Origin of the sequence: Alkalihalobacillus phoenicis, from assembly GCF_047302405.1 — a bacterium.
GTDB lineage: Bacteria > Bacillota > Bacilli > Bacillales > Bacillaceae_D > Alkalihalobacillus.
In genome coordinates this window covers 346030-461372 of the sequence record NZ_CP154853.1, presented here as the reverse complement: position 1 = coordinate 461372, position 115343 = coordinate 346030, and the positions used below count along the sequence as shown (strand labels likewise).

General features: G+C 37.4%; 106 protein-coding genes, 1 riboswitch and 2 other annotated features (2 of these 109 only partly in view). Of the genes, 32 read left to right on the top strand and 74 right to left on the bottom strand.

Features of this window, described 5'->3' with window-relative positions; genetic code table 11:
* Together thiI and AA0017_RS02085 are read right to left on the bottom strand one after the other, a co-directional pair.
* Positions 1-322: the start of a tRNA uracil 4-sulfurtransferase ThiI gene (gene thiI / locus AA0017_RS02090; RefSeq protein WP_413379062.1), read on the bottom strand. 890 nt of this gene lie to the left of the window's left edge; 322 of the gene's 1212 nt are visible here — the first part of the coding sequence; the start codon lies at positions 320-322; the stop codon falls past the left edge of the window.
* A gap of 81 nt (positions 323-403) precedes the next feature.
* Entirely contained in the window at positions 404-1546 is a 1143-nt protein-coding gene (locus AA0017_RS02085; protein WP_413379060.1) for a cysteine desulfurase family protein, read from the bottom strand.
* A 392-nt stretch (positions 1547-1938) separates the two neighbouring features.
* On the opposite strand from AA0017_RS02085, the gene brnQ reads away from it, so the two are divergent.
* Positions 1939-3261 carry a branched-chain amino acid transport system II carrier protein gene (gene brnQ, locus AA0017_RS02080; protein ID WP_413379058.1) on the top strand — a complete coding sequence of 441 codons (1323 nt, stop codon included), beginning with the start codon at positions 1939-1941 and terminating at the stop codon, positions 3259-3261.
* Positions 3262-3323: 62 nt separating this feature from the next.
* Here the strand turns inward: brnQ and ezrA are convergent, their stop codons facing one another.
* A complete protein-coding gene (gene ezrA, locus AA0017_RS02075) occupies positions 3324-5015 on the bottom strand; it encodes a septation ring formation regulator EzrA (protein ID WP_413379056.1) in 1692 nt (563 codons plus the stop codon).
* A 263-nt stretch (positions 5016-5278) separates the two neighbouring features.
* On the opposite strand from ezrA, the gene hisJ reads away from it, so the two are divergent.
* Positions 5279-6097: a histidinol-phosphatase HisJ gene (hisJ, locus tag AA0017_RS02070; RefSeq protein ID WP_413379054.1), complete on the top strand. Its 819-nt coding sequence runs from the start codon at positions 5279-5281 to the stop codon at positions 6095-6097.
* An 847-nt stretch (positions 6098-6944) separates the two neighbouring features.
* Here hisJ and refZ read toward each other — a convergent pair.
* Positions 6945-7607, bottom strand: a complete 663-nt coding sequence (gene refZ / locus AA0017_RS02065; RefSeq protein WP_413379052.1) for a forespore capture DNA-binding protein RefZ — start codon at positions 7605-7607, stop codon at positions 6945-6947.
* A 389-nt stretch (positions 7608-7996) separates the two neighbouring features.
* On the opposite strand from refZ, the gene AA0017_RS02060 reads away from it, so the two are divergent.
* Positions 7997-8491: a GAF domain-containing protein gene (locus AA0017_RS02060; RefSeq protein WP_413382337.1), complete on the top strand. Its 495-nt coding sequence runs from the start codon at positions 7997-7999 to the stop codon at positions 8489-8491.
* A 156-nt stretch (positions 8492-8647) separates the two neighbouring features.
* Here AA0017_RS02060 and AA0017_RS02055 read toward each other — a convergent pair whose 3' ends face one another.
* The gene (locus AA0017_RS02055) at positions 8648-10861 is read right to left on the bottom strand and encodes a diguanylate cyclase domain-containing protein (RefSeq protein WP_413379050.1); all 2214 of its coding nucleotides are present in this window, start codon (positions 10859-10861) and stop codon (positions 8648-8650) included.
* Positions 10862-11299: 438 nt separating this feature from the next.
* Between AA0017_RS02055 and rpsD the strand changes: the two genes are divergently transcribed.
* Entirely contained in the window at positions 11300-11902 is a 603-nt protein-coding gene (gene rpsD, locus AA0017_RS02050) for a 30S ribosomal protein S4 (protein WP_413379048.1), read from the top strand.
* A gap of 229 nt (positions 11903-12131) precedes the next feature.
* Here the strand turns inward: rpsD and AA0017_RS02045 are convergent, their stop codons facing one another.
* From AA0017_RS02045 to AA0017_RS02020, 6 genes are all read right to left on the bottom strand, one after another.
* On the bottom strand, positions 12132-12758 hold the full coding sequence (locus tag AA0017_RS02045; protein ID WP_413379046.1) for a hypothetical protein: 627 nt from the start codon (positions 12756-12758) through the stop codon (positions 12132-12134).
* A gap of 633 nt (positions 12759-13391) precedes the next feature.
* Entirely contained in the window at positions 13392-13874 is a 483-nt protein-coding gene (locus AA0017_RS02040) for a hypothetical protein (protein ID WP_413379045.1), read from the bottom strand.
* A gap of 336 nt (positions 13875-14210) precedes the next feature.
* On the bottom strand, positions 14211-15206 hold the full coding sequence (locus AA0017_RS02035) for an ABC transporter ATP-binding protein (protein ID WP_413379043.1): 996 nt from the start codon (positions 15204-15206) through the stop codon (positions 14211-14213).
* The gene (locus AA0017_RS02030) at positions 15199-16224 is read right to left on the bottom strand and encodes an ABC transporter ATP-binding protein (RefSeq protein WP_413379041.1); all 1026 of its coding nucleotides are present in this window, start codon (positions 16222-16224) and stop codon (positions 15199-15201) included. The genes AA0017_RS02035 and AA0017_RS02030 overlap by 8 nt, the downstream gene beginning before the upstream one ends.
* 14 nt (positions 16225-16238) lie before the next feature.
* Positions 16239-17162 carry an ABC transporter permease gene (locus AA0017_RS02025; protein ID WP_413379039.1) on the bottom strand — a complete coding sequence of 308 codons (924 nt, stop codon included), beginning with the start codon at positions 17160-17162 and terminating at the stop codon, positions 16239-16241.
* A 19-nt stretch (positions 17163-17181) separates the two neighbouring features.
* Positions 17182-18084 (bottom strand): ABC transporter permease, encoded by a 903-nt coding sequence (locus AA0017_RS02020; protein WP_413379038.1) that lies wholly within the window; start codon positions 18082-18084, stop codon positions 17182-17184.
* Between the two features lie 353 nt (positions 18085-18437).
* On the opposite strand from AA0017_RS02020, the gene AA0017_RS02015 reads away from it, so the two are divergent.
* A complete protein-coding gene (locus tag AA0017_RS02015; RefSeq protein ID WP_413379036.1) occupies positions 18438-20054 on the top strand; it encodes a glutathione ABC transporter substrate-binding protein in 1617 nt (538 codons plus the stop codon).
* A 72-nt stretch (positions 20055-20126) separates the two neighbouring features.
* Here the strand turns inward: AA0017_RS02015 and AA0017_RS02010 are convergent, their stop codons facing one another.
* The 3 genes from AA0017_RS02010 to tyrS form a co-directional block, all read right to left on the bottom strand.
* Positions 20127-20810 carry an LrgB family protein gene (locus tag AA0017_RS02010; protein WP_413379034.1) on the bottom strand — a complete coding sequence of 228 codons (684 nt, stop codon included), beginning with the start codon at positions 20808-20810 and terminating at the stop codon, positions 20127-20129.
* Positions 20807-21175, bottom strand: a complete 369-nt coding sequence (locus AA0017_RS02005; protein ID WP_413379032.1) for a CidA/LrgA family protein — start codon at positions 21173-21175, stop codon at positions 20807-20809. Before AA0017_RS02005 ends, AA0017_RS02010 begins: the two co-directional genes overlap by 4 nt.
* 89 nt (positions 21176-21264) lie before the next feature.
* A complete protein-coding gene (tyrS, locus tag AA0017_RS02000) occupies positions 21265-22500 on the bottom strand; it encodes a tyrosine--tRNA ligase (protein WP_413379031.1) in 1236 nt (411 codons plus the stop codon).
* A 56-nt stretch (positions 22501-22556) separates the two neighbouring features.
* Positions 22557-22767, bottom strand: a binding site (T-box leader).
* Positions 22768-22907: 140 nt separating this feature from the next.
* Between tyrS and AA0017_RS01995 the strand changes: the two genes are divergently transcribed.
* Entirely contained in the window at positions 22908-25841 is a 2934-nt protein-coding gene (locus AA0017_RS01995) for a transglycosylase domain-containing protein (RefSeq protein ID WP_413379030.1), read from the top strand.
* Positions 25842-26035: 194 nt separating this feature from the next.
* On the opposite strand, the gene acsA is transcribed toward AA0017_RS01995, so the two are convergent.
* On the bottom strand, positions 26036-27751 hold the full coding sequence (gene acsA, locus AA0017_RS01990; protein WP_413379028.1) for an acetate--CoA ligase: 1716 nt from the start codon (positions 27749-27751) through the stop codon (positions 26036-26038).
* 187 nt (positions 27752-27938) lie between these two features.
* Between acsA and AA0017_RS01985 the strand changes: the two genes are divergently transcribed.
* Genes AA0017_RS01985 through AA0017_RS01975 form a run of 3 tightly spaced genes read left to right on the top strand, consistent with a single transcriptional unit; the run spans position 27939 to position 30437 of the window.
* Positions 27939-28571, top strand: a complete 633-nt coding sequence (locus AA0017_RS01985; protein WP_413379026.1) for a GNAT family N-acetyltransferase — start codon at positions 27939-27941, stop codon at positions 28569-28571.
* Positions 28572-28593: 22 nt separating this feature from the next.
* Positions 28594-29238, top strand: coding sequence for an acetoin utilization AcuB family protein (locus AA0017_RS01980; protein ID WP_413379024.1), 645 nt, complete (start codon positions 28594-28596; stop codon positions 29236-29238).
* Positions 29235-30437, top strand: a complete 1203-nt coding sequence (locus AA0017_RS01975) for an acetoin utilization protein AcuC (protein WP_413379023.1) — start codon at positions 29235-29237, stop codon at positions 30435-30437. Before AA0017_RS01980 ends, AA0017_RS01975 begins: the two co-directional genes overlap by 4 nt.
* Before the next feature lie 27 nt (positions 30438-30464).
* On the opposite strand, the gene AA0017_RS01970 is transcribed toward AA0017_RS01975, so the two are convergent.
* The 5 genes from AA0017_RS01970 to AA0017_RS01950 all read right to left on the bottom strand — a co-directional run bounded on the left by AA0017_RS01970 (position 30465) and on the right by AA0017_RS01950 (position 35302).
* Positions 30465-31178 (bottom strand): 5'-methylthioadenosine/adenosylhomocysteine nucleosidase, encoded by a 714-nt coding sequence (locus AA0017_RS01970; RefSeq protein ID WP_413379021.1) that lies wholly within the window; start codon positions 31176-31178, stop codon positions 30465-30467.
* Positions 31179-31317: 139 nt separating this feature from the next.
* The gene (motS, locus tag AA0017_RS01965) at positions 31318-32055 is read right to left on the bottom strand and encodes a flagellar motor protein MotS (RefSeq protein ID WP_413379020.1); all 738 of its coding nucleotides are present in this window, start codon (positions 32053-32055) and stop codon (positions 31318-31320) included.
* Entirely contained in the window at positions 32042-32854 is an 813-nt protein-coding gene (gene motP / locus AA0017_RS01960) for a flagellar motor protein MotP (protein WP_413379017.1), read from the bottom strand. Before motP ends, motS begins: the two co-directional genes overlap by 14 nt.
* Positions 32855-32887: 33 nt before the next feature.
* Positions 32888-33889: a catabolite control protein A gene (gene ccpA / locus AA0017_RS01955; protein WP_413379015.1), complete on the bottom strand. Its 1002-nt coding sequence runs from the start codon at positions 33887-33889 to the stop codon at positions 32888-32890.
* A 324-nt stretch (positions 33890-34213) separates the two neighbouring features.
* Entirely contained in the window at positions 34214-35302 is a 1089-nt protein-coding gene (locus AA0017_RS01950) for a bifunctional 3-deoxy-7-phosphoheptulonate synthase/chorismate mutase (protein ID WP_413379013.1), read from the bottom strand.
* Between the two features lie 564 nt (positions 35303-35866).
* Here AA0017_RS01950 and AA0017_RS01945 point away from each other — a divergent pair.
* Positions 35867-38017 (top strand): cell division protein FtsA, encoded by a 2151-nt coding sequence (locus AA0017_RS01945; protein ID WP_413379011.1) that lies wholly within the window; start codon positions 35867-35869, stop codon positions 38015-38017.
* A 209-nt stretch (positions 38018-38226) separates the two neighbouring features.
* Here AA0017_RS01945 and AA0017_RS01940 read toward each other — a convergent pair whose 3' ends face one another.
* The 10 genes from AA0017_RS01940 to AA0017_RS01895 form a co-directional block, all read right to left on the bottom strand.
* Entirely contained in the window at positions 38227-38673 is a 447-nt protein-coding gene (locus tag AA0017_RS01940; RefSeq protein ID WP_413379009.1) for a YtxH domain-containing protein, read from the bottom strand.
* 13 nt (positions 38674-38686) lie between these two features.
* The gene (locus AA0017_RS01935; protein ID WP_003320992.1) at positions 38687-39115 is read right to left on the bottom strand and encodes a DUF948 domain-containing protein; all 429 of its coding nucleotides are present in this window, start codon (positions 39113-39115) and stop codon (positions 38687-38689) included.
* A 262-nt stretch (positions 39116-39377) separates the two neighbouring features.
* Complete coding sequence (gene murC, locus AA0017_RS01930; RefSeq protein ID WP_413379007.1) at positions 39378-40676, bottom strand: UDP-N-acetylmuramate--L-alanine ligase; 1299 nt, start codon at positions 40674-40676, stop codon at positions 39378-39380.
* Between the two features lie 415 nt (positions 40677-41091).
* Positions 41092-41223 (bottom strand): hypothetical protein, encoded by a 132-nt coding sequence (locus AA0017_RS01925; RefSeq protein ID WP_413379005.1) that lies wholly within the window; start codon positions 41221-41223, stop codon positions 41092-41094.
* Between the two features lie 13 nt (positions 41224-41236).
* Positions 41237-43876 carry a DNA translocase FtsK gene (locus AA0017_RS01920; RefSeq protein ID WP_413379003.1) on the bottom strand — a complete coding sequence of 880 codons (2640 nt, stop codon included), beginning with the start codon at positions 43874-43876 and terminating at the stop codon, positions 41237-41239.
* 91 nt (positions 43877-43967) lie between these two features.
* A complete protein-coding gene (gene ytpR, locus AA0017_RS01915) occupies positions 43968-44576 on the bottom strand; it encodes a YtpR family tRNA-binding protein (RefSeq protein WP_413379001.1) in 609 nt (202 codons plus the stop codon).
* 69 nt (positions 44577-44645) lie between these two features.
* Positions 44646-45461, bottom strand: a complete 816-nt coding sequence (locus tag AA0017_RS01910; protein ID WP_413378999.1) for a DUF1444 domain-containing protein — start codon at positions 45459-45461, stop codon at positions 44646-44648.
* A 908-nt stretch (positions 45462-46369) separates the two neighbouring features.
* The gene (locus AA0017_RS01905; RefSeq protein WP_413378997.1) at positions 46370-46696 is read right to left on the bottom strand and encodes a thioredoxin family protein; all 327 of its coding nucleotides are present in this window, start codon (positions 46694-46696) and stop codon (positions 46370-46372) included.
* Positions 46697-46710: 14 nt separating this feature from the next.
* Positions 46711-47745 (bottom strand): PTS transporter subunit IIC, encoded by a 1035-nt coding sequence (locus AA0017_RS01900; protein WP_413378995.1) that lies wholly within the window; start codon positions 47743-47745, stop codon positions 46711-46713.
* 335 nt (positions 47746-48080) lie between these two features.
* Entirely contained in the window at positions 48081-48593 is a 513-nt protein-coding gene (locus AA0017_RS01895; protein WP_413378993.1) for a hypothetical protein, read from the bottom strand.
* 184 nt (positions 48594-48777) lie between these two features.
* Between AA0017_RS01895 and AA0017_RS01890 the strand changes: the two genes are divergently transcribed.
* The gene (locus AA0017_RS01890; protein WP_413378991.1) at positions 48778-49221 is read left to right on the top strand and encodes a YtoQ family protein; all 444 of its coding nucleotides are present in this window, start codon (positions 48778-48780) and stop codon (positions 49219-49221) included.
* Positions 49222-49330: 109 nt separating this feature from the next.
* Here the strand turns inward: AA0017_RS01890 and AA0017_RS01885 are convergent, their stop codons facing one another.
* Positions 49331-49852, bottom strand: coding sequence for a DUF84 family protein (locus AA0017_RS01885; protein ID WP_413378989.1), 522 nt, complete (start codon positions 49850-49852; stop codon positions 49331-49333).
* A gap of 37 nt (positions 49853-49889) precedes the next feature.
* Positions 49890-50960 (bottom strand): M42 family metallopeptidase, encoded by a 1071-nt coding sequence (locus tag AA0017_RS01880; protein ID WP_413378987.1) that lies wholly within the window; start codon positions 50958-50960, stop codon positions 49890-49892.
* A 237-nt stretch (positions 50961-51197) separates the two neighbouring features.
* Between AA0017_RS01880 and AA0017_RS01875 the strand changes: the two genes are divergently transcribed.
* Entirely contained in the window at positions 51198-51509 is a 312-nt protein-coding gene (locus tag AA0017_RS01875; RefSeq protein ID WP_413378985.1) for a PepSY domain-containing protein, read from the top strand.
* Positions 51510-51572: 63 nt separating this feature from the next.
* On the opposite strand, the gene trmB is transcribed toward AA0017_RS01875, so the two are convergent.
* On the bottom strand, positions 51573-52217 hold the full coding sequence (gene trmB, locus AA0017_RS01870) for a tRNA (guanosine(46)-N7)-methyltransferase TrmB (RefSeq protein ID WP_413378983.1): 645 nt from the start codon (positions 52215-52217) through the stop codon (positions 51573-51575).
* 156 nt (positions 52218-52373) lie between these two features.
* On the opposite strand from trmB, the gene AA0017_RS01865 reads away from it, so the two are divergent.
* Positions 52374-52628 carry a YtzH-like family protein gene (locus AA0017_RS01865; RefSeq protein ID WP_413378981.1) on the top strand — a complete coding sequence of 85 codons (255 nt, stop codon included), beginning with the start codon at positions 52374-52376 and terminating at the stop codon, positions 52626-52628.
* A 201-nt stretch (positions 52629-52829) separates the two neighbouring features.
* On the opposite strand, the gene AA0017_RS01860 is transcribed toward AA0017_RS01865, so the two are convergent.
* Positions 52830-53621, bottom strand: coding sequence for a phosphotransferase family protein (locus AA0017_RS01860; protein WP_413382334.1), 792 nt, complete (start codon positions 53619-53621; stop codon positions 52830-52832).
* A gap of 143 nt (positions 53622-53764) precedes the next feature.
* Positions 53765-55909 carry a type I pullulanase gene (gene pulA, locus AA0017_RS01855; RefSeq protein ID WP_413378979.1) on the bottom strand — a complete coding sequence of 715 codons (2145 nt, stop codon included), beginning with the start codon at positions 55907-55909 and terminating at the stop codon, positions 53765-53767.
* Between the two features lie 261 nt (positions 55910-56170).
* Between pulA and purU the strand changes: the two genes are divergently transcribed.
* The gene (gene purU / locus AA0017_RS01850) at positions 56171-57043 is read left to right on the top strand and encodes a formyltetrahydrofolate deformylase (RefSeq protein ID WP_413378977.1); all 873 of its coding nucleotides are present in this window, start codon (positions 56171-56173) and stop codon (positions 57041-57043) included.
* A 64-nt stretch (positions 57044-57107) separates the two neighbouring features.
* Here purU and AA0017_RS01845 read toward each other — a convergent pair whose 3' ends face one another.
* The 3 genes from AA0017_RS01845 to thpR all read right to left on the bottom strand — a co-directional run bounded on the left by AA0017_RS01845 (position 57108) and on the right by thpR (position 59221).
* A complete protein-coding gene (locus tag AA0017_RS01845; protein WP_413378975.1) occupies positions 57108-57437 on the bottom strand; it encodes a type II toxin-antitoxin system HicB family antitoxin in 330 nt (109 codons plus the stop codon).
* A 225-nt stretch (positions 57438-57662) separates the two neighbouring features.
* Positions 57663-58592: an NERD domain-containing protein gene (locus AA0017_RS01840; protein ID WP_413378973.1), complete on the bottom strand. Its 930-nt coding sequence runs from the start codon at positions 58590-58592 to the stop codon at positions 57663-57665.
* Positions 58593-58651: 59 nt separating this feature from the next.
* Positions 58652-59221, bottom strand: coding sequence for an RNA 2',3'-cyclic phosphodiesterase (thpR, locus tag AA0017_RS01835; RefSeq protein ID WP_413378971.1), 570 nt, complete (start codon positions 59219-59221; stop codon positions 58652-58654).
* A 124-nt stretch (positions 59222-59345) separates the two neighbouring features.
* Here thpR and cysK point away from each other — a divergent pair, with 124 nt between their 5' ends.
* On the top strand, positions 59346-60284 hold the full coding sequence (gene cysK / locus AA0017_RS01830) for a cysteine synthase A (RefSeq protein ID WP_413378969.1): 939 nt from the start codon (positions 59346-59348) through the stop codon (positions 60282-60284).
* 318 nt (positions 60285-60602) lie between these two features.
* Here cysK and pepV read toward each other — a convergent pair whose 3' ends face one another.
* Entirely contained in the window at positions 60603-62027 is a 1425-nt protein-coding gene (gene pepV / locus AA0017_RS01825; protein WP_413378967.1) for a dipeptidase PepV, read from the bottom strand.
* 345 nt (positions 62028-62372) lie between these two features.
* Between pepV and AA0017_RS01820 the strand changes: the two genes are divergently transcribed.
* Positions 62373-62591 carry a DeoR family transcriptional regulator gene (locus tag AA0017_RS01820; protein ID WP_413378965.1) on the top strand — a complete coding sequence of 73 codons (219 nt, stop codon included), beginning with the start codon at positions 62373-62375 and terminating at the stop codon, positions 62589-62591.
* A 41-nt stretch (positions 62592-62632) separates the two neighbouring features.
* On the opposite strand, the gene AA0017_RS01815 is transcribed toward AA0017_RS01820, so the two are convergent.
* The 7 genes from AA0017_RS01815 to AA0017_RS01785 form a co-directional block, all read right to left on the bottom strand.
* Positions 62633-63349, bottom strand: a complete 717-nt coding sequence (locus tag AA0017_RS01815) for a pseudouridine synthase (protein WP_413378963.1) — start codon at positions 63347-63349, stop codon at positions 62633-62635.
* Entirely contained in the window at positions 63333-64022 is a 690-nt protein-coding gene (locus AA0017_RS01810) for a hypothetical protein (protein WP_413378961.1), read from the bottom strand. The genes AA0017_RS01815 and AA0017_RS01810 overlap by 17 nt, the downstream gene beginning before the upstream one ends.
* A 62-nt stretch (positions 64023-64084) precedes the next feature.
* Positions 64085-65260: a rod shape-determining protein RodA gene (gene rodA / locus AA0017_RS01805; RefSeq protein ID WP_413378959.1), complete on the bottom strand. Its 1176-nt coding sequence runs from the start codon at positions 65258-65260 to the stop codon at positions 64085-64087.
* Positions 65261-65294: 34 nt separating this feature from the next.
* Entirely contained in the window at positions 65295-66449 is a 1155-nt protein-coding gene (gene ftsW / locus AA0017_RS01800) for a putative lipid II flippase FtsW (RefSeq protein WP_413378957.1), read from the bottom strand.
* A 186-nt stretch (positions 66450-66635) separates the two neighbouring features.
* The gene (locus AA0017_RS01795; protein ID WP_413378955.1) at positions 66636-68270 is read right to left on the bottom strand and encodes a putative polysaccharide biosynthesis protein; all 1635 of its coding nucleotides are present in this window, start codon (positions 68268-68270) and stop codon (positions 66636-66638) included.
* A 55-nt stretch (positions 68271-68325) separates the two neighbouring features.
* Positions 68326-68727 (bottom strand): secondary thiamine-phosphate synthase enzyme YjbQ, encoded by a 402-nt coding sequence (locus tag AA0017_RS01790; RefSeq protein ID WP_413378953.1) that lies wholly within the window; start codon positions 68725-68727, stop codon positions 68326-68328.
* Between the two features lie 304 nt (positions 68728-69031).
* On the bottom strand, positions 69032-69712 hold the full coding sequence (locus tag AA0017_RS01785; protein WP_413378951.1) for an N-acetylmuramoyl-L-alanine amidase family protein: 681 nt from the start codon (positions 69710-69712) through the stop codon (positions 69032-69034).
* Positions 69713-69916: 204 nt separating this feature from the next.
* Here AA0017_RS01785 and AA0017_RS01780 point away from each other — a divergent pair, with 204 nt between their 5' ends.
* Entirely contained in the window at positions 69917-71179 is a 1263-nt protein-coding gene (locus AA0017_RS01780; protein ID WP_413378949.1) for an NAD(P)/FAD-dependent oxidoreductase, read from the top strand.
* A gap of 331 nt (positions 71180-71510) precedes the next feature.
* On the opposite strand, the gene leuS is transcribed toward AA0017_RS01780, so the two are convergent.
* Together leuS and AA0017_RS01770 are read right to left on the bottom strand one after the other, a co-directional pair.
* The gene (leuS, locus tag AA0017_RS01775) at positions 71511-73931 is read right to left on the bottom strand and encodes a leucine--tRNA ligase (protein WP_413378947.1); all 2421 of its coding nucleotides are present in this window, start codon (positions 73929-73931) and stop codon (positions 71511-71513) included.
* Positions 73932-74238: 307 nt separating this feature from the next.
* Positions 74239-74458: a binding site (T-box leader), on the bottom strand.
* A 48-nt stretch (positions 74459-74506) separates the two neighbouring features.
* Positions 74507-75727, bottom strand: a complete 1221-nt coding sequence (locus AA0017_RS01770) for an MDR family MFS transporter (RefSeq protein ID WP_413378945.1) — start codon at positions 75725-75727, stop codon at positions 74507-74509.
* A 232-nt stretch (positions 75728-75959) separates the two neighbouring features.
* Between AA0017_RS01770 and AA0017_RS01765 the strand changes: the two genes are divergently transcribed.
* From AA0017_RS01765 to AA0017_RS01755, 3 genes are all read left to right on the top strand, one after another.
* The gene (locus tag AA0017_RS01765) at positions 75960-76913 is read left to right on the top strand and encodes a TIGR01212 family radical SAM protein (protein WP_413378943.1); all 954 of its coding nucleotides are present in this window, start codon (positions 75960-75962) and stop codon (positions 76911-76913) included.
* Positions 76914-76977: 64 nt separating this feature from the next.
* Complete coding sequence (locus AA0017_RS01760) at positions 76978-77550, top strand: class I SAM-dependent methyltransferase (protein WP_413378941.1); 573 nt, start codon at positions 76978-76980, stop codon at positions 77548-77550.
* Between the two features lie 111 nt (positions 77551-77661).
* On the top strand, positions 77662-78213 hold the full coding sequence (locus AA0017_RS01755) for a beta-class carbonic anhydrase (protein WP_413382331.1): 552 nt from the start codon (positions 77662-77664) through the stop codon (positions 78211-78213).
* 680 nt (positions 78214-78893) lie between these two features.
* Here AA0017_RS01755 and AA0017_RS01750 read toward each other — a convergent pair.
* Positions 78894-79949, bottom strand: coding sequence for a tetraprenyl-beta-curcumene synthase family protein (locus AA0017_RS01750; protein ID WP_413378939.1), 1056 nt, complete (start codon positions 79947-79949; stop codon positions 78894-78896).
* Between the two features lie 86 nt (positions 79950-80035).
* Entirely contained in the window at positions 80036-80818 is a 783-nt protein-coding gene (locus AA0017_RS01745; protein ID WP_413378938.1) for an alpha/beta hydrolase, read from the bottom strand.
* A gap of 187 nt (positions 80819-81005) precedes the next feature.
* On the opposite strand from AA0017_RS01745, the gene AA0017_RS01740 reads away from it, so the two are divergent.
* Positions 81006-81521, top strand: a complete 516-nt coding sequence (locus tag AA0017_RS01740; protein ID WP_413378936.1) for a gamma carbonic anhydrase family protein — start codon at positions 81006-81008, stop codon at positions 81519-81521.
* 250 nt (positions 81522-81771) lie between these two features.
* Here AA0017_RS01740 and AA0017_RS01735 read toward each other — a convergent pair whose 3' ends face one another.
* From AA0017_RS01735 to AA0017_RS01725, 3 genes are all read right to left on the bottom strand, one after another.
* On the bottom strand, positions 81772-81933 hold the full coding sequence (locus tag AA0017_RS01735) for a DUF1540 domain-containing protein (protein WP_003323840.1): 162 nt from the start codon (positions 81931-81933) through the stop codon (positions 81772-81774).
* Between the two features lie 251 nt (positions 81934-82184).
* Positions 82185-83393 carry a methionine adenosyltransferase gene (gene metK / locus AA0017_RS01730; RefSeq protein WP_413378934.1) on the bottom strand — a complete coding sequence of 403 codons (1209 nt, stop codon included), beginning with the start codon at positions 83391-83393 and terminating at the stop codon, positions 82185-82187.
* A gap of 175 nt (positions 83394-83568) precedes the next feature.
* Positions 83569-83682, bottom strand: a riboswitch (SAM riboswitch).
* A gap of 104 nt (positions 83683-83786) precedes the next feature.
* Complete coding sequence (locus AA0017_RS01725) at positions 83787-84569, bottom strand: alpha/beta hydrolase family protein (RefSeq protein WP_413378932.1); 783 nt, start codon at positions 84567-84569, stop codon at positions 83787-83789.
* A gap of 98 nt (positions 84570-84667) precedes the next feature.
* On the opposite strand from AA0017_RS01725, the gene AA0017_RS01720 reads away from it, so the two are divergent.
* Genes AA0017_RS01720 through AA0017_RS01710 form a run of 3 tightly spaced genes read left to right on the top strand, consistent with a single transcriptional unit; the run spans position 84668 to position 87219 of the window.
* The gene (locus AA0017_RS01720) at positions 84668-85666 is read left to right on the top strand and encodes an ABC transporter substrate-binding protein (RefSeq protein WP_413378930.1); all 999 of its coding nucleotides are present in this window, start codon (positions 84668-84670) and stop codon (positions 85664-85666) included.
* 4 nt (positions 85667-85670) lie between these two features.
* Positions 85671-86450, top strand: a complete 780-nt coding sequence (locus tag AA0017_RS01715) for an ABC transporter ATP-binding protein (protein ID WP_413378928.1) — start codon at positions 85671-85673, stop codon at positions 86448-86450.
* Positions 86428-87219 (top strand): ABC transporter permease, encoded by a 792-nt coding sequence (locus AA0017_RS01710; protein WP_413378926.1) that lies wholly within the window; start codon positions 86428-86430, stop codon positions 87217-87219. Before AA0017_RS01715 ends, AA0017_RS01710 begins: the two co-directional genes overlap by 23 nt.
* 434 nt (positions 87220-87653) lie before the next feature.
* On the opposite strand, the gene ytkD is transcribed toward AA0017_RS01710, so the two are convergent.
* The 6 genes from ytkD to AA0017_RS01680 all read right to left on the bottom strand — a co-directional run bounded on the left by ytkD (position 87654) and on the right by AA0017_RS01680 (position 92963).
* Complete coding sequence (gene ytkD, locus AA0017_RS01705; protein WP_413378924.1) at positions 87654-88130, bottom strand: RNA deprotection pyrophosphohydrolase; 477 nt, start codon at positions 88128-88130, stop codon at positions 87654-87656.
* A gap of 56 nt (positions 88131-88186) precedes the next feature.
* Positions 88187-89398: an MFS transporter gene (locus tag AA0017_RS01700; RefSeq protein ID WP_413378922.1), complete on the bottom strand. Its 1212-nt coding sequence runs from the start codon at positions 89396-89398 to the stop codon at positions 88187-88189.
* A gap of 269 nt (positions 89399-89667) precedes the next feature.
* Positions 89668-90159 (bottom strand): YwpF family protein, encoded by a 492-nt coding sequence (locus AA0017_RS01695; RefSeq protein WP_413378920.1) that lies wholly within the window; start codon positions 90157-90159, stop codon positions 89668-89670.
* Between the two features lie 296 nt (positions 90160-90455).
* Entirely contained in the window at positions 90456-90602 is a 147-nt protein-coding gene (locus tag AA0017_RS01690) for a hypothetical protein (protein WP_168771618.1), read from the bottom strand.
* A gap of 165 nt (positions 90603-90767) precedes the next feature.
* Complete coding sequence (locus AA0017_RS01685) at positions 90768-91946, bottom strand: MalY/PatB family protein (RefSeq protein ID WP_413378918.1); 1179 nt, start codon at positions 91944-91946, stop codon at positions 90768-90770.
* Between the two features lie 48 nt (positions 91947-91994).
* On the bottom strand, positions 91995-92963 hold the full coding sequence (locus tag AA0017_RS01680) for a 2-hydroxyacid dehydrogenase (RefSeq protein ID WP_413378916.1): 969 nt from the start codon (positions 92961-92963) through the stop codon (positions 91995-91997).
* A gap of 208 nt (positions 92964-93171) precedes the next feature.
* On the opposite strand from AA0017_RS01680, the gene AA0017_RS01675 reads away from it, so the two are divergent.
* The 3 genes from AA0017_RS01675 to AA0017_RS01665 all read left to right on the top strand — a co-directional run bounded on the left by AA0017_RS01675 (position 93172) and on the right by AA0017_RS01665 (position 96786).
* Complete coding sequence (locus AA0017_RS01675; RefSeq protein WP_413378914.1) at positions 93172-94725, top strand: ABC-F family ATP-binding cassette domain-containing protein; 1554 nt, start codon at positions 93172-93174, stop codon at positions 94723-94725.
* A 776-nt stretch (positions 94726-95501) separates the two neighbouring features.
* Positions 95502-96152: a deoxynucleoside kinase gene (locus AA0017_RS01670; protein ID WP_413378912.1), complete on the top strand. Its 651-nt coding sequence runs from the start codon at positions 95502-95504 to the stop codon at positions 96150-96152.
* Positions 96130-96786: a deoxynucleoside kinase gene (locus AA0017_RS01665; RefSeq protein ID WP_413378910.1), complete on the top strand. Its 657-nt coding sequence runs from the start codon at positions 96130-96132 to the stop codon at positions 96784-96786. Before AA0017_RS01670 ends, AA0017_RS01665 begins: the two co-directional genes overlap by 23 nt.
* A 27-nt stretch (positions 96787-96813) precedes the next feature.
* Here the strand turns inward: AA0017_RS01665 and AA0017_RS01660 are convergent, their stop codons facing one another.
* From AA0017_RS01660 to AA0017_RS01640, 5 genes are all read right to left on the bottom strand, one after another.
* A complete protein-coding gene (locus tag AA0017_RS01660; RefSeq protein ID WP_413378908.1) occupies positions 96814-96963 on the bottom strand; it encodes a hypothetical protein in 150 nt (49 codons plus the stop codon).
* 337 nt (positions 96964-97300) lie between these two features.
* Positions 97301-98284, bottom strand: a complete 984-nt coding sequence (locus AA0017_RS01655) for an aldo/keto reductase (RefSeq protein WP_413378906.1) — start codon at positions 98282-98284, stop codon at positions 97301-97303.
* Between the two features lie 160 nt (positions 98285-98444).
* On the bottom strand, positions 98445-99365 hold the full coding sequence (locus tag AA0017_RS01650) for a glycine betaine ABC transporter substrate-binding protein (protein ID WP_413378904.1): 921 nt from the start codon (positions 99363-99365) through the stop codon (positions 98445-98447).
* A 66-nt stretch (positions 99366-99431) separates the two neighbouring features.
* Entirely contained in the window at positions 99432-100274 is an 843-nt protein-coding gene (locus AA0017_RS01645) for an ABC transporter permease (RefSeq protein ID WP_413378902.1), read from the bottom strand.
* The gene (locus tag AA0017_RS01640) at positions 100243-101460 is read right to left on the bottom strand and encodes a quaternary amine ABC transporter ATP-binding protein (RefSeq protein ID WP_413378900.1); all 1218 of its coding nucleotides are present in this window, start codon (positions 101458-101460) and stop codon (positions 100243-100245) included. The genes AA0017_RS01645 and AA0017_RS01640 overlap by 32 nt, the downstream gene beginning before the upstream one ends.
* Before the next feature lie 396 nt (positions 101461-101856).
* On the opposite strand from AA0017_RS01640, the gene AA0017_RS01635 reads away from it, so the two are divergent.
* Positions 101857-102402 (top strand): GbsR/MarR family transcriptional regulator, encoded by a 546-nt coding sequence (locus tag AA0017_RS01635; RefSeq protein ID WP_413378899.1) that lies wholly within the window; start codon positions 101857-101859, stop codon positions 102400-102402.
* A 39-nt stretch (positions 102403-102441) separates the two neighbouring features.
* Here the strand turns inward: AA0017_RS01635 and AA0017_RS01630 are convergent, their stop codons facing one another.
* Positions 102442-103062 carry a restriction endonuclease gene (locus AA0017_RS01630; protein ID WP_413378897.1) on the bottom strand — a complete coding sequence of 207 codons (621 nt, stop codon included), beginning with the start codon at positions 103060-103062 and terminating at the stop codon, positions 102442-102444.
* A gap of 204 nt (positions 103063-103266) precedes the next feature.
* Between AA0017_RS01630 and AA0017_RS01625 the strand changes: the two genes are divergently transcribed.
* From AA0017_RS01625 to AA0017_RS01615, 3 genes are read left to right on the top strand one after another with little or no spacing between them, the layout of a single operon-like run.
* Complete coding sequence (locus AA0017_RS01625; protein WP_413378895.1) at positions 103267-103989, top strand: SDR family NAD(P)-dependent oxidoreductase; 723 nt, start codon at positions 103267-103269, stop codon at positions 103987-103989.
* A complete protein-coding gene (locus AA0017_RS01620; protein ID WP_413378893.1) occupies positions 103989-105008 on the top strand; it encodes an S-adenosylmethionine:tRNA ribosyltransferase-isomerase in 1020 nt (339 codons plus the stop codon). Before AA0017_RS01625 ends, AA0017_RS01620 begins: the two co-directional genes overlap by 1 nt.
* 10 nt (positions 105009-105018) lie before the next feature.
* Positions 105019-105375 carry a VOC family protein gene (locus tag AA0017_RS01615; RefSeq protein ID WP_413378891.1) on the top strand — a complete coding sequence of 119 codons (357 nt, stop codon included), beginning with the start codon at positions 105019-105021 and terminating at the stop codon, positions 105373-105375.
* Between the two features lie 110 nt (positions 105376-105485).
* Here the strand turns inward: AA0017_RS01615 and AA0017_RS01610 are convergent, their stop codons facing one another.
* The 4 genes from AA0017_RS01610 to AA0017_RS01595 form a co-directional block, all read right to left on the bottom strand.
* Complete coding sequence (locus AA0017_RS01610) at positions 105486-106130, bottom strand: response regulator (protein WP_413378889.1); 645 nt, start codon at positions 106128-106130, stop codon at positions 105486-105488.
* 32 nt (positions 106131-106162) lie between these two features.
* On the bottom strand, positions 106163-107611 hold the full coding sequence (locus AA0017_RS01605; RefSeq protein ID WP_413378885.1) for a GAF domain-containing sensor histidine kinase: 1449 nt from the start codon (positions 107609-107611) through the stop codon (positions 106163-106165).
* Positions 107612-107802: 191 nt separating this feature from the next.
* Positions 107803-108279, bottom strand: a complete 477-nt coding sequence (locus AA0017_RS01600; RefSeq protein WP_413378883.1) for a metal-dependent hydrolase — start codon at positions 108277-108279, stop codon at positions 107803-107805.
* Positions 108280-108453: 174 nt separating this feature from the next.
* Positions 108454-109788 (bottom strand): allantoinase, encoded by a 1335-nt coding sequence (locus AA0017_RS01595; RefSeq protein ID WP_413378881.1) that lies wholly within the window; start codon positions 109786-109788, stop codon positions 108454-108456.
* A gap of 226 nt (positions 109789-110014) precedes the next feature.
* On the opposite strand from AA0017_RS01595, the gene AA0017_RS01590 reads away from it, so the two are divergent.
* Entirely contained in the window at positions 110015-110599 is a 585-nt protein-coding gene (locus tag AA0017_RS01590) for a restriction endonuclease (protein ID WP_413378879.1), read from the top strand.
* Positions 110600-110848: 249 nt separating this feature from the next.
* Here the strand turns inward: AA0017_RS01590 and AA0017_RS01585 are convergent, their stop codons facing one another.
* The 5 genes from AA0017_RS01585 to AA0017_RS01565 all read right to left on the bottom strand — a co-directional run.
* On the bottom strand, positions 110849-112549 hold the full coding sequence (locus AA0017_RS01585; RefSeq protein ID WP_413378877.1) for a putative ABC transporter permease subunit: 1701 nt from the start codon (positions 112547-112549) through the stop codon (positions 110849-110851).
* A complete protein-coding gene (locus AA0017_RS01580) occupies positions 112549-113322 on the bottom strand; it encodes an ABC transporter ATP-binding protein (RefSeq protein ID WP_413378875.1) in 774 nt (257 codons plus the stop codon). Before AA0017_RS01580 ends, AA0017_RS01585 begins: the two co-directional genes overlap by 1 nt.
* Before the next feature lie 90 nt (positions 113323-113412).
* Positions 113413-113694, bottom strand: coding sequence for a hypothetical protein (locus AA0017_RS01575; protein ID WP_413378873.1), 282 nt, complete (start codon positions 113692-113694; stop codon positions 113413-113415).
* A gap of 126 nt (positions 113695-113820) precedes the next feature.
* Positions 113821-115071, bottom strand: a complete 1251-nt coding sequence (locus AA0017_RS01570) for a pyridoxal-phosphate-dependent aminotransferase family protein (RefSeq protein ID WP_413378871.1) — start codon at positions 115069-115071, stop codon at positions 113821-113823.
* Between the two features lie 18 nt (positions 115072-115089).
* Positions 115090-115343: the 3' portion of a Zn-dependent hydrolase gene (locus AA0017_RS01565; protein WP_413378869.1), read on the bottom strand. 991 nt of this gene lie beyond the right edge of the window; only the last 254 of its 1245 coding nucleotides appear in the window; its start codon lies beyond the right edge, outside the window; it ends in the stop codon at positions 115090-115092.

Below are 115343 nucleotides of genomic sequence, written 5' to 3'. Positions count from 1 at the left end.
ATGTATGAATTGTCTTTTCTTTAGCACTTTCATTAAATAAATGTAGAGCCGCATTTTTTATTTTATCTAATTCATTTTCAACCTTAACAGCTAAACTCATCGAATGAATTCCAAAAACATTTTGTAGTTTAGCCACCACAGGCTCATAATCATGTCCATTTAATTCAACGATGATACGACCAAATGTTCTTTTCACTTTCGTCTCCGGAAATGGCTTTAACGCATATTTCATATTTTGCTGCAATTGCTTTTCAAAGTACGTCCGGTTTTTCCCTTTTAAAGCAAGCTCACCGTAACGAACTAATATATGATTATATTCCATTTAAAATCCTCCACTTTTAATCGTTCTTCATTATTCCTTGCATCTAACTATAATTTTTAATCTCCCAATCAACCACAACATTTAACCATGTACTTTTAACAGATCAGGGATGATTTTGTGTAAGTGAGATAAAACGATATCGACTTCTTCTTCTCTATTTTCATAAGAAAAACTAATACGAATTCCACTACTCGCTTCCTTTTCATTTAACCCTTGTGCCACCAAAATTCGACTCGGCTCCGATAATTTTGAAGAACAAGCTGATTTCGTTGAGACATAAATTTTTTCTTTGGATAGAGATTGAATAAGGACCTCTGGCTTGATATACCCAACCGAAAAATTAATAATATGTGGAGCTGAAGATTCAGCATCTGTATTTATCCTTACTTTATCAATCATTTCTAAACCGTTAATAAGCTTTTCCTTTAATTTTGTCAGCTTTTGGTTTCCGACTGCACTCTTTTCTTTTTCAAGACGATAGGCTTTAGCCATCGCCACAACCCCGGCAACGTTCTCGGTTCCAGCTCTTAATTTCAACTCTTGTTCACCACCGTGTAACAGTGGTCCTAATCGATTTCCTTCTTTTACATACAGTAACCCTGTCCCTTTTAAACCATGGAATTTATGAGCAGACATCGTACAAAAATCGATTCTTAAATTGGCAAGATTTAATGGAACTTTATGTGCGCCCTGGACATGATCGACATGAAAACGTACATGTGGGTAATGCTCCAATAAGTTAGAAACAGCTTCAATTGGTTGTATGGCACCCGTTTCATTGTTAACATGAATCAAAGATATTAAAATCGTATCAGGACGAATCGCCTTTTCTAAATCATCTAATGAGATTTGCCCGTTATTATCGACACCTAAATAGGTCACTTCATAACCTTGTCTTTCCAACTCTAGAAACGTTTCATAACTTGCCGCATGTTCAACCATTGAGGTAATAAAATGACCACCTCTATTTTTTCTCGCGAACGCCGTTCCTTTTATCGCTAAGTTATTTCCCTCTGTCCCACCTGATGTGAAAACAATTTCTTTTGTCTTAACTTGCAATTGTTCAGCAAGTATTTTTCGAGCTTTATCTAATAAAACTTGAGCTTCCATCCCTAATGTATGCAAAGAAGAAGGATTTCCAAAAAAGTCTTTAGATACTTTTATATATGTTTGAATGACCTCATCTAAAGGTCTTGTCGTTGCACTATTATCGAAGTAAATCATCGTTATTGAATCCACTCCCCATATGACAATTAAAAGATTGCATCACTATATGTTAGCATAAAATGTTGAAATAACAATATAAGAACCGCTTTTTTATTACCTGAGAAATATTGAATGAATATTGCGACTTATCATTCCTAGTTCCAATCGCCCTTTAAAGTATGTTAAGATATTTGACGTTGTTCATTTCGAATATTGGTATTTTAGGTTTTGACTTTTTTAATTTTTTTGATTATTCCTGTTATTTAATATCTCTAAAAGAGAATGGAAATATTTTTAAATACATGCTAAATTTCTTTTCCTATTCAGAAAATCAACAGGTCAAGAAAAACTATTTTACAAATATTATGAGCGAACTTCTATGATTTAACAGCTATATGGAGGCCTTGTAAATGAAACAAAATCTTTCAAATAAAAACCTATTCGCACTAGGTTTTTTAATGCTTGCCTTATTTTTAGGTGCCGGAAACTTAATTTTCCCACCTCAATTAGGTCAAGAAGCAGGTGCATCGGTCCTGCCTGCGGTATTCGGTTTTTTATTAACCGGTGTCGGGTTACCTTTATTGGCTATTGTCGCCATTTCTCAAACGAATGGAAATATGTTTGAAATAGCCAATCGGGTCCACTCCAAGTTTGCGATCGCTTATTCGTTTGCAATTTATTTGGCACTAGGTCCGTTTTTTGGAATTCCTAGAACAAGTACAGTTACTTATGAAATTGGAGTTGCTCCGTTTTTGCCAGACGAGATGCAAGGAAACATACCTTTATTGATTGCAACGTTTATCTTTTTTGTTATCACTTATTTTTTATCTTTAAACCCTTCAAAACTAATTGATCGGATCGGGAAATTGTTAATGCCATTATTATTAATTTTAATTGGGGTTTTAACGTTCTCCTCCTTTGTTTTGTTTGATTTTAGTCAATTCCATTCACCGATTGAAAAATATAAAAATGGGGCGGTTTTTTCGGGATTTATTGAAGGGTACTTAACGATGGATACGATTGCAGCTCTCATTTTTGGTATTGTCGTTATGGATCGTCTTGCTGACTTAGGTATTAAAGATAATAAGCTCGTTGCCAAATACACGATCCAATCAGGACTGATTGCAGGGGCAGGTCTTTCCTTTGTATACATCAGTTTAGCCTTATTAGGTACGATAAGCGTTTCCGTTGTAGGGCGACTTGATAATGGAGGACGTATACTATCGGAAATGTCTTTTGAAATGTATCAACATTTTGGAACGATTTTACTAGCGGCGGTCATTATTGTGGCTTGTTTAACAACCGCGATTGGGCTTGTTTCTGCATGTAGTGAATTCTTAGCGAAAAAATTTCCGAAAATTAGCTATTCCATTTTTCTATTTATCCTAACATTCGCTAGTTTTTTAATGGCAAACCTAGGATTGAGTCAACTTATTTCAATCTCTTTGCCTGTTCTTATTTTCCTTTACCCGATTACAATCGTTTTAATTGTCTTAGCGATTGTCCACTCTTATGTAAAGGTAAAACAGCCGATATACATTTGTACGATTATCGCAACGTCTATCTTTAGTTTAATAGATGGATTAGTAGCAGCGGGGTTACCGATGAATCGTTGGATGCCATTTCTTAATTATATTCCTTTATACAATAATGGAATTGGTTGGTTCCTTCCAGCTATTATCGGATTATTAGTAGGAGTCACCATTGCTAAGCTACAAAATCATTCAGAATAAAGAAAAACAAAAAGTCATGAGAAGGTTTTATACGCTTCTCATGACTTTTTTAGTGTGCTTCCTTAACTTGCATGAACTTCTTCCTTAATAAATCGTTCTTCAACCTTTTGGTCAAATGGGCGGATCGTTTGAATGGTTAGCTCAATAGCTTCTTCATAATGATAACTTCTGAAAAGTTGTTCGGCTTCTGTCAATGCCTGATAGACATTTTCAGACTGACTACGGTAGCGATTTCCGTATTGAATTAACTTCTCTGCTAAATCAGCTTGCTCAATCGTTTCAGTTATCACTTTTTCATTGTCATGAATAATTTCAACTGCATCCTTAATTAGAGCATTTACTCTGCCCATTTCTAATGGCACTTGCTCTAATTGCTTCGTCGTTTTTGTTAAAATCTCTTCACCTTGCTTCAATTTCTCCAAGACGATTAACGGCAAGCCAGGAATGTTACTTTTACGAATCATTCGTTTATTATCTATTAGAATTTGACGAAGTTCCGTAATTGTTTCCTTTGCTTTCCATTCATCTTCCCTTAATGTATCTAGGTTTTCTTTTGCTTTATTCATTTCTTCTTTAATTTGGTCAATTGCTTCAACCCACTTTTCCATCATTTCTTGAATGGAAGTAAAGGTTTGTTTTTCATTTTCTGAAACATCAACAATCACTTGTAATTGCTTCGTCGTTTCTTGGAGTTTTTTTCGTATCTTTTCTTGTATCTTTAATTCTTCATCTGTAATTCGATAGCTTAATTGAACATGGCTCGTTTCTGCCATTAAATCTTGTAGCTTCGTATCTAACTCCATTAGACGGTCCTTCTGTTCAGGAATTTTCTCTAGCACCGCTTTTTTAGCGTCCACTTCTTCCTCTAAAGTTAAATACATTTGTTCAATTTGTTCACTTATCTTCGTTAAACCTTCTTCAATTCCATCAAGTTCTAGCTCTTTTAACTGGACTATATAAGCTTCCAATTCTTTTTCGATATTTTGAATTCGATTCTCAAAATTAAGGGATTTTAAATAATACCCTGACTGCTCCATTTCATTTATACCTAAACGTAAATTTTTGCACTCCACTGGCAAAGTCGCTTGCAATTGAACGAGTAGGGTTGGAATTTGTTCCATTTGCACTGAACTAATCTCAAGTTTTTTCTGTACATCTCCAAGAATCGTTCTAGCTTTTAAATAATTCCCATCTTTTGTTGCCTTATCAAATTCAGATAGTCCTTCCTCAATTTCAAGTAACGATTGGTCAAGAGCTTCAACAGTTAAACCATAAGAGCCTCTTTTTCGGAGTAAGTCCTTTTCTAACTCTTGGAATTTGGAACGGATTACCCCGATTTCTGTCCGGTTTTTCTCTTCACTCTCGACAAAATTTTGGACATCATCTAACATCACTTTTAACTGTTCTTCAATGCTAGTTAAACGCTGGTCAATATGAGTAACAATCCCTTTTGCCCGTTTAAAACGATACTTGTTAGCCGATTCCTCAATATTAAAAAGCTCTTCTTCAATATCTGGCAATATCGTTCCAACAATTTCATCCCAATCATTGCGCCATAATTCGAATTTTTGCTCGGTTTCTCCTGACATATGTAATCTTTTTACACGACTAATCTCCTCTGGAATTGGTCGATTTAAAATTTCGTTTTTCCAGCCTTCTAATCTATCTACCTCTTGATAAATCTTTTTGCGAAAAAGCATACCAACCAAAAATACAAGAATTACAATGGCAATTAAACTATATAGTACGATCATCAGAAGTCTCCCTTCCTAATTGCTCCGCTAACTTAAAAGGTTTTAAAAAATTATAATATGTATATTTTTTATAAACACATTTCCATTAAAATTTATGTATGAACTGACATTCTTCAAAAAGAGTGAAAATCCTGCTTTTTCAACAAAATTCCTTAAATTTCTGCCTTTTCACCTATGTAATATGATACCATGAAATATAGGTTTTGTATGCTTTTTTTCATAGTCGACAACGATTCTTTTAACAGAAAGAAGGCGGTTTTTAGATGATTTTATTTGATGGGCATGTCCATACACCATTCTGTCCACATGGGTCAAAGGACTCGATTCACGCTTACTGTGAACAGGCGATAAAGTTTGGCCTTACAAGTATTAGTTTTACTGAACATGCTCCTTTACCTGAAGGATTTGTTGATCCTGTTCCCTTACAAGATAGTGCGATGTCAAAAGAGAATTTGCCTCTTTATATTAAAGAGCTGACTTCCATTAAACAGCAGTATGCGAATCAACTTAAAGTTAATATCGGTTTAGAAATTGATTATATCGAGGGGTTTGAGCGAGAAACGACCTCATTTTTAAATGAATTTGGACCATCTTTAGATGATAGCCTATTATCTGTTCACTTTCTTAAATCCAACCAAAACTATACTTGTATAGATTATAGCCCCGAAACATTTGAACAGTTAAAAAGGGAGTTAGGTTCCACTGAAGCTGTGCATGAATTATATTATCAAACAATTGAAAAATCGCTCGTAGCCCAGTTAGGTCCCTTTAAGCCAAAACGGATTGGACATATTACCCTTACACAAAAATTTATTAAAAGATTCCCAACTCATTATCCTTTTGAAAAAAGATTGGAAACGATTCTCCCTCTTGTCAAGCAAAAGGGGTTTGCGATAGATGTTAATGGAGCCGGTACATTAAAACCATTATGTGGTTTGACCTATCCTCCTTTGCCCATTATCAAACAAGCTGCGGAATTAAAAATCCCTCTTATTTACGGCTCTGATGCCCATCAAATAAAAGGGATGATGTCTGGTCAAGACCAATTACCAAACACCATCACCTTTGTTTCCACTATTTAAATTTAACTCAACTTTCGCATCGAGAAAATCCGTTCAACTAGTTGGCAGATCGAAAGGGAAGCTCTTAAACAAATGCCCTTGACACGTTTGAAAAGCGAGAACGTACTATCACACAAAACGGATAAACTGTGCAGTAAAAAAATATGCCCTCCGGCGGTCGCTACCAAAACCATACTCCGCGTCCTTGCCGAGAACCTGGCGAGTCTCCTCGGTACACCTGTGGGGTCTCGCTCCACGGTTTATTCCTGCGGGAGTCTCCGTATGGTTTTGTCCGCTAAGTGTAGGGGAGATGCTTGATGATATGGATCTTTCCAACTCAGCTATTTCTAACGCAGAAGGACCTACTTCTTCCCTTTGTTGGTTATGGAACGAAATAGGGAGTTGCCACCTATTTTTTTCCTAAGTCTGCAGTAATGAAAAGGCATGATTTAAATTGAAACCAGCTCGATCATCTAGCTAACGTACAGAGCATCAACACTGATTTGGCTAATGTACGTTGAAGTCATGACTGTTTTTTTATTCAATGAGAAAACCGAACCTAGATTCGATTCCATTATCTAGCGGACAAACAGACACGGAGACTCCCGCAGGAATAAACCGTCCAATGAGACCCCGCAAGCGTGCTGAGGAGGCTCATGAGGTTCCTGCAGGACGCGGAGTGTCTGTTTGGGAGCGACAGCCGAAGCGCTTCATTTAGTGAACAGTTTTCTTCAACAGCCTACGAAGAGATGTATTCAGACTGTCAACGATTGAACCGTTCATGTAAAGTCAATTGGAGTATGGTATCTCCCTAAAGTCAATCTCTATCAACGGTTAAGGGTCAATCATACGCTGCGAAAGTTGAGATTTAAGATTCCTTATTTTTAATAGTTGCAAGGGGTAAATAGACTTTACTTGTTCTAATATTTTGCTCCTTGCCTAAACATTTATCAATCCAAAGGCTGATTTGCTCCATATATCTTTTTATAAAATACGGCTCTGTCGTTGAGAGCTGATTAATTTCTTGTAAATAGTGAGGGTATAAGTAAGGCATAATAATCAGATGCCTTATTTGCAATGTAACCATGTCCAATGGTTGCTTTTTAAACTCCCCATTTTGAATCCCTTTTCGTAAAATTGACTCAATTTCATGCTTTTCTTTCCTTAAATACGTTGACATCAATTCCCTTACTAAAGTTGAGTCCAACGTCATTTCACGATGGACAAGTCTAGCAAGATGGTGGTTTTGTTGTTGGTAAATGAGTAATTCTTTTAATAAGCCGGATAGGTGGTCTCTTTTTGTTGAATAAATCTTCCTTTTTTCTGATTCCACAATCGCTAAATACCCTTCAAAAAAGGTCATCATCAGTTCCTCAAAAAGACCTTTCTTCCCACCAAAATAATACGAGACGAGTGCAACATTTACCTTTGCCTTTTCTGCGATATGACGGACGGACGTTCCATCAAACCCTTGCATATAAAATAAATTAATTGCGGCATTCAACATTTTTTCTTTCGTTGCTGTACTCATACCATTCCCCTCCGAATTATAAAGCGGAGCCTGTTCGGTCAGAGGCGAGAAAATCAAAGTTCAACGCTAAGTTCGCGCCATCCTGTCGCAACGCCTTGTACCCACGTCCTGTGGGCAGAGGCTGCTTTTGAAGACGCTCTTTGTCTTCATAAAAGACGAACCGATTTTTCTCGAGCTTCTAACAGGCGTAGCTAGATTGATTTATAAAAAATTCCTCCTATTCTACATTTTCTACCCCTAAGCTCCTACTCCTTGTCTTTTTCCTCGACATATACCGAAAACTTTCTGACAGCAACATACGCAGATCGCCTTTTCTTTTTTTATTTTGAAGTCTTTTGGCGAATCATGTAAACTATAAATATATTTTATTGTAGGAATGGGGAATGATGATGTTTCAACACACCAATTACAATGGCTCTAAAGAAGAACAATATTCTCTTTTAAATAAACAACTTGACGCATTACTAACAGGAGAAACTGATTTTATCTCCCATTTAGCGAATGCAAGTGCTTTATTGAATCAATTTTTAGATAATGTGAACTGGGTAGGCTTTTATCTTTTAAAAGAAGATAAATTAATTCTTGGGCCCTTCCAAGGTTTACCTGCTTGTGTACAAATTCCAATCGGACGTGGTGTTTGTGGAAGTGCTGTCAAAGAAAATAAAACGATGCTTGTCGCCGATGTGCATCAATTTCCTGGCCATATCGCTTGTGACGCTGCTTCCCGCTCAGAAATTGTCATTCCATTAAAAAAAGCTGGCGAAATTATCGGCGTCCTTGATATTGATAGCCCAATCGTTAATCGTTTTGATCAAACCGATCAAAACTCATTAGAAAAATTTGTTCATACCCTTGAAAAACACTTAGAAATAGCAGAGGATTAATCGACAAATACAAAAAAACTCAGCAGGTTCATTTAGTAAACCTACTGAGTTTTTTTATTAATAAAATTTAAAGCGATAGTCAAACAAAAAACGATAAGAAACCATTCTGCTTCTCATCGCCTCCGAATCGCTCACCCTTCTGTGAAAACACTCATTCTAAATAACTACTTGATTTTTCCCTGAGTTTTTAGCCATATATAACGCCTTATCTGCCTTATCCACTAGTTCCTTTAACGTTATCAATCCCGTTGTTTCGATCTCCCAATATGAAAGGCCACAGGAAGCGGTTACTTTTGGTCTTGTTGCATCCGCGATCGCTTTAACGATTCTTTGAGCAATAAAATAACCTGTTTCCTTCGTCACTTTTGGCAAATAAACAGCCAATTCTTCACCGCCCCATCTAGCCACTATGTCGCGGTCTCTCGTATTTTCTTTTAATACTTTTCCTACTTGAACTAATATTTCATCACCGACTTGATGACCAAATGTATCATTAATTTTTTTAAAATTATCTATATCAAGCAACAAAAAGCATCCTCTTCGACCCGTTTGAAAAGACTTCTGTACTTGACCATCCAAATAACTGCGTGAATATAGCTCTGTTAAATGATCGGTAATAACGAGCCTCTCTAGTTCTTCATGGATAATGGAGTTTGAAAAGGCTAACGTACAGTGTTGAATGATCGCCTGCAAGAGTTTAAAGTCATCAAAATTAAAATGGAAAGGCTGATGGTGCATAACAAGAAAGATTCCTTCTAATTTCTTCTTTCTCATCATCGGGATCGCCAAAACGGATTGATATGGAAAATGCTGAAGGGCTTGCTCATTTTCTGCTTTCCCGATATAGATGGAATCCATCTCGAATTTAACTCGCTCCAACAAATTTTCAATTTCAGTCTGAATACCATTTTGTTGAAAATATTCCGTGCTCCCTTTGATTAACGTGAATTTCTCCTCCTGATTTAAAAGAAGTATCCCGACTTCTTCCGCATAAAAAGATTCAAGGATTTGCTTACGAATAAATTCAACCGTATCTACGAGCTTCAAATTTGAATTAATTTCTTTTGAGGTTTGGTTAATTAACTGTAAGTCATGTATGAGCTTTTGTGACTGTTGATATAGTTCCGCATTTTCTAAAGCATTGCCACCAATATCTGCTAAAAGTTCAATAAAGGAGAGCTCATTTTTTGTAAAAAGCCGATTTTGTGGGGCGGCAATTTCTAGCACCCCATATACCCCTTGCCTACCATGTAACGGAGCATATAACGTCCTAATTTGTTCTTCTTCACTAATTTCAATTTCTCCGGTTAAATAGACTTTCTCAACTGTTGGATTATCGCCATTATCGCGATAATCTAGCAAATAAATTTTCATACTTTCATCACCATTCCACTCATGAGAAAGCATTACCTTTACCTTAAATCCATCAAAAACCTCTTGAATGACGTCAATGATTTCACTTAAAACATCACCAATATTCATCGACGAATGTAATTTTTTCGTAACCTGTAATAATAAATCTTGATTCCGAGACTGATATTGAGCCTTTTCTAACTCATACCCTTGAATAAACAAAGCTTTTAAATCATCCAAATATAGACTTAATGAATCCTGCAAAAAAGATTGTTCGGATGAATCAGAATAGCCAAATAAGATATACCCAATTAAAGTCTCTTCCTTCTCAATTGGTATAACCGTAAAATGTTGATAGGTTCCACCATGAACATTACTCAGATTAAATACATCTTTCCTTTGATTTAAAATAAGTTCTTTATTCCAGTTCACTACATTTTGGAGAACCTCATTTGAGCTAACAACAATCATTAATTCATCATTAACATTTTCTAGAACGGTTACACAAAGTTCTTCCTTGTATGTATCATTTACAAGTTCTGCTAAAGCTTGTGATAATGTCGTCCAATTTATTTGGAAATTCGTTTTCTTAAGGATGTTAGTCGTGCATAATTTTAAAAATTCATCACTTTTATCATGTAAATTTGTCTTCACTTTTAACATAGTCATCATCTCTTGTTTGTTCTTTAATGAGCTTTCCGCATACGGAGAAACAACAAAGAAATAACTTCCTTCCTTTGCTAAAAGTGCTTCTTCACCATAATATTCATAGTTTTCATCCTTCGCATAAAATTGCTTTTGCTGGATTAATTGTCGACATTTTCTATGAATATATTCTTCCTCATCTGAAACTAACCCATTAAAATAGGCTAATTTAGTATCTGCTTGATTAATTAAAAGAAAAGCAATGGACTCTGTTAATGATTGGGAATGCGTATGAACTTGATTAAGGATTTTCATAAAAAATTGATATTCCTCACTTGTTGCTTGCTCATTAACTTGAATTGCAACGTTCAAACATCTCACCACCATCCACTTTTTCGTTTTTACTCATTAATAGCTTTGGTTCATTCCTAAGAAATTAACCTATCTTTTTTATCTGTTTTGTAGGATATAAAAAGGTTATAGGTCTTTTTTCATTCAATTATAAATGATCTGCATAAAATATACTACTATATATCCTTGGTTTTTTTCTAAAAATTCTCATTTTTGTTATTGAGAGTTTTATGATTAACTCATTGACTTTCTAAAACAAAAAATGTACAATGGAATTTGTGTGAAATAGGACAGCAAAGGTATGATAATATGTTCTTGTTTTTGTTCCTCTTATAAGAGGTGCATCACGTAACTTCAAGCTGTCGGGGCGAAGATGCATGAAAGCAAAATCATTCATATTAACGAACTCTGCCTTCTGTTGTTATTTTGCAACATCAAAATAACAAGGAGGAGTCAAACATGGCTCGATATACAGGTCCATCTTGGAAACTGTCTCGTCGTTTAGGGGTTTCTTTAAGCGGCTCAGGTAAAGAATTAGCAAAACGTCCGTATGCTCCAGGGCAACACGGTCCAAACCAACGTAAAAAACTTTCTGAATATGGTTTACAACTTCAGGAAAAACAAAAATTACGTCATATGTATGGTGTAAATGAGCGTCAATTCCGTCGCATTTTTGATGATGCTGGTAAAATGACTGGTATTCACGGTGAAAACTTCATGATTCTTTTAGAATCTCGTTTAGATAACTTAGTTTACCGCATGGGTCTTGCTCGTACTCGTCGTGCAGCTCGTCAATTAGTTAACCATGGTCATATCGTTGTAGATGGCGGACGTGTAGATATCCCATCTTACCGTGTGAAATTAGGTCAAGTTATTTCTGTTCGTGAAAAATCACGTAACCTTGATGTTATCAAAGAAGCTTTAGATGTGAACAACTTTGTTCCTGCTTATGTTTCTTTTGATGCTGATAAATTAGAAGGTTCTTACACTCGTTTACCAGAGCGTTCTGAACTTCCAGCAGAAATTACTGAAGCTCTTATCGTTGAGTTCTACTCACGTTAATAGGTTCGAATTGCATTTAAAGAGAATCAAAGCCTTAGAAATGTTGTTATATCAATGTTTCAGGGCTTTTTCTATTTTATCAACTTTGCAGTAGCACCTCCTATCACTAATAATTCCATTATAAAAAACTCCCCCCACTAAAACTCTAATAAACCAACAATTCGAACGTTGAGGAATGGAAAGATGAGCTTTAAAAAAAGCCCTGGTATATGCAAGGGCTTACATGTTATCATTCAACCTCTGAAAATTTAATTCGAGTACTTAATTCCATGCTATCACCTTCTTCGGCATAGAAAATGTACTCTGATTCATAGTGTGTACCACTACCTAAGATCGTATTAACTTTTAATCTATCACTAGCTGAGTAAACAACGAAATTACCATTTCCTCCATTCGGTTCAGCAATGTATCTTCCAGGAGATAAATCAGGGCCAACTTGATAATGACCAGCACTTAACACTTTTGGCTCCCCTTCTTTTTTCTTGATCTCTCCAGAAACAGCTGCTAATTCATCTTGCTTTGCACTGATACTAGCAAGTAGCTCCTTTAATTCCTTTTCTTGCTCGCTCAACTCTTTAAGTAATTCTTCTTTATTTTCTTCAAACTCGGTGGCTTCATCAATTATTGCTTTCATGCTGTTATACTCAGATTTTGCATTTTCTGTATCTATTAATACTTGGTCTTTTTCAGCATAAGCACTTTCTAAATTCGCCACTACTGTCTCAATTTCGGATTGTTTCTCCTCAATCTCGGCCTTAAGCTCGTCATAAGTCATGAGAGTCCCATCAACATCAATATTAGAACTACATCCAAGCAATAAGAAGAAAGGAATAAATACGAATAATATTTTTTTCAATTTGCCCCACCCTTTACCATTTTTTTAATCGTAGCACGTACTATAGTCCTAAGCAATTATAATTTACAAATATATGTATGAAGGTTGAACTACTTTTAATTATTCTGGCTATACTTTTTACAGTTGGTATTGGAGTAATAGTTTATGCCGTTCAATACACTGCAAAAGCAGAAGAGTTTTGAAAGGTGAGGAAAGAATTAAATCAATCTTAGTATCCAATACAAGAAGAAATACTTTATTGTATATTTGCACTTGGCGAGGGTGACAACTATCCTTGTAATAGAATTACAATTGATAAAAAAATAGAAAAAGATAAATATTGTCTTTCTAATTATGATGTCCAGAAAAAAACAGCCAAGAACTAAAAATATTTAGGTTTAAAAGACTATGTCCTTACAGAGGAGATACTCTAACACTCAGAAGATCTAGATGAAGTGAACTCAGAAACCGTCCTTGATAATTGAGAGAAGCTTTTTACCACAAAAGATGCACTAATAGAAAATCATGATGAAATTGATAACAAAATATTATCATTAAACAACAAGAGCCCCCACAAGGAAGGCTTATTACGGAAAAGAAGCTATTAATTTTTTAGTAGTACACAGTGTCATCTTTAATGTATTTATACTTTAATTACATAATCTCCAAATCAACCAAAACCGATTGTAACTGTTCTGGATATTCAATTTGAACGGTCTGATCTTCTTGCACCCAAAATTGAATTAAACCTATCTGATCTAATATTTTATCAATTTTTGCAATCCTTCCCCTAATACGAGGAATATCAGGGTTAGCGAGAACTAATAAGACGTTCTCATCAACGACATTTAAATATTCCATTAGCTTCATTATTTGTCTGTCAGCATGGGTTTTAATTTGTCCACTATCAAAAACCATATCTCCAGAGGCATCATTACCAGTAGACCCTTTCGATTCCACCCATATAGTCCACTCATTTTTCTTCCCTTCAACGTCTATACCATGTTTTTTACCAGTAAGACATTTCAACTCACAAAATCCTTTTTGCCTTAAGTAATTAAATACGGAATAATTTACAGTATCTTCATTCATAATGAATGGATCTGGCTTTAGAAATTTCGAATTATTTTTTGGCATTTTGAAGTTCCACCTCCGTAATATATTAAATTATATAACTTCAGAAGGAAACAAACAGCAAAAGCAAGGAAAATCCTTATAGAATTCCCCATATAATTCTAGTAAGGCCTCTTTAATCCTACCTATTACTTAAGGTTTTAAACTACGCAGTATCGATTTTCGTGCTGTATCCTAGCTCCCTTCTCTTAAGCGGACAGGAATGGATCTAAGCGACCTATCATAACTACACTCTCAAACTCAAAAAAATCTCGGTTGTACTCTACAAGGAAAGATCCCTTATTTTATTCCAAAAAAACTGGCTTTGTTGCAATGATTGCCACAAAACCAGTCCTTCCTTTAATTCGCTTTTTGCTCGTCCATTAGATGACAAGCTACTTCTTGAAAGCCACTTTTACTTACACTCTGTAGCTTTGGCTCCTCTTGTCTACAACGTTCATACGCATATGGACAGCGTGTATGGAAACGACACCCTTGTGGTGGATCGATTGGTGAAGGAACGTCTCCTTTTAATAAAATTCGCTCTTTCTTTTGTTTAATATTCGTACTTGGTATCGCCGATAACAAAGCCTGTGTATAAGGGTGCTTCGGTTCATTAAATAACGATTTTTTATCCGCCACTTCCACAATTTTACCAAGATACATTACAATAATTCGATCCGAAATATGACGAACCACACCTAAATCATGCGAGATAAATAAGTAGGTTAGCTTAAATTTTCTTTGAAGCTCCTTTAAAAGATTTAACACTTGAGCTTGAATAGAAACATCCAAAGCCGAAACCGCTTCATCACACACAATTAACTTCGGGTTCACGGAGAGGGCTCGTGCAATTCCTATACGTTGACGTTGTCCCCCACTAAATTCATGAGGGTATCTATCTAATTGGTGTTCCCCGATTCCCACAGTCTCCAGTAGCTCCTTTACTTTATTTCTACGTTCATTTTTAGGTACAACATTTTGAATTTTCATCGTTTCCTCAAGAATTTGACTAACCGTCTGCCTTGGGTTTAAAGAAGCATATGGATCCTGAAAGATAATTTGCATGTCTTTTCGTTTTTTTCTCATTTGCGACGTACTAAGTGAAAGCAAATCTTCCCCTTGAAAATTAACACTACCGGAATACGGATTATCAAGCCTTAAGATCGCACGACCCGTCGTTGACTTTCCACAACCAGATTCACCAACAATACTAACCGTCTCCCCTTCTTTAACGGTAAAAGAAATGTCATCCACAGCTTTTACATGGTTAACCGTTCGTCCAAAAATCCCACCCTTAATCGGGAAATACTGTTTTAACTCTTTGACTTCTAATAATGTTTGCTGTTCACCCATTTACGTTCACTGCCTTCCCTGCATTTTCCCATTCATCTGTATGAATCCAACAACGAACTTTTTCTCCATTCGATAATTCCTCTAACTCTGGTAGTTTCTTCGTACACATTTCCTTAGCAAACGTGCATCTTGGTGCAAATCGGCACCCTTCAGGCAAATTAAATGGGCTAGGTACAGAACCAGGAATAATCGCTAAATCTCCTTCAACGTCTTCATCATGTTTTGGTACCGAATTTAACAATCCAATCGTATAAGGATGTTTCGGATCAGTAAAAATCGTTTCGACCTCTGCATATTCGACCACTTTCCCACAATACATGACGGCGACCTTATCACACATCTCGGCAACAACACCTAAATCATGGGTAATGATCATCAAGGATGTTCCTAGCTCTGATTGAAGGTTTTTAATAAGCTCTAATATTTGAGCTTGAATCGTTACATCTAATGCTGTCGTCGGTTCATCAGCAATTAATAATTCTGGATTACAGGCAAGTGAAATCGCAATCATAACACGCTGACGCATCCCCCCAGAAAGTTCAAACGGGTATTGTTTCGCTCGCTTTTCAGGTGAAGGAATTCCTACTAGTTTCAACATGTCCACTGCTTTATTCCAGGCCGCTTTCTTATCCAGTTTTTGATGAATACGTACAGATTCAGCAATTTGTTCCCCACATGTTAAGGTTGGATTTAAAGAAGTCATCGGCTCTTGGAAAATCATTGAAATGTTATTTCCGCGAATTTTACGCATTTCTTTTTTACTTTTATGAACGAGGTTTTCCCCTTTAAAAATAATTTCGCCTTCTTTAATTTTTCCAGCTGGCTCTTGTAAAAGACGAAGAATGGAAAGCGACGTAATACTTTTACCCGAACCAGACTCTCCAACAATTCCTAACGTCTTCCCTTTTTCAATTGAAAAATCAACTCCGTCTACAGCTTTGACCTCTCCATCACCAGTAAAAAAGGAAGTACATAAATTTTTCACTTCAAGTATATTCTCATTTTTTGTCATAGTCATTGAATGCCACCACCTTAACTTAAGTCCACACGTTTATTTAAGAATCGATATGATATATCTACAGCTAAATTGACGAATACAAATAATAGGGCACAGACTAAAATAGCTCCTTGTACCATTGGAAAATCATGAGCTCGAATCGAATCAACGATCAAACGCCCAAGTCCATTAATCGCAAAAACTTGCTCTGTTACAACAGCCCCTCCTAATAATGAGCCAAACTGTAAACCAACTACTGTTACAACTGGGATAAGTGCATTACGGAGAGCATGTTTATAAATCACAACTTTTTCCGAGACACCTTTTGCATGAGAAGTACGGATATAATCTTGGTCCAACACTTCTAACATCGCTGAACGAGTCATCCTAGCAATGATCGCTGCTCCGACCGTCCCTAAAGTGATCGTTGGCAAAATCATTTGTTGCCATGTTCCCCAACCAGCTACTGGTAAGATACCAAAATTTACAGAGAAAACATAAATTAACATAATCCCAAGCCAGAAGTTAGGCATTGATAAACCAAATAATGCAATTAACATTAAACCGACATCTGAAAAAGAATATTTTCGAGTTGCTGAGATAATTCCGGCAATAAGTCCAAACACAACAGCTAGAGCTGTACCGAGGATAGCCAATTGAGCCGTAATCCAAAAGCGTGAATCAAAAATTTCTTGAGCGACCGGTCGATTTGTCCGAATTGAATTTCCTAAATCTCCAGTAACCGCATTCCCAATGAATCGTAAATATTGTTGATGTGGTGGATCATTTAAACCAAGATTTTCTCTCATTTGTTCAATTTGTTCAGGATTCGCATTCTCTCCAGCGATAATTCGAGCCGCATCACCTGGAATAAGATACATCATTAAAAATACAGCTAAGGTCACCCCGATTAATACAGGAATTGTTTGGACAATTCTTCTTATTATAAATAAAAACATGTTCGTTCACCTTCCTATCTTAATTCTTTGATTTCGGATCTAATGCGTCACGTAATCCATCCCCAAATAAGTTAAAGCCAATAACAACAAATAAAATGGCTATCCCTGGGAATAAAGTGACATGCGGTGCTTGAGCAATATAACTACGTCCTTCAGACAACATTCGTCCCCATTCAATGGCTGGTGGCGTAGTTCCTAATCCGAGGAAGGAGAGCGCACTAGCTGTAATAATCGCAGATGCAATATATAAAGTCGTTTGGACAATAATCGGTGACATAATATTCGGTAAAACATGTTTAAAAATGATCCTAAAGTTTGAGGCTCCAACCGCTTTGATCGCATCGATATACTCCAGTTTTTTCACGGTTAATGTTGAACCTCGAACAATCCTCGCAAAACTTGGAATCGCATAAAACGCAACAGCAATCACAACATTTGTTGTACTTGCTCCAAGAATACTAATAATCGCTAACGCTAACAAAATTCCAGGGAACGCTAATAACACATCACAAATTCTCATAATTAATGTGTCGACCCATCTTCCGTAATACCCAGAAACAATCCCTAATAAAATACCAATTATTGCTCCAAGAATGGTAGATGCAATACCAATTGATAATGAAAGCCTAGCACCATACAAAACTCGGCTAAGTATGTCACGTCCTTTATCATCTGTCCCGAACCAATTCTCAAAAGAAGGAGGTTGTAATTTATTCCCATAATCTTGAGTTATGGGGTCATATGGAGCGATAAAAGGGCCTATTATTGCTAAAACCATAAAAAAGATAATGATAATGGCTCCTGCTAATGCTGCTTTATTTTTGGCTAGTTTTTTATAAAAACTATTCCACCTTATCATTCTAGTATTTTGTGGTGTGGGATTATTGATTGCTACTGGTTCCATTTGTGGCTGCTGCTCCATCTCTTTTCATCCTTTCACTCATCAATCAATTAATAATTAAAATAATGTCCTAAAACCTATAGGCAAAATAATTACTTTAGAAAATAATTATGTTCTTCTTCATCCCCCTTTCAGTAAAAATAGATTTTCAATTATGTACTTTAGAAAATCAAAATTATTATAGTATTATTGGATAATAAGGAATAAAAACCTTTATTAACCATATAAACTGGTTTCAAAAGAAAACTAGTTTTTTTATTGAAATACTAACATAACTATTCGAAACTTTCAAAATAATATTGTAAATTATTATTTTTTAAATTATTATATAGTTTGTAATAGTCAAATAATGAACCTTGAAGGGGGACAAACAAATGAAACAAAAAAAGAAATGGCTACTTATGCTTGTGTTTTCTTTTGTAGCAGCCATCGTACTAGCCGCTTGTGGTGGCAATACGGAAACAGAAGGAGACCCATCCGATGATGGAGCAGGCACAGATGAGGCAGACAACACAGAAGAAGTAGTAGGAGAAGCTGCTGAGGGCGGAGAATTAATTTTCGTTACTCCTTCAGATGCTCCAACACTTGACCCTCATGGTGTCAATGATACAGCATCAAATACAGCAACTTCACAAATGCTTGAAAGATTAACAGATTACAATGAGGATGGAGAAGTTATTCCATTACTAGCTGAAAGCTTTGAACCACTTAATGATTTAACATGGGAATTTAAATTAAAAGAAGGAATTAAATTCCACGATGGGACAGACTTTAATGCAGAAGCTGTTAAAGTTTCGTTAGAGCGTATCCTTGATGAAGAATTCGCTTCACCTAAACGAGTTATTCTTGCAATGATTTCAGAAGTAGAAGTTATTGATGATTACACTGTACAAATTTCAACAGAAGAGCCATTTGCTGCACTTCCAGCTCACTTAGCTCATAATGCAGGTTCCATCATTGCTCCTTCTGCTATTGAAGAAGAGAACAACGACGGAAAAACAGTTGATGAAAACCCAATCGGTACTGGTCCATTTAAACTTGACAGCTGGAACCGTGGTGCCGAAATTCTAATGGTGAAAAATGAAGATTATTGGGGTGAAGGTCCATACCTTGACTCAATTAAATTTATTTCCGTTCCTGAACAAGCTACACGTGTGGCTATGTTAGAAAGCGGAGAAGCTCACATTATGTTAGTCGGTGCTTCTGATGTGAACCGTGTAGAAGCAATGTCTCAAATTGAAATCGACCGTGTTTCCGGTACACGTATGGACTATGTCGGTATCAATATGGAAAAAGCACCATTTGATGACAAGCTAGTTCGTCAAGCTGTAGCAATGGCGATTAATAAAGATGATGTAGTTGATGGAATTTTAGATGGACAAGGTGTTCCAGCAGTTGGTCCACTTGCTCCAACTGTTGTTGGTAACCACCAAGACCTTGTGCCACTTCCATATGATGTAGAAGGTGCCAAAGAATTATTAGCAGAAGCTGGTCACGCTGATGGCTTCTCAACAACTATTTATGTAAACGATGGTAGTAAAGAACGTGCTGATATTGCCGAGTTTGTTCAAACTCAGTTAGCTGAGATTGGCATTACAGTTGATATTGAAGTCATTGAGTGGGGTGCTTTCTTAGAGAAAACAGCCGCTGGTGAGCATGAATTATTCGTTTTAGGGTGGACGACAGTAACAGGTGATGCTGACTACGGATTATACAATCTTTTCCATTCTTCACAATTCGGTGACCCAGGTAACCGTTCTTTCTATAGCAATTCTCGCGTTGATGAGCTCCTTGACTTAGGTCGTACAAGTACCGATCAAGATGAGCGTAATCAAGCTTATAAAGAAGTATCTGAAATTTTAGTTGATGAAGTACCAATGATTTATTTACATCACCCAGACTTCGTACACGGAATGAACGGCGTATCTACTGGTTTATTCGTAAACTTCAGTGGTACACCATTCTTCAAAGATGTACAGTTAGCTCAATAAGCTTTCACAAAAAGGCTGCCCAAGGTCAATCATGACCTCGATGCAGCCTTTTTTAATCGTTGAACTCCTACTCTATGAATACAAATAAATAAACAGCGGCGTTAAACAGGTGGCAACAACAGCCATTAATAAAAAGGACAACGTGCTAATGGCACCAGCTTCATCATCGGTCTCCATAAGCCGTGCTGTACCAATTGCGTGTGCTGTCGCTCCCATCGCAATTCCTTTTGCAATGGAATGAGAAACTTTTGCCTTTTTAAAAAGAAAGGGGCCAGTAATAGCCCCAACCATGCCGGATATCGTACAAATCGCCGCCGTAAACGAAGCAATTCCACCATATATATAAGCCAGTTCAATCGCAATTGCTGCTGTTGTGTTTCGAAGTAGCATGGATTTAATGACTTCCATTGGAATATCAAGCAACCATAACATAATTGTTCCTAAAAACATCGCAAGTACCGCAGCAAATGTGAGCCAAAAAAAGATTAATGGAAGAATCTTCAATAATCTTTTTCGGTGCAAATAAAGAGGAAAACTAAGAGCCACAATAGCTGGTCCTAAAAAGTAGTCAATCCATTTGGCCCCGCTGTGGTAATCTGAAAAAGGAATATTAAAAACGATTAAAATACAAATAATGACGGCGGTGCTAAAGAAGACAGGTAATAGAAAACTCCATTTTGTTTTTTTATAAAAATAGAGAGAGCCTAAATAAATGCCAATCGTTAAAACTATCCAAAATAAGGCTGTTATATTCATTGTTGTTTCTCCTGACTCACAAGCCTTTTTTCAATTAACCAGGAAGTAATCAAAATCACAACCATCGTACTCACAATCAAGATTACAAAAATGAATAAACCAGTTAACGACACTAGCTCTGTATATTGAATAATCCCAACAGTGACCGGAACAAAAAAGAGTGGTAGATACATAATTAATGTGTCTGCTCCAGGTTTTCCCCATTTGTATAATTTATCTTTTCCGATTAATAGAGTTAGAAACATGAATGCCATTCCTATTAAACTACCAGGAATAAATGGAAGAAACTTAGAGTGAATCCAAACCCCAAGTGCATTATATAAAGTTAAGATAACAACTCCAACAAACACATAAATCACCTTCATTTTCCCACCCCATTATAAGACGTCCTAAAAAAATTGAGGCTGCTCCAAAGTGTCATCCAAAACGACTTATGGCAGCCCCTTTTCAACAGTTAGACAATTTTAGCGAATTTACGTTTTCCAACCTGAATAATTAAGCCCGGTGTGACATCCACTTGTAGTTGAACATCGTTAACCTTTTCTTCATTCAACTTCACCCCACCATTTTGGATCATACGTCTTGCTTCTCCTTTTGATGATTGAAGTTTTAATTGAACAAGCAAATCGACAATCCAAATTTGAGCTTCACCCTCCCACTTCACTTCAGGAATATCGTCTGGGAGAGCCCCTTTTTGGAACACTGTTTTGAAATATTGGATAGCTTCTTCTGCTTCTTTTTGACCATGATACATCTCTACAAACTTAGCACCTAAGTTCATTTTGGCATCACGTGGATGAACTGTACCGCCTTTTAATCCAGCTTCCAAAGCCTCAACTTCCTCTATTGGTAAGTCTGTTGCGAGTTTGTAGTATTTGATCATCAGTTCATCCGGTATCGACATTGACTTTCCAAAAATTTCATTTGGTGCTTCATCAATTCCAATATAGTTATGAAGGGACTTAGACATCTTTCTTTCCCCATCTAAACCTTCAATTAACGGTAACGTCATGACGATTTGTTTTTCTTGACCATATGCTTCTTGAAGTTGACGGCCCATTAACAAGTTAAACTTTTGATCCGTCCCGCCAATTTCCACATCTGTTTCCATCGCAACAGAATCATAACCTTGCATTAATGGATAGAAAAATTCATGAATCGAGATCGCTTGTCCTGATTTATAACGTTTTTCAAAGTCATCGCGCTCAAGCATTCTCGCAACCGTCACATTTCCAGCAAGGTTAATGACATCTTCAAACGATAATTTCTTTAACCATTCTGAATTGTAATAAAGTGTTGCCTTATCCATATCCAACACTTTTCCGTATTGTTCAACATACGTTTTCGCATTTTCTAACACTTGTTCGTCAGTTAATTGCTTTCGTGTTTCTGATTTGCCAGTTGGATCTCCTATTCTTCCTGTAAAATCACCAATTAACATTTGTACTTGGTGACCTAATTCTTGAAACTGTCTTAATTTATGAAGCACAACCGTATGACCTAAATGGACATCTGGTGCAGAGGGATCCATTCCTAGTTTTACTTTTAACGGCTTACCTGTCACAATCGAGCGAGCAATTTTTTTGCGGAACTCATCTTCTGGGACGATTTCCACAACCCCACGTTGCAATAAATTATATTGGCGCTCGACTTCTTTTTCTTGTTCGGTGGTTAGTTTTAATTCTTCCATCTTCATTCCTCCAACTATTCTTCATTTTTTCCATAAAAAAAACCCTCCTCCCTATACAAAGGGACGAGGTTATCGCGTTACCACCCTAATTGAAGCCTTATTCAAAAAAGCTTCCACTCCATTCGATAACGGCGTAACCGTTTCTTGCTACTCACAAGAAATGCTCCAGGTCCGTAATTCAAACACACTTTGTACTGATTTTCACCAACCATCAGTTCTCTACTTTTTACAGAAGTGTCTTCTACTTTTACCCTTCAACGCACAAATATATAGCTTTACAGAAATACAATTGTTTTCTTTTTACCACATATCTGCTTTTCATGTCAAATAGCAGGAGAAATATGGATGAAAGGATAGGCACTATTGCTATCATATGCTATAATATGGCTGTTATAAGGAGGTTCGATATGAAAAAACTATTTTCAACAATTTCCGAACAATTTAGGTCCTTTACAGATTGGTTACATCGGACAAAAATTATCCGCAGTATCGGCATTACATATCAAGTGCTATGGAATTTATTGCTTATTTTTATCATTTTTGGAGCAATGTCGATCTTTTTTGCCGGTGGAGCATTTGCAGGCTATTTTGCCTCTTTAGTCGCTGATGAACCATTGCGTTCTTCTGAGGAAATGCTCGTAGAAATCTACGACTATGAAGAGACCAGTGAAATATATTTTGCCAATGATGAGTACTTAGGTAAAGTCCCAACTGAACTTGAACGAGAAGAAATCTCTCTTGATCAAGTATCAGAATATGTGATTCAAGCCTTAATTGCAACAGAAGACGAACACTTTTTTGAGCATGAAGGTATTGTTCCGAAAGCCATTTTACGTGCCACATTACAAGAGTTTGCAAATTCTAGTGTTCAAACAGGTGGTAGTACAATCACTCAGCAGTTAATTAAGCAGCAAATTTTAACGAGTGAAGTTTCCTTTGACCGGAAAGCAAAGGAAATTCTATTAGCCATGCGCCTAGAAACGTTTATGGAAAAAGAAGAAATTTTAGAAGCTTATTTAAATGTTGTACCATTTGGCCGAAATGCATCAGGTCGTCAAGTTGCTGGTGTTCAAGCAGCGGCTGAAGGTATTTTTGGGGTCGATGCGAGCGAATTAAATATTCCTCAAGCTGCCTTTATTGCCGGTTTACCACAAAGTCCATTTGGGTACACCCCCTTTACGAGTAATGGAGATGTCAAAGAAAATTTTGATGCCGGTTTAAACCGAATGCGGAATGTCCTAACTAATATGTATGAAGTCGGGTACATTACTGAAGAGGAATATCAAGAAGCTCTCGCTTACGATATTCGCGAAAACTTAACCGATGCAACAGCATCACCTTTACAGGATTATCGTTATTTAACAACTGATATTCTGAATCGAGCAACCGTTATTTTAGCGAAAGAGCAACTTGAAAAAGATGGTATTACCTTAGAAGAGCTTCTTGCAAATGTTGATGAGATTGAAGATGCAGATAAAAGAAAAGAAGAAATCGCTAGAATCAATGAAGAGTATACACAGACGAAAAATGAGTACGAAGCAACAGCAAGACAAGATTTACGCCGTAAAGGATACGTAATTCACACAACCGTCGACAAAGAACTATATGATGCGATGCAGGTTGCCGCTGTCCAAGACAACTCACTATTTGGAAAACCTAAGCAAAGCCGTATAGATAGTTCAATTACCGATCAACAGCAACAGCTTGGCTCTGTTTTAATTGATAATGCTACTGGTGCCATTTTAGCTTTTGTTGGTGGTCGCGATGAAAAAAATTCAACTCAAGATTTTAACTTTGCCACTATGAGGGGTAGGCCAACTGGTTCTACGATGAAACCATTATTAGCCTATGCACCAGGGATGGATTATGGTACCGTTCAGCCTGGTTTTGTAATACCAGATACCCCTCAACGTTATAATGATCGTGAAGCTAAAAACATCTCTAACTTTGAAGGTGGATATAAGGGGCTTCTTACGGTTAGACAATCTTTAGAACAATCCCGAAATGTACCTGCGGTTAGAGCCTTTAATACAGTCCCTAATGATTATAGTAGAGAGATTTTTGATAAGTTAGGTTTTCATATTAATTGGGAATCAGGCTTACCTGAATCATCTGTATTAGGGCCACTCGATGTAACGGTGGAAGGTAATGTCAATGCCTATGCTACATTTGCCAACGACGGCAAACGGGTTGAATCTTATTTAATTGAAAAGATCGAAACCCGTAACGGTGATGTTGTTTTTGAACATGAAATTGAACCAATTGAAGTATTTAGCCCACAAACCTCCTATTTAATGTTAGATATGATGCGTGGTGTTATTAGAAATGGAACAGCTGCACGACTTAACGGAAAAATAAAAGGAAATTCAGATTGGGCAGGTAAAACAGGTACTTCAAATGATGAAAGAGATTACTGGTTCGTTGCCACTAATCCACGAGTTTCTCTTGGGATATGGGTTGGCTATGAACATAATATGACTTTAGATAGTGGTTATTCTCAAAGAACAATGGATTTATGGGCTAATTTAGCCAATACTGTGTATGACGTCCGTCCAGAATTATTCGCCTCAGGTGAACGTTTTCAAGCTCCTGACGGCATTGTAAGTCGTCAAGTTTGCACATTGACGGGGACACTCCCTTCAAAAGCTTGTCAGGACGCAGGCTATGTAAAATCTGAGTTATTTAATTCAAAATTTGTGCCTTCTCAACAAGATAGTAGTGGGGCAGCCAGATACGTCACCATTGATGGTAAAAACTATAAAGCATTAGATTCCACACCATCAGAATTTACTGAACAAGGGATAACAGTCTCATTTAATAACTGGAATATTGATAATATTAGTCAATACCTACCTGATAATATGAAAAACATTGTTCCAAATAATAATGCTCCAGATAACGGCAACACACCTGGTAAAGTTTCTGGTGTAAAATTAAGTGGCTCGACCTTAACTTGGAGTAAACATGGAGCCGGTGATATTGTTGGTTACCGCATTTATCAAGCTGATAACGGTAGTGATAATTTTAGCCGTGTCGCTAGTGTAAAAATGAATACGACCACTAGTCATAATGTTAGTGGTGGCTCTAAAGCTTATTATGTGACCGCCGTTGATACAAGAGGAAATGAATCCCCTGCTTCCGATACCGCAAAAGGAAGCGACTGGATTAGTGCCGAAGAGAAAGAAAAGAAAGCCGAACAAGAGCGTAAAGAACGTGAGGAAGAAGAACGTAAAGAACGCGAAGAAGAAGAACGTCGCCAGCAAGAAGAGGCAGATAACGAAGCAGATAATAGCGATGGAGATAATAGTACTGAAGAAAATAACGATGAAAATGACGATTAATTTGATGAATGAGGAAAAGCCACACCAATGAGGTGCGGCTTTTTTGTATATACTTCGAGGTTAGAAACCTAACCAGCTAGCCTTTCAAATTCCTATCCAAAAGACTCTCCTCTTCCTCCTATCAAAAAGCGACTGAACCCACATAAAATGTGAATCCAGCCACTCATAAATTCTAAAGCTTCATAAACTAGTTTTTAGTCTTCCATTGTTGATAAGTCGCCTGTTGGTAGGTCAAGCTCCCAAGCTTTAAGCACGCGTCTCATAATTTTTCCACTACGCGTTTTTGGTAATTTTGCACGGAACTCAATCTCTCTTGGTGCTGCGTGTGCAGAAAGTCCGTTTTTAACAAATACACGAATCTCTTCTCTTAGCTCATCCGTAACTTCATACCCGTCACGTAACGCGATAAAAGCTTTAATAATTTCACCACGGACCGGATCTGGTTTTCCAATAACACCAGCTTCAGCAATCGCAGGATGCTCAACAAGTTTACTTTCGACTTCAAACGGTCCAACTCGCTCCCCAGACGTCATAATAACATCATCGACACGTCCTTGGAACCAAAAGTAGCCATCTTCATCCATATAAGCAGAGTCACCTGATACGTACCAGCCGTCAATCTCAAAATAGCTGTTATATTTTGGCTCATTTTTCCAAATTGCTCTCATCATTGATGGCCAACCTTTTTTAATCGCAAGGTTCCCCATTCGATTAGGAGGAAGCACATTACCTTGGTTATCAATAATTGCCGCTTCAACACCTGGAATCGGTTTACCCATTGAACCAGGACGGATTTCCATTGCTGGATAGTTACAAATTAACTGAGCACCCGTTTCGGTCATCCACCACGTATCATGAATTCTTAAATTAAATACTTTCATACCCCAACGAACAACTTCTGGGTTCAGTGGTTCCCCAACACTTAATACGTGACGAACACTTGATAAATCGTATTTTCCTACAACAGCGTCACCAGCACTCATAAGCATTCTAAAGGCTGTTGGTGCACTATACCAAACAGTTACATTATATTTTTGTAAAGTCTCATACCAATCTGCTGGGCTAAAACGTCCACCTTTGACAACATTCGTAACACCAGCAAGCCATGGTCCAAAAATACCGTAAGATGTTCCGGTTACCCAACCTGGGTCAGCTGTACACCAGTATACATCATCTTCTTTTAAATCTAGTACCCATTTAGCTGTTTGATAATGTTGAATCATCGCATTGTGAACATGAAGGACACCTTTAGGTTTCCCAGTAGAGCCAGATGTATAATGTAAAATTAATGGATCTTCAAGGTCAACCCATTCTACTTCGAACTCATCACTTGCTTTTTCAAATTGACTTAAGAAATCAACAATTTTGTCATCTTCTTTTACTTTTTCATCAATGATTAGAATTTTTTCTAATGCTGGTAAATCTCCGACTGGAACACGTTCTAATAAAGCTGGTGTTGTGACTAACACTTTTGCTTCACTATCTTCTAGACGGTCTTTTACAGCCCCTTCCATAAATGCTTCAAAAAGAGGTCCGACAATAGCACCTAACTTAATAGTTCCTAATAGAGCAAAATAGAGCTCAGGTGAACGTGGCATAAAAATAAAAACACGATCTCCTTTTTCTACTCCTACTTCTTTTAAAACATTTGCCGCTTTATTTGAATTTCGTTTCATTTCTTCATATGTAAACGATTCATCTCGTTTAGCATCATTGTAATATAATGCAATTTGTGAAGCCTTTTCGCCGACAGCATGACGGTCAATTGCTTCATAAGCTAAATTGACTTTTCCCGTATCATTCCAAGAGAACTGCTCTTTCACTGATTCCCAATTGAACGACTTTACAGCCTCATCATAGTCTTTTAAATTGTAGTTCCCATTTACAGATGGAAGCGCTTGCACTTTCATTTAACATCTTCCTCTCTTATTTTCAATTTACAAAATTATTATATAACATCCTGAAAATTTATTCAATTTAAAATGTTCAATTATGACAAAAAACTGTCAATTCAATATTTTGAAAAGTTCATCTTTTCTTTATGTTATGATAAACTCAAGATGTGAAATAGCTTTTTAAAGGTGGTTACAAATAAAGATGAAACATCATAAAACCTATGCAAATACCGAAATACCTTATAAGGATCGAACGATTATACTAGAAGGACCTGTTCCGGCCGAAAGACTAGCAACCTATCATTTTCACGAAGATTTAACCTCTTTTAGACCTGTTAAAGAACAGAAAGAAGCATTATTAGAAATTGCGGAATTACCTGAAGGTCGAATTAATATCATTCGTGATCGAGAAACAGTTGTAGGTTATGTGACTTTCCATTATCCTGACCCACTAGAACGGTGGTCAGAGGGAAATATTGAGAATTTAATCGAGTTAGGAGCTATCGAAATTGCTCCAGATTATCGACGAGTTCGGGCTGGAAAAACGATGCTAGAATTATCCGTTCAAGATCCCTTTATGGAAGATTATATTATTATTACAACTGAATATTATTGGCATTGGGACCTTAAAGGAAGCGGTTTAGATGTATGGGAATATCGAAAAATGATGGAGAAAATGATGAATGCCGGGGGACTTATTTGGTTTGCCACAGACGATCCAGAGATTAGTTCTCATCCTGCAAACTGCTTAATGGCACGAATCGGAAAAAATGTAAAACCAGAAACGATGCAAGAATTTGATCAACTACGGTTTCAAAATCGATTTATGTATTAATAATTTAAGGAAGTGACGTTCAATGCTTGTAGAAGAAATCATGCAAAAAGAAGTCATTACTTTACAAATAAACGCAACGATTCAAGAAGCCATTCAGACACTTGAAGAAAATCGAATCCGTCATTTACCTATTATGAATGAAAACAATCATTTAGTTGGAATTATTTCTGACCGTGATATTCGTGATGCAAGGCCATCCATTTTTTCAAACAAACAGGACGATGATGTATTAAGTCAGCCGATTACTAATCTAATGACCACAACTGTCATTACGGCTCACCCTTTAGACTTTATTCAAGATGCTTCTTCTATCTTTTATTCTCACCGAGTCGGTTGTTTACCAATCTTAGACAATCAAAAGTTAGTTGGTATTATTACTGAAAAAGAGGTTCTTTATTGTTTAACAGAATTAATTGGTGCTCATCAACCAAGCTCACATATTGAAGTAAGAGTACCTAATAAAACAGGGGTACTTGCGGATGTAGCCTCTATTTTCAAAACCTATAAAATAAATATCATTAGTGTGATCGTCCGTCCAAGTGACAACCAAGGTGACAAAGTACTCGTTTTTCGTATCCAAACGATCGATCCAAGACGTGTGCTCCAAGAAATTCACGCGGCTGGATATGAAGTATTGTGGCCAAGCATCCCAGGAGGAACAAGATGACTTTACAATCTGCCTTTATTTATTCATCCGAACAACTAGGCTACCGATTTAATGATAATCACCCTTTTAATCATATGCGTTTGCAACTAACTTACGATCTACTAAAAAATTCAAATGCCCTTGATGATAAGAATATTTTAAAACCTCGAATGGCGACCGACGAAGAAATTGCTTATGTACATCACCAAGATTATATTGACGCTGTAAAAAAAGCGGGAGAAGATACCATTGATGCCCATACTGCCGATTGTTATGGTCTAGATACAGAAGATACGCCTATTTTCAAAAACATGCATCAAGCCTCTGCTTTATTAGTTGGTGGTACATTAACAGCGGTTGAAGCAGTCATGAGTGGCCAGTTTCAACATGCCCTCCATCTTGGTGGCGGCCTACACCATGGATTCCGTGGTAAAGCTTCTGGTTTTTGTATTTATAATGATAGTGCGATTGCCATTGAGTATTTAAAAAGACATTATCAAGCACGAGTTTTATATATTGATACAGATGCACATCATGGCGATGGCGTGCAATTTGCTTTTTATGACGACCCATCTGTTTGTACATTAAGCATCCATGAAACTGGTCGTTATTTATTCCCTGGTACTGGACAAACAAATGAAATTGGTTCCGGCCATGGATATGGGTATTCAATTAATGTACCAATCGATGCATTTACTGAGGATGATTCTTTTTTAGAAGTTTATGAAACCGCTCTCCGAGAAGTGATTGAATTTTTTAAACCCGATGTGATTTTGACACAAAATGGAGCCGATGCCCATTTTCAGGATCCATTAACCCATTTATCCGTCTCGTTAAAAAGCTTACATTATATTCCTAAACTCGCTCATGAACTTGCCCATGAATATTGTAATGGTAAGTGGATTGCCGTTGGTGGGGGTGGTTATGATATTTGGGATGTCGTCCCTCGTGCTTGGAGCTCTATCTGGTTAGAAATGAGTGAGCAAACTCATGTGTTCCAACAGAGCATTCCAACCTCATGGATCGATAAATGGGAAAAAGATGCCCCATGTCCATTGCCACGAACATGGCTTGATGACCCGAATAAATTTCCTAGCATCCCGAGAAGGGCTGAAATCACCGAAAAAAACCAAAAAACATTAGAACATGCTCTTCTTCACATCCGCAGGGAGTCATCACCAAAATCAAAAGATAAAAAGCTAAACCTCGACTCCTTTTAAGAGTGTGATGGTTTAGCTTTTTTTGGCTTAAAGCTTATTTTCTGGTGAAAGTTTCATTAACATTTTACAAACAAAATCATGGGATTGTTTGCTCGCTAATTTCGTGAAATCAGCAAAGCTTAACGATGCCTCACCGTTTGCTTTATCAGAAATAGAGCGAATAATGACAAATGGTATTTCATTTAAGGCGGCCACTTGGGCAACTGCAGCCCCTTCCATCTCTACACAAACACCTTCAAACTCTTCTCTTAAGGAAATCACTTTATCTCGGTCAGCGACAAATTGATCCCCACTTAATATACGTCCTTTTATAACTTCAGCAACTGACAATTCGATCGCCGCCTGCTCAGCGATTTTAACTAAAGTCGGATCAGCCACAAAATCAGAGGTGCCTTCATGCATCGGAATCTCACCCTTTTTAAACCCTAAGGCACTTCCGTCAATATCATGTTGCAAGGCACTCGTCGAAACAACGATATCACCTACATTTAATTCCTCTAATAATCCTCCAGCAACCCCTGTAAAAATCAAATGGGTCATTTTGTATGTATCAATTAAAATTTGTGTGGTTAAAGCCGCATTTACTTTTCCTACCCCTGATTTACATAAAACAATTTCATGGTCTAGCATCGTTCCCTCATAAAAGGTAACGCCCGCTTTATTTGACTTAAGCTGAATATCCATTTCAGCTTTCATTTGTTCAATTTCTTCTTGCATTGCTCCAATAATTCCAACCTTCATCAATGACCACCTCATTACATTTGCTATTACATATCCTTTATTAGTGTATCTCTTTTTGTCGTTAGGTGAAAGTCCCTTGTTTTAAATCAACACAACGTTCGATACTAAAATAACCCGAGGAGACAATATTCCTCGGGTCTTAGTAAGTTTCGTCCTCTTCATAGGTTGGATCAGAGATGATAATAACGACACGTCGATTGATTTGCAAATTGTCATTCGTCGTATTTGGAACAACTGGCCTTGTTTCTCCATATCCAGTTGCCATAAAACGATACGGATCGACTTCATTATTTTCAATAAAATAACGAATCACACTACTTGCTCTCGCCCCTGAAAGCTCCCAATTTGAAGGGTATCTTACCGTAGAAATAGGCCGATTGTCTGTATGCCCTTCGACTTTAATCATATTCGGGATCGCTTCAATTAAAGTCCCTACCTTTTCTAAAAAAGGCTTGGCCTCATCCAATAGGCTTGCTTCACCTGATTCAAAGGTTAGTCTCTCTTGCAGAACAAGCACAACACCTCGATCATCTCGAGTCGCTGAAATATGCTCAGAAAGTTCATTTTGCGAGATAAACTCTTGAACCTCCCTTAGAAGCTCGTCCATTTTGATTTGTTCATCCATCTCAAATCTTTCTGTAAATTCAGCTTCATTGACATCTTGGTCAGGATGTTCAAACTCAACCATCGATGGCATAAATTCAAATATTTGTCTTTGACTAAACGATTCTGCCATTGCTTGGAACTTTTGATTATCAATCGCCGACATTGAAAATAGCATAATAAAAAATACTAATATTAATGTCATTAAATCTGAATAGGTAACCATCCATTTCGGGGAACCTTTTTCAGGCTCTTGCTTTCTACGCTTCAGCATTTTGCTCACCTTGTGTCATAATAACTTCCGATTTTTTAGGAGTTTGACGATTAAAAGCACTTAATTTTTCCTCAAGGATTTTCGGATTCTGACCAGATTGAACACCAATAACACCTTCAATAATAATTTGTTTCAAAAATACTTCTTCTTCCGTCTTATTAGCAAGTTTAGCTGCCATCGGTGTAAAAACTAAGTTTGCAAGCACAGCACCATATAAAGTCGTAATAATCGCAAGAGCCATCGCCGGTCCTAAAGATGCTGGATCGTTTAGGTTTTGCAGCATTAGAACTAAGCCGACTAAAGTTCCGATCATTCCCCAAGCAGGAGCATATTCAGCTGCTCTCTCAAAGATAGAACGAGCATGACGATGGCGGTCTTCCATCGCTACAACTTCAGCCATTAAAATATCCTTAATAACATCTTGTTCGATACCATCAACGGCAAGTAAAATGCCTTTTTTAATAAAACGATCTTCTACTTCTTCAACACCTGCTTCAAGGGCAAGTAAGCCTTCTCTTCTTGCCTTGCTAGATAAATCAACAAAAGTCTTGATCAATTCCCCAATATCCTGCTCGTTTGTTTTAAAAACCTCAAGCATCATTTTTGGCACGATCAATATTTCTTTTAATGAAAAGTTAACAACAAGAGCCGCTAATAATCCCCCAAGAACGATAAAAACAGATGCCCAATCCATAAATACTCCGAGACCACTTGGGCCTGCATTTGCGATAACAGCCATCAGGAGAACCGTCAGTCCTAAAAATAACCCTATTGGTGTCATCAGATCTAGCTTTTTCATATTCCACTCCCTGCCTGAATTAATCTTCTACAGTTATGATTTAGTTGAACTTCTAAATTCAATACGGTGTGGTAATACGACAATATGATCCTCAAGCTCTTCTTTATTCATGTACTTTGTCAGTAAACGCATCGATACAGCTCCAATGTCATACATCGGCTGAACAACAGTAGTTAATGTAGGACGGACCATCGTTGCCAGTCGAGTATTATCAAAACCAATCACTTCAAAATCCTCTGGAATTTGAAAACCGCGGTCCTGTGCCCCATGAATAATTCCAAGAGCCATTTCATCATTTGCAGCAAATATAGCGGTAGGCTTGTCCGCAAGATTAACAAACTTCTCCATCGCTTCGATCCCTGAATCATACGTGTAATCACCAAGGACAACTAAATTTTCGTCAAACTCAATGTTGGCATCCTCTAAAGCAGAACGATAGCCGGCAAATTTCTGGAATCCATTAACAGGATCATCAAGTGAACCTGAAAGCATTCCGATTTTTTGGTGGCCTTTTTCCGTTAATGATTGTATCGCATCATAGGCAGCTTGCTTGTAATCAATGTTAACAGATGGGATTTCCTTATCCGTATCTAATGTTGCGGCAAGTACAACTGGTACAGGTGAACGTTTAAATTGCTCCACATGCTCTTCTGTAATCTGACTTCCCATAAAGACAATTCCGTCTACTTGTTTTTCTAATAAAGTGTTGATGAGATGGATTTCTTTATCTTGATTTTGGTCAGAGTTACATAAGATGATATTGTACTTATACATCGTCGCAATGTCTTCAATACCCCGTGCAAGCTCAGCAAAAAAGATATTTGAAATATCTGGGATAATAACCCCTACCGTCGTCGTTTTTTTACTTGCAAGTCCTCGAGCTACAGCGTTTGGACGATAACCTAAACGCTCAATCGCTTCTAGTACTTTCTTTCTTGTTGTCGGCTTTACATTTGGATTGCCATTCACTACACGTGAAACAGTTGCCATCGAAACACCTGCTTCTCTTGCTACATCATAAATTGTCGTATTCACTGTTATCCTCCTTTTTTTCACGTACCTTGATAAAAATATGTATAATTTATCATACGATACTACGGGGAGGTCCGCAATGTCTTTACATTTCTTATATCGACAACTTTCGTAATATTTTCAACAAAATTTTACGAAAACAACTTTCCCCGTTTTTATCCAATTTTTTCTTCCTTACACTTCATGCAACTTGCACTCAATGATCCTATTATGTGTTAGTTTTCCTTAGAAAACACTTCACTCCTAAAAAATTTACATTCATTCCCTTTCACAAAATATGTAAAAGACAGCCCTTTTATTTAAAGGGCTGAATTTCATCTATCTTTATTATCTCATGACTTTTCCTTGATATAAACCTGATTTTTGTAATTCATCAATAAAATGATTAAATTGTGGAATATTCATCTGTTGAGCCGAGTCTGATAAGGCAACTGCAGGATCAGGATGAACCTCTGCCATAACAGCATCTGCTCCAATCGCTAATGCCGCTTTTGCCGTTGGTAATAATAAATCACGACGACCTGTTGAATGAGTAACATCCACTAATACAGGTAAATGTGTTTCTTGTTTTAAGATAGGTACCGCTGAAATATCTAACGTATTACGCGTTGCTTTTTCATACGTACGAATACCACGCTCACAAAGCATAATCTGATCATTCCCTTTTGAAATGATGTATTCTGCTGCATGAATGAACTCTTCAATAGTTGCCGCTAAACCACGCTTTAATAAAACAGGCTTTTTCACAGAACCAGCCGTTTTTAATAATTCAAAGTTTTGCATATTACGAGCACCGATTTGAATAACATCAATGTAGTCAATAGCAAGTTCTACATCTGCTGGGTTCACAATCTCACTAATAACGACCATATCTAACTCATCAGCGACTCGTTTTAAAATTTGTAATCCTTCTAAACCTAACCCTTGGAAATCATATGGAGATGTACGTGGTTTGAAAGCACCACCACGTAATAATCTTAAGCCTCTATCCTTCATTGCTTTTGCAACTGTTAATACTTGTTCATAACTTTCAACTGCACATGGACCCATAATTAAATTTTGGGCACCATCACCAATTTTTTCACCCTTTAAATCAACAATCGTATTCTCCGGATGTTTTTTACGTGAAACAAGAAGGGCTTTGCTATTATCGTCTTCCTGAAGTTCTAAGCTTGCTTTAAAGATTTGTTTAAATATATGTTGAAGGGTAGACGTTTCAAAAGGACCCTCGTTATTTGCTGCAATATGATCAAGCATTTTTCTTTCACGGACAGGATCAAAACGATTAACCCCTTGTTTTCCTTTGACTTTGCCAATTTCTTGAACGACTTCTGCTCGTTTATTAATTAATTCTAAGAGCTTGAGGTTCACCTCATCTAGTTCAGTTCTCAATACTTCTAACTGATCGTTACTCATTCTCTCCACTCCCTCATCTCAACTTCTTTTTTTTGATTACGGTAATTATAGAACATTTACAGAACATTGTCACTATTTTTTTCTTTATTAATTAGACGCTTTTAAGCACTAAAGTATTTTTATTTGATTTTAAGCTCTTTTTTTACAATATTGAATAAAAAATAATTTATCCAAGTATAAAATTAACTCTTAAAAAAATCAACAATCATTACTTAAAAAAGACAAATTGTCACAAATTTCATCACCATTCACTTTCCCCTTACACAAAAGCCCCCCATCTAGTAGAATAAGAAGAAAAGCGGAGAAAGGCGTTTAGGAGCGAGGAAAAATAAGAACAGCCTTGGAAGTCGCTTTTTGACTTCCTAAGGGTGGGCGATTTTTCCCGAGTTCCTGCCTTTCGCAGCTAGACAAGAAAAGCGGAGAAAGGCGTTTAGGAGCGAGGAAAAATAAGAACAGCCTTGGAAGTCGCTTTTTGACTTCCTAAGGGTGGGCGATTTTTCCCGAGCTCCTGCCTTTCGCAGCTAGACACTGAAATACGGAGAAATTAGAAGGTGAAGAGTGAAAATGAAAACACATAGACAACCACCCTTATTTGCCCTTGATATAGGAACACGCTCAGTCGTGGCCTTATTGTTGCAACCTGATAAAGATCAATTTGAACTAATCGATATTGAAATCATTGAACATAAAGAGCGCTCCATGTTGGATGGACAAATTCATGACATTCCAGCAGTTGCTACTGCAATAAAAAAAGTAAAAGAAACGTTAGAGGAAAAGCATGGTACTTTAAAAAAGGTTTGCGTTGCCGCTGCAGGACGTTCTTTAAAAACGAGACGATCTCAATTTGAATTAGACGTAAAAGGGAAACCTATTCTCCATTCAGAAGACGTATTACATTTAGAATTAAGTGCTGTTCAAAGAGCACAATATGAACTAGCTCAAACGGAAATAAAAGAATCATCGCTTCATTACTTCTGTGTTGGCTATTCAGTCTTAAATTATCAAATGGACGGAGAAATAATTGGTAGTTTAGTCGATCAAAATGGTGATAAAGCGTCTGTTGAAGTAATTGCCACTTTTTTACCCAAAATAGTCGTTGAGTCGTTACTATCTGCTTTAACACGAGCTGATCTAGAACTTGAAGCTTTAACTCTTGAACCGATTGCAGCTATTAATGTTTTAATTCCTCCCTCTATGCGCAGGTTGAATGTCGCTCTAGTCGATATTGGAGCTGGCACATCTGACATTGCCATTACCGATGAAAACACGGTCGTTGCTTATGGAATGGTTCCTGTCGCTGGGGATGAGATTACAGAAGCAGTTAGTGATCAATTTTTATTAGATTTTCCGGAAGCTGAACGAGTCAAAAGACAAATTCACTCAGAGGATACGATTCAAATCTCTGATATTCTCGGGTTCGAAACCGAATATACAAAAGAAGAAATGATTACACCTATTCGCTCAAATATTCGTCATTTAGCTCAAAAGATTAGTCACGAGATTTTAGAATTGAACGGCAAACCACCGAAGGCTGTGATGCTAGTAGGTGGCGGCAGTTTAACACCTGAGTTGCCAAAACATGTTGCTGAACTTTTGCGTCTACCAGAAAATCGTGTCGCCATTCGTGGCATTGAAGCCATTCAAAAACTAAAAAAAACAACGACAAATTCAATTGGTCCTGAATTAGTAACTCCCATCGGAATTGCCATTGCCGCTAAAGAAAACCCAATTGAATACTTAAGCATAACCGTCAATAATAAAAAGCTAAGACTATTTGATATCAAAAACTTAACTGTAGGCGATGCTCTACTAGCGGCAGGCGTAGACATTGCTAAGCTTTACGGAAAACCAGGTTTAGCCAAGATGGTGACGATTCAAAATAAAGTGACGACCATCCCCGGAGAGCTGGGACGTGCTCCTACTATTTTAAGAAATGGAGAAGCAACGTCACTTCACGCTATCATTCAAGCAAATGATGAAATCGTTGTGATACCTGGAGAAGCTGGTAAAGAAGTAACTGTTACGATCGATGAAATTTACGGTGATGTATCAACCCTTTCCCTATTTGTTAATGGTGAAATAATGGAAGTCCCAGGTTATTTTTTACAAAATGGAAAAAGAATAAAAAAGGAAACGCTCCTTAATGATCGTGATATCATTACGATTCAATATCCTGAAACGATTAAAGATGTTTTAAAGACCTTGTCAATCGAACCTAAAACATTTGAGCCTATTTTGATTCAATTTGATGGAAAGAAACAATCTTTATTTCATCCAAAGCAACAGATTTTTCTTAATAAGGCTAAAGCCACTTTATCAACTCGAATTCATAGACGTGATTCCTTAACGCTCCCAGCATCTAACAAAGAGATGGGATGGACATTACAGCTTGTTTTGCATACATTACAAATCGAAGAAGAGAAGCGAATTCAAGTTTTCTTTAATGATGAATTAATCACCTTAACAAAACCAAAGTTTCAATATTATCGTGAAGATGCATTATTGGCAAAAGAAACAAAAATTTTCAATGGGGACAAAATCATTGTCAAATCGATTGGAGATGACTTGTTTATTTTGCAGGATATCTTTGCTGTCCAAGAAATCACCATTCCTGAGAATAGTCGAAAACATATTGAACTTTATAAAAATGGTCAAGCAACTGGTTTTGCCGAACAAATTATCGATGGTGATAAAATCCAATTAACCATTAAGTAAAGTAATAAAACCGTTATTTTGATTAAAGGTTAATCAAATAACGGTTTTTTCATTATTTACCTGCGACTTTTCGTACCCTAATTTCTCCAGCTCAGCTTTTTCATTACTTATCCCTAGTTTTTCGCACCCTACCATCTTTCCTCATCGCACAAAAAAAGCCCCTATCAAAAGGTCAAATGCTCCCTTTTGAGAAGGACTCTTCTCATCATTTATTTACTTTTTTCAACTTCTTCAATTTTGGATTGAATGTCCGCTACTTCTTTTTTGACTTTTTCAGAAATTTCGCCTTCTGCAGACTCAATTTCATTCGCTAAATCACTTGCTAAATCAGAAACATCGTCTTTGACTGTTTCAGCTTCTTTACGTACACTTGAAGCGACATCTTTTACTTTATCTACTACTTGAGATGACTGTTCAGATACCGTTGAAGCAATTTCACTTGATTTCTCTTTTGCATATTTTGCCCAGTCATTGCCTTTTTCGTAGGCATTCGTAGCAAATTCATTTGTTTTTTCCTTAGCAACATGGGCTTGTTCTGAAATATCGTGACGTAATTCTTTACCTGATTTAGGGGCTAATAGCAAGGCTGCTGAAGCACCTACAATTCCTCCGATTAACGATCCAATTAAAAAGTCTTTTGTATTCATCTCTGCCATGATTATTTCCTCCTTAAATGTTATCTTTCTCTTTTTTTCTTGCTTTTAATTTTTCATAAAAATCGATGGCAACTTGTCCCCATTGAACCACTTGTGCAATTTGCTCTGATTGTTGGTTTGTTTTAGTGACAATGGTATTTGAGACATGCTGGATCGATTGATTAACTTGTTGGAAAGAACTACCTAAATCTTTGACTGAAGCAAAGACTGGATCAAGGGATTCTGACTTTTGTTGGATGTCATCTGCTAATCGATTGGTACGATTTAACAGTTGTTCCGTTTCTTTTGTAATCCCATTCATTTGTTTTTCCACACTTGCCATTGTGGTAGCAACGTGCTCTAATGTTTTATTAGCAGACTTTAATGTTTTTATTAAATAAATGACCAAAATAGCAAAAGCGACTGCTATGATTAGGGCACTTATGTATACTAATGCGATCAAGTTTCCACCCCTTTCTAATTAATGTCATTCCCTTATCCGAAGAAATTAAACTTCTCATTTTCATCTTTGTTTATGCTATTTATTAATTATTCTACTTTTAAAAAGAGAATCCTTCCTTCAAATAGCCTATTTTACAAAGAATTATATCATTTTCTTAATTTAAAAATGAGTATACTTACCATCGTAACATAACTTAATTTTTGAATCATTGATAAATGTAAAAAAGCCGATCTCTTTTAAGACATCGGCTTCCTTATTCATGTTAATTAATCAAACTTTCATAGGCTTGCTGGTATTTTTGAATATCTCCAGCCCCCATAAATAATAATACGCTATCTGAAAATGTTCGAAGCTCATCCATCTCGTCATCTTTTATTAACTTCGCTCCTGGAATTTTATCTTGAAGATCTTGAATCGATAATTTTCCTGCATTTTCTCTGGCCGAACCGAAAATATCACATAAATAAACTTCATCTGCTTTAGATAATGATTCAGCAAACTCATTTAGAAAGGTTTTGGTTCTGGTAAACGTATGAGGTTGGAAAATCGCAACAACCTTTTTAGAAGGGTATTTATTTTTTGTTGCATTAATCGTCGCCGCAATTTCTGTTGGATGATGAGCATAATCGTCGATCAAAATTTGGTCCCCAATCACTTTTTCAGTAAAGCGCCTTTTCACACCAGAAAACGTCTTTAAATGTTTCTCGACTGTTTCAGCTGGAATGTTCTCATAATGACAAAGGGCGATAACAGCCAATGCATTTAAGACATTATGGTCACCAAAACCTGGGACCGTAAATGTACCATATAAATTATTTCTCACGTAAACATCAAAACGAATACCTACTTCTGTTCTTTCTAAATTTCTTGCTTGAAAATCGTTATCTGGATTAAAGCCATAAAAAACAACTGGGACATTAGCATGAATGCCTTGTAAATATTCATCATCCCCACAAGCGACAATGGCTTTGTTCACTTGCATCGCCATTTCTTGGAAGGCAGAAAAGACATCATCGACATTTTTGAAATAATCAGGATGATCAAAGTCAATATTTGTCATGAGGCAATAATCAGGGTTGTAATTAAGGAAATGACGACGATATTCACATGCTTCAAAAGCAAAATAAGTAGAATCCTCTGTTCCTTTTCCTGTTCCATCTCCAATTAAATAAGAGGTCGGTAAGCTTGCACCTAATACGTGAGATAATAAGCCAGTCGTGGATGTTTTTCCGTGTGAACCTGTAACAGCAATACTTGTGAATTTAGAAATAAAATCACCTAAAAACTGTGGGTAAGGATGGACATTGATTCCTAGCTCTTGTGCTTTTTTTATTTCGGGATGCTCCTCACCATATGCGGCTGAAGCTATTAACGTTTGCCCGTTTTGGATATTTTCAGGATTAAATGGAAGTAATGGGATTCCTTTTTTTTCAAGAGGTACTTGTGTAAAGAAATTTTTCTCTACATCTGAACCTTGAACATGTTCATTCATGTCATGTAAAATTTGTGCAAGTGCACTCATTCCAGACCCTTTTATTCCAATAAAATGATAAGTATTCATAGTTGGACCTCCAAAATCGTATCATTTAACTATTGTCCAATCAAAAACTTGCTAATTGGTAGCCCTATGTAAGCCATCGGTTAATTATAACAAATTCGACTTTGAGCACAAGTCTCTTTTTGGATCGGGCTACCTTGATTAAGTTCATTGGCTTCATTAGACTCATATTTTTTTGTTTATTTATTAAAAGTAGGGATGGTTAGGAATCATTGATTAACTATCTAGACTTTCAAAGCTTCATAATAACTCATTATATACGAGATTCATGACATTTGTGCGTCAATGGAACCGTCCCGCTTGAGCTTTGCCTTTTTAACAAACTTAACAATTAGTACCTACTATTCCCTATTTTAAACAATTTCATATCATCATCAAAAATTCTTTCCATCAACCAGCATATAAAAGCTGAGCACGTTTAACAAGTTACATTTTTATGTCGCTCATATAACAAATGCTTCTCATAAAAAATAGATAAATCGAACTGTGCTATAAGTTCACCAAAACGAAATGGGCATAGCTCATTCTCCGTTATTTTAATCATTTCCAATTACTTATTCCCCTTATTCAACTCCTGCGAGCATTTCCTCTAATTGAATGCCATCCATTAGAACATGCCTTGGTTTACTTCCTTGTGCTTCCGATACGACTCCCTTAGCTTCCATCAAGTCAATTAAGCGGGCTGCTCGATTATAACCGACTCGATAACGACGTTGAATACTAGAAGCCGAGGCTGAGCCATGATCAACCACAAAATAACAAGCTTCTTCAAATAATTCATCTTCTTGCTCTAAATGGTGTTCAATTTTTTCTAATTGAGCATTCTCAATTAAATAGTGTGGCTCACGTTGTTTTTTTACATAATCAATCACATCTTCAATTTCTTCATCGGATACAAAGGTTCCTTGGACACGAATAGGCTTTGGCGTGCCATTTTCATGAAACAGCATGTCTCCTTTTCCTAACAGTCGTTCCGCACCAGACATATCTAAAATGGTTCTAGAATCAGTTTGAGAAGAAACAGAGAACGCGACACGTGTTGGAATATTGGCTTTGATTAAACCCGTAATGACATCAACAGAAGGTCGTTGTGTCGCTAGTAATAAATGAATGCCACATGCTCTTGCTTTTTGTGCAATACGACAAATAGCATCCTCCACTTCCTGTGGCGAAACCATCATTAAATCTGCTAACTCATCAATAACAACCAACATATATGGTAAAGCCGGTTTTTCCTTTGATTCAGAGAAACGCTCATTATATCGACCTATATCTCGGACACCTTGTTGACTAAATAATTCATAACGTCGTTCCATTTCAGCAACGACCCATTTTAAAGCAACGGTTGCTTGTTTTGCGTCTGTAATAACAGGTGTTACGAGATGAGCTAAACCATTATAAGGAGCTAATTCAACCATTTTTGGATCAATCAGCATCAATTTCACTTCATCCGGAGTTGCTTTATAAAGTAAACTCACTAAAATTGAGTTAATACATACACTTTTACCTGAACCTGTTGCTCCGGCCACCATTCCATGAGGCATTTTCTTTAAATCCGTAACAATCGGCTGTCCTGATATATCTAAGCCCAATGCTACAGTTAAAGGTGAATCTGGTTGAATAAATTCTTTTCTTCTTAAAATCTCTCTTAAAAAGACTGGTTTTGACTTCCGATTAGGGACTTCAATTCCAATTGTGTTCTTTCCTGGAATCGGTGCCTCCATTCGAATATCCTTTGCCGCAAGGGAGAGCTTAATATCATCAGTTAAACTCGTCACCTTTGTCACTTTGACTCCTCTTGCTGGTTGGATCTCAAACCTCGTCACGGAAGGACCTTTTGTCATATGGACCACTTTTGCATCAACATTAAAACTATTTAACGTTTCTTCTAAAATATCAGCTTGTTCTTTTAACCAATCCGAATCATCTTCCGTTTCAACAGTAGGATATTTAAGCAGCTGAATGCTCGGCTTTTGGTATCCTTCTTTTTTAGCTTCTACTTTTTGACTAGCCACTGTTTCTGCTCCTGTTGACTTCGCTTGTTGATTTAATTTGCGATTATCATACGGTAACATCATCACATTAAACGGGATCTGGGATGTTGTTGATTCTTTTTTACGTTCCGATTGCGACTTCTTTGATTTGACATGTTCTGTTGTTTCTTTTTTTGCCTTTGTAGGAACGGTTAAATCCGATATTTCTTCTCCTTGAGTGTTTTCTACTATTAAAGATTCTTCTTGATTAGAAGATTGATACTGTAGTTCTCGTTCGACCGTCACGTTTTGCTTTGGCCTTGTTTCATGATTGATTTCTTCCCTTTCAAAAAAGGAAAACTCTTGCTCATTTTCTTGCTGAATGAGTGCTTCCCCAACAGGAAGTTCATCTTTTTTATTGTGAGAGTTTATTACTTCCTCTTCTTTCTCATTCGTTAGTTCATTCGCTTTTTCAATTCTATCTACTGTTGCCGCTATTTCCTTATCCAATAAATCATTTTCAGAGCATGGTTTCTCATTTTCATCTGGAAGTACCTCTTCTAGAGCTTCTTTATTAGCCAAAGATTTCTCAGTCCAGGACAACATCTCTGGTTCTTTATGTGTAGAGAAATCAACTTCATCCTCCGTCACCTTTAAATGAGCGTTTATCCTTAACGACTCAACCGGCTCCACTTTTTCTTCTTCTTTAACGAACGATTCTGTCTCTTGCCCCTTCTTTGTCGGATATGGATTAAATCCATATATAGGAGAAGGAACAACAGTTGGTTTAAAATGAGGGTTGTTAAATTTCTCCCTCGATTTCTTATCATCAACTTGTTCTGTTTCTTTTTCACGAGTTTCTTTCACTCGCTCTTCTTTAGAGACTTGTCTTCTTTTTAACTTCGGTTCTTTCTTTATGGCCTCTTGATGAGCTTTTTGTTTTGAAACATTGCTCGTTTGTTGTTGAAAAGGCGCTTTCGTCCTATTCGCGTCTTCAATTAAAGGAAAACGAAACTTGCCAGGTTTAGCATATTGGTATGTCATTTTCGGTTGTACAAATTCTTGATTTGGCTGATTTTGCTCGTTTTTATATGTAGGTCTAGCTCGATTTAATCGGGTTTCCTGAGCACGATTTTCCTTTTCCGCTGGATGAGCTTCATTTCCTCTCTCACCTTGTATTCCAAAAAAGTACTCGCGAAAACGCTCCAACCAAGTTTGAAATTTCGGCATTACATTCACTCACTTTCTTTACTAACACTCAGTCCGAATTGAGTAGAAAAAACCACTAGTACTCTAGTGGTTAGTTGCACTTACCAAGCCATTATTGTTCAAAAGGAGCTCCGACTACTACTGATTCATCTAAAACAAGAATTCCTTTTTCTTCTGGTGCATTTGGTAAATTAAGTTCTTTTGCTGAGCAGATCATCCCAGTTGATTCTACCCCGCGTAGTTTTGCTTTTTTTATTTTTAATCCACTCGGCATCACAGCACCAACACAAGCGACCACAACTTTTTGACCAGCTTCAACATTCGGTGCTCCGCAAACGATTTGTAAAGTTTCTGTTCCAATGTTTACTTGACAGACACTAAGCTTGTCTGCATTTTCATGCTTTTCTTTTGACTCCACATACCCAATCACAAATGGTATCTTTTCTTCAACTGTAAGAGCTTTTGAATCAATTTGATTTTCTTTAAAAGCTTTCTCAACCAACGCTTCTAACTCATTATTCCATTCTAATGGACCATTTCCATTAATCGTTCCGTAGTTGCTTGCATTAAAAATGTTATAACCTGAAACTTCTTTAGATTGCTTATGATAAATTCGAACAACATCTCCATGTTTTGAAAAGGCTCTGTCGTCTAATTGTAAATCATGTTTAAAAAGCAGAAGAGTATCTCCTACTCCATTTAAGTTGTAAAATGCATTCATTTATTAACTCCTTCTTCGCGTACTGCACTTGTTAATCCATTTGTTTCCTACGACATTATTGTACCATATTTACTTCTTCGTTGATGATGGGTCTTTAGGTTTTTTTTGAGCCAAGATGAATGTAGGTTCAAGTTCCCCATTTTCGTAAAGAAACGGTAATGCGGTAACAGGAATTCTACCTTCTTTAAAAAACTGTAGGGCAATTTGTGCTAGGACATCATAACCTGTATCATTTAAAATATCAGCAAAAATAAGAACATCTTGATGTGGAACAGCTAATGCTAGCTTCCCTTTTACCTTTTGCTCCATTTTATCTAATAATGACTGATCTAAAATGCGACTGGCATCATATCCATCTTTCGCACGCAAAAAGTAAAATGTATTTCCAGCCACCTGATCTTCATTTATTGGCTGCTCTAAGGAACGAATATTAAATAAAGCCATTTCTTTTATTTTCTCAGTTGATAAAGCCGCTTCGTTTATAACATCTTCATTAATTAACGTGTACGACTCTCCTAAGTCAAGGGCATAATAAATTCTCGTCTCAGCCGTATGCTCATGATAAATTAACTTTATCCCTTCTTTTGTTTCTGTCGGAAATGAAGTTGAACGAATAACTGGTAATATCTTCTTTTCATTCCCTTTTAATTGGACTTGCTGCTTCATCGAATGAAGACCGACTTCCACATAACGAACCACTTCATCAATCGAGTCAAATTCGCCTCTTTCCCATTTAGCTAGCAAAGGCTTCAGTGCTAGTGTTACACCTTTTTTGAGTTGTTTATCTTCTACTCTTAAAGTAGATTCTTTATGATCATATTGAATCGTCCAATCATCATGAACGAGTTTTTCTTCAATTTGTTTACGAAACTCTCTCATCTCCATAAAAATACCTCCCTTGAATATAAAGCGGAGCCTGTTCGCTTAGAAGCGAGAAAAAATTAGGGACGGCTTTTGAAGACGCTCTTTGTCTTCATAAAGACGAACCGATTTTTCTCGAGCTTCTAACAGGCGTAGCTAGATTGAATATAAAGCGGAGTCCGTTTGCTCAGAAGCGAGAAAAAATAAGAACAGCTGATGAAGACGCTCTTTGTCTTCACTCAGATGGGCGATTTTTCTCGAGCTTCTAACGGACGCAGCTAGATTGATTAAAAAGCGGAGTCCGTTTGCTCAGAAGCGAGAAAAAATAAGAACAGCTGATGAAGACGCTCTTTGTCTTCACTCAGATGGGCGATTTTTCTCGAGCTTCTAACGGACGCAGCTAGATTGATTAAAAAGCGGAGTCCGTTTGCTCAGAAGCGGGAAAAGAGTAGTTGGTTTACTCCGGCAGCTCCATGCCCTACGCGTTCCGCGGGTGAGTCGGGAGCCTCCTCGCTTAACGCTGTGGGGTCTCCCGTCCCTCACTATTCCCGCAGGAGTCTCCGGGCATTCCGCTTCCTCCGTTTTAGTTTCCCAAAAGCAATTCTACTCAACTTAATAGTGAATATTTGAATTTGTTTCTCTAACTTCACGTAGCTAGATTGATTAAAAAGCGAAGCCTGTTCGCTCAGAAGCGAGAAAAAATACTGGGCGACTTTTGAAGACGCTCTTTGTCTTCACTCAGATGGGCGATTTTTCTCGAGCTTCTAACGGACGTAGCTAGATTTCCGCTTTAGTTTAACATGATTTAAATCTTCTCACCAATTTCATGTTCTGTTTCTAATGAAAGAAGGTGCTTTATCCTCAAATCCGAATGAAAAAAGTCCGCTTATGTCAATAATGACCCAAACGGACTTCATGATAATTAAGGTACCTTAAACACTTTTCGCCTCAGCACGTGATAAAAATGCTTCGATTTCTTCTTGGGTTTTTCTGTCTTTACTGACAAAACGATCGACTTCTTTTCCACCTGCAAAGACAAGAAAGCTTGGAATTCCAAACACTTCTAATTCTCCACATAAATCAATAAATTGATCGCGATCTACATAATAATATGTAAACATTGGAAAATCTGCTTCGATTCTCGGTAATACCGGTTCAATAACACGACAATCGGGGCACCAATCTGCTGAAAATAAAAAGACGGCTGCTTCTGATTTTATTATTTCTTGAAATTGCTCAACACTTTGTAATTTTTCCATTTAATGTCTGCCTCCTAAGATTGATTAATCTTCATATCACCAAATTGAATTTTTCCAATCTTTCGTAACCATTCTGATAGTATCAAACTTATGATAGCTGGTGCAACTATCAATAATAGAATGATTATGATTAACGTCTCAAGAGTAAAGCCCATTTCTGTAAAAATCATAATTGGACCAACAAATCCACTCGTTCCCATCCCTGCCCCTGCAGGATTATTAATTAGACCGACCAAAAGTGTACTTATTGGTGCAAGAATGATACCGGCAACCGTCGGCGGAATCAAAATATAAGGATTTTTAATAATATTGGGCATTTGCAACATGGATGTACCTATTCCCAATGAAATTAAACCTGACCAGCGGTTTTCACGATAACTGCTCACAGCAAATCCAACCATTTGAGCCGCACAACCAACCGTCGCGGCCCCTGCTGCCAAACCTTCTAACTCAAGCATAATCGCTAGAGCTGCACTTGAGATTGGTGCAGTTAGAGCAAGGCCCATAATTGTGGCCACTAATATCCCCATTAATAAAGGTTGTTGTTCGGTTGCCCAAATAATCAAAGAACCTATTGATTGAAGACCTGTTTGTATCCAAGGGCCAACAAAACTAGCCGTGACAAACCCACTCAAAACCGTGACAAATGGTGTTAAAATAATGTCTAACTTCGTCTCTCCTGAAATTAATTTCCCTAGTTCAGTTGAAATAACAGCCGCAATAAAACTACCAGCTGGTCCTCCTAATGTCGCCCCTGCCGCTCCACTCACAACAGCTGCAAATAACACAAGCTTTGGTGCTTTCAAACTAAAAGCAACGGCCACCCCAATTGCAGGCCCCATTAAACCCATAGTCAGAACACCTAGCTCTTCTAAAAATAAAAAGAGTGTATATTCACCAAACAAATTTTGCAATTGTTCTGCCATCGTTTTAATGATGAGCCCAATAATAAGCGATGCAAAGAGACCAAGGGCCATATGACTCATCGCATTAATTAAATAATTATTCCAACTAAGCTTTATCTCTTTTTTAGCTAAAAAACTTTTCATCTCTATCCCCCCTCGTTATAAAGCGAAGCCTGTTCGGTCAGAAGCGAGAAAATTAAGGGTCAACGCTAAGTTCCCGCCATCCTGCCGCAACGCCTTGTATCCACGTCCTGTGGACAAGAACAGCTTATGAAGACGCTTTTTGTCTTCATAAAGACGAACGAATTTTTCTCGAGCTTCTAACAGGCGTAGCTAGATTGAATAAAAAGCGAAGCCTGTTCGCTCAGAAGCGAGAAAAAATACTGGGCGGCTTTTGAAGACGCTTTTTGTCTTCATAAAGACGAACGAATTTTTCTCGAGCTTCTAACAGGCGTAGCTAGATTGAATATACATCAACCTTACTCAACTATTTCATAAGACTGGATCATCTGAAGCAACTGTTCCGTATCTTCAACTAGATCATTGGCATTGGTTAGCTTCGTTAATTTGGCATTGCCTCTACCAACGGTTAATTCTACTTCGCGTTTATTTCCTTCTTGTTCCTTAACACTTAAGAAATAAGCGTTATCGGCTCTTTCTTCTATAAGTAAGAGTGTATGATCATCATACCTAATTTCCTGTTCTAACAATCTGCGGTCATCTGTCTCTGTTAAAGGCAAATAAAAAAAGACGATTAAGTCATCTCCATTCCCAATCACGATGTTATGATCTCGCTCCCGGACGACATCAAATAATTCAGGGACATAAATAGCTAATTGCTCTAACTCTACATTTGGTTCCATACTCTCTTGTTCTAACGAATCATAAAAGACTTGTTCAGCCTCTTCTAATGACTCCTCAATCGGAACCGAACAAGCTCCTAAAAGACTAATTAAAAGAATATAAAAGCATACTTCCTTAATAAAATGCAAAAAACTCACCTCAAAAATAGAGAAATAAATAACATGAAACGAACTGATCTTATCGTTTGTCCGGAAAAATGACAAGTGCGAATGTTATTAGTGTCTCTTTTTCGGTCTATCTCATTCGCACCGTAGGAGAAAAACCTTTATACTTAATTTGTGAACAAACTATTAAATGGAGGGATATTTAATTATGGAATTACTCGTCTATTTAGCTGGGGAAATACATTCACCTTGGAGAGAAGCTCTGAAAGAAAAGGCAAAACAATATGAATTACCACTTGTATTTAAAGGGCCTATGGAAAACCATGAGCGTTCGGATAATATTGGCGAAGAAATTATCGGCAAGCAGCCAAGCGCGATTTTAAAAGATGAAGCAGCATCAGCGATTAACAATTTACGCACTCAAATTTGGCTGAATAAAGCCGATGTTGTCATCGCACTCTTTGGAGAAGATTATAAACAATGGAATACAGCAATGGATGCCTCTACGGCTATCGCTTTAGGAAAACCCCTTATTCTCATTCGCCCAGAAAAATTGCACCACCCTTTAAAAGAACTATCAAATAAAGCACAAGTAACCGTTGAAACACCTGAACAAGCATTAAAAGCTTTATCGTACATCTTTGAATCTTAGTCAGAACACGATCCTCCATAAGATCCATAGCTAGACGAAAACAGGGCTGTCCCATTAAGTTTATCTTAATGGGACAGCTCATCACTACTTTCTTTATAAGTAACTTCTCTCAATGCTTCCACAGCTTAAGCTGGTGCTCATATTGTCCGTATAATAATTCAACAATATGTAGAAACATCGCTTTTCTTGTCACACGTCCAGCTGTAAAAACTCCAATGGCGCCTTCTTTTTTTCGAATATCATGATCATCTGTTAAGAATGCCATTACTTCTCCTAATTCTTTTCCTTTACGAAGCTCACTTGCGACATCAAAAGGTAAAGCAATTTTGGCCCCACTCGCAAGCCATATTTGTTCATGTGGTGTGACTAAGGCTCCCCAATTGCAAAGCATTAAGCCCCCAGAGGTCTCCGTTACGCCACCCTCAAGTCCAAAGGCAAGGTCAGCATTCGTCACTTCCAAAGCAGCTTTTGCCCTGTTAACGGCCCCCTCTACTGTCTCTTCATCACTAAACGGTTGTGAAGACACACCGGAAGGAGCATCAACACTTTCAACAGTCGCTTTCATTTTTAAAAAAACTTCTTGAACAGCATGCACTTTAGCGGGATTCTTTGTTCCTATGGCTATTTTCAAAACATGACACCCCAACTTCTCAACTGAATAAAGTCATTTATTTTGATAAGATTGAATTTAACATCGTTCGGTCACTTGATTTAACTAATTTAACTAACAATTCTTTTGCTGCTGCATAATCATCAATATGAATAATCGAGGCAGCTGTATGGATATACCTTGAACAAATTCCGATGACAGCAGAAGGAACACCATTTCCACTCGTATGAACTCGTCCAGCATCTGTTCCACCGGCTGAAATAAAGTATTGGTATGGAATATCATTCGATTCTGCCGTATCAAGAATAAACTCTCTCATCCCATGATGTGTCACCATCGTACGGTCAAGAATTCTTAATAAAGCTCCTTTACCTAAATGACCAAATGCATCTTTTCCTCCTGTCGCATCATTGGCAGGACTTGCATCAAGCGCATAAAACAAATCAGGTTTGATCATATTAGCAGCGGTTTGAGCCCCTCTTAAACCAACCTCTTCTTGTACCGTTGCACCTGAATATAAAATGTTAGGTAATGACTCATTTTTTAATTCTTTTAATAATTCAATAGATAAACCTACACCATAACGATTATCCCATGCTTTTGCTAAAATCTTCTTTTCATTAGCCATTGGTGTGAATGGACAAATAGGAACAATCTGCTGTCCTGGTTTGACACCAATTTTTAAAGCATCTGCTTTATCATCTGCCCCAATATCTATGTACATATTTTTTAATTCCATTGGTTTTGAACGTTTCGCTTCATCCAATAGATGAGGAGGGATTGAACCGATAACACCAATGACAGGACCTTCATCAGTCATAATTTGAACACGTTGTGCAAGAAGAACTTGGCTCCACCAACCACCTAATGTTTGAAATTGGATTAAACCCTTTTCATTAATTGAAGTAACCATGAATCCTACTTCATCCATATGACCAGCGACCATTACCGTCGGACCCGCTTCATCGCCTCTTTTGACTCCAAAAATACTCCCAAGCTTGTCCTGGACTATTTCATCTGTGTATTTTGATAGTTCTTCTTTTACAAATCGACGTACACCATGCTCAAAACCAGGTGCCCCTTGAAGCTCTGTTAAAGTTTTAAATAAAGACATCGTTTCTTGATTCATCCGTCCATTACTCCCTTCCAATTTCCAAACAAATTTATGACCGTTAATACAATCATCTCTTTACATATTCTATCTGAAAAAAGAAAATTTGACCACAATTGCTATTGTAAGCAATTGTTACCTTTCTTTTTTTTCGGTATACTTATAAAAAGAATATATTTAAATAAAAACCTTAATTAGTAAATGAACGGCAGGATTTCGCTTTTATGCCTTTAAAACGAAAGGAAGGTCAGCTAAATGAGTACAAAAAAATTTCTCGCAGGACTAGGCGTTGGATTAGTAGCAGGGTATTTCATTCGTGAATCATTAAATCAAGCTAATATCTCTCCAGAAAGAGCCTTAAAAAATGTCAAAAAACAAGCAGGTACCCATCACCAAATATCTGGCTCCTGGATACATATGGTACCTGAAACATTGCACCGTAATGAAATGACGTATGAGGTGTATATCGGAGGACTTTCAACCAAAACTGAATCAGGTATTGTCCAATATGATTTTGTCGTTGATACTAAAACAGGGACTATCATTGAGATGTCTAAAAACGAATAATTTTTAAAACTTCAAAACGATAAAAGGATTTCTAAAGACTGTATGCCTTAGAAATCCTTTTTATTATTTATCTCGATATTCAGCTTCACAACGATAAATTCGCATATTCTTTTCATGGAACCTTTGCTCATACTCCGTCATAATATTGCCTTCGATTCCACTTTTATGCAAATCCAAACTAACGTTATTTAAAATCATTCCATACTTAGAAAAGCTATGTAAGGAATATTCAAATAAGCCTTGATTATCTGTTTTAAAGTGGATCTCGCCACCTTTATTTAAGATTTTTTCATATTTATTTAAAAACGTTTTATACGTTAAACGACGTTTCTCATGTCGATTTTTCGGCCAAGGATCGGTAAAGTTAATAAATAGACGAGCTATTTCCCCTTCAGCAAAAAAAGATAAAAGCTCCTCAACATCTTCATTTAGAAATTTTACATTTGTTAATTCTGCCTCTTTTACTCTTTCCATCGCCGTTATAAGCACACTATCATACTTTTCTATACCGATAAAATTTATATGAGGGTGAGCCTGTCCCATTCCCGTTAAAAATTGACCTTTTCCTGTTCCTACTTCAACATAAATGGGGTTATCGTTGCCAAATACGGAACTCCATTTCCCTTTTAATTGTTCTGGTGCAGCCATCACGATATGAGGATGGTTCTCCATTTCTTCTTTTGCCCATGGTTTATGACGCAGACGCAAAATTCATCACCTCTTTATATTCACTCAAAACTGTATTATAGCTCTTTCTTGTAAAAATGTATATCTTCTTTTTAGATGAGATGAGCTGTATATATTTTTCAACAAAAGCTTATCCTATTCCTATAAAAAGAAATTGGAACAAAAGGAGATAATCATATGCCGTTAACAACTGAACATAAACTTGGATTACTAATGGATCTCCTCCAAAATGAAATTAGTGAACAGTACATGACCAGCCACGAAAAACATCAATTGCTTGAATTATTAATAACGCTCAAAAATGAAAGCTCGTTAAGAGAAGAAACGTTACAGACAATTAATGAAATACAAGGTTATTCATTTGACCATCCTTGGCCACATGCCGATGTAGAAAATTGGTTAAATACCTTTCAAAACCAAATTGACCAATAAAACAACATTTTTCTACACGATTTCCCCGGAAATATTTTCTTTCAACAATGCTACTTTCTTATTTCAACAAAAAAGCTCTTCCTTGTGAAAAGGAGAGCTTTTCAGGTTGTATGCGATTTGGTCTTTTAATTAACATAATTTTATACTGTTTCTCCACAAAACTGAGCTACTTATTATGAAAAGAAAAGCTCTTTGTTTATTTTATTTCAAAAATGTGATTAAATACCGTTTCATCTCTTCTGCTTGTTCATACTCAGCTCTTTCAAGATGCCAAATAATTGAAGCAATTGATTGAGATATCACATACCATTGCATTCTTTCTTGTAATGAATCCCCTAAATCAAGGCCGTATTGTGCGATCCAATCATTCCAATCTTCCTTGCTAATATATGTATATAAAAGCAAACCAAGATCAAGAGCGGGATCCGCTACAATCGCTCCATCCCAATCGATTAAGTACAGTTGCTCTTCTTCTGTTAGCATCCAATTATTATGATTAATGTCTGAATGACAAACGACATAATGTTCGTAATCAATGTTTGGCAATTTCTCTTTTAAATAGTTCATCCCTTGTTTAACTGGTTCATCGACTATATCAAAAAGTTGCAATTGCAATCTTAAGTTCTCATAAATAACATCAGGTGTTAATGGTTCATTTCCAATCCGTTTAAACATATCTAATAATTCACTTGAACCATGAATTTTTGCTAACAAATTAGCGACCATTTCTTTATTCATTTCATAAGACTTTAATTCCCTACCATGCACCCAGCGTTGAGCTGTCACAACATCGCCATTTTCTAAACGCTTTGTCCAAAGTAATTTCGGAACAATGCCTTCAGCAGAAAGTACTGCTAAAAAAGGTGATGAATTGCGTTTCAAAAAAACTTTCTGGTCACCTTGCTGGGCTATATATGCTTCTCCAGTTATACCACCAGCTGGCTTCACCTTCCAGCCTTCTCCTAAGAACATTTCCAACCAATTCACCCTCAATTTCATTAACTTTCTTCACAATCACAAACACACTTTATAAGTATAGCTTATTTTTGCTTAAACTACCTTAAAAAATTTATTTTTTCTTCATTCAAACACAACTGAGCAGAGCTACAGCTATGTACTCTGCTCTGCCCAATAATTTATAATTTTACACAAACAACTGTAGAAAGAGGGTTCACTTCTAAACTCTCTCCATTGAATGTATACAATGGTATCAGAGATGCAGCTTGCTCGTCAACGACAACCTGCCAATTTCCATAGTCAAAAGAGAACTGTTTTTTATGCATACTCACATTAAAGATAACGATAATGTCCTTCCATTCCCCGTATTGTTCTACTTCTTTTAACATAAAGGCTAAACACCCATCACTTGTTTTTAGCCATTTAATATGTTCAAAAATTTGTTTATACGTTGGCAATCTAAACGCCCCATGAGCTTTACGAATCGCGATTAACCCTTTTATAAATTCAACATTCTCTCGGTACTCATAACAACGTTCCCAATCAAATTGGTTAATAAAATCATCGGCATTGTACGAATTCTCATCCCCATATTTAGTCCGGAAAAATTCCTGCCCTGCATGTAAAAATGGAACACCTTGTGATAACAATACAAGTGCACTGGCTAAGCGGTGGCGCTTCATTCTTATCACGTTCTCTTCCTTAGTACTTCGTTCGAGTTTATCCCACAAAGTATGATTATCATGTGCCTCAACATAATGAATCGCTTGTTGAGGCAATTGAAATAGTTCTGGATTTCCTAATACACCAGACATTAGTTGCTGCATATCAATCTGTTCTCCATGAATAAATCCTTGTGCGGCTATGGCAAAAGTACTCCCTTTAATTACATCACGAAAATGATCTTCAAAAAAAGCAAGCTCTGGAATTTGTTTCGCTTGTGATAAAGTCGCCCTCTTTTCAACTGGGTAGGCAGTGGCTAAATCCCACCCTTCCCCTAATAACAGAGCATTCGGTTTCCTTTTCTTTACTTTGTAAGCGACTTGTTTCATCGTTTCAATATCAATAATCCCCATTAAATCAAAACGAAAACCATCTACATCATATTCTTCAAGCCAGTAGGTGACACAATCAACAATAAATTTTTGCACCATTTTTCTTTCTGTCGCTAAATCGTTCCCTACACCCGTTCCATTACTAAGTTGCCCATTAGGACTGATGCGGAAATAATAACCCGGAACAAGCTTCTCAAAATCAGATAGTTCTTGGATGTAGACATGATTAAAAACGACATCCAAGATAACTTTTAAATTATTTTGATGAAGTGTAGCGATCATTTCTTTTAATTCGCTCACTCGCGTATATCCGTGATAAGGGTCTGTGGAGTAACTTCCTTCAGGAGCAAAATAATGTACGGGATCATACCCCCAATTGTATTGCTTTTGCCAATTCGCTTCATCGACACTGCCAAAATCATTCACCGGTAACAACTCTACATGAGTTATACCGAGCTGCTTTAAATAATCTAACCCAGAGCGGATACCTTGGATCGTAACCGTATTTTTTTCCATCAGGCCTTCATATTTACCCTTGGCAACGATTCCGTTATTTCTCCCAATCGTAAAGTCACGTATATGAAGTTCATAAATAATCGCATCATGATTTGTAACAGGGTGACTATAAATTGGCCAATCACTCGGATCCGTTTTTCTCAAATCCCCAATCATCGCCTTTTGTCCGTTAACCGTAAGCATTTTTGCATATGGGTCATTGGCTTTTCTCCATTCCCCATTAATCGATATTTCTAACTGATAAAAGGAACATTCAAAATCGCCTTCTAACGTCACCCTCCATACACCTTTTTCCGTTCTAATTAGCGGAATAATCCGATATTTATCATCGTTCCAATCATTCGTTAAAAGCAAATTCATCGCATTAGCAGTAGGGGCCCAAACGGCTACCGTCGTTTTTTCTTTAAGATAATGAACGCCAAGATCATTCCCTGAATAATAATATAACTGATCAAATAACTCAGTTCGAACGAGTGTAGAAGCAATTCCAATAACTGCTCTATCTTCGTTTAATTGAAGATAACTTATTTGACCTAATATATATGGCTCTTCTAACTTTAAGATTAATCGATTTGCTCCAATGCTTTCTATAAAAAAGGAAAGCTGTTGATGTGTATCACTTTTTATGTGAAGTAGATTTATGTCTTCCATTTCAAGATATTTTTCTAATTCAGCCTCTATAGTAAAGAAGTCTATTAGTTGTACATTTTTTAAAATCGTTTGACTGATAAGTTGTTGTTTAGCTTGATCCATCCATTCGACCCCTTTCGAGAGAGTTCTATTCTTTCTGTCAATCTTCTATACTATCATCATTACCTATGAACTCACTTTTTAAAACAAAACGATGCCTAATTTCTCATGAACAAGCCTATTTTTTTAATCAACCAAAAACACAGAATTATTGTATTCTTCTTAACTAATGCTAGGCAAAAGAAAGATATTCCCTTAAAATAAGAAGGTCAAAGTGTGGATTTAATTTATCCACACTTTATCTTTATGATCGGAGGAAGTGTAATGCCTAAAGAAACAACAACGAATCGAGTTCGCCTTCTCGTTTCATGTAAAGACCGAGCTGGTATCGTTTCAGCTATCTCAACTTTTTTATCTAATCATGGTGCCAATATTGTCCAATCTGATCAATATTCAACTGATCCCATTGGTGGTATGTTTTTTATGCGAATCGAATTTGATTTATCACCTGAAACGAGCCCTTTTGAAAAATTAAAAAAGGATTTCTTTGAGATTGCGAAAACCTTTTATTTTGATTGGAAAATGTCATTAGCAAGTAAGAAGAAAAAGATGGCCATTTTTGTATCAAAAGAGGATCATTGTTTAATGGAACTGTTATGGAAATGGAAGGCAGGAGAATTGAATGTTGATATTCCCCTTGTCATTAGCAACCATACGAACAACCAACAAGCCATTGAAGCATATGGGATTCCCTTTCATTATATTCCTGTAACTAAGGATACAAAACAACAATCCGAACAAAAAGCAATTGATTTAATCAAAGAAGCAGATGTTGATTTTTCTGTCTTGGCAAGATATATGCAAATTTTATCACCATCATTTGTCCAAGCTTTCCCACATCAAATCATTAACATTCATCACTCTTTTTTACCTGCATTTATTGGAGCCAACCCTTATGCAAAAGCATTTGAACGTGGTGTAAAGCTAATTGGTGCAACGGCTCATTATGTAACAAATGATTTAGATGAAGGACCGATTATTGAACAAGATGTATTAAGAGCCAACCATCGCTATTCAACAGAACAACTTCGAGTCGCTGGACGAAATGTCGAACGAGTCACTTTAGCAAGAGCAGTCCAATGGCATATCAACGATCAAGTCATCGTGCATGGTAATAAAACCGTCGTCTTTTCATAAAATGAATAAATCGAAAAAAGCAGATGTGTCGATTGTATAATCGACCATCTGCTTTCATTTGAGGTTAGCCTCTTTTCTCGTGCAACGTTTGCAATTCTAAATTGATATAAGTAAACTCTTCATCACTCATATCTTGTTCTAAAAAAATAAGCTGACCACCAGTTTGTGCTTCTGGTAATAAATGTTCTCCGTTCTTTTTAATCCACAAATTCAGAGATTCCGTTAATCCCTTTTTTGCTTCATAAATAGTGTCACCAAAACTGACGCATCCATCTACTCCATTAATTTCAAACATGAACTCAGTTCCACCCACCCAGTTTGGCACGCGCCGAACAGTCCAAGAAAAAACATCTGGTTGAACGATATGAATTTGCTCCGATCTCCCATTAATCATGTAGTCCCTCCTTCAAACCATTCATTCGTTCAGAAAATTACGTTCTATGAAACGTAAAGGAATCCTCCTCATTATGCGTTCATAATTAAGGAGGAGTCTTTATCCTTGCTTTATTTTCCATCAATTCCCTATTGAAGGGATATTAAAACCCTTATTCACAAATCTCATAAATGACACATACCAAGTTATTATAAAGATTTTGGCTAAGCTTTTCAAGAATAATATTCATTTTTCCGAATCAGCGATGTCTTCAACCTCTTCCCCATCTTCCATTACTTTTGTCTGACAATAGGAAAGAAGTGTGCTCGTAATTTGAAACTGTGTCTTTTTTAATGGAGACGGGTGTTTAATTAACTTTTCTTTCCATTGCTTAAAATTACGTTTATCCACAAACTCAACCTTTGAGCCTTTTAGTTTATTATCAATAATACTATTTGGCGATAGTACGACTTTACGAATCTCCGTATGTACGTTTTTTTGCTTTAAAATTTGCTGCACAATTTTCTCCATCCGTGTTAATTCCAATAAAGGGCTAAGTCTTTTTTTCCTCTTTTCATGAATATACTCTAGCCAAAATCGCTCCGAACTGGCTTCAAACACACTTAAATCCTCACCACTTAGCATCGTCAGACAAAGAATATCAGTTGGGCTTATAAGAAGAATTTCAAATTCGATTTCGGCATTTTTGAGGTAAAAAATAGGTTCATAAAACAAAAAATAGTTTTCTGGAATATCAATACATAATTGCTTCAGCCATTTGTCTTGGAAAAAATCTTCATCTAAATTAGAACGTTCACCTAAAGAAGAGCTTGCCCATGTTATTTGGGATTCAAACACCGAATTTAAATATTCCTCTCTTTTTTTCTGTAACGATTCGTCTAACGGCCTTGAAGCATTTTTTTCTAAAAAAGGTTCTTCAAGTTTTTTCCATAATTTTATCGAGTTCCAAATGGGGTGTTGCGACCATTTAGTAAGAAGCTTTTGTTGAGGCGCTTCATATGATTCGATTTCCTCTAAGCGATTTTGAGCTTGTTCCCATTCAGATTTAATATAATACCAACGCTCTTTTTTCATCCTAGTAAATTGGCTTGAATAATGATTTAAGTCTATTTGGTAGCGAGAAACATAATCAGATAACTTTACTAAATGAGCCATGGGCTCCCTCCCTCAGTCGAGCGATATCGATGTCTTTTAAAGTTTATCTATTATATCGGTCACTCTTTCCTTCCTTCAATAGATTTTTTTAACGGAAAGGTCGCAACCACTTCATATTTAGGTACACTTTTTATATTCGTTTGAAATAAACAAAATTCGGTTACAGACCAGGCCGATATTTTTTGTAGTTTTGGTGGTGGCTCATAGTCAAATGGAGCGTTCCACTTCCTTGCCAGTGTAATATGTGGAGCAAATGGTCGACTATCTACTTCGTAACCAAATCGTTCACATATACTTGCGATAAGCTGTTGATTATGAACTAGAGCGGGTTCATTCAAAACACTCTGCCAAAAAATACGTGGTTTAGCTACTTGACCAAAGGTTCCGGCTTGTCCTAGTGTAAGCTGAAAAGGAGATAAATGATTCACCCCTAAATAGAGTTGCTTGACTAAGTTCTGTTTCGTTTTATCCTCACAAGTGCCTAGAAAAAAAAGAGTCAAATGATAATCTTCCGGATGGACCCATCTTTGAAATGGATAACTATCTTTTATCAATCGTGTATACTGATTAAGCACTGATTTGATGTCAGCTGGTAGGTCAATCCCTATAAAATAATGTTTTAAGTTCATTTTTCCCCTCCTTGACTAAGCTTTTTTTATGACATCTACTCACTATCCTTAACTTAACACGTTTTGAACATTCCCTCTTACGTATGATAAAATAAAAGGACTGAATAAAAGAGGAAGTGAAAACATGAAAGTTGTTTCAAATATGGCCGAATTGATTGGTGAAACACCTTTAGTTCGCCTCAATCGGATTACCAATCCAAATGGTGCGACCGTGTATTTAAAAATGGAAATGCAAAACCCAAGTGGCAGTGTAAAAGATCGGGCGGCCTATCAAATGATTGTCGAAGCCGAAAAAAATGGTCAATTAAAGCCAGGCTCCACCATTATTGAACCAACATCCGGCAATACAGGAATCGGCTTAGCAATGAACGCTGCGGCTCGTGGATACCGTGCGATTATTGTGATGCCTGATACAATGTCAAAGGAACGAATCAATTTATTAAAAGCATACGGAGCTGAAGTGGTTTTAACTGATGGTGATAAAAAGATGCCAGGTGCGATTGATAAAGCGTATGAGTTACATAATGAAATTAAGGATAGCTTTTTACCCATGCAATTTGAAAATGAAGCCAACCCAAATGCCCACCGTCAAACAACGGCTATTGAAATTAAAGAAGCAATGGACGAGCTCCAGAAACCTTTATCAGCTTTTATCGCCGCTTCTGGAACAGGTGGTACAATTACAGGAACTGGTGAAGAATTAAAGAAATTTTACCCTAAATGTACCGTTCATGTTGTCGAACCTGCTGGCTCACCAGTCTTATCAGGAGGCAGACCGGGTCCACACAAATTAGTTGGAACGAGTCCGGGATTTATTCCACCGATTTTAAATCAAAATGTTTATGATGATATTTTTAAAATTGAAGATGGAGATGCCTATCAAACTACAAGAGATCTCGCTCAAAAAGAAGGAATATTAGTTGGACCATCATCAGGTGCTGCTTGTTTTGCGGCCATGAAGGTAGCTGAAAAGTTATCTCCAGATGAAATCGTTGTGGCGATTGCTTGTGATACGGGCGAACGTTATTTATCAACGGATTTGTTTGATTTCGAACAAGAATAATGATTTTAGGATTTATCGGTCTACTTCACCTGTAGAGATTGATGTCTACACAGAACGTATGTCTATAGTAAGTGAATTTCATATAAACGGGCTGTCCCAAAAGTCATAAAATGATCTTTGAGGGTTCAGCCCCTTTTTTGAATATTTTACAAGTGAGAGAGGAGACATCGCTCCATGTCCACCTAGCTAATCTCATTCAAAAATACATCGCCTTCTTCTATTTAAGAGCTTTTGGTGCAGCTCCTTATTGGGATGTTCATTGCTCCAATTAGAATTTTTTCAGCATACTCTTCCCTTCACTCATTACCACTTCATTCATTATTTCGCCAATTCGTAAAAAGCCTCTGCGTAAATGGCTGTCATTTTGATGAGATCGTCAATGAAAATATGTTCATCCTTCTGATGGGCAAGGTCTTCTCTTCCTGGAAATTGAGCACCAAAAGCGACTCCCTTTTTTAAGGCACGTGCATATGTGGCCCCACCTGTTGAAAGCAATGTCGCTTTTTCACCAGTTTGTCGCTCATATACGTTTTGTAAAATTTTTATTTCTGGTTCATCTTCTGCTACATAATTCGCTTCCATCTTGCTTTTGAGCTCACACTTAATCATTAATGCGTCTAATGTTTTTTTCAACGTAGAAAACACTTCATTTAGTTCCACTTCAACAGGACAGCGGATATTCAAGCCAACTGTCGCATCTCCATCTTGTTCAAAATTAAATTTTCCCGCATTCACCGTCAGTTCACCAGAAATATGATCCTTTGCGTCTATCCCTAAAGCTTTTCCTTTCTCGTCAAGTTGATGAACAATAAACGTCAAATAGTTTTTGGCACGCTTTTGCATCGGCCATTTCGATAAAAATAGAGCAAGAATTCTTGCCGCATTTTTTCCTTTTTCTGGTGTGGAGCCATGAGCAGATATTCCGTTCACACATATTCGCACTTCATCTTTTACGATTTCATATGTACCATTATGCTGTTCCTGTTTGAGCCATTGTTTAAACTGAGTACACACTTTTTGCTGCTCTGATTCACTTTTCACTACTAAAATCGCTTCCGCATAATCAGGAACCATATTCAAACGTTCTCCTGCTCGAAAGGTTTGTAAAATCATTGGTTGGTCCTTCATTTTTGCTAAACTAGCTTCTTCTTTTTCAAAACTTAGCCTTAAATCAAGTAAGCCTTTTTCCGCATGAATAATTGGAAAGTCAGCATCTGGTGCTATCCCAAAACTCGGCATCTCTTCATGTTGACGATAATAATCCACACAGCGCCAATCACTTTCTTCATCGGTTCCGATAATCATTCGAATTCTTTTAGATAAAGCTAAACCACTCTCTTTAATGATTTTCATCGCATAATAAGCGGCCATCGTTGGTCCTTTATCATCCATCGCTCCTCTAGCATAAATACGACCATCCCTAATGTTAGCGGCAAACGGAGGAGAGCTCCAACCATTGCCTGCTGGGACAACATCTAAATGACACAATACACCTATCATTTCCTTTCCCATTCCTAATTCAATGATTCCAGCATAACCATCCACATTTTTTACAAAAAATTCATCTTTCTCTCCAATATTTAACATAAACTGTAAAGCTGCATCAATTTGCTGACCAAATGGTTGGGTCGCACTAGCTGTTGATTCCTCTAATATGCTTTGGATTTGGAGGAATTTCTGTGTTTCAGTAATCAGATTCTCTTGTCTTTTTTTTGCTTCATCTAACCAATTTAATGTTGACATTTTTAATCTCCTTGTCAGTGAATATGTCAAAACTTTTGATTGTTTTTTAAAAATAGTGTACACTATAAGCAAACGAGGGAAATTGATTTTGAATTTCATTATAAATCAATATTTACATTTCCATATCCCTACCACATGATCTAATAGTCTTAACAACGAATTTTATTATTATTATTATGGAACACCCGGTTGCTTTGTTTTAGATATCAACTCGGGAAGATGTGTAATCAGTATCCCTTGTCACTAATTTCCGGTCAATTAGTCATCAGTCTGCATGTCGTAGCCACTTGCTACATACACATTTTAGTAAAGACTAGACTTAATTAAGAAAGAAGGAGTGATTTTTTGAATACTTCAACTGATCGTATGCTGACTCGCATTAAATCCATTTACCTCTACATCAAACAAAGGGGAACCGTCACGACGAATGAATTGGTTGAAGAGTTCGGGATTACGCAACGGACGATCCAACGAGATTTAAACGTATTAGAGTATAACAAGCTTGTTGAAAGTCCTACACGAGGAAAATGGAGCGTTACAAATAAGAAGATCCGCATATCATAATTTCAGGTATAGAAACCCAGTCTTGTTGTAAAGGCTGGGTTTCACCGTTCTATGAGCCAACCCATTTCCTGTTCTGTTAATTCTCTGTAAGCTCCAGGTGCTAACGTTTCGTCTAACTCCAATTTGCCAATTTTTGCTCGTTTTAATTCGACCACTTCTTTTCCAACCGAAATAAACATCCGTTTTACTTGATGAAACTTCCCTTCTGTTATCGTTAAAGAAATCCGTGAATAAGGACCTGCTTCCATTATCGTTAAATCAGCTGGTTTAGTCACATAACCGTCCTCCAATTTAACCCCTTTAGCGAAGGCTTCAATATCCTTCTCTGTCACTTCTCCTTTTACTTTTGCAATATAAGTTTTCTCCACATGTTTTCGCGGTGACATGAGCGAATGTGAGAAATTTCCGTCATTTGTAATTAACAGCAAACCTTCTGTATCCTTATCCAACCTGCCTACCGGAAATGGTTCATAAATCCGAATTTCGTCAGCCGATAATAAATCAATCACTGTTTTATGCTCGTCATCCTCCGTTGCTGAAATGACTCCTTTTGGTTTGTTTAACATTAAGTATATATTTGGTTTATATGTAACAAGTTCATCCCCAATTACGACTTCATCTCGACTCGGCTCCACTTTAACTGCCCCATCTTTGACTGGATCGCCATTGATTTTCACAAATCCTTTTTTTAAAAGTTGTTTGACGTCCTTTCTCGAGCCATAGCCCATGTTCGCCAATAGTTTATCTAATCGAATCATCGCTTTTCTCCTGTTCTAATTGGTCCTTAATCTTTTTCGCAAAGCCTCCCAAATCACCTGCAAAATAGGCTTTATTCACGCCACAAATGATTTGTTTTGCAGTGCTTTCAAATAACTCCTTAGGTAAACCTTGCTCCTGCCATTGTTGCTCAAATGATTGAATCAATTGCAAGGTCATTTTGGTCGCAAGCTGATTCGTTCTTCGAATATCGACCTCTGTTCCTATCACAATTCTCACCTCTTTGGAGAATAAGGGTTCAAGAGTTCGTTTAAAAAACTGGCTCTCTATTGGAAGTACAAGTGTCATTTCTTTTTGAGCAATAGCCTCTTTCGCATGACCAGCTAACTTACATGCGATTATTTTATCAAAAGAGCACCATTTTCGCACATCCGCACTCATTAAAGCGGTTGCCATATGGATGACTTCAACATCTGCTTTTAAAACATCATTCATTTCAGCAAAAAAATCAACATACCCTTCTTTAGGCAAACAAAGGAAAAGTCTCGTCGCTGACCTCAGCTCTTCTTTTGACCAATACCGAACAAATGAATACTTCTGCTTTAGTTGCAAGGCGGTTTGTTCATTTCGGCTATATATAGCAACCGGCTCTTTCTCCTTCCAAAAATATAATAATGTTTCAGCCAGTCTACCTGAGCCAATCATCACATTCAAGTTCATCCCCCTCTTTTCAGTCAATGAAAAAGAAAGAGCTGTTAATCTTTTGATTAGCAACTCTACTCCAATTCATCACTTTCAAACATATAATGTTTTGTTCTCATATTTACATTCATGACGATACCCATTGCAATCATATTCGTCAAAAGGGCACTACCACCGTAACTGATAAACGGTAAGGCGAGTCCAGTAATCGGCATTAAACCAACCGTCATCGCAATATTTTGGAAAATTTGAAACACCATTAAACCGATAATACCAGCAACTAAATAAGTTCCATATAAATTGTTACACGTTAAAGCAATAATAACCATCCGATAAAATAATAAAAAATACGTAACAAGTAAAATCGTCGCACCAATAAAACCAAATTCTTCACCTATTACGGTAAAAATAAAGTCCGTATGAATTTCTGGAATCCGATCACTTTGAGTTTGGGTCCCTTGCAAGTAACCAGCACCGTATAGCTGACCAGCACCAATTCCTTTGAGAGCTTCTACTAGTTGAAAACCTTCGCCACTTGCTGTGCCTCGTGGATCTAGCCAGCCATAAATTCGGCTCAATTGATGATCTTTAATAAAAATATTAAAGATTTCAAAATGGTTATTATGAAGCCAAATAAGAGCTCCGAGTCCAGAAATGACTAGCCCGACTAACGATAAGATAATGCGCCAGCCGATTCCAGACACAATTATCATCGTAGCAATAACAGCCGCTATCACAAGAGCCGTCCCTAAATCTGGTTGTTGTAATACTAAAAAGAATGGTGGCAAACCGACCGCTAAAATTTTTACTAAGATAATCAAATCAGTCTTAATATCATAGCTACGCCGAGCTACGGTAATTTTATATAAAAGATGGGCCAAAGCGAGTACAACAAAGACCTTCATTAATTCAGATGGTTGAATCGTTGTAACGCCTAAGTCCAACCATCTCGTTGCTCCGTTTCTCTCCACTCCTAATGGTGTTTCAACGAGAATTAATAAAATCATTCCGACGATGTATAAAGGAGCCGAAAAGTTCTTAAACAAATCATAATCAAGAACCATCATGACTCCCATCACGACAAAACTAGCCGCATAAAGTATCAATTGTCTTTGTACATAATGCATAGGATCGACACTATATTGACCAGCCGCACTATATATCGCTAATAAACTAAAACACATAAGCACAAACAACAAAAATAAGGTTGTATAATCAATTTGTTGTAGGCTCGATTTTTGCTCTTTCATTGTCTCCTCCAAACGAAACAACAAACAATCTATATTAAGCTGGAACTTGTTCGTCCAGTTGTCCTTTTAACCGTTGTTGTCTTATATTATTTCTCGAAATATTTGCAACGATCGCTAAGCCAATAAAGCTCACAAGTAGCGAGGAACCCCCATTACTAAGCAATGGAAGAGGCACACCTGTAATCGGTAATAGCCCTGTAACTGCTCCTACATTAAAGACAATTTGAATCGCCAATTGAAAAGTTATCCCAAACGCGAGCAAACTTCCAAACGGGGACTTACACCTTGTCCCAATTACAACTCCACGGAAAATGATAATCGAATAACAAATAAAAACAAATAACACACCAAAAATCCCTAGTTCTTCCGCAATAATTGCCAAGATAAAATCGGTATGAGCCTCTGGCAAATAAAGCAACTTCTGCACACTTAACCCAAGGCCTGTCCCACTTAAACCACCATGAGCAATCGCAATATAGGACTGAATCAGTTGATACCCATCCCCCCACATCTCAGCAAACGGATCTGTAAAAGAAGTAATCCTCTGCATTCGATAAGGTTCATCTCGAACAAAAAAGATAAACATCACTGCACCTACTGAGATGAGACCAAATAAATGGCGAAACCTAGCTCCCGAAAAGAAGGCAAGTAGTATAGCTACAATCATAATCGAGGTCGCTGTCCCTAAATCCGGTTGCAGCATAATTAAGCCAAAAATAACACCGACCATAATAAGGGGAGGCATTACGCCCGTTAAAAATTTATCAATGTATGCTTGTTTTTGTGTATAAACTTGAGCTAAGTAGATGATAACTCCGAGCTTTACAAACTCTGAAGGCTGTATGACACCTAACCCAGGCAAACGAATCCAACGTTCAGCACCACTTACCGTGTGACCAATACCTGGCATCTTTACTAAAATTAATAAAATAATCGAAACGACAATAACGATCACTGATAATTTCCGATAAAAACGATAGGGGAAATGCATCACAAATAAAAATACGAGTGACGCTAAGCCAAACCACATCACTTGTCTTTTGATAAAATAGTAGGGGTCTTGAAGATTTTGATCGGTATAAGCTAACACATAGCTTGCACTAAAAACCATAAGAAGGCCGAAAGCGGATAACAGGAGTATGGTTATAATTAAAGTCCAATCATTATCTTTCCAAAAAGAGTATTTCATTTCATCCCCAACTTTCCCTAGCCTTTTTCTATGTATCGCTAGTGCGTTGCAAGCTTAATTATAGCAAACGTTCCTCTAATTCAAAAGAGCCATTCCCTGTCAACAAATGTCTATTTTTTTACCAAAATGTATATTTTACGCCCCTTCTGATGAAGGGGCGCAGTAATTTTACAAGATTTTCGTTGTTCATTCACGATGACGCTGTTTTTTATAATTTAATAAATCAAATCGATCCCCGAGTATTTGACCTGCTAAACGCGAGCGAACCGCTAAGAAAAAGTAAATAATCACTCCAACGGCTACTCCTAGAAGCATGACGATAAAACTATTAAATCGACTCGTTAAAGGGAAGAATAATTGCATCCCTTCATTAACAATCCAAACGCCAGCGGCCATCACACCGGAAAAGATTGAAATAAGCAGCAATCTTTTTAAAATAAAACCATAATGAAAATCAGCATAATGTCCAATCGCCCAGACATTAATTCCAATCGCAACAAGAAAACCTAGATAACTAGAAATAATAGCTCCATATTCTCCAAAAAGGACAATAAACAAATAGTTCGTAGCCAACTTAAACAATAATCCAATAATTAACGCGACAACAGCAAACTTTTGGCGATTCATCCCTTGTAAAATCGCTCCTGTTACGGCAAAAAGGGAAAATAAAAGTGTAATGGGACCATAAGAACTTAAAATCGCTCCACCTAGTACCTCATTGTCATAACCATAAAGCGAAATATAAATGCTGTCTCCTAATGTCGCCATCCCAACAGCAGCCGGGAAAGAAATAAATAAAATGATTTGATAGGTTTGCGTAATTTGTTTTTGTAAAGTGATTTGGTCATTGTTCGTAAACGATTTAGTAATCGTCGGAACGAGTGTGATCGATAACGCTGTTGCGAGTGCCATTGGGATTAAGACAATTTTATGAACCGTACCCGTAAAAATCCCAAAAAATGCAGTCCCTTCTTCAAATCCAATCGCACTTAAGCCAGCCTTCACTGTAAACAAATCAACAAATTGAAACAATGGAATCGCTAATCCAACAAAAGATAACGGTAACGCATAGACAATTAATTCCTTATACATTTCCTTCAGCTTTATCTCATGACGTACCGTACTTGATTCAACCTGTTCTAATATTCCTTTACGCCTTTTGATCCAAAAATAAATTAAAACGCCTAAACCACCAATCGCTCCAACAAAAGCTCCAAATGTAGCAAAACCAACAGCTAAGACAAGATTACCCGTGCCAATATTCATAATTAAAAAAGCAGCGGCTAAAATAAAGCAAATGCGGACAATTTGCTCTACAACCTGTGAGACACTTGTCGGTCCCATCGATTGGTACCCTTGGAAAAAACCACGGATAATCGCCATTAATGGCACAATAATTAAGGCAAAACTGACCATACGAATGGCAAAGATAATATCATCTAAAACATAATCGCCTATTCCTTTTGTAGCATCTGGTGAAATATATGGTGCCATCACAGGTGCTAAGAAAAATAATAATAAAAACGCAAGAAAACCAGTTATCGACATTAAGATTAATCCAGAACGGAACAAACGATAACCTGTATAATAATCATCCAAAGCTTGATATTTGGAAACAAATTTAGAAACGGCAAGCGGAACTCCTGCCGTTGCTAGGCTAAGCATCACCGTATAAGGAATATAGCCAAATTGATACAAGCCAATACCCGCTGACCCTACTAGATGATTAAAAGGAATAATATAAATAAAACCAAGGATTTTGGAAATCAATGTTGCCGCGGTTAACACCATCGTTCCACGTAATAATTTTGAATCTGCCATCCGTTCCTCCTATGCTTCTCTCGATTCCTTCTCGATCTAAAATGCTTTAACGAAATTACCCTTCGATAATCTTTACATAGTAAGTACGATGACGTGGACCATCAAATTCGCAAAAATAAATGCCTTGCCAAGTACCTAAAATAAGTTTTTCTTTTTCAATAATGATCGTTTGAGAACTACCAACCGTACTTGCCTTTAAATGAGCGGCGGAATTGCCCTCCATATGACGATATTTTGAATGCAACCAAGGATACACTTCATCCCACCTCATTAACATATCGTGCACAACATCAGGATCTGCGTTCTCATTTATCGTAATGCCAGCTGTTGTATGAGGGCAATAAATGTTGACTAAGCCGTTTTTCACTCCTGCCCCAGAAACAAGCTTTTCAATTGCTCTTGTTATATCAATCATTTCATCACGAGAATTAGTTTGGATGCTTTGTTTAATTAGCATTTTAATTGCCTCAACTTCCTTTTATTTATGTATTCATTCATGAACTCGTCTATTTATACACCTTTGACTATACTACTGAACTTTCTTCTTTTCAAATAAATTCAGGTAGTGAGAGTAAAGTTAATAACATAAAAGAGACATTTTTCCCTTGTCTAAATGGACAAAAGCTTGCCGACCATCTCAAAACGAGACTTTGTCGACAAGCTAAGCAGCGAGTGGAGTAAGACAAATTAAGCTCATATCCGATGTTTTTCAGTTGCTCCCGTGAAGTCCCTCTTGGAAGCAAAAAATGAGAAGTACATGCTCATTCGACTTCATCGATTAAAATTAACGTAAAATACTCCTCTAATGCACTTGATAACGCTTTGACAATTTCTGTTCTTTTTTGTTCATCCAACATCATCGCCCGGTCATTCCCATTACTTAAAAAACCTAATTCTACGATGACAGATGCTGTCTCCGTATGATTCATTAAGTAGTATTTTTTCCCTTTAATTGGACTACGTTTTGTTTCGTAATAGCTATTTAAATGATTTTGGATAACCTCAGCCAAAAATAAGCTTTTTTCACTTTTTTGATAAATGACAATCGGACCATGGGCCTGTCGATTTTTTGCCCAATTCACATGTAAGCTTAGAAATACTTTTGGTTTTAAGGAATTGACAATCATCGTCCTTTGTAATAAATCCTTTTGATGCCTACTCGCCCTTCTCCCAATATAATCATCACTTAAAGCATAATCATGAATTCGCGTAATCGCCACCCGGTACGAATCCCCTTTTAATTCTTCATATAATTCTAAACCAAATTGAAGATTTATTTCTTTTTCAAGAATTCCTTTGATAGATGTTCCACCATCTACTCCACCATGCCCAACATCAATCACAACATCATAAGTGGGCTTCCAATAGGCTTTTACATTCTCTATTTGAATAAAAGGGATAACCATAACAATGATAAAAATAAACCAAAAGCGACTTCTCACATTTTTAACTCCTTACCTTTCATATGGTTCTATTTTTCATTAGGAACAATCGTTCTATTCATATAAAATGAGAAATCGTTCAAAAGATGTATGTAATGATGGCTCCAGGTTCATTCTGATGATATGATTAAGGGCGATATTAATTTGAGCACTATAGTTTTAATTTTTTTACAAATTTAGCTCACAAATAAAAGGGTGAAAGAAATGTATGATGTTATCATAATTGGCGGCGGTCCCTCGGGTTTAATGGCCTCCGTTGCTGCTTCTACACATGGAGCAAATGTTTTATTAATTGATAAAGGCGATAAGTTAGGAAGAAAATTAGCCATTTCCGGTGGAGGACGTTGCAATGTAACCAACCGAATGGAAAGAAAGCAGCTAATTGAACATATCCCTGGAAACGGTAAGTTTATGCATAGTCCTTTCTCTATATTTGATAATGAAAACATCATTACCTTTTTTGAGGATTTAGGGATTAAGTTAAAGGAAGAAGATCGCGGACGGATGTTTCCAGTAAGCGACAAAGCCAAAACGGTTGTCGATGCCTTAATAAATAAAATGATTACATTAGGAGTAAAAGTTCGCACAAACTGCAAAGTAAGCGATATTCTTTTTGATGATGAAAAAGTTCAAGCTGTTCAACTACAGGACGGCACCATTATCGAAACAAAAAATGTGATTGTCGCAGCTGGTGGTAAATCCGTTCCCCATACTGGCAGTACTGGTGATGGGTACCCATGGGCCCAAAAAGCAGGTCATACAATTACCGAGCTATATCCAACGGAAGTTCCGATTACATCTAATGAAACATTTATTCAAAATAAAACGTTACAAGGTCTTGCCTTACGTGAAATTGAACTTTCCGTTATTAACCCAAAAGGAAAAACGATTATTACTCATGAAGGCGATATGTTGTTTACCCATTTTGGCCTCTCTGGCCCAGCCGTTTTACGCTGCAGTCAATTTGTTGTCAAAGCCTTAAAGAAATTCAAGACACCTACAGTCGAAATGCAAATTGACCTTATGCCGACCATGCATCAGGAAGAAGTATTTCAGAATTTAATTAAAAAGCTAAAGGATGAACCAAAAAAATCGGTTCGAAACGTTCTAAAAGGATTTTTACCTGAACGATTTATAACGTTTTTATTTGAGCATTTAAATATTGATGCTAGTCTAACCGCAGCAAGTTTACCACATGAGGACGTTCGAAAGTTAGCTTCTGCTACTAAACAATTTTCAATCCAAGTCAACGGTACCTTATCAATAGAAAAAGCCTTTGTTACGGGCGGAGGCGTTTCAGTCAAAGAAATCGAACCGAAATCGATGCATTCCCGTAAAAAGAATGGTCTTTATTTTTGTGGAGAAGTACTCGATATTCATGGCTATACAGGTGGCTATAATATTACATGTGCTTTTTCAACCGGATATACTGCCGGAAAATCTGCAGCAGAACGCCTAGAAACTTAATGCTACACCTCCATAATGGTGCTGTGTTTTGTCGAATTAAATCGTTTTAAACTTCAGAGTGAAAAAGAAGATACCTATTCTGCTACTCTCTAACTTCCTTCGGCTTGATGATTCCCTTTGCCGCTCTTATTCGAGTGCTTTTGGACTCATTCGGGCCCTTTGATTCCCTTTGCCGCTCTTATTCGATCGCTTTTGGACTCATTCGGGCCCTTTGATTCCCTTTTCTGCTCTTATTCAACTGCCTCAGGCTTCGTTGACCTCCTTTGATTCCGCTACGCAAAAGAACGTGCACTAGCCCCAAAGCTAGCACACGTTCTTCCTATTTCTTTATTTATCCAACAACGATATTAACTAATTTCCCTGGTACTGCAATGACTTTGCGTACGGATTTGCCTTCCATCGCTGCTTTCACTTTATCATCTTCTAAGGCTAATTCCTGCATTTGCTCACGGTTTGCATCAGCTGGAATTACAAGTTTAGCTTTGACTTTCCCATTGATTTGGACAACGACTTCGATTTCGTTCTCGACTAACCAGTTTTCATCGTATTCTGGCCACTCCACATAAGAAATCGTTCCTTCATGACCTAACTTATGCCACAATTCCTCAGCTAAGTGCGGCACAATCGGGGCAATTAATTTCACAAATCCTTCCATTAGTTCTTTTGGAAGTTTTTCTTGTTTGTAAGCTTCATTAATGAACACCATTAATTGAGAAATCGCAACATTGAAACGTAAACCTTCTATGTCCTCCGTCACTTTTTTCACTGTCTGATGATAAACACGAGTTAACGTATCAGATCCAACACAATCTTGAATCGCTTCACTTAAATCACCTGATTGCTCGTTCATAAATAAGCGCCAAATTCGATCTAAGAAACGTCTTGAACCATCTAACCCATTAGTTGACCAAGCAATGGAAGCATCTAAAGGTCCCATGAACATTTCGTATAAACGTAACGTATCTGCACCATGACTCTCCACCACTTCATCCGGATTAACAACATTTCCTTTTGATTTACTCATTTTCTCATTGTTTTCCCCTAAGATCATTCCTTGGTTATAAAGCTTTTGGAATGGCTCTTTTGTTGGAACAACACCAATATCGTATAAAAATTTATGCCAAAAACGAGCATATAATAAGTGAAGAACTGCATGTTCCTGACCACCAATATAAATATCAACTGGTAACCATTGCTTTAATTTTTCTGGATCGGCTAAATCATCACTATTTTTTGGATCAATATACCTTAAATAGTACCAGCAGCTTCCCGCCCAGTTAGGCATTGTATTGGTTTCACGACGTCCCTTTTTGCCTGTCTTTGGATCAACGACTTCTAACCATTTTTTATTATTAGCAAGTGGAGATTCCCCTGTATCAGAAGGCTTAATCTCTGACATTACAGGAAGAGTTAATGGTAATTCTTCCTCTTTTAGCGGTGACATTGTACCATCTTCCCAATGAATAATTGGAATTGGCTCCCCCCAATATCGCTGACGACTAAACAACCAATCACGTAAACGATAGGTAACTTTCTTCGTACCAAGACCTTTTTCTTCTAGCCAATCAATCATTTTTGCAATCGCTTCTTCTTTTCCAAAACCATCTAAGAAATCAGAGTTCACATGGCTACCGTCCCCAACATATGCTTCTTTGGAAACATCACCACCAGCCACTACTTCTCTAATAGGCAATTTAAAAGTTTTTGCAAATTCATAATCGCGCTCATCATGAGCTGGAACCGCCATAATCGCACCCGTTCCGTAACTGGCTAAAACATAGTCACCAATCCAAACTGGGATTTTCTCTCCATTTGCTGGATTAATTGCATAAGCACCTGTAAAAACACCCGTTTTTTCTTTAGAAAGTTCAGTCCGTTCTAGGTCACTCTTTGACGATACCTCTTTTTTATATGCTTCAACGCTCGCTCGTTCGCTTTCAGTTGTGATTGCCTCAACAAACTTATGCTCAGGAGCAAGGACCATATAAGTTGCACCAAATAATGTATCTGGTCTTGTCGTAAAAACAGTCACTTCTTTATCATGATCGGCAATTTTAAAGGTAACTTCAGCCCCTTCAGAACGTCCAATCCAGTTACGCTGCATTTCTTTAATACTTTCTGGCCAATCCAACTCCTCTAAATCATCGATCAAACGGTCAGCGTAAGCAGTAATTTTAAGCATCCATTGTTTCATCGGACGTCGTTCTACCGGATGATCACCTCGTTCACTTTTGCCATCAATAACCTCTTCATTCGCTAAAACCGTCCCTAAAGCTGGACACCAGTTAACAGCTACCTCATCAATATAAGCTAAATCATGTTCATAAAGCTTTAAGAAAATCCATTGTGTCCATTTATAATAGTCAGGATCCGTTGTGGCGACTTCACGCTCCCAATCATAAGAAAAGCCTAATGATTTAATTTGACGGCGGAATGTATTAATATTTTTAGTCGTGAATTCCGCTGGATCATTCCCTGTATCTAATGCGTATTGTTCCGCTGGTAATCCAAAAGCATCCCAACCCATCGGGTGAAGGACATTATAACCTTGCATTCTTTTAAAACGTGATAAAATATCGGTCGCCGTATAACCTTCTGGATGTCCAACATGAAGCCCAGCTCCTGATGGGAACGGGAACATATCTAATGCATAAAATTTTTCTTTATCCTTATCTTCCGTTGTTTGGAAAGTGTTATTTTCTTCCCAGTATCGCTGCCATTTCTTTTCAATTTTTTGATGTGAAAAAGACATAATTTTTCCTCCTTAAATATAAAGCGAAGCCTGTTCGGTCAGAAGCGAGAATATCAAGGATCAACGCTAAGTTCGCGCCATCCTGCCGCAACGCCTTGTACCCACGTCCTGTGGGCAGGGGCGGCTTCTGAAGACGCTTTTTGTCTTCATCAGACGAACCGATTTTTCTCGAGCTTCTAACGGACGTAGCTAAATGAAATCTCATTCTTCATGATGTGTTTCATGGTTTTGCTCATTTTTATGATTCAATATCTTAGGGAGCCGCTTCTACAAAAATAGAAAAAACCCTCATCCCAAGACATTGTTTGTCAGGGACGAGAGTTTGAATTAATTCCCGCGGTACCACCCAAATTAGCAAAAATAACTTTTGCTCACTTTAGCATTGTTAACGAGTATGACCCGTTGAGAATTACTTTTCATTCATCCTCAAGACTAAAAGGGGAGTTCACTAATCCTTTTGACTGACTCGCACCAACCGACAGCTCTCTGAATTTTCCAGGTAATAGTTACTGGTCCTTTGTTTCAAACGTCTTTTTTACTTATTATTTGTATTGTATGAATTGAAACTCTTACTGTCAAGCGTCATACGTGGAATTCTCTTCATTTTGACCAATTTCTCGTTTATTTTGTGTTTGTAATGGCCTCTGATAAATACTTGCTGTAAAAATCGCGACCAAAATGAAACCTAAAAGAACATAAATCATAATTTGAAAAGAATAAAGGTCTACCAATAAACCACCAAATAATGGCCCGACCATCTTCCCGCTTGTCGAAACACTATTTACAATTCCTTGAAAGGAGCCTTCTTTTCCTTTAGGTGCAAGATTATGGGCAATCGTTGGAACAACAGGCCAGAAAAACATTTCTCCAACTGTCAAAATAATCATAGCAACCATAAATCCTACAAAAAACTCTACTTGTGATAGGACGACATAAGAGATAAAAAATAACACAATCCCTACAACCATTTGCCTTCTTAAGGAAGTAACCCACTTTTTAATAAATATAGACAAAATCGGTTGAGCTAATACAATCATCAAACCATTAACGGTCCAAAATAAACTATATTGTTGTAATGTCAAACCTAAGTTTTGTGAATGTACAGAGACATTTGCTTGCCATTGTGTATAAGCGAGCCAACAAATAAAAAAACTAACGAGCACTAATCCAAGTGAATAATACACTTGTTTACTTAACTTCTTCACAGCTGCAGCTTCGATCGAAACCGTTGCTCCAGTCTCTTGTTTTGGTTGAATTTTTCTAAATGTAATCGCCACAAAAAGGAGGACAAAGACATAGACCATAGCATTTGCATAAAAAACGGTTGTCAATTCAACTGAGGCAATGATTCCGATACAAGCAGTCCCTACAGCAATTCCTAAATTTTGAGCAACATACATCGCATTAAATGGTTTACGACCACCATCCGGCCAAATACTCCCTGCTAATGCATACATCGCAGGGAAAGTTGCGCCTGCTCCATAACCTATCCCAATTAAACAAAGGGTATATCCGAGAACCGTCGAATGAGCAAAGGCAAGAACAAAAGTTGATACAACCGCAATACTTAACCCTAATAAAATCGTTTTATACGCACCAATCTTATCAAATAGTTTGCCGCCTGTCATATTTCCTAACACACCAGCACCTGAATGGATAAATAATATAAGCCCTGCAACCGTCAATGATTTTCCTAACTCCTGATGGATAATCAACGAATTTAAAGGCCATAAAAAAGAAGCCCCTGTTATTTGGACGGCAACGGCAATAAGTAAAAACCAAAGTGATTTGGGCAATTCGCTCTCTCCCTGTTTATCTAGTTTACTTTTCTATATAACACCCTTTGTGGCAAACTTATAAAACTTGTTTCTCCCCAAAACTATTTCCTTCGATACTCTAAATACTAATACTATATTAGAATCCTAAAAATGACAATTGATTTTTTTGGATGTTGGTTCTCTTTTAGGAGCGTGCTAAAATATGAAGAGAAAAGTTAATTTGCTCGTTAAATAAAGGATGATTATATAGATGAAACAAGTTAAAGAGGGTACACCTGTGCACTTTCAACATAAACGATTTTTTACATGGAACGAACATTTACGTGAACAATTTGGGACAAAGGTTTTTAAAGTCCCACTAGATGCTGGTTTTGATTGTCCAAACCGAGATGGTAACGTGGCGTTCGGTGGTTGCACTTTTTGTAGCGAAAGAGGCTCGGGTGATTTTGCAGGCAATCGTCAAGATGATTTAGTTACGCAATTTCATACGATAAAAAACCGGATGCACCGGAAGTGGAAAGAAGGGCAATATATTGGCTATTTTCAAGCGTACACAAATACGTATGCTCCTGTTGAAACGTTAAAAAGCTATTATGAAATTATTTTACAGCAAGAAGGGGTCGTTGGTTTATCGATTGCGACTAGACCGGATTGTTTACCAGATGACGTTGTTGAATATTTAGCGGAATTAAACGAACGTACTTATCTTTGGGTCGAGCTTGGATTACAAACGGCTCATGATAAAACAGGACGCATCATCAACCGTGCTCATGATTATCAATGTTATGTAGACGGGGTTAATAAATTAAGAAAGCATGGCATTCGTGTCTGTGCTCATATTATTAATGGATTGCCGCTCGAAACAACCGAAATGATGTTAGAGACTGCCAAACAAGTCGCCAACCTTGATGTACAAGGAATAAAAATTCACTTGCTCCATTTGCTAAAAAAGACACCGATGGTTAAACAATTTGAAAAAGGGCTACTAGAGCTAATGACACTTGAGGATTACGTGAATGTTGTCGTCGACCAACTAGAAATTCTACCTCCTAATATGATTGTTCATCGCTTAACTGGAGACGGTCCTGGAGAGTTAATGATTGGCCCAATGTGGAGCACAGGAAAATGGACCGTACTAAATGCAATTGAAAAAGAGTTACTACGTCGAAATAGTTGGCAAGGGAAGTATTATGCAGAGAAATAGAAGAAGACCTGAATGATTTAAAACATATAAAGAGTATCTTTTGTAAAAAATAGGAGTGACGATAATGAAAATAGCGGGTATTTTACCATTCGCTCGTACCCTTTTAACTCAAGCTTTAAATGAAGGTGACATTGCGATTGATTGTACGGCTGGCAAAGGAAACGATACAATCACACTGGCTAAATTAGTCGGGGCAACTGGACATGTTTATAGCTTTGATATTCAAGAAGAAGCCATTCATCAAACAGCAACAAAAGTAAAAAGCGAACAGTTTAATGAGCGTGTAACCTTATTTCAGCAAGGTCATGAAACATTTGAAAATATGATTCCAACGGCTCATCTTAACGAAATAAAGGCTGCGATCTTTAATTTAGGCTATTTACCTGGTGGCGATAAAACGATCGTCACAAAACCTGATTCAACCTTGAAAGCCATTCAACAATTGCTCAAGCATATGCCAAAAGAGGGTCTAATCGTTTTAGTCATTTACCACGGTCATGAGGAAGGAAAAGTGGAGCGTGATTCCATTATCAATTTTGTCACCAATCTTGATCAAAAAGAAGCCCATGTATTAAATTATCGCTTTATCAATCAAAAAAATGATCCTCCCTTTATTATTGCGATCGAAAAAAGATAAATTTTGATGGCTTGACATTTTGCCAAGCAAGCTCGAAAATGGAATGAATGGCTTTGATTTTTTATAAAGAATTGGAGAGTGATCCTATTGACAACGACACTAGATTCCATCATGACCTTCAACCGTACTTTTGTTGAGAATAAGGACTATGAGGAATATCAAACGACAAAGTTCCCTAATAAAAAATTAGTCATCCTAACTTGTATGGATACTAGGTTAGTAGAATTATTACACCGTTCCATGGATTTAAAAAATGGCGATGCTAAAATTATTCGTAATGCAGGTGCCGTTATTTCTCATCCATTTGGTTCAATAATGAGAAGTATTCTTGTTGCCTTATACCAATTACAAGCAGAAGAAATTTTAATTGTCGGTCACCACGGTTGTGGGATGAATGGCCTTGAATCGTCGACATTATTAGAAAAAGCAAAAGAGCGTGGTGTTGATTTAGATGTCATTGAACCGCTCGAATATGCCGGTGTCGATGTAAAAAAATTCTTATCAGGCTTTTCAAGTGTAGAGGAAAATGTTATGAACAGTGTTGATATGGTTAAAAAACATCCACTTCTACCTGCGAACGTGCCTGTACACGGCTTAGTAATTAGCCCTGAAACAGGTGAACTTGACGTACTGGTTAACGGTTATACAGAATCAAGAAATTAAAAAAGATAAGCAAAACCTGGACATGACGTCGATTTACGTTAATGTTCAGGTTTTTTTGTGCAGGTTTATTCATTTACATTGTGGACTTGATAAGCATGTTCTTTGCTATTTATTAGGATTCGTACCGTAATTTGCGACTGATTCCAAAAGCATATGAATAAGAGCGTCAATAGGAATCAGTGGGCGGCTATGATTCCCACATCCATGTAAAAAGAGCGTCAATAGGAATCATTGGGCAGCTATGATTCCCACAGCCATGTAATAAGAGCGTCAATGGGCATCATTGGGCGGCTATGATTCCCACAGCCATGTAATAAGAGCGTCAATGGGCATCATTGGGCAGCTATGATTCCCACATCACTTAAATAAAGACGCAATAGGAATCATTGGGCGGCTATGATTCCCACAGCCATGTAAAAAGAGCGTCAATAGGAATCATTGGGCAGCTATGATTCCCACAGCCATGTAAAAAGAGCGTCAATAGGAATCATTGGGCGGCTATGATTCCCACAGCCATGTAATAAGAGCGTCAATGGGCATCATTGAGCCCGAATGATCAGCTTTTCATTACCAATCATCCTAAATCGTCACAAAGCAAAAAAAAGACCACTCAAAAGGTCGAATCATAACCTTTTAAGACTGGCCTATAAGCTCCTATATATGTGCTTTGTCCAACTTTATTATTTATCACGCCGATAAATCCAACTGTTTAAATAAAATAATAACGATGGAAGTCCGCCCATTTTTATCATTTGTTTTGATTTCTTTTTTAGCTCTTTATTTTTTTGTACTTTTTCATCGGAAAGATAAATCGCGATTATTCCTCGCCAAATGTTACGGTGAAATTTCGGGTCAGGTAACGTTGATAAACTCTTTTCTGCTTTTTGCACAAAATATTGAAACCTTTCAATCATTTGCTCTTCATTATCATAATAGAAGAGAAAATTTAATTCATCATCAGCAATGTCTTCTTCTTGATCAATAAAATAATCTAAAAGTAAATGAACACCTTGTACCCAAGGGAAATAGCCAGCTTTAATCACATCCGCTTGCTCAGTCGTTAGACCTTCTTTTGTAGCATAAGTAGCAAGTGTATAAATGCCTAGTGTTGAACCCGTACAGGCTGAAAATTCAAACCAAGTCATTTCCGGCATTTTCTCTTTATGTTCATTAAACCACGCCTCTAGTCTCGGAATTCTCTCTTCCTTTATCACATGCTTATGAACTTGCAAGTCACCATATAATTGACTCAATTCAAGCATATTTTCTTGAACCATTCGGAAAGAAGGGAAGGTTACTAAAATGTGCTGACACGTTTCAATCAGCTCATGTAAATAGCCACCATCTTCTTGTTCAATTCGATATTGATAATAATTCACTAGAGGTTCACCTGGAGTTAATGCGGCGAGTAGAGCATTATGTAAGGAGCGAAAGTCTTTTGGATCTAAATAATCACTTTGATCGCATAGATTGTCTAAGTAGTCACACATAATTTGATAAGCGATGATAAATTGAATTAATTCATCAAAACGATCGCGGGCAAGTAGTCCGTAAATTCCGCCACCTTCACAATGAAACTCTTTTCTCTCAAGAGCATCTAATGCTTGGGCTCTTAATTCGGGGTCAGGAATGGATTTCGCTCTTTCCTTCCATTGATCATAATAACGATGAACAGTCGGAAGAACATCCCTAAAAATATTCATCATTAGTGGGATTGGTTGCGTCGGAACTTTCAAAATTTATCCTCCTTTTTCTTCTTCATTACGTTAGCATAAAATGAGTCCCGCAACAATCAATCAAGCTTTAAAATTTATTGAACAATTTAATACTCCCATAAATTCATAAAGCCAACCGCATATCGAAATACATCTTCTCGCTCAGGCTCGTTAAATACTTCATGATAAAACCCGTTCCATTCTTTATATGATTTCTCTGCTATGTCCAAGCTATCAAACCAATCTTTCACAGCATATTTACTCACAATTTTATCATCGCCCGCCTGCATAACAACAAGCGGAATATCTGGCATCTTTTCTGGATAACGAATCGCCAAATGCATTGCTTTGCTGAGCTCTCGATACCATCTAACAGATACCTTTGACACTCGTAATTCATCCCTCATATATAAATCACGAATCTCTTCGTTTCTTGTCACAAGAGCCGAATTAATGCCTGAGTTAACGGTTAATGAAGGACTTACACGGTGTAAGGCCTTTGACATCATTTCTCTCCCTTGCGATGGAGGCTTGTATAAACCTAAGCATGGGGAGGATAACATTAACCCTTTTATTATATTGTTTTTTTTCTCCATCATATATCGAATTGCGACAAGTCCACCCATACTATGCCCTAATAAATAAACGGGTACTTCTTGTTTTTCGGCTTCTTTAACCCATTCATCAACAGAATCAAGGTATTGGGAAAAGCTATTAATATGCCCTCTTTTCCCTCTCGTCCTGCCTTGACCAGGCAAATCACCCATCACGACATTAATCCCGTGTTCATTCCATTTATTCGCTAACCATTCATAGCGGCCATGATGTTCGCCAGCCCCGTGAATAAGGACGATTGTTGCTCTTGAATCCTCTATAAAATAGGTCCACATTTTTGTTTGCCCCTCTCTAACTTATGAATGTAAGCATCATAGATCATCCATTTTGGTTTTTCTTTCTTATTATGAACGGCCACTCTTTCATCATAAGGAAACTGTTCATCTTTTCCTCATTCTTTTTTTAAGAAATGATAAAATAAGTATATCGTTTTTCTGTAAAAAGACAAAGGAGATGAATAATTTGATTTACGCTTACAAAGGAAAAAAACCTGTTATCGCAGAGTCAGCCTTTATTGCTGATTATGTTACGATAACAGGAGATGTTGTCATTGGAAAAGAATCGAGTATCTGGTTTCAAACGGTCATTCGTGGAGATGTCGCTCCGACTATCATTGGTGAACGTGTTAATATTCAAGATCAATCCATGTTGCATCAAAGTCCAAATAAACCGTTAATTATTGAAGATGAAGTAACCGTTGGACATCAAGTCATGTTACATAGCTGTATCATTCAAAAAAGAGCTTTAATAGGGATGGGGTCAACGATTTTAGATGGAGCAGAAGTAGGAGAAGGTGCTTTTATTGGGGCTGGTAGCTTAGTCCCTCCAGGTAAAAAAATTCCACCTAACACTCTTGCATTCGGTCGGCCAGCGAAAGTCATTCGTGAAATTAATGAAGAAGATAAAAAAGAGATGAAACGAATTGTTAAAGATTATCGTGATAAAGGCCAATTTTATAAATCATTACAACAGAAATAATCGCTATGCTGAAGTTTATCTTATATAAATAATTTTACTTGCACCTACTATGTATAATATTGATAATGATAATCAATATTATAAGTAGGGGGGGAAGACCAATCATCCTCCCCCCTAACAAAGTCTTCCTTTTCTATTCATCATTAATCGTCTTGAGCATAGACTTTGCAGATGAATATAAAATGATCACCGCATCCTAATGGACGAGATCATTTTGTAGCCATTCAGGAAAATTTGCTTCTGAAAAAACTTATCCCATATGTTCTGGTTCGAACGTTTTACAGTCTGTTTCTTCAGTTTTGTTCGCCTTTTTTCCTTTATGACTAACTACATAAATTTTATCGGCACTACACCGATTTCCATTATCCCAAAAAACACAGTTATTTACTTCACATAATACATCAGTCGCCATTTTCATTCACCTCCCTATTTTCATTTTTACCGATTGAACCTCTTCACATACTCTCCTTTTTATAAAAATATCTACATAAACTGGGCGATGTTGGTTAAAAGGGTGGCCCTTCACTTTCGTATATTCAATTAACAGCGCTGCTCCTGCATTGATAAGGACTTTCCCACTTAACTGATTAAATATAAAAAAGCTAAATCGTTGCTCACAACGATTTAGCTTTTTTTTATATTTATTTTACATTTCTTAAAATATTACTTCGCTAATTTAGCTTGTTCTTTTAACACTGCGGCTTTATCTGTGCTTTCCCAAGGTAATGCAACATCTGTACGGCCAAAATGTCCATATGCAGCTGTTTGTTTATAAATTGGGCGACGTAAGTCAAGCATTTTGATGATACCAGCTGGGCGAAGATCAAAGTTCTCAGCGATTAATTCAACTAGAACTTCTTCTGAAACAACACCTGTACCAAATGTATCAACTGAAATCGATACCGGACGAGCTACACCAATAGCATAAGCTAATTGAACTTCACATTTCTCAGCAAGACCTGCTGCCACGATGTTTTTCGCTACATAACGAGCTGCATAAGCACCAGAACGGTCTACTTTAGTTGCATCTTTACCAGAGAACGCACCGCCACCGTGACGAGCGTAACCACCGTACGTATCAACGATGATTTTACGTCCTGTTAAGCCAGCATCCCCTTGAGGTCCACCAATAACAAATCGACCAGTTGGGTTAATGAAGTATTTTGTACTTGCATCAATTAACTCAGCAGGAACGACTTCATTAATAACATGTTCTTTTAAATCTTTTTCGATTTGCTCTAATGTTACTTCTGGATGATGCTGTGTGGAAATAACAATTGTATCAACACGAACTGGTTTTCCATCTTCATCATACTCTACCGTTACTTGCGTTTTTCCATCTGGACGTAAGTAATCAAGAATTTCTTCTTTACGTACTTGAGCAAGGCGACGAGATAATTTATGGCTTAATGAGATTGGTAATGGCATTAATTCTTCTGTTTCGTTTGTCGCAAAACCGAACATTAACCCTTGGTCCCCTGCACCAATTGCTTCGATTTCTTTATCTGTCATTTGGCCTTCACGTGCTTCTAATGCTTGGTCAACACCTTGAGCGATATCAGCTGATTGCTCATCAATAGATGTTAAAACGGCACAAGTTTCTGCATCAAAACCATACTTTGCACGAGTATAACCGATCCCTTTAATCGTCTCACGAACGATTTTCGGAATATCGACATATGTGCTCGTTGTAATCTCACCAGCTACAAGGACAAGTCCTGTATTTACTGATGTTTCACAAGCAACACGTGCGTTTGGATCACTTTTCAAAATTTCATCAAGAATGGCATCCGAAATTTGATCACAAATTTTATCTGGATGTCCTTCCGTTACTGATTCTGATGTAAATAGACGTCTACTTTTTAAAACCATTTCTATTTTCCTCCTCTGCACATAACCAACAAACAGTCATGGGCGAAAAATTGTGACGGCACTCATTTCCGATTGTGGGAGTAAAAACAATCGAAGACGTATTTTAGACAAATATAAACGATAAAAACCCTCTTTCCACACAGTGAGGAAAAGGGTTGGAGTGTTTACCTTTCGCCTCTTATCGTCCAAGGAATATACCTTGCAGGTTAGCACCTTTTCACTTCTTTTCAATGAAGTAATGGTTGCTGGGTTTCTTCGGGCCTGTCCCTCCACCTACTCAGGATAAGAGTATCCGTTCGGGACATATCATAACGCAGATCAGGGTGACTGTCAACGATCTCTAGCGTTTCTTTTGGATCAAGTTTTTTCCTATACAAAATTCCCTACGTACGTCTATTCGTTTAGTTTTCTCTTTTCTTGTGATTTCATCCACTTTGCTGCCTTTCCCAAAACCTTCTGCTGATCTTTAACAGGGAAATGATGGGGAAATTTTTTAAAGTACCAAGCTTCTACTTGGTCACCTAATGCTTTTTCTAATCGAATTGAATGCTCGACCGAAACATGTTTATCTTTTTCACCATGAATAACTAATATCGGGATATTCGTTTTTTTCATTTCACTTATCGGGCTTCTATATTCGTAACGTTCGGGATACTTATTCGGCGTACCACCAATGACACGCTTCAGCATTCTTCTTAAATCGACCCGTTCTTCATAGGTTAAGAACATGTCCGTCACCCCATTCCATAGGGTACATGTCGTTAATTGAGGTCGTTCAATCGCCGTAAGGAGGGCCATCACACCACCACGAGAAAAACCTAATGCATGGAGGCTATTGGCATTCACATATGGTAACTCACTTAATATATCGAGAGCATGAATCGCATCATAACGATCTTCCCCAGCAAAATCCTCTTGTCCTTCTCCTCCTTTATTCCCACGATAAAACGGAGCCATAACCACAAATCCTTCACTGGCCCATTGAATTAATCGTTGGACCCGTACCATGCCGACATTCTTAATTCCTCCTCTTAAATAAAGAAGACCTGGCAAGCTTTTAGCCATTATGGGCTTCGCTAAATAACCTTTCACTTTTAAGCCTTCACTCAAATAAGTCATTTCAAAAAGTTCAATGCGTGGATGTGGGGAAGGAACTCTAACTTGAGCAAGTAACATTTTTTCACAACCTTTATTATCTAGGCTAACACACAATAACGTACACCTACATAGACTATCACAATTACAAATATTTAACCTTTGAGGAGTTGAAACAGATGGTTTTCTTAAAACGAATGACCTCGATCATTCTACTGATATCTTTAATCTTGCTGCCCGTTGCTTGCTCCAATTCAAACGCAGAATTACAGAAAATTCGTCTAGCTGAAGTAACTCGTTCAATTTTTTATGCCCCTTTATACGCCGCGATTTCGGAAGGCTTTTTTGAAGAGGAAGGCATTGATTTAGAATTAACGACTACTTGGGGTGGGGATACGACGATGACCACTCTTCTTTCTGATGGAGCCGATGTTGCGTTAGTAGGTGCAGAAACGTCGATTTACGTCTATGCACAAGGAGCAAATGACCCTGCTGTTAACTTTGCTGCCCTTACCCAAACAGATGGGACTTTCCTTGTTTCCAGAGAGAAAATGGATTCATTTGAATGGGAGGACTTACGTGATACGACGTTTTTAGGTCAACGTGTCGGTGGAATGCCACAAATGGTAGGTGAGCATGTACTAAAAAAGCATGGAATTAACCCTCATCAAGACCTTGAATTAATTCAAAGTATTGATTTTGGAAATATTCCAAGTGCGTTCGCCTCAGGGACAGGTGATTTTGTTCAATTATTTGAACCACAAGCGACTCAATTTGAAAATGAAGGAATTGGGTACATCGTCGCCTCGTTTGGCGAAGAATCCGGACTTGTGCCATACACAGGATTTATGTCAAAAGAAAGTTTTATTAAAGAAAACACAGAGACTTTAGAAGCATTCACTCGCGCGTTATATAAAGGACAACAATGGGTAGAAGAGCAATCAAGTGACGTCATCGCTGAATCGATTGCTACCTTTTTTGAAGATGCGGATGTCGAGTTAATTGCTCAAGTTGTGGACCGTTATCAATCTCAAGGCTCATATGCAACTGATCCTCTCTTAACAGAGGAAGCTTGGATTCAACTTCAAGTCATTATGGATGCAGCTGGAGAACTCCCTAAAGAAATTGATTTCCGCGAGCTCGTGAATACAAGTATCGCTGAAAGCGTATTGGACTGATTCGATGGCTAAATTAACGATTCAAGACGTCTCGAAGATTTACTTAACAAAAGAGGAAGCAGCATTAGCATTAGAGGATATTTCATTAACCATTAATGAAGGAGAATTTATCTCGATTATCGGTCCAAGTGGTTGCGGGAAAACGACTCTTCTTTCTCTCATTTCTGGTATTTTAAAGCCAACAAAAGGAAAAATTTTATTAAATGAAAAGCGGATTGAGCCAAAAACGACCAATATCGGCTACATGCTCCAACAGGACTATTTATTCCCTTGGCTCACGATTGAAAGTAATATCACCATTGGTCAGCATATTCGACATTCATTAGATGAGTCTTCAAGAAGAAGAGCTTTAAATTTACTTGATGCGATGGGTTTGTTAGACAAAAAATCGTTGTACCCTGCCCAGTTATCAGGGGGAATGAGACAAAGGGTTGCCCTGATTCGAATGCTCGCATCAGATCCTTCGTTTATGTTATTAGATGAGCCCTTTTCCGCTCTAGATTATCAAACGAAGCTAAAGCTAGAAGATCTCGTGTTTAAAACGTTAAAAAGGGAAGGCAAAACAGCGATTTTAGTTACACATGATATCGGGGAAGCCATTTCGATGTCTGATCGAGTCGTTTTGTTAAATACAAAACCCGGTCGGATTCATCGTGTTTTTGATATCCCAAAAGAAATAAAGGAACTCATCCCTTTTGATGCACGTCAAACTTCTGCTTATACCGAGCAATTCAACTTAATATGGGAGGAGATGGAATCCCTTGAACCTCGGAAAACTTCATGATAATTATTTACGTTCATTACGTAAACAAAAATGGCAAGTTTTTATTGTTCAAATAAGTATACTCGTTTCCTTCCTTACTTTTTGGGAAGTCGCAGCACGTCAGCGATGGATTGATCCTTTATTATTTAGTATGCCGTCACGAATTTGGGATTTACTTGTCACACGCATCTCTGATGGAAGTTTATTTTTACACACATCTTTTACTTTATTTGAGACGATTCTTGGCTTTATTATCGGAACCCTTGTCGGGGTCATCATTGCCGCTATCCTTTGGTGGTCCCCCTTTACTTCTAAGGTCCTTGATCCTTATCTAGTCGTCTTAAATTCAATGCCAAAGGTTGCCCTTGGTCCGCTTTTAATCGTCGGTCTAGGACCTGGGTTTACTTCTATTTTAGCAATGGGGGCCTTAATTTCAGTCATTATCACTACGATTGTTGTTTATAGTGCCTTTAAAGAAGTCGACGCTAATTATGTTAAAGTGTTAAAAACATTTGGAGCATCAAAGGCACAAACATTTGGAAATGCGATCTTACCGGCCTCGATGCCAACGATTATTTCGACATTAAAAGTCAATGTCGGCCTTTCATGGGTTGGCGTTATCGTTGGGGAATTTCTCGTCTCCAAACAAGGGCTTGGCTACTTAATCATTTACGGCTTCCAAGTATTCAATTTTACCCTTGTCTTAATGAGCTTAGTTGTGATTGCCGTTTTAGCAACTGTCATGTATAAACTAGTCGAGCTCCTCGAGAAAAAGTTAATCCAATTTTAATGGACAATAAAAAAGGGACTGTCCCAAAAGTCATGAAAATGATCTTTGAGGGTTCAGCCCCTTTTTGAATATTATAAAAGTGAGAGGGAAGGCACAGACCCTCCGGCGGGAGCTGAACTGTCTACGCCAATGGATTGCAGCCTCCCCTTTCCTGTGACCACTGAAAAAGTTCTGTTAGTTAGAATCAAGTTTGGATGATTTTGTATACTCTGCCAGCTACATACCCTACGCGTTCCGCGGGTGAACCGGGAGCCTCCGGTATTCCGCTGGCTACGTTTTGGATCATAAAAAAATAGTTTGAATCCATGAGCGACTATCTACTCGAAAAACTAATTTCTAAGTTAAAGTTGATGTTAAGACCTTTTCAGTGAACTCCCCTTTCATCCTCCAGGAGTCGGCCAACCTATCTCGTCTGCTAAGTTTCATTTTCTAGTTCATCTATCGTCCCTATTTTCTATGTACTGAAGGGCTAATGGTAAAACTTTATCCTTCATGACAAAACTATATTCTGGATTTTGTTTTAGGTTGTCGGGAAATTGTTTGATTAAAAGTGGTCCGTTCGTTTCTAAATAATCATCCTTCTCCTCAACGACCTCAACTTCAGCCAAAAAAATCGCCTTATTGAACAGCTGACCATTGCCCTCCACACGATACCAACCGATATAATCTAACCGCCCAATAATCGCCCCTGTTTCTTCATATACCTCACGATGACAAGCTTCTTCTAGACTCTCTCCTTCTTCGACCTTTCCACCAGGAAACTCATATCCTCGTTTTTTATGCCTTGTTAACAGCCAGCTTTCCTCAAAACGGCAAAGAATCCAAACATGTTTAACATCCCGCGGCAAACCTTGGGCAAATTGTAAAGAAATAGAGCATCCATTTAAATCTGTAAATTGATAAATGATCATCACCGCCCCTCTTCTTCATTTCAGTATAAAGGGCAATGACGTCCATTATCAATTGCTTACCATGTAATTTTGATCTTTTCTCCTCCTTCTATAAAAAATATCGCTAATAATAAAATAATCAAACATAGAATAGCATTTGATAAAAATAAAAACTGGTGTGATATTTTGATGAGCAACGTAAATATAGGTGGACCTAAAGCTACTCCAACAAATCGCATCGAACTATAGAATGAAGTAACGGAGCCTCTTTGCTCCTTCACAATGCCTTCCGTGACAAGAGCGTCTAGGCTTGGCAAAGCAAAACCAATTCCAATCCCACTTATAAATAAACAAGTTAATAAAATATAAATATCTTCTGAAAAAGCAATCACAGCAATCGATAAAGTTAGTCCGATTAAACCGATGATCGTCATCTCTTTCATTTTTTGTTTATTTTGGCCGATTAACTTGCCTGTTACAAAGGAACTACAACATAATGCTGTTAAGGGCACAGCAAGCACAATCCCTTTTTTGATGCCTTCAATATTATGTTCCTCTTCCAACATCGTCGATAAATAAAATAGCACACCAAATAATACAAACATACAAATTCCACCAATGATAAATACAGCGTACAGCCATCTACCTTCCCGTTTAAATATTCCTTTAAGTAGCTTCAAAAAATCGGGAAATTTAACTTTTTCGGTTGACAGTTCGGGTGATTTGACGAGAAAGGTCATTAAAACAATTGAAATTAAACAAAAAACAGGGAATGAAAAAAAGGGGATGTACCATTGAATAGCCGCTAAACTTGCCCCTAAAATGGGGCTGAGAACTTTACCAAATGTGTTTGACGTTTCAATCATTCCTAACCCTTTACTAACCTCCTTTTGATCCCGATACATATCCCCAACTAACGGCATCACAATAGGAGAAGCACCAGCTGCCCCAACTCCTTGCAATAGTCTCCCAATTAAAATCATATAATATGGATTGGCTATATAAACCGAAGCCAGTCCAGAAACTAAACCACCGATTCCTGAAATAACTAAACTCGGAATAATAACTTTTTTTCTGCCAATTTGGTCCGAAAGATAACCTGCAATCGGAATGCAAATAATCGCCACAACGGAATAAATCGTAATGAGCATGCTCACTTGTAACGAAGTAATATCTAATTCCTTTTCGATCATTGGCAGGACGGGAATGAGCATCGAATTCCCTAATGTCATGACAAGAGGAATTGAGGCAATCGATAATATCGCTAATTTCTTATTCTCTCCTAACATCACTTTTCCCCTTTTACGAAAACCATTCTTATGTACTAAGTATTCAACAAGCCCCTAATTCTATTCTGTATAAAAAGTGGAAGACAGCGGGAGGAAACAGCAAGTCTCAAAAAAATAACCCACCAAGTTATCATAAAATGATTTTTTGGTGGGTTATTATCTTTTCGTATGGAATTTATGTTTCGAGCGGACGTGATGAGTATCTACCTCACTCTTCTATGGTGCTACAGAAAAAAGACTGGTCTTGAACCTCATTTTCACGACTTTTTTTAAACAAGTCGGTAATCATCCTTTTTTAATAATTCCTCATAAACCTCATCTAATGTTCGCTGGGAATGAGCCGTTAAGTTAGCTTTTCTTCGTTTGAACTCATCGATAAATTCTGGCCCCTTATAATTTTCATCGACTAGATCCTCCACGACATCTTCTAAAACTTCATCTTTTCCTAAAATGAGGTTTCCTTTCATTAAAATGCTAATCCCTGATGTTAATTGGGTAATTTCCGAAACTTTTGTGATTAATGTCGCTGGGTAATTATCTTTTCTTGAAATAACGACGTCAATTAATAAGTCCTTATCCTCTTGTTGCACTTCATTAAAAAAAGCAAACTGCTCTTTTTCCACAACGGCTTCTATTAACCATGTTTGTTTGGAATTTTCCATGTTAATAATTAATCCACGCTCAAGCTTTAATGGATAATGTGTAAGCTTGCCTGATTTCCCTTTTAATAAATAAATTGAGTAAAGTTTAAATGTTTTCATCCTTACTTCCTCCCTTATGTATTAAGCCACTAAAAAACGGGCTACTCGTTAAAATATGGTTACATTAGTTAGCCTACTCCGTGAGCTACATACCCTACGCGTTCCGTGGGTGAGCCGGGAGTCACCGGGTATTCCGCTCGCTCCGTTTTAGGTCAAAAGAGAACAGTTGAATCCATAAAATACATACTCCTATTAAATCATATTATGAGTTTTAGTCCAAAGTTTTTCAAATCCAATTATGTATACGACCAAAATAGAGCACCCTTATTTTTACATAAGGGTGCTCTCTAACATTATTAAGAAGGCTTAGCGTCTTCAAAAAGTGCTTCTAACTTTCTTTCTTGAATCCACATAATGAGTTCTAATTCTTGTTTCGTTAAGTTCCTATCAAGCTTCCATTTACATTCGTCGACCAACTCAAAAAATTGATTCATCTGTTTCATTTGTAAATGTCTCCTTTTTTTAAACTTTAACAAAAATGTATGGACAAACTTAGCTAATCCAATCATATGTGTATCCGGATGAAGTTATGACAAAATGCACCCTTTTATATAATCTATTCGTCATTAACGCACTAAATCCTCCTACCTTCGTAAATTGTTCTGAAATTAATAGCCGCTTTTTACATAAGCTGCTTTTAAACGATTTAACGCTTCTTCAATCGTACTCGCTGGACAAGCCAAGTTCATTCGTTCAAACCCTTTCCCTTCCTCCCCGAACATCGCTCCATGATTAAAGCCTACTTTCGCTTCCTCAATGAGCCACTTTTTTCGTTCAGCTGGAGTGAAGTTTAATTGTGAAAAATCTAACCATAACAAGTACGTCCCATCTGGTTCCATCCATTTCACCTTTGGCATATGCTCCCTTAGAAAATCGGTCACTAGCTTGTAATTGCTTTGGATATAAGTCATTAATTCCTGTAACCATGGTTCTCCATGTGTATACGCCGCTTCCATCGCCACTTCTGCAAAGCTGTTATTCATACCTGTAAAAGTGGTTGCGATAAACTTTTTGAGCTTTAAACGTGTGGCACTATCTTCCATCACAATATAAGAAACTTGGAGTCCTGCTAAATTAAAGGTTTTACTCGGAGCCAAACACGTAAAGATACGCTCTTTCATTTCAGGATCTATTGAGGCAATCGGAATATGGGAATGTCCTTCATATAATAGATCAGCATGAATTTCGTCTGAAACAATATAAAGATTATGTTTTTTACAAATCGCTACAAGTTTCTCAAGTTCAGCTCTTTTCCAAACGCGGCCACCTGGATTATGTGGATGACATAATAACAGCATTTTTGTTTTGTCCGTAATGACGTCTTCGAGTTGTTCAAAATCCATCTCATATTGTTTCCCGTCGTATTTTAATGGATTTCGCACCAATGTCCGCTCATTTTTTTCAATTACATCATAGAAGGGATAATAAACAGGAGTTTGAATAATAATTTCATCTCCATGTTCTGTAAAGGCGTTAATAAGATGACTAAGAGCAGGGACAACTCCTAATGTATAAACAAAAGAATTCTCACTTACTTCCCAATTATAACGACGCGAAAGCCATGATTGCACGGCTAAGTCTAATGATTTTGAATGAGCAGGATATCCAAAAATTCCATGATCGGCTTTTTCTTTAATCGCTTCAATCACTGCGTCTGGAGCACGAAAATCCATATCCGCTACCCATAAAGGTAAGATATCATCTGCTCCAAATCGTTCGTTTAACATATCCCACTTCAACGAGTTCGTTCCTCTTCTTTCAATGACTTGATTAAAACGTTCACTCATGTTTATCGTCCTTTCTTTCCCTTAGTATATATTCATCCGTCACTGGTTTTATTTATTGGGTACTTCGTAAACAAGCTCTTTTCCCGTTAAACCGTTCACCAAGTTTGAAACCGTCACTTCGACCATTTCTTGTCTCGTTTCAATAGAAGCACTTCCGATATGTGGAATCGCTAAAACATTTTCAAGTTCAAGCAATGGATGATCAGCAGAAATTGGTTCTTTTTCAAAGACATCAAGTCCTGCTCCTTTTATTTCTCCTGTTTTTAAAGCATCATATAACGCCTTTTCATCGACATTCGTTCCACGGGAGGAATTAATGAGATAAGCTGTATTTTTCATTTTTTTAAATTGCTCGGTTCCGATCATATGATAAGTCGCTTTCGAGCCAGGAGCTAATAAAACAACAAAATCGCTTTGTTCTAACAGCTCATCTAATGAACAATATCTCGCTCCAACTTCTTTTTCAGCCTCTTCATGACGGCTGCGATTATGGTAAAGAACATCCATAGAAAAACCTTTTGCACGTCTGGCTACACTTAGTCCAATTCGTCCCATACCAATAATTCCAATTTTTGAACCATATACTTGTTTGCCAGTTAAACCGAATGGACTCCAACTGCTCCACTCATTATTTTTAATCATTTGTTGACCTTGTGGTAAGTTCCTTGCCGTTGCTAATAATAAAGCAAACGTCAAATCTGCTGTCGCTTCCGTTAAAACATAAGGTGTATGGCCTATTTTGATCCCTTTTTCCTTAGCAACTTCTAAATCTATGTTGTCATATCCAACAGCAAGCGTACTGATTACCTTTAATTGCTCAGCTTGTTCTAATGCCTCACAATCGAGCTTATCTGAAAGGTTAGAAAATACGCCATCTGCTGTTTTGAGCTCCGCTAATAGTTGCTCACGTGGCATTGGTTCATCTTCCTTATCAAACATGATAACTTTCACATTTGGTAATTCATACAAACGCTCTAACAATGCTTCAGGTACTTTTCTTGTAATCAAAATTTTCATCAAACATTCTCCTAACGTATGTAAAATCATGACACTTACTAAAGAGGCAACGCCATCTTTCTTAGTATAGCATGAACCACCCTAATTTTTTGAGTAATGAAACTTCTTGAATCTGATCCTTTTAGTCATTTTTTACAGTACTTCTATTCGGATAATATGATAAAATATGATGAGAAAATAATGTCCGTTTTAGAAGAAAGGTGTCGTTATGAGTATTTTATCTGTGTCGAACTTAAGCCACGGTTTTGGTGACCGTGCTATTTTTGAAAAGGTCTCCTTCCGTTTACTAAAGGGCGAACATATCGGTTTAATTGGAGCAAACGGTGAAGGGAAATCCACCTTTATGAATATCATTACAGGCAAACTAATGCCTGACGAGGGGAAAGTCGACTGGTCGAAGCGTGTCCGTGTTGGTTATCTTGATCAGCATACCGTTTTAGAAAAAGGTCTGACAATGCGTGATGTTCTAAAAAGTGCCTTTCAATATTTATTTGATTTAGAACAAGATATGAATAATCTTTATGACAAAATGGGAGAAGCCACTCCTGAAGAGCTAGAAAAAATGCTTGAGGAAGTCGGAGTCATTCAAGACATTTTAACAAACAATGATTTTTATATTATTGATGCAAAAGTGGAAGAAATTGCTCGTGGTCTTGGTTTGGATGATATCGGTCTTGAACGAGATGTGACCGATTTAAGTGGTGGTCAACGGACTAAGGTTTTATTAGCCAAACTTCTCTTAGAAAAGCCTGACATCCTTTTACTTGATGAACCAACCAACTATTTAGATGAGCAGCATATCGAATGGCTAAAACGATATTTACAAGAGTATGAAAATGCTTTTATTTTAATTTCTCATGATATTCCTTTCTTAAATAGTGTCATCAATATTATTTACCATATGGAAAATCAGGAACTAAATCGTTATGTTGGTGATTATGATCATTTCTTAGAAGTCCATGAAATGAAAAAACAGCAATTAGAGGCTGCCTTTAAGCGCCAACAACAGGAGATTTCTCAATTAAAAGACTTCGTCGCTCGTAATAAAGCCCGTGTTTCCACTAGAAATATGGCAATGTCACGTCAAAAGAAATTAGATAAAATGAATATCATTGAACTAGCAAGAGAAAAGCCGAAGCCAGAATTTCATTTTAAAGAAGCTCGCACAACAAGTAAGGTCATCTTTGAAACGAAGGATCTCGTCATTGGCTATGATGAACCACTGTCTAAACCCTTAACACTCCGCATGGAACGCGGCCAAAAAATTGCCCTCGTCGGTGCGAATGGGATTGGAAAAACGACGTTGCTAAAAAGCCTCATCGGAATTAATCCAGCTTTATCAGGAACGATTGAGCGAGGCGATTATCAAGAAATTGGTTATTTTGAGCAAGAGGCTCCAAGTACAAACCATACATGTATTGAAGAAGTGTGGAATGAATTTCCGTCTTTAACTCAAGCGGAAGTTCGTGCAGCCCTAGCTAAATGCGGGCTAACTACTAAACACATTGAAAGCAAAATTGTCGTGCTGAGTGGTGGAGAAAAATCCAAAGTCCGTTTATGTAAATTAATTAATAAAGAAACAAATATTTTATTACTGGATGAGCCAACCAATCACTTAGATGTGGATGCAAAAGACGAGCTAAAACGAGCGTTAAAAGCTTACAAAGGAAGCATTCTGCTCATCAGTCATGAACCGGAGTTTTATCAAGATGTCGTCACCGATGTTTGGAATTGCGAAAACTGGACAACTAAATTAGTTTAATCAAACAATTCCTCAAATAAAGTAAGGCTGCCCTAAAAATAGGACAGCCTACTTGACTTGAAAAATGGCAAAATCTAATAAATTAATCTAGCTGCGTCCGTTAGAAGTTCGAGAAAAATCGGTCTGCCTATAAAGTCAAAAAGCGACTTTTTAGTCAGCCCTGTATTTTTTCTCACTTCTGGGCAAACGGACTCCGCTTTTTTTTCAATCTAGCTGCGCCTGTTAGAAGCTCGAGAAAAATCGATTTCTAAACGGTTCACTTTAAAATAAAGTGATGCCCCTAAACTAAATCAAGCATATGAAAATGTGACTTTTTTGGTTAACTCCATTTTCCCTTATCCAAACGGAGCAAGCGGAATGACCGGAGACTCCTGCGGGATTAGTGACATACGGGAGACCCCGCAGCAAAGCGAGGAGGCTCCCGGTTCACCCGCGGAACGCGTAGGTCATGCAGCTTGCGGAGTATACCAACTTCACTTTTCTCGCTTCTTGGCAAACGGGCTCCGCTTTTTTTCAATCTAGCTGCGCCTGTTAGAAGCTCGAGAAAAATCGGTTCGTCTTTATGAAGACAAAGAGCGTCTTCAAAAGCCGCCCTGTATTTTTTCTCGCTTCTGAACGAACAGGCTTCGCTTTTTATTCAATCTAGCTGCACCTGTTAGAAGCTCGAGAAAAATCGGTTCGTCTTTATGAAGACAAAGAGCGTCTTCAAAAGCCGCCCTGTATTTTTTCTCGCTTCTGAACGAACAGGCTTCGCTTTTTATTCAGGAGGTTCTTTGATGAGTCAAATCCCTTTTATTGCTGTGGAAGGTCCGATTGGTGTTGGGAAAACTTCATTAGCCCAAGCGATCTCCACTTCCTATCAATATGCGGTTTTAAATGAAATTGTTGACGAAAACCCATTTTTAAGCAAGTTTTATAAAAACATTTCAGAATGGAGCTTTCAAACCGAAATGTTCTTTCTCTGCAATCGTTATAAACAACTAGAAGACTTAAAAACAAACTACTTATCTAAACAAATTCCCGTTGTCGCTGATTATCACATCTTTAAAAATTTAATTTTTGCGAAACGGACTTTAACAACAGAACAATATCGTAAATACGAGCAAATCTATCATATTTTAACAGATGATATGCCAAGACCAAACTGTGTCATCTATTTAACAGCAAGCTTACCCACTCTTTTAAAACGAATTGAGATTCGTGGTCGTGACATGGAACAAAATATCGATCCCGCCTATTTAGAGCAATTAACCGCTGATTACGAAGAATCCATCAAAGGTTGGGAAGAAAAATACCCTTCTATTCCTATTATTCGTATTAATGGTGATGAGCTAGATTTTGTTCAAAACGAAACAGACCTTAACCAAATTTTTAAACAACTCGAACAAAAAGGAGTCGTTCCTCTTGAACTTACGAGAAAAGTATAATATTCCCCAAAATGCCGTTATCACCATTGCTGGTACAGTAGGGGTTGGCAAATCTACGATGACTAGCAAACTTGCTGAAGCACTTCAATTTAAAACATCCTTTGAAAATGTTGACCATAATCCATATTTAGATAAATTTTATGCTGACTTTGAACGTTGGAGTTTTCACTTGCAAATCTATTTTCTTGCAGAACGTTTTAAAGAACAAAAGAGAATGTATGAACTAGGTGGAGGGTTTGTTCAAGATCGCTCGATTTATGAAGATACTGGAATTTTCGCCAAAATGCATGCTGATAAAGGGACAATGAACGAAACAGATTACGCTACTTATACGAGCCTGTTTGAAGCGATGGTAATGACTCCCTACTTTCCACACCCAGATGTCCTCCTTTATTTAGAAGGAGATTTGAATGAAATTATTAGCCGCATCCACAAACGTGGTCGAAATATGGAGCAACAAACACCTATCAGCTATTGGGAAGAAATGCACGAACGTTATCAAACTTGGATTAACCAATTCACCGCCTGTCCCGTTTTACGATTAAACATTAAGGATTATGATTTATTACAAAACGAAAAGGCAACAGAAGAAATCATTGCAGAAATCGCTCACTCTTTAAAACAGCAAGTTTAACTTTAATAATTACAAAACCGGGCCTTGTTACGAGGCCCGATGTTTTTCATCATCATCTTCCTCTTTCATATCAAGCTTCCAATAATAAATCCGTGGCAATTGCTGATAATGAACATACTCCTGTACTAATGAAATGACTACAAAGGAAAAGCCATACCAATCAATACCTTTAAACATGCAATTCCCCCTCTCAACTAGCCTATGGGGGATAACAGTTGTCCTAGTCGATTTTTAAGTAAATGTGGAGCAATTAATTTTTAACTAAGGTTGATGATAAAGGGATGGAATATTCCAGAGTTGTCGCCAAGTGCCGATGGCTACATTTTATACGGGAGGCTCCTCTCTCTTGTCACCTCCAAATGACAATCGCAATAAGGTCACATCGATAACCTACTAAAACTAAACTAAAATAAGTGACCAGAAAAGCCGTATAAGCACTTCACTAGTCACCTCTATTTCTAACACAGTCTTGGACAACTTCTCCCATTACCACACTTCAATTTATTATCGCTTATTAGTACGCACCTCGTATATGTTCACTCACGCTCTCGGAATAAAATAACTTGAGCCTTTCTAGTTCACTCTCAGAAAAAGAACTTGCTTCTTGCGACTTAAGATTGTCCTCTATTTGCTCTGTTGTTTTAAAACCAGGAATGACACAGGAAACCGCTGATTGCTCTAAAATCCAACGCATAGCCGCTTGAGCCATTGTTCCTCTTCCTTCTGCGATCCATTTTAATTGTTCTGCTAGTTCTACTCCTTTACTGAACCCTAACCCAGCAAACGTTTCTCCCACATTAAAGGCCGCACCGTTTTCATTAAATGAACGATGATCATCCTGTTCGAACCGATACTCTTTTGTGAATTTCCCTGTCAATAATCCACTAGCTAGAGGCAATCTTGCTAAAATCCCCACTTCTTTTTTTTCTGCTTCAGGAAAAAGTTGCTCCAAAGGCTTTTGACGAAATAGATTAAAAATAACTTGAAGTGTTTTGACATTTGGGTTTTCTAAACAAATTAATCCTTCTTCTACCGTTTCAACACTGACACCATAGTTTTTGATTTTTCCTTCCTCTTGTAGACGATTAAGAATGTCAAAAACAGCTCCGTCTTTTAAAATATCAGTAGGAGGACAGTGAATTTGATATAGGTCAATTGCTTCACGATTCAATCGTTTTAGACTTGATTCACAGTAAGAACGAATCATTTCATAGGAATAGTTTTCAGATGCATGAATATCACCCATACGACAAAACTTGGTTGCAATAAAGACTTCCTCTTCTTTTCCCTTTGTCGCTTTTGCTAATAGTTCTTCACTATGACCATCTCCATAAACATCTGCTGTATCAAAAAAATTCACACCTTGATCAATTGCAAATTCAAGAGCCCTTAATGATTGCGCATCATTTACATTTCCCCAAGAACCACCAATCGCCCACGTTCCAAAACTAACTTCACTTACTTCGAATCCTGTTTTACCTAATTTACGATATTCCATTTAATGACCTCCTCCTCCTCTAAATCATCCATTTTTAATACTTACTCTATATTTCATTTTAAAGTAAACGCTCTCTTCTCTATGATTGTAACAAAAAAACTCCGACCAAAGACAGTATTCTGCCTCGGTCAGAGTGTTTTTATCTTACTCTTAAAGTCAATTAATTATTTAAATCTTCAATTGATGTAATATCCATATATTCAGGAACGACTAAACCAATAGCGGCACCTTCTAAGTTTGCTCCTAAATCAACGACTCGATCTTCGAATTGCTCCCATTGAGTAGCATGTGTTACTGGTAACCATGCTGCAACCATTGCATCTGCTTCATCAGAGGCAATCGCTTCCCACATAAAGCTATTCTCTAAAGCACTAATCTCGACATCATAACCAACACTTTCAAGAACTAACTTCATTAAGTTTGTTGAAGCAATCTCTGAATCCCATGCAACAAAAGCTAATGAAATAGAATCGCCATCAACTGTTGCGACACCATCTGTCCACTCAGCTACTTTATCTTGATTTGCATCAAACCAATCTTCGGCAGCAACTGCTGGATCAGCTCCGTTATTAATGTCATTCATAATGACAGCCATATCATCTTCTGTCCAGAAGAAATTGCTTAATACTTCAAATGCTTCTGGCATGTCCTCTTCTAACCCTAAACGAGTAATCGTGTGAATATCTTCTGCTTCACCAAATACACCTTCTGGATCTTCTAAGTATTTCAAATCAAATTCAGCAAATTTCCAATGTGGGTTCCAACCAGTGACAACAATTGGCTCCTCGTTTTCAATAGCAGTAGCTAAAGCACTTGTCATCGCAGCAGATGAACTTACTTGTACTTCATAATCTTCTAAGTTATATGTTTCAACCGCTTCTTGAGCACGTGCGACTACACCAGCACCAGCATCAATACCCGTAATCGTATAATCTAATGATTCAGCAACCGTTGATGACGAATCACCATTCTCTCCTGTTTCATTATTCGTTGACGTATCATCATCATTACCACAAGCTGCTAAAAATAATGAAAAAGATAAACCTACTGCTAGTCCTGCACGTTTCCAATTTTTCTTCATACTTGACACTCCCTTTATCTTATTTATTTATTAATCAAAGTTAAAAAACTTGACTAAGCTAAGTGATTAAGCTTCTTTTTTGTTGGCGTTAAAGCTTTGCGTTAAACGGTCAAGGATGATCGCAATAATAACGATCGCAATCCCTGTTTCGAAACCTTTGCCGACATTGTTTTGTCCAACCGCATAATAAACTTCCTGCCCAAGACCTCTTGCACCGATCATCGCCGCAATAACGACCATCGAAAGAGCAAGCATAATACTTTGGTTAACCCCTGCCATAATCGTTCCTTTGGCCATTGGCAACTCAACTTTAAATAGTTTCTGTGCTGGCGTTGACCCGAAGGCATCCGCCGCTTCAATTAATTCTGTTGATACTTGTTTAATTCCTAAGTTTGTTAATCGAACGGTTGGTGGCATCGCAAAAATCACCGATGCTACGACACCTGGAACCATTCCAATTCCAAAAAAGGCAACTGCAGGAATTAAATAAACAAAGGCTGGCATCGTCTGCATTAAATCGAGTACAGGCTTTAAAATGCTCTCTACAATTTTGCTTTTCGACATCCAAATTCCAAGCGGTATTCCTATTATTAACGCAATAAAAGCACTCGTTAAAACAAGCGAGAGTGTTTGAATCGCTCCATTCCAATAACCGAGGTTATAAATTAATAGTAGTCCAAATAAGACAAAAACAGGTAAACCCCATTTTTTACGATTTAAAAAGACAGTTAGAGCCACAACGAGTAAAATAAATAACCACGCTGGTGGAAAAGCTAAGATCATTTCAAAAAAGTCAACTAAAGCACCAATTCCCGTACGAATCGCTTCAAAAAAATCTGCTCCACTTCTTAGCCAATCTACAAAACTATCAATCCATTCAGCTAGTGGTAGACGTGGTATGGAATCCATCGAAATCCACCTCATTTCCAGACAGTGCTCCTAAAACAGCACCTCTTACAATAATTCCTTTTAATTTCCCTTCTTCGACTACAGAAAGAGGAATCGAGCTCGTTGATAAGGAATCAAGCAATTCATAAATTGATGTATCCATTGAAACTTTAGGAATATCTTTGTCAATGATTTCATTTAAATCACTTTTTTGTTCCTTAATTAATTTAGATACTTCATTTGCGTGAACAACCCCAACAAGTTCCTTTGTTTTCGTTGTCACATAAATACTTGAAATTCCCGCTTCTTTCATACGCTGAATTGCCACACGTGGACCATCTTTTTCAAGTTTAATCGTCTCTGGACGAATCATGACATTTTCAGCCGTTAATACTTTAGAACGGTCGACATCCTCAACGAACTTCTCCACGTATTGATTTTCAGGCTGTGTTAAAATTTCTTCCGGTGTCCCGACTTGAACAATCGAACCGTCCTTCATAATCATAATGCGGTCACCGATTCTCAATGCTTCATCCAAGTCATGAGTAATAAAAATAATCGTCTTTTGCATTTTTGTTTGTAAATCCAACAATTCATCCTGCATGTCTTTTCGAATTAAAGGATCTAAAGCTGAAAAAGCCTCATCCATTAACAAAATGTCAGGATCATTCGCAAGTGCACGTGCTAAACCAACTCGCTGTTGCATTCCACCAGATAATTGGTCGGGATATTTTTGTTCATACCCTTTTAAGCCAACTAGCTCTAATGATGTCATCGCCTGTTCATATCTTGTTGCTTTAGCAATCCCTTGAACTTCTAATCCATATTCAACATTCGCAAGCACCGTTCGGTTAGGAAACAGGCCAAACTTTTGGAAAACCATCCCCATTTTCTTTCGACGAACTTCTCTTAGTTTTTTGCTGTCCATTTTGGCTAAGTCTTCTCCATCTAACCAGACACTTCCTACCGTTGGCTCAATCAGACGATTTAACAGCCTAATGATTGTTGACTTACCACTACCAGACAATCCCATGATGACAAAAATTTCACCATTTTCAATTTCAAAGCTGGCTTGATTAACGCCAACGGTCATTCCCGTTTCTTTTAAAATTTCGTCTTTCGTTTTCTTTTCATTCAAAAGGTCAATCGCTTTTTTTGTCTTTTTCCCAAAGACTTTAGTGAGACCTTCTACTTTCACTTTTGCCACGTTCGCTTCACCTCACTTACTTTTTCCGTGTAACACCCGACCTATTAACTATAGCCTTTTGTAAAATTAACAACAATCTCTATATTCAGTACGTATTGTTTATTTATTACGTACAGTTTAAACTGTACAGACATTACGAAAGAGATTCTTAGTAATCCTAGCAAATGCTAAGGGATCATCCAAATTTGAGCACTTTCACCTTTTTCACATTTTTGATAATATCTTTATAAGTAACGTTTTTAAATCGGACTGATAAGGTTTACCCTTTTTAAAATAAGGCGAAACCTAAAAAGAATAAATAAAAAGAATGAAAAAATTCTAAAAAATCTAGTAAAGAAACCAAATTGGGGTAGGGCAAGAGCTCATAATGAATCTACTTGGGGAGGACAAGTTAGAATGGTTGAAAAAAAAGAGCATATTGATTGGGAGAGGCTCGAACTCGCACGTGAAGAATTTTCACATGAACTATCTAAAAACATTCATATGTATGGAATTACACAATCGGTTGGAAGATTGTATGGAACCGTTCTTTTTGCAAAAGACCCCATGACATTGGATGAAATGAGTCACGCAATAGGGATGAGCAAAACGAGCATGAGTACAGGAATTCGAACACTCCTGGAAGCAAATATGGTCGACCGTGTTTGGCAAAAAGGTGTTCGCAAAGACTTATATCAATCTGAAGAAGATTGGTATAAATCCTTCTCTGCTGTCTTTGTGAAAAGATGGAGAACATCTGTTGATAATAACTTAAAAGCCGTTGAACAGCATTCCCATATTTTAAAAGCGTTATCAAATAATGAGGACGAACTGCTTCAGCAAGCCATTCAAAATGATTATCAAAAAATGGATCACGCCAGAAAATATTATGAATGGCTCCAAGAGGTCATCCACTTGTTCGAATCAGGTGAAATTTATAACATTATTCCCAAAAAAGAATAAAACAATGATCTGCAAAGTCAACTGGCCTTGCAGATTTTTTTATCCTCTCTTTCGGTAAAAATATTCACCTGCTTTTACCGTTGTTTTATTCGTTTCAAGCCTTTCAAGGGTATCAATGTATTGATAGTTTTGACCTGAAGTCGCCTCGACAATCAGTTGAATTGCTCGGTCTCCTTTTCCTTTTTTAAATGATTTTATTAATTCATCGAGTCCTTGCCGGTCAATAATTCCGACCTGAGTCGCCGCCGCTAATTGATAACATGGGTCTGATATTTTATCCGTACTTGTGACAATTATACTTTTTTCAGCCTCATAAAAAGCCCTTGCTGCGTAAATCTCTTGTACCGCTGATAACCCTAATTTATCTGTATACCTTTTTGCTTGCAGGACAACTTTTTCATTTTCATCATTATAAAAAACCATATCCGCTCCGAAATCACGGCTTTTTTTCGTTTGATAAATCGTTCCCACGCCTATAGCGGCAAATAAAACGAGCAAATAATCCTCAAATTCATGTCCACTCATTCGATCAATATCACGAAGCGTTATTTTCATTAAATCGTATTTCTGCTTCTTTAACCTGCGTGCGATCACCCAAATGACAGTTGTGACTAACAACAAAAGGACTAAGATTAAAAGGAGCTGTTGTTCAAAGGCCATATTGTTTCATTCCTTTAGCTTTAATATCCTTCTATTTTACCTGAAATTCTAAAAGTATACAAACAGACGTTTGCATACACCTCTACATCAAAAGTTGTAGAAACACTCAGACCATTTTGGTACTCATTCCTCCATCTAATCCACGATGTCGAAATAGTTTATTTTTTCTAAAATAAAGTTAACCAAATAAAAGGAGCTAAAAAAATGAATGTAAACAAAAAAGTGATTCTTATTACTGGAGCTTCACGAGGATTAGGAGAAGCGTTAACTTATCATTTTGCTAAAAAACAAAACCAATTAGTTATTTGTTCACGAAATATAAAAGAATTGCTCCCTGTCAAATTAAAAGCCGAATCATTCGGAGCAGAAGTTGTAGCACTTGAAGCCGATGTTTCAAATGCTAATGATGTCGACCGAATCGTATCCGTTGCCGAGGATTCTTTTGGAAAAATTGACATTCTTATTAATAATGCGTCTATATTTGGGCCTGGCCCAACGGAGCTTGCCGACTATTCAGATACTCAATTTGAACAAGTGTTACAAGTAAATATTATGAATCCGTTCCTTATGTCGAAAAGAGTGCTAGCAGGAATGCTTGCTCGGAATGAAGGTTTGATTATAACCCTCACATCGGCTGCTGGAAAAACAGGTTTTGCTGAATGGGGGGCTTATGGCGTTTCTAAATTCGCTGTAGAAGGGCTGATCCAAACATGGGCAGACGAACTACAAGATACAGGTGTTGAAACATGCCTGATTGATCCAGGAGAGATGGATACAGTCATGCATGATATTGCTGTTCCTCATTGCGATTATCCATTGTTAAAACCAACTCAGCTTTTACCACTTTTTGATCAAATTATTCATAATCAAGGCTCTGTTAACGGAAAACGTTTTGAGATCGTTGAATATTTAGAGGGGGATTTATAATGAGCACAGTCAATAATCTTCACCAATCCTTTCAAATTCCGACCAATTTACATGCCAATACTCCAGCTGAATATCGGGAGGACAGTCGTTCTCAAGTCAACATGATGGTGTTAAATAAACAAACAGGTGAAGTAACCGATCACCATTTATCAAACCTACCCCAACTTTTGTCACCTGGCGATTTACTTGTTTTTAACAAAAGTAGGACCATTCCTGCTTTACTAAAAAGCGAAGATCAAAAAATAGAAATTCGTCTTGCTCGAAAAATAACGGATTTAGAATGGGAAGCCTTAATTTTTCAGAATGATGAAAAGAGAGATTGTATCTTACTTGAAGGGGGTGGACAGCTAAACATAATGGGCCCTGGTAGTGAATCTCCTTTAGTTGTTGTAGAATTTCAGCAAATATTCGAACCGATTTTGTCGTACCTTTATAAATATGGTGCACCAATCCGTTACGAATACATCCATGAACCGTGGCCAATGCAAGATTATCAAACGATTTTCGCCTCGGTTCCAGGATCAGTGGAGATGCCTTCAGCAGGTCGAGCCTTTTCGTGGAAGTTGATTCAGCAACTTAAAAAATCAGGCATTCAAATTGCATTTCTTGAATTACATGCTGGTATTAGTTATTACGGTGGTAATAAATGGCCAAATCCAAAAAATCACCCTGAAACCTATTCAATTCCAGTAGAGACGATTGAATTAATCAAAAAGACCAAACATCATGGTCGGAAAATCATCGCTGTCGGCACGACCGTTGTTCGAGCACTTGAATCATTAACTTTAGAAAATAACCCACTAAACGGAGAAACAGCAACAACTGATTTATATATAAACAAACAGCACCCACTTCAAATGGTGGACGGTCTCATAACAGGCCTCCACGAACCAGATACGAGTCATCTCGACCTCTTGTGTGCTTTTACTGAGGAAGCTTATATTATTGTCGCTTATCAACACGCACTGGAACAGCAATATTTATGGCATGAATTTGGCGATTTAAATTTAATTTTTTAAGGAGGAGCTAATGTACGCCTTACACCATATCGGCATTGAAGTTCAGCACTTGCAAAATTCACTCCAATTTTATCAGGATTTTTTTGACGCAAAAGTGGGAGAAAGCTTTTTAATGGATGACGATGAAATTGTTTTTATCGAACTCGATTCCTTCACCATTGAACTCATTCACTCGAAGCAGACAGTAAGAAAGACTCAACCAGCAACTGTCCACTTTGCCTTAAAAGTACCTAATTTAATGGAAGAAATCACTGCATTAACTAAAAAAGGGTTCACAGCAAGCGATGGCCCTTATCATTTAAGCAATGGATTAAAAGTGGTTTATTATGAAGGGTTAGACCATGAAGTCATTGAATTAATGGAGTAAATGGTGCCGCTTATCCCACTTTGCGCCGTAGATAGTCTAATACAAACAAATACACAATAAGAAAAAGACTGCTAAAAGCCAATAAAATGGCTTTTGGCAATCCCTCCTCCTTAAAAATGGGCGATTTTAAATTTAATCGCAAATAAGGCTGCTTGAGTTCGATCATTAACCTCTATTTTGCTAAAAACATTTGAAATGTGGGTTTTAACCGTTTTTTCGGTAATTTCTAAATCAGCCGCTATTTCTTTGTTGCTCTTTCCTTTTGCAATTTCAATTAAAACTTCCTTTTCTCTCTTCGTTAAAGATTTCACGAGCTTTTCTTCCTCAGAAGTCACATTGGAAATACGCGTTAACACATATTTAGTCACTTTATCATGCAATTTACTTTCGCCCAGGTATACAGCTCGGATCGTTTCCACTAACTGTTCGGGCTCAATATCCTTTAATTGATAGCCACTAGCTCCGGCTTGCAAGGCTGGAATCACATGGTCATGTTCGGAAAAACTACTTAAAATAAGCACCTTGACCCTTGGAAACTGACGCACCATTTTTTCTGTTGCCTCAATTCCATCCATTACAGGCATTAAAAGATCCATCAAAACGACATCAGGTTGGAGGTCTTTCACTTTATCAATGGCCTCTTTTCCATTTTCGGCTTCCCCGACAACCGTCAAGTCTTCCACTGTTTCCAAAAAATAAATTAATCCTTTCCGAACAACGGTATGATCATCAACAATCATCACCTTAATCGTCATCTGTCTCACTCCCCCCTCAATTAAAAGACTCTTTATTTAATCGGCAAAATAATCGCAATTTTTGTTCCTTCTCCTAGATTGGAATCAATTTGAATGGAGCCACCAACTTCATTTATTCGCTCTAACATACTACTAATACCGACACCTTTTTTTATTTCTTTCCTCTCGAATCCTACCCCTTTATCTTCTATAAAAACTTCAACCTTTTCCTCAGAAAAAATGAGGCAAATCCTCATCTTATTCGTTGCAGCATGTTTTTTACAATTATTAATTGCTTCTTGAAGTACTCGCCATAAGCAAACTTCACGTTCTTCCGATAATGCTTTTAACCCTTTTGCTTGAACCTCAATTTGTAAGCCAATTAACTCACTATATTTTTTAATCGCAGACACTAAACCAAACTCTAGTCCCTCCGGTCGTAATTGGTAGATTAACTGTTTTAATTCCTTTAAAGCTTCATTGCCTAGTTCATGAATCGATTGAACAGAAGCTTGAATCACCGGATCATCCACCCGTTTTTCTAACCCCTTTGCATGCAATATTAATGAAAACAATAACTGATTAACAGAATCATGTAAATCGCGTGCTAAACGATTCCTCTCTTCCGTCCGTACGATCACCTGTTGTTTTTTTTCAAGTTGGATTTGCTTAAGATGAAGAGATAAATGGGCCATAAGATCTTGAATAAGCGACTCTGATTCTTTCGAAAAATGACTGGAAAATATCATCAATGATAATTCCTCTCCATCTAATTCAATCGTTCCTTTATGTATATGTCGATTTTTCACGCCATTAAAAAACGTTTCCGTGCCATACGATAACTGCACACCGCTCCAATCAAAAAAGGTGAGCATAACCGAACCCGCCTGCTCCAAAAAACGTCGTTCGTCCGTTTCCTGTTTCATTATCGCTATATATTTTCCAAACTGCGAGAGGATTTTGGTCCGCACTTGTTCTTGTAAAAAGAGTCGAAACCGTTTCACTGTTGCCCCAATTTGATAGGCGACCGTTTCAAACAACTCTAGCTCCTGATTAGTAAACTGATCAATTCTTGGCGACGCAACATTGATTAATCCAAATGACTCTTCTCCTGCTTGAATCGGAATGGTTGCATGCCTTTCCATGCCATTCGTACTGCCTAAATTATGAAGAGTCGCTTGTTCAAGACGCTTGCAATTCATAATATTAATCGCATGTGTTAACTCTTTGTTTTTATATTTATTTAAGCACCAGCACCCACCTTTTCTTAGAGGTTCACATTCATTATGAGATAATCCAGCCGGCAAACCAGAAGAAGCGACTAATTGCTGCTGCCCCGATTCATCCATTAAAAAGATCCAACCGCTTTCAATTCCAGTCGTCTCTAATAAAGCATCCAATACCGCTTGGAGCATTCCCTCTAAGTTATCACCTTCATTCAACGTTTTTGAAATCATCCGTAATGTTTCAAGAGCATTCATGCGAATCAACCTTCCACTCAAAGCTTGAGAATTCCTATTACTTATTTTACATGATTGATGATGAGAGGGAAATAATATCGAAAAAGCTTCTTCATGTCACTTCCACACACGTTTTTATATAAATCTAATAAAAAAAGGGATAAAGAGGCTTCAAATAACCTTCTTATCCCTTTTTTATTACGTGCTTTTAGACAGACTCTTTAATGATAATATTAATAGCTCCAAATAAAACCGACCGTAAAATAAATCACGACCACTGTTAACCCTGTGGTAATGATATTCTCTATCGCGCTTCCCGTTCTAATTGTTAGGGGAAAACGAACGGTCCAATTTAACGGATAAAAAAACTTAATCCCATTCCGAGTAAATGAATCCAATACATAGTGACTGATCATGCCTGATAAAAAGCCAATGGTAATCGCTTCAACTGGAACAAACTTATTCATTAAAAATGCAACGATACATAAAAACAATAAGCTATGCGTAAACGTCCGATGCCCAAAAAGCGTATTGACCGTTTTCGATAAAAGGGGGAACCTTCTCCCGATTTTACTCCCACTATGGCAAATATCTGGTAATAATCCTCCAACCGCTCCAGACACCATTAAGGCCAATGGGTCATAGCTCGTGAATTGTGCGACGGTGGCCGATAAGGCAAGTCCACCGATAATATGCGTTTTTCCAGTCAATCTTCTAACCTCTTTCTCAAACCTTTTTTGAAGTATAAACCCATACTTTCTCCTCATAAATTGAAAAAATACGAGTTTTATCTTTATGTACCTAACGATTTAACTGTACTAGTTTATCATGTTTTCAATGGTACGGAATTGGTTTTAGATGGATTAGTTAAAAGTAACTAAGATTCACTTATTTGTCACACCAGACTTGTCGTCATAAACAACTCCACCTTGAGAAATTGTATATTTTACTTTTCCTTTAAATCTCTCCCCAACATACGGACTTATCGAATGACGATATTGTAAATCTTCTGTTTTTAACGTGAATTCTTCATTTAAATCGACTAAAACAAAGTCCGCATCGGCACCAATTTGGATTGTCCCTTTTTCGGGGTAAAGTTTAAACCGTTTCGCTGGTTGAACGCTTAATAGTCGAACCATATCTGTTAAAGCCAAATTTCTCTTATGATAACCTTCCGTTAATAACACATTTAATGTACTTTGACAGCCAGAAATTCCACCCCAAACATCAAAAATCGTTTCGCCTTTTTTTAACTCAGGTAGAGATGGAGAATGATCAGAGCTCACTAAATCAATTTCACCCGCTTTTAATGCCTGCCAAAGCTCCTCCACCTCATCTCGAGGTCTTAATGGCGGGGCGCATTTAGCTAATTCTCCTATTTGCTCAAACTCATCTAATGAAAAATATAAATAATGGGGACATGTTTCCACCGTCACATCAATGCCTGCTCTTTTTGCTTGTAAAATTCGTTTGATGACTTTACGACTGCTGACATGGCAAATATGAACACGACATCCTGTTTGTTGGGCAAATCGTAAAATTCGTTCAACCGCTTCTAATTCGGAATCAATCGGTCTAGCCTCACTGTAATCTTTTACAGACGTTCTTCCTTCTGCGATGGCTTTTTCTGATAGTTCATTCACCATTTTATTGGATTCAGCATGTACAGCAAGGATACCATCCAGTTCAGCGATTTTTTCCATTCCTTTTAACAAAGTTTCATCCTCAGAAAACACAAAGTCATCAGTCCCACTTGCAGACATAAAAGCTTTAAACCCAATAACACCTGCCTCATCTAAATCCTGCAAATCATCTAGATTATTCGGAACAAGACCACCCCATAACCGGTAATCTACAAGTGATTTCTGTTTCGCAAGCTCATTCTTTTTATCGTACTCCACTCGATTGATTGTTGGTGGATTGCTATTAAGTGGCATATCAAAAAAAGTCGTTACCCCGCCTGCTGCTAGACTGGCACTGCCTGTCTCAAATCCTTCCCAAGCGGTCCGCCCCGGTTCATTAAAGTGAAGATGAACATCAATCACACCTGGAAATAGATGTAAACCTTCCCCATTAATCATAGTCTTCGCCTTCGCATTTAATATCCCTGCTTCAGTCAGTTCGACAATCTTCCCGTCTTCCACCGCAATATCTGCCTTAAAAATAGAAGAATCTGTCACGACTGTCACAGAATGAATGATTAATTGATATGTCTTCATACATTTTCCCCCTCCTCGTTTCCTTGTATCATAACGAAAAAACAGGAAGATTAATTTCCAATTGTTAGATTTTATGACGTAATTTATTAGAGCATTTATCAAAAATATATATTTTTATTTCCTATGAGAATAAAAATCTTCTGTTTTGGAGGTATAAAAAAAGGTGACAAAGTCATGATAAGAAGTAAGAGAATTACGCATTTTTATAAAGGAGGTTTATTCATTAATGAACGATAAAAAGAACTTAATACCGATTTTATTATTTATTTGTAGTTATTTATTGATTCAACTTTACCATTACAATCAGCTACTCTTTTTATATACTGCATCAGGTCTTGCCTTGATTGTTTCCATCCGGCAACTAAACAAATGGTCCAAAAAACAAAAACACCTTAAACTGTTAGCCTCAAAATCAAATTCAGATTTAACAGCAGCTGAATTACACGAATTACTGAAGCTCTTATTTCAAAAGCAAGGCTATCAGGTAGAAGAAAATGAGGGAATTGCTGCTTTTTTATTAAAAAAAAGCAAAAAGAAAACATCTGTTTTTATCCAAAATAAAGAGGTAACAAGTCCAACTATCCAGCAACTAATTAACTATAATCAAAACAAAAAGGTTAATCATAGTTTTCTAGTCTGTATTGAAGGCTATTCCTTATCTACTAAAAAGTTAGCCCATGCTAACCGCATTACATTAATTAATGAAAACGTACTTGATGCGATGAAGGAACATATTTTACAAAGAAGATTCTTTTCAAATAAGCAACCAACATCCAAAAAAACCTCTTCTTCACGTTCAGTTGATTCTTAATCTTAGAGGGGAAAGCAGAAAGCTATCCTGTTGCAACCGCCTACATGATAGCTCCTTTTTCCTCACTACCTATTGCTGACTTTTCGTACTCTAATCCTGGCTTTTCGCAATTTTCATTACCTATCAGCACTTTTTCGCATCCTAATCCCCGTAACTCCCCAATTCCATTACCAATCCAAATCCATTTTCACACAATCACAAAAAAAGACCCCATAAAGCCATCTTCTCCTGACTTCATGGAATCTTTTTCTACTTATCCTCAAAGGTAATATTAACACCTTTATCTATATTTTTTGCACAGATTGCCAAACTCCCCCATGTGACGAATCCAATCATAACAAGATAAATGGCAAGCCCAATCAGATTGCTCCATAATCCCGATGCTAAACTGCCTTCTAAAAAACCAATAAAAAAGGAAGGTATCCCATGCTCAGATTCCGCCGCATTCAAAATATCACTTAAATACTCATTAGGAAAAAAGGTGAGTGCTGTCGGAACGGAGACGATAAACAAGTAAAAAAATAACATCATCATCATAATGATCGAGCTTCCTGTATCGACTCGGTTTTGTGGATTTTTTGGATTGTATTTACTGCCAATACTACTAATAAATAAGCCAATTGCTACAGCTCCTACTAACACACCTGTAATCCCTAACCAGCCTAAGAAGATGCTTAATACAGACCAATTTAAAATCATACCTGAAACAATTTGTACCACCGCTACAAAGGCAGTCATAATAACTACATTCGCCCAAAACTTACCGACGGCTACCTTCCAACCAGATAGTGGAAGAACTCGCAGTAAATCAATCGCATACGCTTCACGACCTAAAGAGCCTGCACTAAATATTCCTGACACGAGTACGGCCATAAAACAAAAGCTCACTTGTAACGTTGGCCAAGTTATGTACGGAGCTTGCTGTAAGGCAGACCATCCTCCTTCAAAATCTCGTAAATTCAAAAAAGGAAAAATGATAATAACAAGCATTGGAATAACCGCTGTCCACTCACGAACATCTCTTTTAATCATAAGCCATTCCTTTTTACTAATCATCCGAATCGGTCCATAAATAGTGGCTTTTTTATTTATTCTCTTTTGATTTTTCTTTTTCCTTCCACTCGATTCGCTTAGATTAACCCAACCGGTTAGTAAAGCTTTTTCCACCAAAATAGATGAAATCCAAAAAATGAATAGGGTTAAAATGATTAAAAATAACAACATGATGACGGTCTGCATTTGCCATTCTCCCAATATGGAGTCCGTTATAATAACAGCCCCCCAATGCATCGGTAGCCACTCTGGAATTCCAGCAAGTTGATTCCAATCCATATTTCCATCATGAGAAAAAAAGTTAACATTTAGTAATTGAAAACCTAAATAAAAGATGATCCCTGTTAAAGCCGAAACAGCGGTTAATAGCTCCTTCGCTTTTGTTGGCGGGATCAGTTGAATTAATAATAAGTTAATTAAATAAGCAAGCGATATACTTAAAATGATAAAGAAAAAGGTCACGATATAACTAATCGGATAATAGAAAAAAGAAGCTCCTGCCGACACCCCAAAAACGGTCAGACAAAAAACAGCAAATCCATAGGCAATAATCGGTACACCCAATAAGTTCAAAAGAAATTTTGCCCAAAAGATATCTTTTACTTTTATAGGCAGCGTAAATAATAATTCAAGATCACTGTCACTAAACAAACGATTAAAGACAAGCGGAATCGTAAAAATAAGTAATACGAGCGAAAGCAGCAAAAGTCCATACTCATTAATAATTTGAATCGCTTGTTCAGGAGCATGCCTGGCCAACATCATCATAAAACTTCCTGCCATAAATAAAACGAAGAGTCCTATTAAGGCTAAAAAAGCATAAGCAAATGCTTTAGCCGTATTGGAAGATAAGTCACGATACTCATGTTTAATGAACATTTTTAAAAGGCGGAACATTAAACTTCCTCCTCTTTCATACTTAAGGCGAGAAGTTGAGATTCGGCATCCCCTGTTAAATCTAAGAAAATATCTTCTAAAGTCGAATCATTTCCTCTTTCTTTTTTTAATTCATCCATCGAAGCGACCGTTATGAGTTGTCCATTTTTTATAATGCCAACTCGATCACACATTTGCTCGGCTATTTCTAAAATATGTGTCGACATAAAAACGGTCATGCCATCATCACATAATTGTCTTAGTAAGCTTTTTAATGTTTTAGCACTTTTGGGATCTAAACCGACTGTCGGCTCATCCAAAAATAAAATATCAGGTTTATGTATTAAAGCGGCACAGAGGGAGAGCTTTTGTTTCATTCCATGTGAATAATCACCAGCATATTCATCTATACGATCCTTTAACGAAAATAACTCTGTATAATGTTTCATTCGTTGTTCAAATAACTCATCTTCAACCTCAAATACACTCGCAATAAACTCTAAATACTCCCGACCCGTCAACTTCGGATAGATTAAAGGCTGATCAGGGACATAAGCCATTTTCTTTTTGACCTCAATTGGCTTTTTCGCAATATCGATTCCGACCAACTCGATAAAACCAGCTGTAGGTTCCAATAAACCTGTCATCATTTTAATCGTTGTCGTTTTACCCGAACCATTGGGGCCAAGAAAACAGAACAATTCCCCTTTATTCACCGTTAGATTGACATCTTTGACCGCGTGTTTAGTTCTAAATCGCTTCTCCAAATTCACAAGTCGAATTGCTGTATGCATCTTACCCCAACTTTCTATTTCATTCTAAGTACTACTTTATCAAAAAAATCCCAATTAAGAAAAAGATTAAATGGAAGGAAAGGAAGCTTTCTAAACTGTTCTGCTAGTCAAAACATACTTCTTTGTTATAAAAATCAAAAAAGCTCCTGCTAAAGCAACAACAAAAAAAGACACAAAAAAGATGCCGGGAATCGGTCCTTGGTTAATGGAACCAAACGACACTTCCGATTGAAGATACGCTACACTGTCATAGGTATGGCTAATATCTGGTGTATACAAAATAGTGCTAAACAAGGAGTAAACAAAAGTCCCGACGAAATAGAGGATATGTACGATAAGAGAAAAAAAGATTGATTGAAAGACTAATTTCATAAAGACACCTACTAATCTAATCATTTCCTTTCATTATACATTATCTTCCTAATTTTCAAACCAATATTCCCCTAATTCTCGAAAGAAAAAAATGGCTAAAGCATCTGCTTCAACCATTCCCTCTCTTTATAAAACGACACGCTCTTCATTTAGAGCTTCTGAATAATAAGACAACGCAGCCTGCACCGCCTCACCTCGATGAACGGATACTCCATTGCCTATAAGTACGGCTTCAAGGGCACCAAGTGTTATCAAAACATTTCGTTTTTGACAGCTATACCCCATCGTCCCAATCCTCCATATTTTCCCGGCTAGTGGACCAAATGAACTCGCAATTTCAATTCCAAATTCATCAAGCAGCACCCTCCTTACTTGCTCGCCATTAACTCCCTCTGGAATTGTGATACAAGTAACTGTCGGCATCTTACTCGCTTCATCTCCGAATAAAGATAACCCCATCGCTTTAATTCCCGCTACTAATGCTTGTTCATTTAAGCGATGTCGCTCAAAACGCTGCTCCAACCCTTCCTCGAGAATTAACTTCAACCCTTCATTTAAACCGTATAGCATGGCTGTTGCTTCAGTATGATGATTCAACCGGGCTGGGCTCCAATAATCTTGTAATTGACTTAAATCAAAATAATTGCTTTTAATTCTTCTTTTCACATTCACTTCAGATGTTTCCGTAATCAAACCTTGTTCAATCGATTTTCTTTCTTTTAGGATTTTTTCAATTCGATCGTTATAAGTTAATGGTGCCATTCCAGATGGGACTGACAAACATTTTTGCGTCCCAGTAATCAGACCATCTATAAACCATTCATCCGTTTTCACGTCGGTACCGCCGACAGTTGCCACCGCATCCACAATCAATAAAACATCAAGTTCACGGCACGCTTTTCCGATTTCTTTGAGAGGCTGCATTCTTCCAGTCGATGTATCACCATGCACCATTGCCAGTACTTTTGGTTGCTCTTTTTTTAATGCCATGATGATTTCTTCTGGCTCAAAGACTTGTCCCCACTCTTTCTCAATAATCGTCACTTCTGCCCCGCAGCGTTCGGTGATTTCTTTTAATAAATAACCAAAACGACCAAAACACGGAATAAGTACTTTATCGCCTTCTTCAATTACACTACAAAGCATTGCTTCAATTCCTGCTCGTGAAGTTCCATCGACTGGAAAGGCCCATTCATTTTTCGTTTGAAGTACCTCTCTTAACAATTGCATCGTTTCATTCATAATCGATGTAAAAGCTGGATCAAACTGACCTAATATCGAATGAGACATCGCTTGTCGTACTCTCGGGTCGACTTCTACTGGACCTGGTGTCATAATCGTTCTAACTGGAATATGTAAAGGTTGTTGTAATCTCATTCGGCTCTCCCCTTTTATTTATTTCGCTAACTTATATAACGTCTGAAATAACACTTCTGTACCTGTCGTACAATCCTCGATACTTGACCACTCTAAAGGATTGTGACTAATACCACCCTTGGAACGAACAAAAATCATCGCCATTTCTGTGATTTTGGTCATCATTAAGGAATCATGCCCGGCCCCACATGGTAAGGTCATCGTAGGTATTTTTAATTCTCCACATGTATCGACAATCGACTGAACAAGTGCCGGTGAACATGTAGCAGGGT

What these genes read in the sequence shown, in the direction of transcription:
- rodA (WP_413378959.1), bottom strand. Translation starts at nt 65,260, where the DNA reads ATGAAAGAGCAAAAATCGAGCCTACAACAAATTGATTATACAACCTTA.
- AA0017_RS01980 (WP_413379024.1), top strand. Translation starts at nt 28,594, where the DNA reads ATGCTTGTAGAAGAAATCATGCAAAAAGAAGTCATTACTTTACAAATA.
- AA0017_RS02040 (WP_413379045.1), bottom strand. Translation starts at nt 13,874, where the DNA reads ATGCCAAAAAATAATTCGAAATTTCTAAAGCCAGATCCATTCATTATG.
- AA0017_RS01585 (WP_413378877.1), bottom strand. Translation starts at nt 112,549, where the DNA reads ATGTTCCGCCTTTTAAAAATGTTCATTAAACATGAGTATCGTGACTTA.
- AA0017_RS01910 (WP_413378999.1), bottom strand. Translation starts at nt 45,461, where the DNA reads ATGGAGATGAGAGAGTTTCGTAAACAAATTGAAGAAAAACTCGTTCAT.
- AA0017_RS01945 (WP_413379011.1), top strand. Translation starts at nt 35,867, where the DNA reads ATGAAAACACATAGACAACCACCCTTATTTGCCCTTGATATAGGAACA.
- AA0017_RS01570 (WP_413378871.1), bottom strand. Translation starts at nt 115,071, where the DNA reads ATGAGATTACAACAACCTTTACATATTCCAGTTAGAACGATTATGACA.
- AA0017_RS01590 (WP_413378879.1), top strand. Translation starts at nt 110,015, where the DNA reads ATGAACGATAAAAAGAACTTAATACCGATTTTATTATTTATTTGTAGT.
- AA0017_RS02015 (WP_413379036.1), top strand. Translation starts at nt 18,438, where the DNA reads ATGAAACAAAAAAAGAAATGGCTACTTATGCTTGTGTTTTCTTTTGTA.
- AA0017_RS02025 (WP_413379039.1), bottom strand. Translation starts at nt 17,162, where the DNA reads ATGTTTTTATTTATAATAAGAAGAATTGTCCAAACAATTCCTGTATTA.
- AA0017_RS01875 (WP_413378985.1), top strand. Translation starts at nt 51,198, where the DNA reads ATGAGTACAAAAAAATTTCTCGCAGGACTAGGCGTTGGATTAGTAGCA.
- AA0017_RS01765 (WP_413378943.1), top strand. Translation starts at nt 75,960, where the DNA reads ATGAAACAAGTTAAAGAGGGTACACCTGTGCACTTTCAACATAAACGA.
- pulA (WP_413378979.1), bottom strand. Translation starts at nt 55,909, where the DNA reads ATGGATCAAGCTAAACAACAACTTATCAGTCAAACGATTTTAAAAAAT.
- AA0017_RS01655 (WP_413378906.1), bottom strand. Translation starts at nt 98,284, where the DNA reads ATGGAATATCGTAAATTAGGTAAAACAGGATTCGAAGTAAGTGAAGTT.
- AA0017_RS01845 (WP_413378975.1), bottom strand. Translation starts at nt 57,437, where the DNA reads ATGATTAATGGGAGATCGGAGCAAATTCATATCGTTCAACCAGATGTT.
- ftsW (WP_413378957.1), bottom strand. Translation starts at nt 66,449, where the DNA reads ATGAAATACTCTTTTTGGAAAGATAATGATTGGACTTTAATTATAACC.
- AA0017_RS01905 (WP_413378997.1), bottom strand. Translation starts at nt 46,696, where the DNA reads ATGGAAAAATTACAAAGTGTTGAGCAATTTCAAGAAATAATAAAATCA.
- AA0017_RS01635 (WP_413378899.1), top strand. Translation starts at nt 101,857, where the DNA reads ATGGTTGAAAAAAAAGAGCATATTGATTGGGAGAGGCTCGAACTCGCA.
- AA0017_RS01610 (WP_413378889.1), bottom strand. Translation starts at nt 106,130, where the DNA reads ATGACGATTAAGGTGATGATTGTTGATGATCATACCGTTGTTCGGAAA.
- AA0017_RS01780 (WP_413378949.1), top strand. Translation starts at nt 69,917, where the DNA reads ATGTATGATGTTATCATAATTGGCGGCGGTCCCTCGGGTTTAATGGCC.
- rpsD (WP_413379048.1), top strand. Translation starts at nt 11,300, where the DNA reads ATGGCTCGATATACAGGTCCATCTTGGAAACTGTCTCGTCGTTTAGGG.
- AA0017_RS01755 (WP_413382331.1), top strand. Translation starts at nt 77,662, where the DNA reads ATGACCTTCAACCGTACTTTTGTTGAGAATAAGGACTATGAGGAATAT.
- AA0017_RS01580 (WP_413378875.1), bottom strand. Translation starts at nt 113,322, where the DNA reads ATGCATACAGCAATTCGACTTGTGAATTTGGAGAAGCGATTTAGAACT.
- AA0017_RS01660 (WP_413378908.1), bottom strand. Translation starts at nt 96,963, where the DNA reads ATGTTTAAAGGTATTGATTGGTATGGCTTTTCCTTTGTAGTCATTTCA.
- AA0017_RS01680 (WP_413378916.1), bottom strand. Translation starts at nt 92,963, where the DNA reads ATGAAAATTTTGATTACAAGAAAAGTACCTGAAGCATTGTTAGAGCGT.
- motS (WP_413379020.1), bottom strand. Translation starts at nt 32,055, where the DNA reads ATGCTGAAGCGTAGAAAGCAAGAGCCTGAAAAAGGTTCCCCGAAATGG.
- ytpR (WP_413379001.1), bottom strand. Translation starts at nt 44,576, where the DNA reads ATGAATGCATTTTACAACTTAAATGGAGTAGGAGATACTCTTCTGCTT.
- hisJ (WP_413379054.1), top strand. Translation starts at nt 5,279, where the DNA reads ATGATTTTATTTGATGGGCATGTCCATACACCATTCTGTCCACATGGG.
- AA0017_RS01865 (WP_413378981.1), top strand. Translation starts at nt 52,374, where the DNA reads ATGCCGTTAACAACTGAACATAAACTTGGATTACTAATGGATCTCCTC.
- AA0017_RS01690 (WP_168771618.1), bottom strand. Translation starts at nt 90,602, where the DNA reads ATGAAACAGATGAATCAATTTTTTGAGTTGGTCGACGAATGTAAATGG.
- AA0017_RS01745 (WP_413378938.1), bottom strand. Translation starts at nt 80,818, where the DNA reads ATGTGGACCTATTTTATAGAGGATTCAAGAGCAACAATCGTCCTTATT.
- AA0017_RS01790 (WP_413378953.1), bottom strand. Translation starts at nt 68,727, where the DNA reads ATGCTAATTAAACAAAGCATCCAAACTAATTCTCGTGATGAAATGATT.
- purU (WP_413378977.1), top strand. Translation starts at nt 56,171, where the DNA reads ATGCCTAAAGAAACAACAACGAATCGAGTTCGCCTTCTCGTTTCATGT.
- metK (WP_413378934.1), bottom strand. Translation starts at nt 83,393, where the DNA reads ATGGTTTTAAAAAGTAGACGTCTATTTACATCAGAATCAGTAACGGAA.
- thpR (WP_413378971.1), bottom strand. Translation starts at nt 59,221, where the DNA reads ATGAACTTAAAACATTATTTTATAGGGATTGACCTACCAGCTGACATC.
- AA0017_RS01650 (WP_413378904.1), bottom strand. Translation starts at nt 99,365, where the DNA reads ATGAAGAAAAATTGGAAACGTGCAGGACTAGCAGTAGGTTTATCTTTT.
- leuS (WP_413378947.1), bottom strand. Translation starts at nt 73,931, where the DNA reads ATGTCTTTTTCACATCAAAAAATTGAAAAGAAATGGCAGCGATACTGG.
- AA0017_RS01675 (WP_413378914.1), top strand. Translation starts at nt 93,172, where the DNA reads ATGAGTATTTTATCTGTGTCGAACTTAAGCCACGGTTTTGGTGACCGT.
- AA0017_RS01970 (WP_413379021.1), bottom strand. Translation starts at nt 31,178, where the DNA reads ATGAAGGTTGGAATTATTGGAGCAATGCAAGAAGAAATTGAACAAATG.
- ezrA (WP_413379056.1), bottom strand. Translation starts at nt 5,015, where the DNA reads ATGATCGTACTATATAGTTTAATTGCCATTGTAATTCTTGTATTTTTG.
- AA0017_RS01715 (WP_413378928.1), top strand. Translation starts at nt 85,671, where the DNA reads ATGGCTAAATTAACGATTCAAGACGTCTCGAAGATTTACTTAACAAAA.
- AA0017_RS01695 (WP_413378920.1), bottom strand. Translation starts at nt 90,159, where the DNA reads ATGAAAACATTTAAACTTTACTCAATTTATTTATTAAAAGGGAAATCA.
- AA0017_RS01880 (WP_413378987.1), bottom strand. Translation starts at nt 50,960, where the DNA reads ATGAATCAAGAAACGATGTCTTTATTTAAAACTTTAACAGAGCTTCAA.
- AA0017_RS01575 (WP_413378873.1), bottom strand. Translation starts at nt 113,694, where the DNA reads ATGAAATTAGTCTTTCAATCAATCTTTTTTTCTCTTATCGTACATATC.
- AA0017_RS01700 (WP_413378922.1), bottom strand. Translation starts at nt 89,398, where the DNA reads ATGTTAGGAGAGAATAAGAAATTAGCGATATTATCGATTGCCTCAATT.
- AA0017_RS01940 (WP_413379009.1), bottom strand. Translation starts at nt 38,673, where the DNA reads ATGGCAGAGATGAATACAAAAGACTTTTTAATTGGATCGTTAATCGGA.
- AA0017_RS02035 (WP_413379043.1), bottom strand. Translation starts at nt 15,206, where the DNA reads ATGGGTGAACAGCAAACATTATTAGAAGTCAAAGAGTTAAAACAGTAT.
- motP (WP_413379017.1), bottom strand. Translation starts at nt 32,854, where the DNA reads ATGAAAAAGCTAGATCTGATGACACCAATAGGGTTATTTTTAGGACTG.
- refZ (WP_413379052.1), bottom strand. Translation starts at nt 7,607, where the DNA reads ATGAGTACAGCAACGAAAGAAAAAATGTTGAATGCCGCAATTAATTTA.
- cysK (WP_413378969.1), top strand. Translation starts at nt 59,346, where the DNA reads ATGAAAGTTGTTTCAAATATGGCCGAATTGATTGGTGAAACACCTTTA.
- AA0017_RS01615 (WP_413378891.1), top strand. Translation starts at nt 105,019, where the DNA reads ATGTACGCCTTACACCATATCGGCATTGAAGTTCAGCACTTGCAAAAT.
- acsA (WP_413379028.1), bottom strand. Translation starts at nt 27,751, where the DNA reads ATGAAAGTGCAAGCGCTTCCATCTGTAAATGGGAACTACAATTTAAAA.
- AA0017_RS01795 (WP_413378955.1), bottom strand. Translation starts at nt 68,270, where the DNA reads ATGGCAGATTCAAAATTATTACGTGGAACGATGGTGTTAACCGCGGCA.
- AA0017_RS02030 (WP_413379041.1), bottom strand. Translation starts at nt 16,224, where the DNA reads ATGACTATGACAAAAAATGAGAATATACTTGAAGTGAAAAATTTATGT.
- AA0017_RS02060 (WP_413382337.1), top strand. Translation starts at nt 7,997, where the DNA reads ATGTTTCAACACACCAATTACAATGGCTCTAAAGAAGAACAATATTCT.
- murC (WP_413379007.1), bottom strand. Translation starts at nt 40,676, where the DNA reads ATGAATACTTATCATTTTATTGGAATAAAAGGGTCTGGAATGAGTGCA.
- AA0017_RS02010 (WP_413379034.1), bottom strand. Translation starts at nt 20,810, where the DNA reads ATGAATATAACAGCCTTATTTTGGATAGTTTTAACGATTGGCATTTAT.
- AA0017_RS01815 (WP_413378963.1), bottom strand. Translation starts at nt 63,349, where the DNA reads ATGATTCGATTAGATAAACTATTGGCGAACATGGGCTATGGCTCGAGA.
- AA0017_RS01950 (WP_413379013.1), bottom strand. Translation starts at nt 35,302, where the DNA reads ATGAGTAACGATCAGTTAGAAGTATTGAGAACTGAACTAGATGAGGTG.
- AA0017_RS01890 (WP_413378991.1), top strand. Translation starts at nt 48,778, where the DNA reads ATGGAATTACTCGTCTATTTAGCTGGGGAAATACATTCACCTTGGAGA.
- AA0017_RS01595 (WP_413378881.1), bottom strand. Translation starts at nt 109,788, where the DNA reads ATGAAGACATATCAATTAATCATTCATTCTGTGACAGTCGTGACAGAT.
- AA0017_RS01900 (WP_413378995.1), bottom strand. Translation starts at nt 47,745, where the DNA reads ATGAAAAGTTTTTTAGCTAAAAAAGAGATAAAGCTTAGTTGGAATAAT.
- AA0017_RS01735 (WP_003323840.1), bottom strand. Translation starts at nt 81,933, where the DNA reads ATGGCGACTGATGTATTATGTGAAGTAAATAACTGTGTTTTTTGGGAT.
- AA0017_RS01985 (WP_413379026.1), top strand. Translation starts at nt 27,939, where the DNA reads ATGAAACATCATAAAACCTATGCAAATACCGAAATACCTTATAAGGAT.
- AA0017_RS02005 (WP_413379032.1), bottom strand. Translation starts at nt 21,175, where the DNA reads ATGAAGGTGATTTATGTGTTTGTTGGAGTTGTTATCTTAACTTTATAT.
- AA0017_RS01720 (WP_413378930.1), top strand. Translation starts at nt 84,668, where the DNA reads ATGGTTTTCTTAAAACGAATGACCTCGATCATTCTACTGATATCTTTA.
- tyrS (WP_413379031.1), bottom strand. Translation starts at nt 22,500, where the DNA reads ATGGAAGAATTAAAACTAACCACCGAACAAGAAAAAGAAGTCGAGCGC.
- AA0017_RS02020 (WP_413379038.1), bottom strand. Translation starts at nt 18,084, where the DNA reads ATGGAGCAGCAGCCACAAATGGAACCAGTAGCAATCAATAATCCCACA.
- ytkD (WP_413378924.1), bottom strand. Translation starts at nt 88,130, where the DNA reads ATGATCATTTATCAATTTACAGATTTAAATGGATGCTCTATTTCTTTA.
- AA0017_RS02085 (WP_413379060.1), bottom strand. Translation starts at nt 1,546, where the DNA reads ATGATTTACTTCGATAATAGTGCAACGACAAGACCTTTAGATGAGGTC.
- AA0017_RS01920 (WP_413379003.1), bottom strand. Translation starts at nt 43,876, where the DNA reads ATGCCGAAATTTCAAACTTGGTTGGAGCGTTTTCGCGAGTACTTTTTT.
- AA0017_RS01725 (WP_413378932.1), bottom strand. Translation starts at nt 84,569, where the DNA reads ATGTTACTTGCTCAAGTTAGAGTTCCTTCCCCACATCCACGCATTGAA.
- AA0017_RS01625 (WP_413378895.1), top strand. Translation starts at nt 103,267, where the DNA reads ATGAATGTAAACAAAAAAGTGATTCTTATTACTGGAGCTTCACGAGGA.
- pepV (WP_413378967.1), bottom strand. Translation starts at nt 62,027, where the DNA reads ATGTCAACATTAAATTGGTTAGATGAAGCAAAAAAAAGACAAGAGAAT.
- AA0017_RS01995 (WP_413379030.1), top strand. Translation starts at nt 22,908, where the DNA reads ATGAAAAAACTATTTTCAACAATTTCCGAACAATTTAGGTCCTTTACA.
- AA0017_RS01620 (WP_413378893.1), top strand. Translation starts at nt 103,989, where the DNA reads ATGAGCACAGTCAATAATCTTCACCAATCCTTTCAAATTCCGACCAAT.
- AA0017_RS01760 (WP_413378941.1), top strand. Translation starts at nt 76,978, where the DNA reads ATGAAAATAGCGGGTATTTTACCATTCGCTCGTACCCTTTTAACTCAA.
- AA0017_RS01685 (WP_413378918.1), bottom strand. Translation starts at nt 91,946, where the DNA reads ATGAGTGAACGTTTTAATCAAGTCATTGAAAGAAGAGGAACGAACTCG.
- AA0017_RS01670 (WP_413378912.1), top strand. Translation starts at nt 95,502, where the DNA reads ATGAGTCAAATCCCTTTTATTGCTGTGGAAGGTCCGATTGGTGTTGGG.
- brnQ (WP_413379058.1), top strand. Translation starts at nt 1,939, where the DNA reads ATGAAACAAAATCTTTCAAATAAAAACCTATTCGCACTAGGTTTTTTA.
- AA0017_RS01975 (WP_413379023.1), top strand. Translation starts at nt 29,235, where the DNA reads ATGACTTTACAATCTGCCTTTATTTATTCATCCGAACAACTAGGCTAC.
- AA0017_RS01630 (WP_413378897.1), bottom strand. Translation starts at nt 103,062, where the DNA reads ATGGCCTTTGAACAACAGCTCCTTTTAATCTTAGTCCTTTTGTTGTTA.
- AA0017_RS01645 (WP_413378902.1), bottom strand. Translation starts at nt 100,274, where the DNA reads ATGGATTCCATACCACGTCTACCACTAGCTGAATGGATTGATAGTTTT.
- AA0017_RS01840 (WP_413378973.1), bottom strand. Translation starts at nt 58,592, where the DNA reads ATGGCTCATTTAGTAAAGTTATCTGATTATGTTTCTCGCTACCAAATA.